This is a genomic window from Roseivirga echinicomitans, assembly GCF_001592935.1.
GTDB classification, from domain to species: domain Bacteria; phylum Bacteroidota; class Bacteroidia; order Cytophagales; family Cyclobacteriaceae; genus Roseivirga; species Roseivirga echinicomitans.
Map to the genome: position 1 here is coordinate 56,806 of NZ_LRDB01000003.1, position 115,343 is coordinate 172,148.

At 40.9% G+C, this 115,343-nt stretch carries 117 protein-coding genes and 2 tRNA genes (2 of these 119 only partly in view); 54 read left to right on the top strand and 65 right to left on the bottom strand.

Features of this window, described 5'->3' with window-relative positions; all coding sequences use genetic code 11:
- From rnr to fbaA, 3 genes are all read right to left on the bottom strand, one after another.
- Nucleotides 1-2,054 carry the 5' portion of a ribonuclease R gene (gene rnr / locus AWN68_RS05150; protein WP_068412341.1) on the bottom strand. 145 nt of this gene lie to the left of the window's left edge, so 2,054 of the gene's 2,199 nt are visible here — the first part of the coding sequence; the start codon lies at nt 2,052-2,054; its stop codon lies off the left edge, out of view.
- Between the two features lie 70 nt (nt 2,055-2,124).
- Entirely contained in the window at nt 2,125-2,835 is a 711-nt protein-coding gene (locus AWN68_RS05155) for a 3'-5' exonuclease (protein ID WP_068412343.1), read from the bottom strand.
- Between the two features lie 117 nt (nt 2,836-2,952).
- Complete coding sequence (gene fbaA / locus AWN68_RS05160) at nt 2,953-4,017, bottom strand: class II fructose-bisphosphate aldolase (RefSeq protein WP_068412345.1); 1,065 nt, start codon at nt 4,015-4,017, stop codon at nt 2,953-2,955.
- A gap of 196 nt (nt 4,018-4,213) precedes the next feature.
- On the opposite strand from fbaA, the gene AWN68_RS05165 reads away from it, so the two are divergent.
- Both AWN68_RS05165 and AWN68_RS05170 read left to right on the top strand, forming a co-directional pair.
- Entirely contained in the window at nt 4,214-5,677 is a 1,464-nt protein-coding gene (locus AWN68_RS05165; RefSeq protein WP_068412826.1) for a M20/M25/M40 family metallo-hydrolase, read from the top strand.
- A gap of 2 nt (nt 5,678-5,679) precedes the next feature.
- Nucleotides 5,680-6,426, top strand: a complete 747-nt coding sequence (locus AWN68_RS05170; RefSeq protein ID WP_068412346.1) for a sulfite exporter TauE/SafE family protein — start codon at nt 5,680-5,682, stop codon at nt 6,424-6,426.
- On the opposite strand, the gene AWN68_RS05175 is transcribed toward AWN68_RS05170, so the two are convergent.
- Nucleotides 6,412-6,603: a hypothetical protein gene (locus AWN68_RS05175; protein ID WP_068412347.1), complete on the bottom strand. Its 192-nt coding sequence runs from the start codon at nt 6,601-6,603 to the stop codon at nt 6,412-6,414. The genes AWN68_RS05170 and AWN68_RS05175 overlap by 15 nt on opposite strands.
- A 124-nt stretch (nt 6,604-6,727) precedes the next feature.
- On the opposite strand from AWN68_RS05175, the gene AWN68_RS05180 reads away from it, so the two are divergent.
- Nucleotides 6,728-7,177 carry a YybH family protein gene (locus AWN68_RS05180; protein WP_068412348.1) on the top strand — a complete coding sequence of 150 codons (450 nt, stop codon included), beginning with the start codon at nt 6,728-6,730 and terminating at the stop codon, nt 7,175-7,177.
- 70 nt (nt 7,178-7,247) lie between these two features.
- Here the strand turns inward: AWN68_RS05180 and AWN68_RS05185 are convergent, their stop codons facing one another.
- Nucleotides 7,248-9,647, bottom strand: coding sequence for an ABC transporter permease (locus tag AWN68_RS05185; protein WP_068412350.1), 2,400 nt, complete (start codon nt 9,645-9,647; stop codon nt 7,248-7,250).
- Nucleotides 9,648-10,222: 575 nt separating this feature from the next.
- Here AWN68_RS05185 and AWN68_RS05190 point away from each other — a divergent pair.
- Both AWN68_RS05190 and AWN68_RS05195 read left to right on the top strand, forming a co-directional pair.
- On the top strand, nt 10,223-11,368 hold the full coding sequence (locus tag AWN68_RS05190; RefSeq protein ID WP_068412352.1) for a DUF4221 family protein: 1,146 nt from the start codon (nt 10,223-10,225) through the stop codon (nt 11,366-11,368).
- The gene (locus tag AWN68_RS05195; protein WP_157716093.1) at nt 11,358-11,828 is read left to right on the top strand and encodes a hypothetical protein; all 471 of its coding nucleotides are present in this window, start codon (nt 11,358-11,360) and stop codon (nt 11,826-11,828) included. Before AWN68_RS05190 ends, AWN68_RS05195 begins: the two co-directional genes overlap by 11 nt.
- A 125-nt stretch (nt 11,829-11,953) precedes the next feature.
- On the opposite strand, the gene AWN68_RS18820 is transcribed toward AWN68_RS05195, so the two are convergent.
- From AWN68_RS18820 to AWN68_RS05205, 3 genes are all read right to left on the bottom strand, one after another.
- Nucleotides 11,954-12,202 (bottom strand): GIY-YIG nuclease family protein, encoded by a 249-nt coding sequence (locus tag AWN68_RS18820; protein ID WP_084362771.1) that lies wholly within the window; start codon nt 12,200-12,202, stop codon nt 11,954-11,956.
- A gap of 48 nt (nt 12,203-12,250) precedes the next feature.
- A tRNA-Ala gene (locus AWN68_RS05200) sits at nt 12,251-12,324 on the bottom strand.
- Between the two features lie 36 nt (nt 12,325-12,360).
- Complete coding sequence (locus tag AWN68_RS05205; RefSeq protein ID WP_245657954.1) at nt 12,361-12,840, bottom strand: C40 family peptidase; 480 nt, start codon at nt 12,838-12,840, stop codon at nt 12,361-12,363.
- A 107-nt stretch (nt 12,841-12,947) separates the two neighbouring features.
- Between AWN68_RS05205 and AWN68_RS05210 the strand changes: the two genes are divergently transcribed.
- Nucleotides 12,948-13,616, top strand: a complete 669-nt coding sequence (locus AWN68_RS05210) for a CAP domain-containing protein (RefSeq protein ID WP_068412355.1) — start codon at nt 12,948-12,950, stop codon at nt 13,614-13,616.
- A 127-nt stretch (nt 13,617-13,743) separates the two neighbouring features.
- Nucleotides 13,744-14,337 carry a hypothetical protein gene (locus AWN68_RS05215; protein WP_157716094.1) on the top strand — a complete coding sequence of 198 codons (594 nt, stop codon included), beginning with the start codon at nt 13,744-13,746 and terminating at the stop codon, nt 14,335-14,337.
- Between the two features lie 61 nt (nt 14,338-14,398).
- On the opposite strand, the gene AWN68_RS05220 is transcribed toward AWN68_RS05215, so the two are convergent.
- The 6 genes from AWN68_RS05220 to AWN68_RS05245 all read right to left on the bottom strand — a co-directional run bounded on the left by AWN68_RS05220 (nt 14,399) and on the right by AWN68_RS05245 (nt 18,475).
- A complete protein-coding gene (locus AWN68_RS05220; protein ID WP_068412360.1) occupies nt 14,399-15,160 on the bottom strand; it encodes a zinc metalloprotease in 762 nt (253 codons plus the stop codon).
- A 62-nt stretch (nt 15,161-15,222) separates the two neighbouring features.
- The gene (locus AWN68_RS05225; RefSeq protein WP_068412365.1) at nt 15,223-15,702 is read right to left on the bottom strand and encodes a DUF2306 domain-containing protein; all 480 of its coding nucleotides are present in this window, start codon (nt 15,700-15,702) and stop codon (nt 15,223-15,225) included.
- Nucleotides 15,703-15,704: 2 nt separating this feature from the next.
- Nucleotides 15,705-16,265, bottom strand: coding sequence for a hypothetical protein (locus AWN68_RS05230; protein WP_068412370.1), 561 nt, complete (start codon nt 16,263-16,265; stop codon nt 15,705-15,707).
- 59 nt (nt 16,266-16,324) lie between these two features.
- Complete coding sequence (locus tag AWN68_RS05235; protein ID WP_068412372.1) at nt 16,325-16,612, bottom strand: winged helix-turn-helix domain-containing protein; 288 nt, start codon at nt 16,610-16,612, stop codon at nt 16,325-16,327.
- A complete protein-coding gene (locus AWN68_RS05240; RefSeq protein WP_157716095.1) occupies nt 16,602-17,201 on the bottom strand; it encodes a hypothetical protein in 600 nt (199 codons plus the stop codon). The genes AWN68_RS05235 and AWN68_RS05240 overlap by 11 nt, the downstream gene beginning before the upstream one ends.
- Before the next feature lie 104 nt (nt 17,202-17,305).
- A complete protein-coding gene (locus AWN68_RS05245; protein WP_068412377.1) occupies nt 17,306-18,475 on the bottom strand; it encodes a 6-bladed beta-propeller in 1,170 nt (389 codons plus the stop codon).
- Nucleotides 18,476-18,656: 181 nt separating this feature from the next.
- Between AWN68_RS05245 and AWN68_RS05250 the strand changes: the two genes are divergently transcribed.
- Both AWN68_RS05250 and murQ read left to right on the top strand, forming a co-directional pair.
- On the top strand, nt 18,657-19,493 hold the full coding sequence (locus AWN68_RS05250) for an N-acetylglucosamine kinase (RefSeq protein ID WP_068412380.1): 837 nt from the start codon (nt 18,657-18,659) through the stop codon (nt 19,491-19,493).
- 62 nt (nt 19,494-19,555) lie between these two features.
- On the top strand, nt 19,556-20,365 hold the full coding sequence (gene murQ, locus AWN68_RS05255; RefSeq protein ID WP_068412382.1) for an N-acetylmuramic acid 6-phosphate etherase: 810 nt from the start codon (nt 19,556-19,558) through the stop codon (nt 20,363-20,365).
- A gap of 66 nt (nt 20,366-20,431) precedes the next feature.
- Here the strand turns inward: murQ and AWN68_RS05260 are convergent, their stop codons facing one another.
- The gene (locus AWN68_RS05260) at nt 20,432-21,031 is read right to left on the bottom strand and encodes a GyrI-like domain-containing protein (RefSeq protein ID WP_157716096.1); all 600 of its coding nucleotides are present in this window, start codon (nt 21,029-21,031) and stop codon (nt 20,432-20,434) included.
- Between the two features lie 112 nt (nt 21,032-21,143).
- Nucleotides 21,144-22,097 (bottom strand): helix-turn-helix transcriptional regulator, encoded by a 954-nt coding sequence (locus AWN68_RS05265; protein WP_068412388.1) that lies wholly within the window; start codon nt 22,095-22,097, stop codon nt 21,144-21,146.
- A gap of 143 nt (nt 22,098-22,240) precedes the next feature.
- On the opposite strand from AWN68_RS05265, the gene AWN68_RS05270 reads away from it, so the two are divergent.
- Genes AWN68_RS05270 through AWN68_RS05280 form a run of 3 tightly spaced genes read left to right on the top strand, consistent with a single transcriptional unit; the run spans nt 22,241 to nt 23,632 of the window.
- A complete protein-coding gene (locus tag AWN68_RS05270; protein ID WP_068412391.1) occupies nt 22,241-22,819 on the top strand; it encodes a methyltransferase family protein in 579 nt (192 codons plus the stop codon).
- Entirely contained in the window at nt 22,816-23,016 is a 201-nt protein-coding gene (locus AWN68_RS05275) for a hypothetical protein (RefSeq protein WP_068412394.1), read from the top strand. Before AWN68_RS05270 ends, AWN68_RS05275 begins: the two co-directional genes overlap by 4 nt.
- Before the next feature lie 43 nt (nt 23,017-23,059).
- Nucleotides 23,060-23,632 carry a hypothetical protein gene (locus AWN68_RS05280; RefSeq protein WP_068412831.1) on the top strand — a complete coding sequence of 191 codons (573 nt, stop codon included), beginning with the start codon at nt 23,060-23,062 and terminating at the stop codon, nt 23,630-23,632.
- On the opposite strand, the gene AWN68_RS05285 is transcribed toward AWN68_RS05280, so the two are convergent.
- The 3 genes from AWN68_RS05285 to era are packed head-to-tail and all read right to left on the bottom strand — an operon-like array spanning nt 23,582 to nt 26,510.
- A complete protein-coding gene (locus AWN68_RS05285) occupies nt 23,582-24,280 on the bottom strand; it encodes a SprT family zinc-dependent metalloprotease (protein WP_068412397.1) in 699 nt (232 codons plus the stop codon). The two genes, AWN68_RS05280 and AWN68_RS05285, sit on opposite strands and share 51 nt — an antisense overlap.
- On the bottom strand, nt 24,280-25,587 hold the full coding sequence (gene der / locus AWN68_RS05290; protein ID WP_068412399.1) for a ribosome biogenesis GTPase Der: 1,308 nt from the start codon (nt 25,585-25,587) through the stop codon (nt 24,280-24,282). Before der ends, AWN68_RS05285 begins: the two co-directional genes overlap by 1 nt.
- A 35-nt stretch (nt 25,588-25,622) precedes the next feature.
- A complete protein-coding gene (gene era, locus AWN68_RS05295; RefSeq protein ID WP_068412401.1) occupies nt 25,623-26,510 on the bottom strand; it encodes a GTPase Era in 888 nt (295 codons plus the stop codon).
- 90 nt (nt 26,511-26,600) lie between these two features.
- Here era and AWN68_RS05300 point away from each other — a divergent pair.
- Nucleotides 26,601-26,673, top strand: a tRNA-Met gene (locus tag AWN68_RS05300).
- Between the two features lie 137 nt (nt 26,674-26,810).
- On the opposite strand, the gene AWN68_RS05305 is transcribed toward AWN68_RS05300, so the two are convergent.
- The 3 genes from AWN68_RS05305 to AWN68_RS05315 form a co-directional block, all read right to left on the bottom strand.
- On the bottom strand, nt 26,811-28,082 hold the full coding sequence (locus tag AWN68_RS05305; RefSeq protein WP_068412403.1) for an acetyl-CoA hydrolase/transferase family protein: 1,272 nt from the start codon (nt 28,080-28,082) through the stop codon (nt 26,811-26,813).
- An 86-nt stretch (nt 28,083-28,168) separates the two neighbouring features.
- The gene (locus tag AWN68_RS05310) at nt 28,169-30,463 is read right to left on the bottom strand and encodes a glycosyltransferase (RefSeq protein ID WP_068412405.1); all 2,295 of its coding nucleotides are present in this window, start codon (nt 30,461-30,463) and stop codon (nt 28,169-28,171) included.
- 3 nt (nt 30,464-30,466) lie between these two features.
- Nucleotides 30,467-31,510, bottom strand: a complete 1,044-nt coding sequence (locus tag AWN68_RS05315; RefSeq protein ID WP_068412833.1) for a glycoside hydrolase family 130 protein — start codon at nt 31,508-31,510, stop codon at nt 30,467-30,469.
- Nucleotides 31,511-31,654: 144 nt separating this feature from the next.
- Here AWN68_RS05315 and AWN68_RS05320 point away from each other — a divergent pair, with 144 nt between their 5' ends.
- From AWN68_RS05320 to AWN68_RS05330, 3 genes are all read left to right on the top strand, one after another.
- Nucleotides 31,655-32,089 (top strand): DUF2267 domain-containing protein, encoded by a 435-nt coding sequence (locus tag AWN68_RS05320; RefSeq protein WP_068412407.1) that lies wholly within the window; start codon nt 31,655-31,657, stop codon nt 32,087-32,089.
- A gap of 198 nt (nt 32,090-32,287) precedes the next feature.
- Nucleotides 32,288-33,058 carry an SDR family NAD(P)-dependent oxidoreductase gene (locus AWN68_RS05325; protein WP_068412835.1) on the top strand — a complete coding sequence of 257 codons (771 nt, stop codon included), beginning with the start codon at nt 32,288-32,290 and terminating at the stop codon, nt 33,056-33,058.
- Between the two features lie 7 nt (nt 33,059-33,065).
- Nucleotides 33,066-33,467: a hypothetical protein gene (locus tag AWN68_RS05330; protein WP_068412410.1), complete on the top strand. Its 402-nt coding sequence runs from the start codon at nt 33,066-33,068 to the stop codon at nt 33,465-33,467.
- A 210-nt stretch (nt 33,468-33,677) separates the two neighbouring features.
- Here the strand turns inward: AWN68_RS05330 and AWN68_RS05335 are convergent, their stop codons facing one another.
- Nucleotides 33,678-34,040 carry a GerW family sporulation protein gene (locus tag AWN68_RS05335; protein WP_068412412.1) on the bottom strand — a complete coding sequence of 121 codons (363 nt, stop codon included), beginning with the start codon at nt 34,038-34,040 and terminating at the stop codon, nt 33,678-33,680.
- A gap of 4 nt (nt 34,041-34,044) precedes the next feature.
- Complete coding sequence (locus AWN68_RS05340; protein WP_068412414.1) at nt 34,045-34,563, bottom strand: hypothetical protein; 519 nt, start codon at nt 34,561-34,563, stop codon at nt 34,045-34,047.
- Nucleotides 34,564-34,742: 179 nt separating this feature from the next.
- Here AWN68_RS05340 and AWN68_RS05345 point away from each other — a divergent pair, with 179 nt between their 5' ends.
- From AWN68_RS05345 to AWN68_RS05370, 6 genes are all read left to right on the top strand, one after another.
- Entirely contained in the window at nt 34,743-34,943 is a 201-nt protein-coding gene (locus AWN68_RS05345; protein WP_068412837.1) for a dodecin family protein, read from the top strand.
- 69 nt (nt 34,944-35,012) lie between these two features.
- Nucleotides 35,013-35,363 carry a DUF7670 domain-containing protein gene (locus AWN68_RS05350; protein ID WP_068412417.1) on the top strand — a complete coding sequence of 117 codons (351 nt, stop codon included), beginning with the start codon at nt 35,013-35,015 and terminating at the stop codon, nt 35,361-35,363.
- Nucleotides 35,353-37,767, top strand: a complete 2,415-nt coding sequence (gene ppsA / locus AWN68_RS05355) for a phosphoenolpyruvate synthase (protein ID WP_068412420.1) — start codon at nt 35,353-35,355, stop codon at nt 37,765-37,767. Before AWN68_RS05350 ends, ppsA begins: the two co-directional genes overlap by 11 nt.
- Nucleotides 37,764-38,837: an AI-2E family transporter gene (locus tag AWN68_RS05360; protein WP_084362772.1), complete on the top strand. Its 1,074-nt coding sequence runs from the start codon at nt 37,764-37,766 to the stop codon at nt 38,835-38,837. The genes ppsA and AWN68_RS05360 overlap by 4 nt, the downstream gene beginning before the upstream one ends.
- A 114-nt stretch (nt 38,838-38,951) precedes the next feature.
- Nucleotides 38,952-39,599 (top strand): hypothetical protein, encoded by a 648-nt coding sequence (locus tag AWN68_RS05365; RefSeq protein WP_068412426.1) that lies wholly within the window; start codon nt 38,952-38,954, stop codon nt 39,597-39,599.
- Nucleotides 39,600-39,610: 11 nt separating this feature from the next.
- A complete protein-coding gene (locus tag AWN68_RS05370; protein ID WP_068412430.1) occupies nt 39,611-40,063 on the top strand; it encodes an Hsp20/alpha crystallin family protein in 453 nt (150 codons plus the stop codon).
- On the opposite strand, the gene AWN68_RS05375 is transcribed toward AWN68_RS05370, so the two are convergent.
- The 14 genes from AWN68_RS05375 to AWN68_RS05440 all read right to left on the bottom strand — a co-directional run bounded on the left by AWN68_RS05375 (nt 40,050) and on the right by AWN68_RS05440 (nt 50,334).
- Nucleotides 40,050-40,469 carry a hypothetical protein gene (locus AWN68_RS05375; protein WP_068412433.1) on the bottom strand — a complete coding sequence of 140 codons (420 nt, stop codon included), beginning with the start codon at nt 40,467-40,469 and terminating at the stop codon, nt 40,050-40,052. The two genes, AWN68_RS05370 and AWN68_RS05375, sit on opposite strands and share 14 nt — an antisense overlap.
- Nucleotides 40,470-40,555: 86 nt before the next feature.
- Nucleotides 40,556-41,251: an ABC transporter ATP-binding protein gene (locus AWN68_RS05380; RefSeq protein ID WP_068412436.1), complete on the bottom strand. Its 696-nt coding sequence runs from the start codon at nt 41,249-41,251 to the stop codon at nt 40,556-40,558.
- A complete protein-coding gene (locus AWN68_RS05385) occupies nt 41,248-42,507 on the bottom strand; it encodes an ABC transporter permease (RefSeq protein WP_068412439.1) in 1,260 nt (419 codons plus the stop codon). Before AWN68_RS05385 ends, AWN68_RS05380 begins: the two co-directional genes overlap by 4 nt.
- A complete protein-coding gene (locus AWN68_RS05390; RefSeq protein WP_245657955.1) occupies nt 42,504-43,601 on the bottom strand; it encodes an efflux RND transporter periplasmic adaptor subunit in 1,098 nt (365 codons plus the stop codon). Before AWN68_RS05390 ends, AWN68_RS05385 begins: the two co-directional genes overlap by 4 nt.
- Before the next feature lie 323 nt (nt 43,602-43,924).
- Nucleotides 43,925-44,305 carry a DinB family protein gene (locus AWN68_RS05395; protein WP_317038917.1) on the bottom strand — a complete coding sequence of 127 codons (381 nt, stop codon included), beginning with the start codon at nt 44,303-44,305 and terminating at the stop codon, nt 43,925-43,927.
- 36 nt (nt 44,306-44,341) lie between these two features.
- Entirely contained in the window at nt 44,342-44,731 is a 390-nt protein-coding gene (locus AWN68_RS05400) for a hypothetical protein (RefSeq protein ID WP_068412442.1), read from the bottom strand.
- A complete protein-coding gene (locus tag AWN68_RS05405) occupies nt 44,728-45,555 on the bottom strand; it encodes a universal stress protein (protein ID WP_068412445.1) in 828 nt (275 codons plus the stop codon). The genes AWN68_RS05400 and AWN68_RS05405 overlap by 4 nt, the downstream gene beginning before the upstream one ends.
- On the bottom strand, nt 45,552-46,391 hold the full coding sequence (locus tag AWN68_RS05410) for a universal stress protein (RefSeq protein WP_068412448.1): 840 nt from the start codon (nt 46,389-46,391) through the stop codon (nt 45,552-45,554). Before AWN68_RS05410 ends, AWN68_RS05405 begins: the two co-directional genes overlap by 4 nt.
- A 4-nt stretch (nt 46,392-46,395) precedes the next feature.
- On the bottom strand, nt 46,396-47,232 hold the full coding sequence (locus AWN68_RS05415) for a universal stress protein (RefSeq protein ID WP_068412451.1): 837 nt from the start codon (nt 47,230-47,232) through the stop codon (nt 46,396-46,398).
- A gap of 106 nt (nt 47,233-47,338) precedes the next feature.
- The gene (locus AWN68_RS05420; RefSeq protein ID WP_068412454.1) at nt 47,339-47,797 is read right to left on the bottom strand and encodes an Hsp20/alpha crystallin family protein; all 459 of its coding nucleotides are present in this window, start codon (nt 47,795-47,797) and stop codon (nt 47,339-47,341) included.
- A gap of 132 nt (nt 47,798-47,929) precedes the next feature.
- Nucleotides 47,930-48,886, bottom strand: coding sequence for an OmpA family protein (locus AWN68_RS05425; protein ID WP_068412457.1), 957 nt, complete (start codon nt 48,884-48,886; stop codon nt 47,930-47,932).
- A gap of 63 nt (nt 48,887-48,949) precedes the next feature.
- Nucleotides 48,950-49,486: a hypothetical protein gene (locus AWN68_RS05430; RefSeq protein WP_068412459.1), complete on the bottom strand. Its 537-nt coding sequence runs from the start codon at nt 49,484-49,486 to the stop codon at nt 48,950-48,952.
- A gap of 55 nt (nt 49,487-49,541) precedes the next feature.
- Nucleotides 49,542-49,961, bottom strand: a complete 420-nt coding sequence (locus tag AWN68_RS05435; RefSeq protein WP_068412462.1) for a hypothetical protein — start codon at nt 49,959-49,961, stop codon at nt 49,542-49,544.
- Nucleotides 49,962-49,965: 4 nt separating this feature from the next.
- Entirely contained in the window at nt 49,966-50,334 is a 369-nt protein-coding gene (locus tag AWN68_RS05440) for a hypothetical protein (protein WP_157716097.1), read from the bottom strand.
- 218 nt (nt 50,335-50,552) lie between these two features.
- On the opposite strand from AWN68_RS05440, the gene AWN68_RS05445 reads away from it, so the two are divergent.
- The gene (locus AWN68_RS05445) at nt 50,553-52,226 is read left to right on the top strand and encodes a Na/Pi cotransporter family protein (protein ID WP_068412470.1); all 1,674 of its coding nucleotides are present in this window, start codon (nt 50,553-50,555) and stop codon (nt 52,224-52,226) included.
- Here the strand turns inward: AWN68_RS05445 and AWN68_RS05450 are convergent.
- Nucleotides 52,219-53,322: a site-2 protease family protein gene (locus tag AWN68_RS05450; protein ID WP_068412473.1), complete on the bottom strand. Its 1,104-nt coding sequence runs from the start codon at nt 53,320-53,322 to the stop codon at nt 52,219-52,221. The two genes, AWN68_RS05445 and AWN68_RS05450, sit on opposite strands and share 8 nt — an antisense overlap.
- 214 nt (nt 53,323-53,536) lie before the next feature.
- Here AWN68_RS05450 and AWN68_RS05455 point away from each other — a divergent pair, with 214 nt between their 5' ends.
- The 7 genes from AWN68_RS05455 to AWN68_RS05490 all read left to right on the top strand — a co-directional run bounded on the left by AWN68_RS05455 (nt 53,537) and on the right by AWN68_RS05490 (nt 61,202).
- Nucleotides 53,537-54,070 (top strand): DUF4136 domain-containing protein, encoded by a 534-nt coding sequence (locus tag AWN68_RS05455; protein WP_068412476.1) that lies wholly within the window; start codon nt 53,537-53,539, stop codon nt 54,068-54,070.
- Nucleotides 54,067-54,486, top strand: coding sequence for a cyclic nucleotide-binding domain-containing protein (locus tag AWN68_RS05460; RefSeq protein WP_068412479.1), 420 nt, complete (start codon nt 54,067-54,069; stop codon nt 54,484-54,486). Before AWN68_RS05455 ends, AWN68_RS05460 begins: the two co-directional genes overlap by 4 nt.
- Nucleotides 54,487-54,602: 116 nt before the next feature.
- Nucleotides 54,603-56,006 (top strand): PAS domain-containing sensor histidine kinase, encoded by a 1,404-nt coding sequence (locus tag AWN68_RS05465; protein WP_068412482.1) that lies wholly within the window; start codon nt 54,603-54,605, stop codon nt 56,004-56,006.
- On the top strand, nt 56,003-56,653 hold the full coding sequence (locus AWN68_RS05470) for a response regulator (RefSeq protein ID WP_068412485.1): 651 nt from the start codon (nt 56,003-56,005) through the stop codon (nt 56,651-56,653). The genes AWN68_RS05465 and AWN68_RS05470 overlap by 4 nt, the downstream gene beginning before the upstream one ends.
- Nucleotides 56,654-56,803: 150 nt before the next feature.
- On the top strand, nt 56,804-57,484 hold the full coding sequence (locus AWN68_RS05475; protein ID WP_068412488.1) for a Crp/Fnr family transcriptional regulator: 681 nt from the start codon (nt 56,804-56,806) through the stop codon (nt 57,482-57,484).
- A 5-nt stretch (nt 57,485-57,489) separates the two neighbouring features.
- On the top strand, nt 57,490-57,939 hold the full coding sequence (locus AWN68_RS05480) for a pyridoxamine 5'-phosphate oxidase family protein (RefSeq protein WP_068412491.1): 450 nt from the start codon (nt 57,490-57,492) through the stop codon (nt 57,937-57,939).
- 680 nt (nt 57,940-58,619) lie between these two features.
- Nucleotides 58,620-61,202 carry a cation-translocating P-type ATPase gene (locus tag AWN68_RS05490; protein WP_068412497.1) on the top strand — a complete coding sequence of 861 codons (2,583 nt, stop codon included), beginning with the start codon at nt 58,620-58,622 and terminating at the stop codon, nt 61,200-61,202.
- Between the two features lie 335 nt (nt 61,203-61,537).
- Here the strand turns inward: AWN68_RS05490 and sdaAA are convergent, their stop codons facing one another.
- The 3 genes from sdaAA to AWN68_RS05505 form a co-directional block, all read right to left on the bottom strand.
- Nucleotides 61,538-62,443, bottom strand: a complete 906-nt coding sequence (gene sdaAA / locus AWN68_RS05495) for an L-serine ammonia-lyase, iron-sulfur-dependent, subunit alpha (protein ID WP_068412500.1) — start codon at nt 62,441-62,443, stop codon at nt 61,538-61,540.
- A gap of 77 nt (nt 62,444-62,520) precedes the next feature.
- Nucleotides 62,521-63,231, bottom strand: coding sequence for a LytR/AlgR family response regulator transcription factor (locus AWN68_RS05500; RefSeq protein ID WP_068412502.1), 711 nt, complete (start codon nt 63,229-63,231; stop codon nt 62,521-62,523).
- Nucleotides 63,228-64,274 carry a sensor histidine kinase gene (locus AWN68_RS05505; RefSeq protein ID WP_172796037.1) on the bottom strand — a complete coding sequence of 349 codons (1,047 nt, stop codon included), beginning with the start codon at nt 64,272-64,274 and terminating at the stop codon, nt 63,228-63,230. The genes AWN68_RS05500 and AWN68_RS05505 overlap by 4 nt, the downstream gene beginning before the upstream one ends.
- 172 nt (nt 64,275-64,446) lie before the next feature.
- Here AWN68_RS05505 and AWN68_RS05510 point away from each other — a divergent pair, with 172 nt between their 5' ends.
- Nucleotides 64,447-65,190: a hypothetical protein gene (locus AWN68_RS05510; protein ID WP_068412506.1), complete on the top strand. Its 744-nt coding sequence runs from the start codon at nt 64,447-64,449 to the stop codon at nt 65,188-65,190.
- A 25-nt stretch (nt 65,191-65,215) separates the two neighbouring features.
- On the top strand, nt 65,216-66,247 hold the full coding sequence (hemE, locus tag AWN68_RS05515; protein ID WP_068412508.1) for a uroporphyrinogen decarboxylase: 1,032 nt from the start codon (nt 65,216-65,218) through the stop codon (nt 66,245-66,247).
- A gap of 1 nt (nt 66,248) precedes the next feature.
- On the opposite strand, the gene AWN68_RS05520 is transcribed toward hemE, so the two are convergent.
- On the bottom strand, nt 66,249-66,728 hold the full coding sequence (locus tag AWN68_RS05520) for a thioredoxin domain-containing protein (protein ID WP_068412511.1): 480 nt from the start codon (nt 66,726-66,728) through the stop codon (nt 66,249-66,251).
- 101 nt (nt 66,729-66,829) lie between these two features.
- Between AWN68_RS05520 and AWN68_RS05525 the strand changes: the two genes are divergently transcribed.
- The 3 genes from AWN68_RS05525 to AWN68_RS05535 all read left to right on the top strand — a co-directional run bounded on the left by AWN68_RS05525 (nt 66,830) and on the right by AWN68_RS05535 (nt 70,410).
- Entirely contained in the window at nt 66,830-67,771 is a 942-nt protein-coding gene (locus tag AWN68_RS05525) for a transporter (RefSeq protein ID WP_068412514.1), read from the top strand.
- Nucleotides 67,772-67,894: 123 nt separating this feature from the next.
- On the top strand, nt 67,895-68,983 hold the full coding sequence (locus tag AWN68_RS05530) for a DUF3179 domain-containing (seleno)protein (RefSeq protein WP_157716098.1): 1,089 nt from the start codon (nt 67,895-67,897) through the stop codon (nt 68,981-68,983).
- Nucleotides 68,984-69,084: 101 nt separating this feature from the next.
- Nucleotides 69,085-70,410, top strand: coding sequence for an amidohydrolase (locus tag AWN68_RS05535; RefSeq protein WP_068412519.1), 1,326 nt, complete (start codon nt 69,085-69,087; stop codon nt 70,408-70,410).
- Nucleotides 70,411-70,460: 50 nt separating this feature from the next.
- Here AWN68_RS05535 and AWN68_RS05540 read toward each other — a convergent pair whose 3' ends face one another.
- Together AWN68_RS05540 and AWN68_RS05545 are read right to left on the bottom strand one after the other, a co-directional pair.
- Nucleotides 70,461-71,456 carry a bifunctional heptose 7-phosphate kinase/heptose 1-phosphate adenyltransferase gene (locus tag AWN68_RS05540; protein ID WP_068412523.1) on the bottom strand — a complete coding sequence of 332 codons (996 nt, stop codon included), beginning with the start codon at nt 71,454-71,456 and terminating at the stop codon, nt 70,461-70,463.
- Entirely contained in the window at nt 71,456-72,655 is a 1,200-nt protein-coding gene (locus AWN68_RS05545) for a pyridoxal phosphate-dependent aminotransferase (protein ID WP_068412525.1), read from the bottom strand. Before AWN68_RS05545 ends, AWN68_RS05540 begins: the two co-directional genes overlap by 1 nt.
- A 241-nt stretch (nt 72,656-72,896) precedes the next feature.
- On the opposite strand from AWN68_RS05545, the gene AWN68_RS05550 reads away from it, so the two are divergent.
- A complete protein-coding gene (locus AWN68_RS05550) occupies nt 72,897-73,358 on the top strand; it encodes a hypothetical protein (RefSeq protein WP_157716099.1) in 462 nt (153 codons plus the stop codon).
- A gap of 84 nt (nt 73,359-73,442) precedes the next feature.
- Here the strand turns inward: AWN68_RS05550 and recR are convergent, their stop codons facing one another.
- Both recR and AWN68_RS05560 read right to left on the bottom strand, forming a co-directional pair.
- Nucleotides 73,443-74,048 (bottom strand): recombination mediator RecR, encoded by a 606-nt coding sequence (gene recR / locus AWN68_RS05555; protein WP_068412531.1) that lies wholly within the window; start codon nt 74,046-74,048, stop codon nt 73,443-73,445.
- A gap of 27 nt (nt 74,049-74,075) precedes the next feature.
- A complete protein-coding gene (locus AWN68_RS05560) occupies nt 74,076-74,357 on the bottom strand; it encodes an ATP-dependent Clp protease adaptor ClpS (RefSeq protein WP_068412534.1) in 282 nt (93 codons plus the stop codon).
- 134 nt (nt 74,358-74,491) lie between these two features.
- On the opposite strand from AWN68_RS05560, the gene AWN68_RS05565 reads away from it, so the two are divergent.
- Complete coding sequence (locus AWN68_RS05565; RefSeq protein WP_068412537.1) at nt 74,492-75,961, top strand: sodium:solute symporter; 1,470 nt, start codon at nt 74,492-74,494, stop codon at nt 75,959-75,961.
- 70 nt (nt 75,962-76,031) lie between these two features.
- Here the strand turns inward: AWN68_RS05565 and AWN68_RS05570 are convergent, their stop codons facing one another.
- From AWN68_RS05570 to AWN68_RS05585, 4 genes are all read right to left on the bottom strand, one after another.
- Nucleotides 76,032-76,775, bottom strand: a complete 744-nt coding sequence (locus AWN68_RS05570; protein WP_068412540.1) for a TerC family protein — start codon at nt 76,773-76,775, stop codon at nt 76,032-76,034.
- 16 nt (nt 76,776-76,791) lie between these two features.
- Nucleotides 76,792-77,703 (bottom strand): mechanosensitive ion channel domain-containing protein, encoded by a 912-nt coding sequence (locus AWN68_RS05575; protein ID WP_068412543.1) that lies wholly within the window; start codon nt 77,701-77,703, stop codon nt 76,792-76,794.
- 47 nt (nt 77,704-77,750) lie between these two features.
- Entirely contained in the window at nt 77,751-78,089 is a 339-nt protein-coding gene (locus AWN68_RS05580) for an MGMT family protein (RefSeq protein WP_068412546.1), read from the bottom strand.
- An 86-nt stretch (nt 78,090-78,175) separates the two neighbouring features.
- Nucleotides 78,176-79,567 carry a sodium-dependent transporter gene (locus tag AWN68_RS05585; protein WP_068412549.1) on the bottom strand — a complete coding sequence of 464 codons (1,392 nt, stop codon included), beginning with the start codon at nt 79,565-79,567 and terminating at the stop codon, nt 78,176-78,178.
- A 233-nt stretch (nt 79,568-79,800) separates the two neighbouring features.
- Here AWN68_RS05585 and AWN68_RS05590 point away from each other — a divergent pair, with 233 nt between their 5' ends.
- Entirely contained in the window at nt 79,801-81,315 is a 1,515-nt protein-coding gene (locus AWN68_RS05590; RefSeq protein ID WP_245657957.1) for a sodium-dependent transporter, read from the top strand.
- Nucleotides 81,312-81,437: a MetS family NSS transporter small subunit gene (locus AWN68_RS18965; RefSeq protein ID WP_157716100.1), complete on the top strand. Its 126-nt coding sequence runs from the start codon at nt 81,312-81,314 to the stop codon at nt 81,435-81,437. Before AWN68_RS05590 ends, AWN68_RS18965 begins: the two co-directional genes overlap by 4 nt.
- 8 nt (nt 81,438-81,445) lie before the next feature.
- On the opposite strand, the gene AWN68_RS05595 is transcribed toward AWN68_RS18965, so the two are convergent.
- The 8 genes from AWN68_RS05595 to AWN68_RS05630 are packed head-to-tail and all read right to left on the bottom strand — an operon-like array spanning nt 81,446 to nt 88,725.
- Nucleotides 81,446-82,351, bottom strand: coding sequence for an SDR family oxidoreductase (locus AWN68_RS05595; RefSeq protein ID WP_068412552.1), 906 nt, complete (start codon nt 82,349-82,351; stop codon nt 81,446-81,448).
- Nucleotides 82,348-83,238: a peptidylprolyl isomerase gene (locus AWN68_RS05600; RefSeq protein ID WP_068412555.1), complete on the bottom strand. Its 891-nt coding sequence runs from the start codon at nt 83,236-83,238 to the stop codon at nt 82,348-82,350. The genes AWN68_RS05595 and AWN68_RS05600 overlap by 4 nt, the downstream gene beginning before the upstream one ends.
- Nucleotides 83,239-83,244: 6 nt before the next feature.
- Entirely contained in the window at nt 83,245-84,117 is an 873-nt protein-coding gene (locus tag AWN68_RS05605) for a peptidylprolyl isomerase (protein ID WP_068412558.1), read from the bottom strand.
- Nucleotides 84,114-85,043 (bottom strand): hydroxymethylbilane synthase, encoded by a 930-nt coding sequence (hemC, locus tag AWN68_RS05610; protein ID WP_172796038.1) that lies wholly within the window; start codon nt 85,041-85,043, stop codon nt 84,114-84,116. Before hemC ends, AWN68_RS05605 begins: the two co-directional genes overlap by 4 nt.
- Entirely contained in the window at nt 85,043-85,951 is a 909-nt protein-coding gene (rimK, locus tag AWN68_RS05615) for a 30S ribosomal protein S6--L-glutamate ligase (RefSeq protein WP_068412564.1), read from the bottom strand. Before rimK ends, hemC begins: the two co-directional genes overlap by 1 nt.
- 17 nt (nt 85,952-85,968) lie before the next feature.
- On the bottom strand, nt 85,969-86,436 hold the full coding sequence (locus tag AWN68_RS05620) for an ATP-dependent zinc protease family protein (protein ID WP_068412567.1): 468 nt from the start codon (nt 86,434-86,436) through the stop codon (nt 85,969-85,971).
- 1 nt (nt 86,437) lies between these two features.
- Entirely contained in the window at nt 86,438-87,568 is a 1,131-nt protein-coding gene (locus tag AWN68_RS05625) for a DNA polymerase III subunit (RefSeq protein ID WP_068412570.1), read from the bottom strand.
- 2 nt (nt 87,569-87,570) lie between these two features.
- On the bottom strand, nt 87,571-88,725 hold the full coding sequence (locus AWN68_RS05630; protein ID WP_068412573.1) for a GlmU family protein: 1,155 nt from the start codon (nt 88,723-88,725) through the stop codon (nt 87,571-87,573).
- 125 nt (nt 88,726-88,850) lie between these two features.
- Here AWN68_RS05630 and AWN68_RS05635 point away from each other — a divergent pair, with 125 nt between their 5' ends.
- Together AWN68_RS05635 and AWN68_RS05640 are read left to right on the top strand one after the other, a co-directional pair.
- Nucleotides 88,851-89,219, top strand: a complete 369-nt coding sequence (locus AWN68_RS05635) for a BlaI/MecI/CopY family transcriptional regulator (RefSeq protein ID WP_068412576.1) — start codon at nt 88,851-88,853, stop codon at nt 89,217-89,219.
- The gene (locus AWN68_RS05640; RefSeq protein WP_068412579.1) at nt 89,216-91,273 is read left to right on the top strand and encodes a M23/M56 family metallopeptidase; all 2,058 of its coding nucleotides are present in this window, start codon (nt 89,216-89,218) and stop codon (nt 91,271-91,273) included. The genes AWN68_RS05635 and AWN68_RS05640 overlap by 4 nt, the downstream gene beginning before the upstream one ends.
- 62 nt (nt 91,274-91,335) lie before the next feature.
- Here the strand turns inward: AWN68_RS05640 and AWN68_RS05645 are convergent, their stop codons facing one another.
- From AWN68_RS05645 to AWN68_RS05655, 3 genes are all read right to left on the bottom strand, one after another.
- Nucleotides 91,336-94,581, bottom strand: coding sequence for a YCF48-related protein (locus AWN68_RS05645; RefSeq protein ID WP_068412582.1), 3,246 nt, complete (start codon nt 94,579-94,581; stop codon nt 91,336-91,338).
- A gap of 112 nt (nt 94,582-94,693) precedes the next feature.
- On the bottom strand, nt 94,694-95,965 hold the full coding sequence (locus tag AWN68_RS05650) for a cytochrome-c peroxidase (RefSeq protein WP_157716101.1): 1,272 nt from the start codon (nt 95,963-95,965) through the stop codon (nt 94,694-94,696).
- A gap of 200 nt (nt 95,966-96,165) precedes the next feature.
- Entirely contained in the window at nt 96,166-96,408 is a 243-nt protein-coding gene (locus tag AWN68_RS05655) for a type B 50S ribosomal protein L31 (protein WP_062588506.1), read from the bottom strand.
- A 161-nt stretch (nt 96,409-96,569) separates the two neighbouring features.
- Between AWN68_RS05655 and AWN68_RS05660 the strand changes: the two genes are divergently transcribed.
- The 6 genes from AWN68_RS05660 to AWN68_RS05685 all read left to right on the top strand — a co-directional run bounded on the left by AWN68_RS05660 (nt 96,570) and on the right by AWN68_RS05685 (nt 104,687).
- Nucleotides 96,570-98,234 carry a hypothetical protein gene (locus AWN68_RS05660; protein WP_068412587.1) on the top strand — a complete coding sequence of 555 codons (1,665 nt, stop codon included), beginning with the start codon at nt 96,570-96,572 and terminating at the stop codon, nt 98,232-98,234.
- Nucleotides 98,235-98,283: 49 nt separating this feature from the next.
- Nucleotides 98,284-100,113: an ABC transporter ATP-binding protein gene (locus tag AWN68_RS05665; protein ID WP_068412590.1), complete on the top strand. Its 1,830-nt coding sequence runs from the start codon at nt 98,284-98,286 to the stop codon at nt 100,111-100,113.
- Nucleotides 100,114-100,178: 65 nt separating this feature from the next.
- Entirely contained in the window at nt 100,179-100,766 is a 588-nt protein-coding gene (gene lpcA, locus AWN68_RS05670; protein ID WP_068412592.1) for a D-sedoheptulose 7-phosphate isomerase, read from the top strand.
- The gene (locus AWN68_RS05675) at nt 100,756-102,291 is read left to right on the top strand and encodes a YifB family Mg chelatase-like AAA ATPase (protein WP_068412595.1); all 1,536 of its coding nucleotides are present in this window, start codon (nt 100,756-100,758) and stop codon (nt 102,289-102,291) included. Before lpcA ends, AWN68_RS05675 begins: the two co-directional genes overlap by 11 nt.
- Nucleotides 102,292-102,458: 167 nt before the next feature.
- Nucleotides 102,459-102,755, top strand: coding sequence for a GIY-YIG nuclease family protein (locus tag AWN68_RS05680; RefSeq protein ID WP_068412598.1), 297 nt, complete (start codon nt 102,459-102,461; stop codon nt 102,753-102,755).
- A 516-nt stretch (nt 102,756-103,271) separates the two neighbouring features.
- Nucleotides 103,272-104,687, top strand: a complete 1,416-nt coding sequence (locus AWN68_RS05685) for a sensor histidine kinase (protein WP_068412601.1) — start codon at nt 103,272-103,274, stop codon at nt 104,685-104,687.
- 170 nt (nt 104,688-104,857) lie between these two features.
- Here AWN68_RS05685 and AWN68_RS05690 read toward each other — a convergent pair whose 3' ends face one another.
- Nucleotides 104,858-107,536, bottom strand: coding sequence for an ABC transporter permease (locus AWN68_RS05690; protein WP_221405705.1), 2,679 nt, complete (start codon nt 107,534-107,536; stop codon nt 104,858-104,860).
- The gene (locus AWN68_RS05695; RefSeq protein WP_062588496.1) at nt 107,533-107,862 is read right to left on the bottom strand and encodes a PadR family transcriptional regulator; all 330 of its coding nucleotides are present in this window, start codon (nt 107,860-107,862) and stop codon (nt 107,533-107,535) included. The genes AWN68_RS05690 and AWN68_RS05695 overlap by 4 nt, the downstream gene beginning before the upstream one ends.
- A 281-nt stretch (nt 107,863-108,143) precedes the next feature.
- Here AWN68_RS05695 and AWN68_RS05700 point away from each other — a divergent pair, with 281 nt between their 5' ends.
- From AWN68_RS05700 to AWN68_RS05735, 7 genes are all read left to right on the top strand, one after another.
- Nucleotides 108,144-108,533, top strand: coding sequence for a hypothetical protein (locus AWN68_RS05700; RefSeq protein ID WP_157716103.1), 390 nt, complete (start codon nt 108,144-108,146; stop codon nt 108,531-108,533).
- Nucleotides 108,526-109,089: an RNA polymerase sigma factor gene (locus AWN68_RS05705; protein WP_068412607.1), complete on the top strand. Its 564-nt coding sequence runs from the start codon at nt 108,526-108,528 to the stop codon at nt 109,087-109,089. Before AWN68_RS05700 ends, AWN68_RS05705 begins: the two co-directional genes overlap by 8 nt.
- A gap of 37 nt (nt 109,090-109,126) precedes the next feature.
- Nucleotides 109,127-109,339, top strand: a complete 213-nt coding sequence (locus tag AWN68_RS05710) for a hypothetical protein (protein ID WP_068412610.1) — start codon at nt 109,127-109,129, stop codon at nt 109,337-109,339.
- 131 nt (nt 109,340-109,470) lie between these two features.
- Entirely contained in the window at nt 109,471-109,887 is a 417-nt protein-coding gene (locus tag AWN68_RS05715) for a hypothetical protein (protein WP_157716104.1), read from the top strand.
- Between the two features lie 331 nt (nt 109,888-110,218).
- Entirely contained in the window at nt 110,219-111,706 is a 1,488-nt protein-coding gene (locus AWN68_RS05720) for a bifunctional metallophosphatase/5'-nucleotidase (protein WP_068412615.1), read from the top strand.
- 394 nt (nt 111,707-112,100) lie between these two features.
- Nucleotides 112,101-112,427 (top strand): PadR family transcriptional regulator, encoded by a 327-nt coding sequence (locus tag AWN68_RS05730; protein WP_068412620.1) that lies wholly within the window; start codon nt 112,101-112,103, stop codon nt 112,425-112,427.
- 1 nt (nt 112,428) lies between these two features.
- Nucleotides 112,429-115,035 (top strand): ABC transporter permease, encoded by a 2,607-nt coding sequence (locus AWN68_RS05735; RefSeq protein WP_068412623.1) that lies wholly within the window; start codon nt 112,429-112,431, stop codon nt 115,033-115,035.
- A 131-nt stretch (nt 115,036-115,166) separates the two neighbouring features.
- Here the strand turns inward: AWN68_RS05735 and AWN68_RS05740 are convergent, their stop codons facing one another.
- Nucleotides 115,167-115,343: the final stretch of a DUF72 domain-containing protein gene (locus tag AWN68_RS05740; protein ID WP_068412626.1), read on the bottom strand. 708 nt of this gene lie beyond the right edge of the window; only the last 177 of its 885 coding nucleotides appear in the window; its start codon lies beyond the right edge, outside the window; the stop codon is at nt 115,167-115,169.

Genomic DNA, 115,343 nt, shown 5'->3' on the forward strand with positions numbered 1-115,343 from the left:
ATCACACGATAGTTTTGTTCATCAAACTCATAAAAATCATCTGTGAGATCCGACATTCTTACCATGCCCTCACATTTGGTTTCGGTGATTTCCACAAAAATACCCCATTCTGTAACACCACTAACAATCCCCGCAAAAACTTTGTCTTCGGCCATGGCCATGAACTCAACTTGCTTGAATTTGATCGAAGCACGTTCAGCATCGGCAGCACGTTTTTCTCGTTCCGAAGTGTGAATACATATTTCTTCAGTTTCTTCTTTGTCCGCTGATTTATCGCCATCCAAATAATGCTGAAGCAGACGATGCACCATCATATCGGGGTAACGCCTAATGGGCGAAGTAAAATGTGTATAATGATCGAAAGCTAAACCAAAGTGACCATTCTCGGCCGTGGTATATTTGGCTTTCGCCATGGTACGGATGGCCAGTTGTTGCAAAACATTCTGCTCAGGCTTTCCTTCAATTTCACTAATTAATGTATTCAGTGATTTAGAAATCCCTTTACGTTCTATATCCATTTTATGTCCAAATCGTACGGCAAAGTTTGAAAAGGTATTCAACTTTTCCGGATCAGGATCATCATGCGTTCTGTAAACAAAGGTTTTAGGTTTGTCTCTCGTGCCTTTTTTAAACACAAATTCAGCTACACGTTTATTGGCCATGAGCATAAACTCTTCAATCAGCTTATGTGCATCTTTCCTTTCTTTCGGAGTAATCCCTAATGGCTTACCATTTTCATCCAGTACAAACTTTACTTCCACGGTTTCAAAATTGACCGCGCCATTTTTAAAGCGTCTGTCTTTTAAATGAAGGGCCAGTTTATTGAGGTGGAGAATATCTTCTGCAAAGTCACCTTCACCGGACTCAATTCTTTCTTGAGCTTCTTCATAAGTAAACCTTCGGTCGGAATGAATAATGGTTCTGCCAAACCATTCGTTTTTGACATTGGCATTTTCATCCAATTCAAATACGGCTGAAAACGTAAGTTTGTCTTCATTAGGGCGAAGAGAGCACAGGCCATTCGAAAGTCTTTCTGGCAACATCGGAATGGTACGATCGACCAAATAAACGGAAGTGGCCCTATTCAATGCTTCTTTTTCGAGTTCAGAATTTGGCGTTACATAATGCGTTACATCGGCAATGTGAATTCCTACTTCTGTATTTCCATTCGGTAGTATTTGAACCGATAAAGCATCGTCAAAATCTTTTGCATCGAAAGGGTCTATCGTGACGGTAGTCACATCTCTGAAATCTCTACGCTTGGCTATTTCTGCTTTTGTAATTTTATCTGAAATGGTTTCGGCTGCCGCTTCTATTCCTTCTGGGAATTCTAAAGGCAAACCAAATTCGGCTATAATGGAGTGAATTTCAGCATTATGTTCACCAGCTTGCCCAAGCACTCGAGTGATTTTCCCTTCTGGTTTTTTATTCCTTTCAGGCCACTGTGTAATTTTTACAATGACTTTATCATTGTGTTTTGCACCGTTTAAGTCTTTTAAACTGATGAAGATGTCGTAAAACATTTTTCTGAAATCGGAAATCACGAAAGCGTATCGGCTCGACATTTCTAGTCGACCCACAAACTCATCGCGGTTTCTTTCCAGTACCTCAACAATTTTACCTTCAGCATGCTTTCCATGCTTTTTGTTCTTCAACACCACTTTGACCTTATCGTCATCCATGGCGCCATTGGTATCGTCTATCGACACCCAAATATCAGCGGTATCCGTGTCACCACCATCGGGGGTTACATAGGCAAACCTTGCATTCACAAAATCAACAGTTCCTGTAATGGTTTCTCTTTCGCCCTTGTCGAGCGCAAAAGAGCCATTACGCAACTTTTTAACCGCGCCTACATCTTCCAAACGGAAAATGGCATCGGTTACTACTTTCTTCGAGTTTTTATCTCTGACCCCAAGGGCCGTTAATATCTGCTTGATCTGATATCCTCTACCCGGATGTTCACCGAGGAAATCGAGGATGAGAGGCTGTACTTGTTTAGCTCCACGATCGGAGCCATTTGTATTTGTTTGTTTGTTTTTTCTATTACCCATAAAGGGGTTATTTAATGTTGTTTAAAAATATGCTAGAAATTAAGCAAAGGTGGGGAGAACACGAATCTTTCTAGATGATGAAAATGTCATCATTTTCTATTGCAGGGAATTGATTGAGTTTTAAAAATACCTGCGCGAGCACAATAACGTCCTTTTTACAGTATTTAGCAATTCTCTCCAAATCGTTTTCTTCGTAATACACTCTATTTACTTGACTTCCATCAATGTCGTCTTTACTGGTGGGGATGTTCAAAATAGCGGCCAACAAATCCAGTGAAGTAAAGTGTTTATAGTCACCAAACTTCCACATTTCCATGGTATCCAAATGTGGAATTTCCCACGGTTTCTTACCAGACATTTGAAGTGTTTTAGGCACCTCAATGCCATTTATGATCATTCTTCTTGCGATATAAGGAAAATCGAACTCTTTGCCATTGTGTGCACAAAGCCTTAGCTTTTTTGATTTGAATTTTTCTTCTACCAAGGTTTTAAACTCAGTTAGAATTTCAATTTCATCGTGGCTCGATATGTCCTTCACCCTAAGCGAAAAGCCTTTTTCTTCCTCTTTAAAATAGCCCACCGCAATGGAAATAATCTTTCCAAATTCAGAATAAATTCCTGCTTGGCCATACAACTCTGCTGGCGACAGCTCATTTGGATTTCGTAAGAACGCAGCTTTTTTAGTCCAAAGCTTCTGCATTCTTTCAGATAATTGATCAAAGCTTCTGTGGGCTGCGGCTGTTTCTATATCCAGAAACAAAAGGTCGGAATACTGTTTCATCCTTTTAAGATAATAAGTATTCTAACAATTATAATACCGCATACCAGATTAAAAGGGCACAAAAAAAGCAACTACCACCTGTAGTTGCTCTCTTAACCTTAGTTTTTGAAATAAAGTTTAGTTTCTGTTCATACAGTTTAAATCGCTGAACGCTTCTTCTAATCTTTTCACAATACTTTCTTCTCCTTTTCTTAACCAAACACGTGGGTCATAGAACTTCTTGTTTGGAGAATCATCGCCAGTTGGATTACCAATTTGGCCTTGAAGATAATCCTTTTTGTCGTTGTAATAGTTATGAACGCCATCCCAGAATGCCCACTGAATATCGGTATCAATGTTCATTTTGATTGAACCGTAAGAAGTAGCTTCCTTGATTTGAGCAGGCTCTGAACCTGATCCTCCGTGGAATACGAAAAACACTGGCTTGTCTTCAGTATTGAATTTGGCTTTGATATAATCCTGAGAATTTTTCAAGATCTCTGGTTTCAAAGAAACATTCCCTGGCTTATAAACACCGTGTACGTTTCCGAAAGAAGCCGCAATTGTGAAGATATCCCCTACTTGTCTTAAAGCATCCCATGCTTGGGCAACTTCTTCTGGCTGAGTATATAATCTTGAAGCGTCTACATCTGTATTATCTACACCGTCTTCTTCTCCACCCGTAATTCCCAACTCGATTTCGATACCCATTTCAAGGGCATGCATTTTCTTGTAATAATCAACACTGATAGAAATGTTATCCTCAAGTGTTTCCTCGGAAAGGTCGAGCATGTGCGTGCTGTACAACGGCTGACCATGTTGCTTGTAATACTTTTCTCCGGCTACTAAAAGTCCGTCAATCCAAGGCAACAATTTTTTAGCCGCATGGTCCGTGTGAAGAATTACCGGAACTCCATAATGCTCTGCCATTTGATGCACATGCATAGCGCCAGAAATAGCGCCTTGAATAGATGCGTTGTAGTCGTCATTTGCAAGTGATTTGCCAGCATAAAATGCTGCACCGCTCACTGAAAACTGGATCATTACTGGTGAATTCACTTTGGCCGCAATCTCTAAAACTGCATTGATTGTGTTTGTACCAGTAACGTTTACTGCTGGTAACGCAAACTCATTCGCTTTGGCATAAGCTAAACAATCCTTAAGCTCTTGGCCATAAAGTACACCACTTCTGAATCTTGACATTTCTTTAAATTTATGCTGGTTAATTTTGGGGCAAAGAAACGAAATTTATCTATCTAAAGGAACTCAAAGGGGAAGGAATAAAGGATTTGAGCACTAGCCAGTTATGGATTACATTATTTAATTATGAACGATCATGTAAAAGTGGCTACACTGCTCCGATTTCTTTTTTAACTTCCGCCTCCAAATTTTTATGACTATGAAAAAAACACTCTGCATACTCTTTAGCACCGCGCTGGTCTTTACGGCCTGCTCACCAAAAGCCGATGATCAAGCCACGGTTTTCAAAAAAATCAACGATGAAGTTTTGGCCAACTCTAAAGCCTACGAAACCTTAGGCGAAGCCACTTCTACCATTGGGCATAGACTTACTGGCTCTGAAAATGGCGCACAAGCCGAGCAATATGCTTATGACCTGATGAAAGGCTACGGCATGACGGACGTTCAGTTCCAACCTTTCGAAGTAGAATCATGGTCGAGAGGAGATATTGATGTACAGATTGGCGCGAAAGGCAAGTTAGAAACTGTGCCTGCGGTTACTTTAGCGCACTCTCCTGTTTCGGCAGATGTTACTGCTGAAATCGTTGACATGGGCAATGGCGTTGATGCTGATTACGAAGCCAGACCTGATGCTGTAATGGGAAAAATCGCCTTGGTATATATTGGCACTTTGCCTGATAGCCCAAAAGGAACACCTGGTTTACACCGCTCTGAAAAAACTGCTTTGGCCACTAAATATGGCGCCATAGGCATCATCATCATTAACCAAGTAGACGGAGGCGTTTTACTTACAGGAACTGCTTCGGTAACGGGTAGCCTTATTCCAATCCCTGCGGTTTGTATTGGGAAAGAAGACGGTATGGCCTTGAAAGAAACTTTGGCTGCAAAAAGCCAATTTGCTGCGATTAAAATGACCAACCAATCGGGTTTAATCAAATCCAGAAACGTAATTGCTACGATTAAAGGCTCTGAATTCCCTGATGAGAAAGTAATCGTAGGAGGCCACTTAGATTCTTGGGATTTATCTACTGGCGCGATTGACAATGGCATTGGTTCATTCGCAGTATTGGACATGGCCAGAACTTTCCAAGCCTTGAATTTAAAGCCAAAAAGAACAGTTCAGTTTGTCATGTTTATGGGCGAAGAAGAAGGTTTATTAGGCTCTAGATATATGGTAGACGAAGCCATTAAAAACGGAACCATCGATCAAATTAAATACGTAATGAACCAAGACATGTCGGGTAACCCTGCTGGTTTTGGCACAGGCGGAAGACCAGAAGCCGAAGCTTTCTTCAAAGCAATAGGTAAAGAAATCATGGCAATTGATTCTTCCACGTACACGAATGATGTAAGCACTGGCGCTGGTCTGCATAGCGATCATCAGTCTTTTATGTTGCAAGGAATTCCTTACACTGCACCAAGCTCAAGGTTAGACCGCGCCATTTATGGTTGTTATCATGCTGATTGTGATTCCTTCGACTTGGTAAACAAAGAGCATATGGTGAACAATGTGCGTTTTAGTTCAATGATGCTTTACGCTTTGGCCAATGCCGAAACGCTTCCTGCCAAAAAACTAAACGATGCCGAAACCAAAGCTTTCTTAGAAGGTCATGACCTTAAGCTAAAGCTACAAATTGGTGGCGACTGGCGTTGGGATAACTAAAATTGGACTATCAAATTATCTTGGTATTACTGGCAGTCGGCCTAATAGCCGGCTGCTTGAATACCCTAGCAGGCGGAGGTTCTTTGCTTGCCTTGCCAGTGATGATATTTTTAGGTTTACCTCCCAATGTGGCCAATGCCACTAATAGAGTAGCCATAGTTTTACAGAATATATTTGCCGTACTCGGCTTTAAGAGCAAAGGTATTTCGGCTTACCCATTCAATATTTGGCTGGGTATTTCTGCTTTTTTCGGGGCCATTCTTGGTGCTTTCCTAGCTGTTGACATCAACGAGGACGTATTCAATAAAATCCTCGCATTTGTCATTGTAGGGGTTGTCATTTACATGGCACTCAACCCTCTCAAGAATCTCAAAAAGGAAGAGAACACAAGTAAAAAAGCAACCCTCACTTCCATTATCATCTTTTTCTTTATAGGAATTTACGGAGGCTTTATTCAAGCTGGAGTAGGCTATCTTATGATTATGGCACTCACCCTAGTGAATGGTTTTAGCTTAGTAAAAACGAACAGCATAAAAGTCTTTGTAGCACTAACCTATACATCGGTTGCCTTGGCCATCTTCATTTATTATGGCATCATCAACTGGGAGTTTGGAATTCCGCTGGCCATCGGGCAAGCATGTGGCGGCTGGCTAGCGAGTCGTTGGAGTGTGAAATTGGGCGACAATTGGATTCGCTATTTCGTGATGATTACTGCTTCAGTCTTTGCAATTAAGCTATTCTTCTTTTAGTTTTTTCTTCAATTGAAAACCTCGGGGTTCCTTCTTATTAGACTGAAATTTATTCATGATCTTGATTTGGTTCAACAGCCAAAGAATACGCTCTTCTGGAGTGCGTTTCAAGGATTGCTCCAACATATAGCGTTCTGATTCCTCATGAGACTTAAAAATACGGATTGACTTACCCATGTTTAAAGCTATCAAAAATGACTCCCATTTTAAACCGCTAATTTAAAATTTGGCCAATCTGGGTTATAATAGACCTCGAAACACAGTTCCCTTTCAATTCCTTAACTTGCTTTAAATGACAAATATGAAATATACCTTCCTATTCGCCCTAATTTCCATTTTCAGTGCATGTTCCAGCCCTGTGGAAAACATAGAACAAGAAACAAAAGCCATTCTCGAAGCTTCAAAGGCCTTTTCTCAAGCTTATATGGATAAAGATTTAGAGAAGCAAATGACCTATTATACGGACGATATTGTAAACATCCCTGGGAACAGACCGATGTTGATAGGCAAAGAAGCCGTTGCAAATTACTGGCGTCAGTCTGGTAATGCCAAAGTTATAGCGCATAAATCTACCCCTTCAGAGCTCGAGATTATTGGCAATATGGCCAAAGACTATGGCTATTATGAAGGTAGATCGGTTAGAGACGGAGACACCACCTCATTCCGAGGACATTACTTGATCACTTGGAAAAAAGGAGATGATGGTCAATGGAGAATGTCTGCTGATATGTGGGCAGGGCTAAATGATTAGCGCTCCGGTAAAAGCAGAATGAGGCCTTTCGGTCAATTGAAAGGCCTCATTCTAACAATACTAATCAAAATCATTCGTCCCTCAATCGTTCCGAAGGGTTTGAAACAGCAGCCTTGAAGGTTTGAAAACTGATGGTAACAAAAGCAATTGCGCCCGCTATAAAGGCCGCCAGTAAAAATGGTGAAGCACCAAGCGTGGTTCGGTAAGCGTAACCTTCCAACCAGTCGTTCATGAAATACCAAGCCACTGGGAATGCCAAAAGCATGGCCACAATAATAAGAATGACAAACTCTTTAGAAAGAATTCCCACAATTTGCTGTACCGAAGCTCCCAGCACCTTTCTAATGGAAATCTCCTTGCTACGTTGCGACACCGTAAACGAAGCTAAGCCAAACAAGCCTAAGCAGGCTAGGAAAATGGCCAAGCCCGAGAACAAAGTAAACAATTGACTACGTTGAGTTTCTGTAGTATAAAGACTCTCAAAGCGATCATCCAAAAAGTTATAATTCAGTGGCGCGTTGGGCGAAAACTTTGCGTAAAGCTCTTCCACTTGCTGAACAGCACTTTTAATGTTTGTTCCCTCAATTTTTATAGAAAGGTTACGCATTTGGTTAGGGCGATTCAGCAGAATAATTGGTGAAATTTCACTTTGCAACGACTCGAAATGGAAGTCCTTTACCACACCTATTACTTTACCACGCACACCAGCGTAAATCATGTTTTGTCCAATGGCTTCTTCAGCACTTTTCCAGCCGATTACCTCAACAGATTTCTCGTTTAAAACAAACGAAGCTGAATCTGTCGCAAAATTCTTAGAGTAATTACGTCCGCTGGCCATTTCCATTTGGTAGGTTGGAATGAAATCAGGGTCAACAGACAAACTTTTAATTACGATAGAAGTCGGTAACATTTCACCATTCACTTCGGCTTGCGTCCCTTGCGAATCAAGTAATTGCCCTGAAGGAACTCGACTTGAACCGCCTGCCATTTTCACTCCTTGAATAGTCAGAAGTTCATTTTTAAAGGCTTCATATTGGTCGGCTACCTGCTGACTTACCCCCATAATCATCATCTGTTCACGGTCATAACCTAGTTTCTTATTCTGAATAAAATCCAGCTGTTTAAACACCACAATAGTCGATACAATCAGAATCACGGAAATGGTAAACTGAACCACCACCAAGAACCTTCGCAAGGCTCCACTTTTTGCTCCACTCGTGAGTTTTCCCTTTAACACTTTTAAAGGTTGAAAAGAAGACAGATAGAAAGCTGGGTAACTACCCGAAAGTACGCCCACCACAAGAGCACTGGTTAAAATAATGGCTACAAGAGGAAGGTTCGTGAGCAGGTCAAACTCAAGCTGTAAGCCGGTAAAGGATCTGAAATAAGGTAATATTAAAGAGGTAGCACCAATGGCCAAAAACAAAGCAAAAAATACTAATACAATGGACTCGACTAAAAACTGATTAATCAACTTGCCCTTTCCAGCACCGAATACTTTGCGCATCCCTACTTCTTTGGCGCGAGTGGCCGAACGTGCCGTAGCCAAGTTCATGTAATTGATGCAAGCAATGGCTAAAATCAAGAAAGCAATGGAAGCAAAAATATAGACATAGGTAATGTCGCTGTTTTGCCCTTGTTCGTCATCCAGACTTGAATGCAAATGAACATCAGTTAGTTTTTGAATGTGTAATGCTGTCCAGGTGGTGGCCTCTTCATCCACATGCGTATTGAGAAAATCACCCATCCTTCGTTCGATTTCTTCAATTCTACCTTCAGGTTTTAAGGTGAAGAAAGTAGCGAAATTATTACTCCCCCAGTTGCGCATCATGGCTTCTCTACCGCCATAAAAAGCATATAGAGGAGTTATTTCTGCTAAAAAATCGATCTGATAGGAAGAGTTCTTCGGTAATTTTTTAAATACCCCTTTCACAATTAAATCTGCTTGAGAAAGAAAATTGATCGACTTACCTATTGGGTCTTCATCCCCAAAATATTTGAAAGCCATTTCATCTGAAATCACTACTGAACCTGGTTGTGTCAATGCCTCCACCAAATTCCCTTCAATCACATCGAAGGTGAGGATTTCAGCTATTTCAGGGTCAGCGAAGTAGAAATTACCCTCCTCATAGAGTCTGTTATTGTACTTAACTGGCCCACCAACAGGCATCATTCGACCAATTTTTTCTATTTCACCAGAAAAATCTTCTCTGGCCAAAGGACCGAAAGGAGGCGCCACTCGCGACAAATGAAGAGAAGTGGAACCATCGGGACTTATGAACTCACGCGTAAAACGGTAAATATTATCTGAGTTTGCATGAAACTTATCGTAACTGGTTTCTTCCGAAATGTAAAGCCCAATCAGCATACAGCAGGCGAGCCCGACAGATAAACCTAGAATATTAATGATGGAAAAAGCTTTGTGTCGCTTTAAACTGCGCAAGGCAATTTTGAGATAACTTTTGAACATGGTGTTGTTGTTTGAGGTTTGAAATGGTTTTCTAATCCATCAAACTGCCATTTTTTGACCTAAGGCAGCTTAACTAGTTAAAGATAAGGATTTTGGAAGAAGGTTGCGTGGAAGTGAGTTCGAAATCAGAAAATGCAACATGAAGGTTCTCCGAGGTCAAGTCTGGGAATAGGCACTTCTATTTTTGCCAAAAGTGACGGTTTACCAAGTATAGAAGCATCTTCATTTTTATTACTCTGTGAGCTAAGAAACAGTAGAAACAAGCTTGATGAGAACTCACTAATAACAAAGTCAATGTTCATTATATACAGGCACGCATGAGAAGATATATTTAAATATTCTTAATAATGGATGGCAGCTATAACATAATTATTTAACCTATTATTTATATAAAAAACTGTATTTTATATATTTATAACTAAATTTCAACTGGGACAAATTCTAATAGCTATGAAACCGATTTTTAGAAAGTTTATGCCTGCCTCATTAGCCTTAATTTTCATGGTGCCCTATCATAACTCCAAAATAACCGACCCATTTTCTCAACAATCCATCAAGCGCAGACCTCATTTTGTATGATAAAGTTTTTGAAGTCGTTAACACTTGTTTGTGTATTGACAATAGCCATTTTCAGTTGTTCAAACGAATCAAACGAAAATGGCTACTATTCTTCTGGCATCTTTCCTACCAAAACCTCTCGTATAGCCATCGAAATTGATGACCAGACCAGAGACTTTAGTTTTAACGTAAGACATCTAGAGATAGGCCAGGGCATAGAGGCAATATTTCACCTCAATGACATTAATAATTCAATTGGAATCTATGATGTAGAAAAGGGTAAGAAGATTAGAACCCTCTATTATGAAATCAACGGGCCAAATGGGGTGGGCGAAATAAATGGCTTTGACGTAGTAAGCAAAGACACCTTACTTCTTTTGGCCAGGGATGAATACCGTGTTTCAATTGCCATAGCCACAGATAACTCCGACACACTAAAGTTGATACGCAGCTACAGATTGAGAGCACCAAATGACCCTCTTATAACCACCCCCTATAGCTCTGTGCAAGCACCCATTGTTATTCGAAATGATTCAATAATCATGGCAGGCGTTCCGTATATCAAGCCAGAGAGGGACAACATGTATGATGCTGGAAATAATGTTATAAAAATTAGCTTGAAGGATTCCTCTTATGTATATGAAAACATGTATAGCCTAGGATATAAAGAAAAGTGGACGCAATATTATTCCAGAATATCATACACTTACAACAAAGAGCAAGGCCTACTTGCATTCAGTAACCCAATCTCCGACTCGATCTACACTTTTGACCACAAAGGTGTTCGAAAAGACTACATGGTTAAGTCTGCACTTTCTGAAAAAATGACACCTTATCGTGGAAGTTTTCAAGATAATCGAAGAATGCGAGACCATTATAATAACCAGCCCAATTATGGCTACATCATGTATGACAAGTATAGAGAATACTATTACAGATTTACAGAAAATGTAGCCACAAAGGAGTTGATAAAATACGGGTCAACCGGAATAATAAGAAACATTGGAGTTATTATTATGAACAAGGATTTTGAAATTATAGGCGAAACTGAATCGCTTACCCTAGGTTCTTTTCCAACCATTTTCATTGGAAAGCGTGGTCTTTATTTTATGCTAGTCTCCAATGAAGAATCAAAAATGTTATACGACCTCTATGAGTTTTAGAAGTAAGCTCACCTTTTTATTTCTGACTGTTACACTTTTAGGTTGTAATCCATTAACCAAACAGGCGAATGTAACTAGCCTATTTTCACCTGAGAGTACTCCAAAAAATGGGTTAGTAATTACAATTCCAATTAGTGGATGCTCAGGCTGCGTTGAGGCAATGTTGTCTTTTTCCAAAAAAAACAAAAACAATGCTAACCTTTTTGTAATACTACTTGGAGATGACATTAAACAAAGCAATTATATCTTAAGCCGAGAATTCCAGAGTCATTCAAACTTCATATCTAGGCCTTTGGATAGTGTGGGCCAATTAACTTTGGATTCTCAATTTCCAATGTATTATGTGGTACGATCAGGGAAAATTGTTGAAGAATCTCAAATCAATGCCAGCAACCTATTAACTGAGAAACTCAAGCTTCAGGAAATGCTTGAAAATTCACTTTTACCCAATGAGCCATAGAGCCACGGGAATACCCAAAACAAAAAAAGCCTCACATTTCTGTGAAGCTTTTTAATCTGGTGGAGAATACCGCCCCGAAGCCTCGGGGCGAACCGGTGACCTTCCCGAAGCAGGTTCGGGACGCTCTAGCTAGCTGAGCTAATTAGGTACTCAATATATTTTCTGCTTTTCTTTTTCTTTATTTCCGCTTCTCTAACCCTAGCCATTGATCTTGATTCTATTGTTTCTGAGTATTTCAACACCCAAGGCTTTCCTGTCTTGGTGTATGTTGACCGACCAGAATTATGGTCATCCAATCTACGTTCTAGATGATCGCAGCTCCCGATATAATATTTATCACGACTTTGAAAATAGATGATATAGACATAATACATATCCTAAAATCAAAAAAGCCCTGCATTTCTGCAAGGCTTTCAGTTTTGTGGAGAATACCGGAGTCGAACCGGTGACCTCTACACTGCCAGTGTAGCGCTCTAGCCAGCTGAGCTAATCCCCCAAAAGGTCGGCAAATATACGAGGCCAAGGATATAAATCAAAGCACTCTTCTGGCTCGTTTGAATCTTTCTATATAATAAGGTGAAAACAGATTGCTCTCCGTTACCCCAAGCGAGGTAGAAGCATGGATAAAACGGATGTCGGACTTGCTTCTTACCACTGTTACAATGCCCGCATGGGTAATTTCATTTCTTCTTTTCCCAGTCGCAAAAAAGACCATGTCGCCTGGTTTTAACTCTTTCAATTTTACCTTCATGCCAATTCTAGCCTGATCTTCCGATACTCTTGGCAAGTTAATTCTAACACTATAATAGGCATGGTATAAAAGTGCTGAGCAATCTAAGCCCACTCTTGTTGTTCCTCCATATTTATAGGGAGTGCCTACATATGACCGTGCGGTTTGGATTACTGTGTTGACTTTTTGATCTCTTGCTTTTTTAGTTCCTGCACAATCGGTTAGAAAAAGTAGGGAGAAGACCAGAAGAGTTGTTAAGATTAAGGTTTTACTATACTTCACTTAAAAAAATTTCCGTTTGAGTAAAACTAACATAAATTCATTTTAAAAGCAGGGCTTCATTTCCGAAGAAATTAGTTTATCATGAATTAACATACATATCTTCGTCTATGAGATTTTCGAAATATTTCCTTCTAATTACCCTATTCTTAAGTGTTGGCACTTCATTAAACGCACAACGAAAATGGAATGATAAATACTATGAAGAACTAAACGACAATAACTTCAGGTCATTCAAGCTCTTCAAAGAGCGAATTGATTTAGATGATGTCGATTATAAGGTTTTAAATGCCGCCATATTTTTCATTACTAACGAAGCTAGAATAGAAAAAGGAATAGCTCCTGTAAGCTATCAATCCAACCTAGAAATTATGGCATGGAATCATTCTGTTGAAATGGGTAAAGAAGATTTTTTCGACCACATTAACAAAAAGGACAAAAAAAGAAGCACTCCAGAACAAAGAGCCGTTTTGGCAGGAATAACCAACCCTAGTATTTCAGAAAACATAGCTGCTGTAGGAGGAATCTACTTTGGTTCCTACCTAGAGTTAGCTGATCATATGGTGGACAAATGGATCCAATCTCCTCCACACGCCAAAACACTTTATAGTGAAGATGTAATCCAATTGGGTTGTGGTGCTTATTATTACAAAGGTGTTTGGCAAGGCAACAAAGCCATTTGGAAACAAGGCGATGGTTTCTGGCTGACCACTCAAAACTTCCAGTCCTTTGCCGAAATTGTAAGCGAAAAATCAAAAGATAGTGCTCCGTCTAAATAACTAATGGAAGATCAGTTCATAATTTCTGCAACTTATAGCGTTGTATTGGCGTCTTCCTTTTTTAACCTTGCCTCTGCTAAGAAACAAAGGCCTGAAAGTTGTTAGGAAGAAAGAAAAAGAATTAGACATGAGAAAATATATAATAGTGTTTGCCATTGGAATGCTCTCTTCAGGGCTAATAGCGCAGTCGTTAAGCAAAACGGATACAGAAGACATCAATACCCGATTCAGTAAGTTTTTAGAGCACACTTCTAAGCAAGAGTTCGATAAGCTTTTGAATTTCTTGCATCCTAAACAGTTTGAGGGCAACTCATCTGTCAGCATGAAAGAAATGGCTCAGATGCTACAGTTGATGAGGATTAAGTTAGAAATGGAGAATGTGGAAGTAGGTAAACTGAATGGACTGAGTCCTCAAGGAAATAACAAATATGCCTTAGCCGATTACTCTATGGACTTGAAGCTTACTTTAAACGAGCAAAACAAAGCCTTTGCTGACCAAATTGTCAGTGGATTAAAGGGTGAGTTTGGCGCTGACAAAGTAACTTACGATGCTTCTAAATACGTTATTACTGCAAAGGGTGCAAAAAACGTAATCTGGGTAAAGGAAAAAGCATTGGGCAACGATTGGTACCTAGTAGATTTTGATCCTCAAAGACCACAGGCTTGGAAAAGTATTATCCCTGAAAAAGTATTGACAGAAGCCGCGACTAAGACAAAATAGATTTTAAAGACTTTGTTAAATGTAGAAGGGCGACTCGATTGAGTCGCCCTTCTGTTTTATATTATTTCCCTCCGTTAGCCTTTAGGTCTGCCAAACACTGGGCATCTAAAGTTGGTGGGGCACTCATTCCCAATAAATCATCTAAACCAGCAGTAGACTCCACCGCGAAATACATTAAACAATTGTCTACATCGCAATGATGCCCATTAGCAACATCCTGATGGTTGCTTTGTAATGGAGAACCAGTATTGACCAAGCCCAAAATATGGCCGAACTCATGCGCCATTACACTTGAGGTTAAGAGCGATGTGGAAGACTGGCCGAAGCCGCCCGATAGTTCTTCGATTCTACTTTGGAAAAGCACCATGGAAGTATTTTTATAGGCCACCCCCAATACGTTTTCGTTGGGCGCATAGCTGCCATCGGCAAAGAACAAATAAGCACCAATTGTCGACTCATTATTGAATTTCATTCGATTGGCCGTTTCAATGTCCACCAATTCCTGAAGGCTATATTGAGATTTACCTGGTGTAGAAATTTGGCGTGTGGTCACTGAAATCCCTCCTGGCTTATTCAATCGCGCTGCCAAAAAATTTCTAATGTAATCCACACTGGCAGATGGTGGCTCAAAGCCTGCGGCATAAAGTAACTCCACTTCTAATCGGCTATAATTTGATGACGCTAAAAGGTCGTTGGCCGATTCACCCACAGGTCGGTTGTTCAAGTTTCCGCCCCCACTGCCATTTGGATCCGAATCGCCTCCGCAAGACGCTAAAAGCAAACAGAGGGCAACCCAATATATTCCAGACTTTATCTTCTTCATAGTTTCTAAACTAGTAATTACTTACGATGTTCAAACACTACTTGGTTTAACCGACCTGCTCACTAATTCACGAAAAGCGACTTCGCCTTTTTCTTAATGACAAGCATTCCTATTAAACCTGTCAGCATAGTAGCAAGCATAACTACCCACCAAAAATATTGCATGTCGAAAAAGCGAACCCCCACCTCGGACCAAAAAGCACAATAAAGGCCCACCACCGACCAACTCATAAAATAGAAATGCTTTTTGTACCAATCTTTACTTCTTCTTATGGCTGGAATAACACCTAAAAGAACCGTAATCAAACTGATAAGGGCAAAGGCATGAAATAGCGAAAAGCTCCCGAAATTATAAATACCAAAACCACTGAGGTTCATGAACACCATTGAGCCCACATAGGCGTAACCTATTTTTCTATGCAAACCTGTTCCTTTGGTGTTGAACACCACCATTGCTCCAAAAACCATGGCCAATACTGCACAACAGGTGTGAAGGAGGCCTAAGTAAGAACTAAAAACCTTCAAGCTTTCTAAGAATTCCATATCTATTTGAGTTTGGTTAGGTTCATTTCCAAAACCGTAAAGGCCTGACCATTCGCCATTATAAACTCTCCTTTCTCATGCCAAGTATCTCCTTTCAGCGTAGTAGTGTATTGAATACTTCCTCCAGGCACATCAAAACCCCAAATAAATTGACCTTTGTCGTTAAGTTGAGCGGTTGCTAAAACCATATTACCATCGGCCAAGAATGATTTCAATTCATACCGCTTATTTTCATTATTGTAATACAGTACTCCCAAAGACTGGAATCCTACCTTACCGTTCGATTTGTTGGTACCAACACCCTCAGCGAGTATGGCCATTCCGCCAATTTTATTTTGTATGTTTTCTACCACAGTAAACTCAGCCTTTTGACGTGATTCATCCATAGACCACCCCTCTCCTTCCCACTGGCCAACCCAGTTTGAAAGTTTAGCCATGGACTCTTTATTCAGAGTACCTATTTCTTGGGCATTGGCCACATGATTTACAAGTGCTCCATAAAGCACTACGATAAAGGTAAAAATTGCTTTTACTGTCTTCATTTTGATTGATTCCGTTTCCATGATTTTAAATTTAAATTATTACAAACTAGTTTATTTTATAAACCATAATTGCAAAAAAATTATGGCTTCAAATACTGTTGAATTTCCTTCACGTAAGTGTCAAAAGCATCAACTCCTTTCTGTGTCACCTTACAGGTTGTCTTGGGCTTTTTACCTTCAAACTGCTTGGTAATTTCTATGTAACCTGCGGTTGAAAGCTTGTCCAGCTGCACGCTCAAATTACCCGCAGTCGATTCCGTTTGTTCCTTTATGTACACAAAATCCGCTGCTTCCACACTGATCAGTAATGACATTACTGCCAACCTAAGCTGAGAATGTAAAAGTGGATCGAGTTGGTTAAACCCCATTGTTTCTGAAATTTGCTTTCATAATATACCCTGGCACCAAATAGCCCACTGCAATACCAAAAGCCAGTAAGAGCATTTGATAGTTTTCTGGTTGTCTAAAAGCAACAAATGCCAAAGCCCAGAAGACAAAACCTCCAAATTGCAATGGCCTAAAGCCCATCATGGCTCCGGATACCGCAGTCCCAACGCCAGCCAAAAGTAATATGAAAGGAACAGTATTCCAGTTAATCAGCTGACCATTAAAAACAATGGTGAACATGGCCATTCCCAAACTGAACCAAAGCCAACCATACATTTTATCTGTGTAGTTTTTTACCTGACTTGTCTTACCGCGCCTAGCCCCCACCACACCAGAAATAACACCTCCTACAATGGTCATTGACCAACCGATAAATGGGTATTCAAAATCAGTAAAAGTGGACAAGTAATAGTGCCCAACACTGGCAACAAGGACTATCCAGCCCCACAATAGAAAAAAGAAACTGTTGTCTGAGTAGCGTTTTCTGGACCGTCCAATCATCGACTGAATCAGCGCCATGCTTTCCTGAGGAGTTAATTCTTTTTCTTCCATCTCAAATAATTTTCTCAAATGTAAAGTAGTTTATTTTATAAACCAAATAGCGTAAAGAATTCCTCCCAAGCACCTTCAAGCTCATTACTTATACTCCGAAATTCAACCACCTGACAAGTGAACTACTTAATATGAATCTTAATGATTACTGCGGACGCATTGCTCAATTTTTCGGAAAGTGTTTCTATTTTAGATCTATGAACTTCTAAATCCGGTCTTGAAGCTACTCTCTCTTTCACTACTCCCAGTTCATAGTTAGCTTGCTCTATATCTTTTGCCGAAAATAAATTCTCTCCATCTAAAAGAAAGTAATCAATAGGGAGCTGTAGCACCGTTTTATCTTGAACCATGGAAGAATATATATGATACACAGAATCCTTTTTATTGGCCATGTAAATATATCTCTTCGTCTTATACGTAAAGCTAAAGGTTTCAACAGCATCACTGTTTAAGTAACTCCCAAGAAAATATGCCTTATCTGATCGCATGACATCGGTGCTTGTAATCCCCGGTTCATCGATTAAGCCCTTAATTTCCAGTCTAATATCTTGAAAATCAATAAAGCGATGACTTAAGAGTATACCGTTGTCTACTTTGTATATAGTGTCATTAAACGCCTCAATAAAATAGTCGTTTCCCATATTAGTATAAAACGGATTTTTCTGTGAAAATGTAAAACCCTGTAGATTTGGTTTAATAGGAGAGCCTTGATAGGTTATATCATCATTTGTATAGTCGTAAATGCTAACATTAAAAGGTGAGTCATCAAAAGGGCTATTCAACTGATAATTGAGGATATGCTCATCATGGGTAAGGTAAGTTCGAAAGCCCATGTGATTTTTTCTGTACGTTTTAATGGGCTGAAAATCATCTAAGTCATAATATTCAACCTTAAGCAGATCATTAATAACAATGCTATTTTTATAAAATGAAAAATTGAATATCTCATTGTACTCGTTAGGGCCCGCCCCTAATGAAAATAGGGTTTTTTTAAACTCCCAATCCTTGCTGAACTGATGTATTTTCTGAGTTATTAAATCTAGAACATAATAATTATTTCGGTACAATTGAATATCCGACACGGTACCCATCAGTTCGTTTTCAGGCAGGTATAAGGGTATAAAACTCACAGAGTCGAACACTTCCGATTCAGTGATCTTATCTAAAAAATACTCCTTTTCTATTTTTACAACATTGGACGTTATGTTTTCAATTTTCCCGATCTTTTTACCTGTGCAACTTGTTGATAGAGCTATTAAAATAATGAGTAGGCACCGTTGGAATATTGGCATGTTATTAAATCCGAGTAATTAAAGTTTATTGTTCATAGAGTAATACATATAAAGTTGATAAATACGTCCTAACAATCATATACCATATATAATGTATTCTATTTAAAAACAAAAGTCAATACAAAAATTGACTCTACAAGATTAAAATTGAATTGCTATTTTTGACTTTCTATAACAGAGTATGACTAAAATTTTAATAGCAGATAGCGGCTTTACCAAAACTGATTGGCGACTGATTGGTGCAGACGGGAAAATTGAACAAGCCCGAACCATGGGCATTAACCCCTATTACCAAACCGAAGACGAAATTCTATTGGTAATTCAAGACCTGCACAGCCAATTGCCAGACAGAGTAGACGAAATCTATTTTTATGGAACGGGCTGTTCTTCGGGTACTAACCGTGACAAAATAGCTAGGCTCCTGAACCGCTATTATCAAGATGCTAAAATTGACGTGAACCATGATTTGTTGGCCGCAGCCCGCTCCTTGTGTGGCGAAGAAAAAGGTATTGCTTGTATTATAGGTACTGGTACAAACTCATGCCTTTACGATGGCAGCAAAATTATCAGCAACGTGCCTTCCTTGGGCTGGGCCATTGCCGATGAAGGTGGAGGGACTTACCTAGGAAAAACCTTGGTCACCGATTATTACAGAAAAGACATGCCCGAACATTTGAGGGTTATTTTCAAAGAGCGCTTCGGATTAAATAAAGACGGGTTTCTAACCGCTATTTATCAGGAGCCCATGCCAGGTCGTTTTTTGGCTAGCTTCGCGAAGTTTATCAACGAGCATGTCAGCGATCCGTACATGTATAAATTAGTGTATGATGCCTTTACCACATTCATCACCAAAAACGTGGTGAAATATGAAGGCTACAAAGAAGTACCTGTTCATTTTACGGGTTCGGTGGCTTACTACTTCAACAATATTTTACGCAAAGTGGCAGTAGACCAAGGTATTTACATCAAGCACATTACTGAGCACCCTATTGCCGGGCTCACGCTTTTTCACCAATAAATAGAATTGGCCAATCGTAAATTGGTTTCTTTGCATAACCTGGAATTACAATAACAAACCCTATGAACATCACCGAATCAGAATCCAATTACAACTCGCTTGAAAACATGTCAGTAGCCGACTTGCTGACCAATATTAATAAGGAAGACCAAACGGTTTCCATTGCCGTACAAAAAGTGATTCCTCAAATTGAAGCTTTGGTCAATCAGATTGTTCCTCGCATGCAAATGGGCGGAAGGATTTTTTACATTGGCGCTGGCACCAGTGGGCGTTTAGGCGTGGTTGACGCTTCAGAATGCCCTCCCACTTACGGGGTTGAGCACGGTGTTGTGGTGGGCATTATTGCTGGTGGTGACACTGCCATTCGTATGGCAGTAGAGAATGCAGAAGATGATGCCAATCAAGCTTGGGAAGACCTTCAAGAACACATCATCAACCATAAAGACACGGTGATCGGCATTGCAGCTTCGGGCAGAACCCCCTATGTAATTGGTGGACTAAAAGAGGCGCGCAAAAACGATATCCTCACAGGCTGTATTGTTTGTAATCCAGACAGTCCTGTAGCTTGGGAAGCAGAGTTTCCGATAGAACCAATTGTAGGCCCCGAGTTTATAACAGGCAGCACCCGCATGAAATCTGGCACTGCGCAAAAGCTTGTCCTGAATATGATTTCTACCTCGGTAATGATTCAATTAGGCAAAGTGCAAGGCAACAGAATGGTCGATATGCAGCTTTCCAATAACAAGCTGGTAGATCGCGGCACAAGAATGATTATGGAGATGTTACAAATCGACAGCCCCACTGCAGAAAAGCTACTTAAAACACATGGTTCTGTGAGAAAGGTGATTGACTTTGTGATGAACCAGGGATAAAAAAAGCCCAAAGCCGTCTGCTTTGGGCCAATGAAGTATTGGAATTGTGTTGTTTTGAACTGATTGTTATTTCACTGCATATCTGAGAATGGTTTTAAGTTTTTCTTCTACCGTTTTTCTTGGGTCGGAAATATAGATTTCATGATGCTGACCATTCATTTCTAGGTCATTATCCTTCATGAAAGCAAAGATTTTCTCTAGCGTTCCGCGCTCGTCATAATACGAACCTATGTGTAATGCCTGCACCGATTTGCCCTCGTGAATCGACTCGAATTCTAGCTGGTGGTCGTTGGCCAACTTCCCTTCTTTCACCAATTGATCAACGACTAATTTGAACTCCCCTTCTCCAACAAAATCGGGCATACGGAACATGATTTTCCAATACCACTCCTCTTGTGGAGTTTCTTCGAAAGGCAACTCTCCATCTACCCACCAAAAGGCTTCCATCTTCGGAACGACAAAGTCCATTCCTTCATTTTTGTGGAAGAATTTGATGCCATAAACGAGCTTATATAAATCGTCAATGGCGGCTAAAAAAACAGGGGCGTTTGGTTCGGAATTGCCTTGAATGGTGATGTATTGATAAGGCTCCAGTTCTACCAACTGAGGATTCGATTTTGCCTTGTAGTATTCTGGGTAGGCTTCGGTGAGGTTTAGTTTCGACATGATCATAGGGTTCTATTTTTGGCTTAAAAAATTGATTATGCATCAAAGTAAATGGCCACTAGTGACAACCCTATGTCAGTAGATTTTAGAAAAGGTTTATTTTTTTATTTCATTAAACGGAATAACACTTCCTCAGCTCTTCAATCCGTTCCCTTACCATATCTGTAAGTTTTGCTGGGGAAATGATTTCGACAGCATCACTTAAAGTGAGCAACCATCGAGAAGTGTAGTTTAAGCTTGGCGTCAGAAATTTCATTTTGATGTGCGTTTCGCCCACTTCCTCGCTCACAAAACCCTGACTGTATTTTTTCTCCGAAATGTAGCGCGCCACGGTTTTGTCAATGTTAATTACTACTTCTTGCAAATCCGTACTGTGCGCAATTTCTTCTAAAAACTGACCAAAGCTCGGTTGGTGATCTGTACCGTAGGTTTCATCCAGCTTCTCTAATTTCACTAGCCGATCGACCCGAAAATCTCGAGGCGCCTTCCTCAATCTACAATAGGCCAATAAATGCCATCTGCCTGCATAAAACACCAATCCAATGGGCTCAATATCTCGGTTCGTAAAGTCACCAGAAAAATTAGAGAAATACCGAAAGCGTAAGACTGACTTATCAATCAGGGCCTGCTGGATTGTGGCCAAAAAATTATTGGGAAAACCCTCCTTTTCAATCTGTGGCAAATGCCGCACAACAATTTGGGATTCGAGCCTTTCTATTTCATCCTTCTCGCTGCTTTTCAACACCGATTTGATTTTCAACATCGCCTCGGTAAAATTCCTTTTGATAGACACATCGGTTTGTCCTTCAATTAACTTTGCGCCCAACACCAAAGCATTGGCCTCTTGCTGCGTAAACATTACCGGAGGCAGGTGATAGCCTTCCATAATGAAATAGCCTTTTCCAGCCTCGGCACCTATGGGCACTCCAGCATCTTCCAAAGCACGCACATCACGATAAACTGTTCGTAAGCTGATCTCAAAACGATTGGCAACCTCCTGAGCAGTAACCACTTTCTTAGACTGAAGTTGGATGAGAATTGCAGTAAGTCGGTCGATACGGTTCATAAGGTATATTGCGCAGGCAAAAAGTTAGTTAAACGAAGATAATAAATGTCGTTCATAAGACACTTTTTAGAAAATCTAATACAATTCACACAAGGTTTTAAAAGACTATTGAGAGCAGAAAATAATGACTATCATTGCCCTCTATGTTACTTAACCATTTGATCTTTTTTGGCTGTTGGGCATTGTTTTATACAATCCATAGCCTATTGGCATCAAACGATTTTAAGAAGAAGATTGCATTAAATCAAAGGGCTTACCGTCTGGTTTACAGCCTTTTTTCTACCATCAGTTTTGCCTTTATTTTATTGTTGGGCGCCAGTATCTACAGTGGTTTTGTTTTACCCCCTAGCCCAGTTACCACCTATGTCGGCTTAATGATAGCAACTTTTGGCCTCTTTGTCATTAAACGGTCATTTAGAAATTACAGTCTTCGTGTATTTTTAGGATTGAAAAAAGAAGTTGCATCCGACCAAACACTAAAAAAGGACAAGCTTCAATCTAAAATACGGCACCCTTTATATACTGGCACTATTCTGCTTTTTATGGGCTATTTTATTTATAACCCACTTTTGGTCAACCTTGTCAGCTTAGTTGCGCTGATTGCTTACCTTCCATTTGGTATTCGATTGGAAGAAAAAAAACTTATTCAACAATTTGGGGACGAATATCTTCAGTATAAGAAAGACACCCCCGCACTTTTCCCAAAGATTAAATTCTCATGAAACGACAAACCATTATAAAAATAGCTTCTGCAATCGCTATTTCGGGCGTTCTACTGGTCATAGTAACGCTACTGTCCCGTTTAATTTTCCGTATCGAAACCTCTGATAAAAACACCCTTCTGATTATTGGTTTCACTATGATGCTTTTGGGCACACTCTGGAAAGTGGTCATGGAAATGAATAACAAAGAGGACTAAGCCTGTTCTTGGAACAAAATTCAGCATGCTTTGTTCTGACCCTATGCACACCATTGAACCTCATTACGGCTGGTTGAAATACTACAATGTAGCGGAAGACGAGAATTCTCCATACGATGGGAAAAGCTACAATTTCGACTTGTATTCGGACACCATTTATGGTTACTACATTGATCCGCACTGGGATTTTATGGGGTCAGAAACGCTCTACATAAAAGTGCTTTATGCAGATTGCGACCGAGGTTATATGGTGATCGAATTTATTGGAGAATGGAATGATGCACTGAACAATGACATTATGCACCTCAAGCGAAATATCATTGATCACTTCATACCTCTGGGCATCAATAAGTACATCTTAATTGGTGAAAACGTCCTCAATTTCCACGGCTCAGACGATAGTTACTATGAAGAATGGTTTGAAGATGTAGAAGACGGTTGGATATGCGGCATCAACTTTAGGAACTTTGTAGTCGATGAAATGAAGGTATTTAATGTCGACAACTATATAAACTTTGGGGGAGACTTAGATATTGAAAGCTGGCGAACACTAAAGCCTCAATCTCTATTCGAAAAGATTAATTTGATCATTAGCCGTAGAATTGATCTTCTCTGACTTCTTAGGTAGCGCCACTTTTTTAGTCACGGGAGTTTCTTCTTTATGAATTGGATTGATCTCTGCAATTTGAGAAACGAGGTACCTTCTGTTATTCGCCAGGTCCAAACATAAAGCCCGTGTTCTTTTCACTTCTAGCTTTCTGAATTTCCTCTTTCTTAAGAAGAACTCTTCCCCAATAGCGACAGACTCCAAGATCGGCCTTGAGGTTAGGTTGGCATCGTACTGCGCAAGTACAATTACCAGTTTAGGGTCGGCTGCCGTACTGGCCTTGGGGTTCTTCATGTGTTTGGCCAAAACACGAAGTACATCATCAGGAAAAATACTTGGGTTCAGCATTGGTAACATCAATTCCTGAAACTTGTTTTTCCAATGAGCACCATGCGGTAATTGCCTTGACCGCGGTTTGTGCACCACCCTATGCGCCACTTCATGGATGTAAGTAATCAGAAATTGATAGGAGTTCAGGTCTACGTTTACCGTTACCGTATGAGATTGCTCTCGTGGATCGTAGCGGTAATCGCCAAGTTTTGAAAGCCTTTTTCTATTTATCTTAAATTGAAAAGGGTAAAGTTCCCAAAGCTTAATGCAATACTCGATTGCTGCTTCAGGAACTTTACCCTCCAACTTTGACCTTACATTTTTCACTATTTTTGCCTAAATACGAGTTTCATTGGTACCCCATCAAACTCGAAATGCTCTCTCAGTTTATTCTCTAAAAAGCGCTCATAAGGCTCCTTAATGTACTGCGGAAGATTACAGAAAAACGCAATGGTTGGCGTTCTTGTTGGCAACTGAGTGATGTACTTAATTTTGATAAACTTTCCCTTCAAAGCAGGTGGTGGATAATGATCGATTTCGCGAAGCATCACATCATTCAACTTAGAAGTGGTAATTTTACGTTCACGGTTTTCATTTACCTTAACGGCCAATTCTATCGCCTGGAAGATTCTTTGCTTTTCGGTCACCGAAGTAAAAATCTTAGGAATCCAAGTCAGTTGGCCTAGTTTATCATCCAAATCGGCCGTGAATTTCTTCATGGTATTTGAATCCTTTTCAATCAAATCCCACTTGTTGATCATTAGCATAATGCCCTTGCGGTACTTTATCGCCAAACTAACAAGGTTCATGTCTTGCGCTTCCAAACCACGCTCTGCATCAATCATGATGACACAAACATCTGAATCTTGTAGGGCCTGCAACGCACGCATTACAGAATAGAATTCGATGTCTTCGTGAACTTTTGATTTTTTTCTAATCCCAGCTGTATCGGTCAGAATGAAATCCTGACCGAATAAATTATAGCGGGTATTGATTGAGTCACGTGTAGTTCCAGCTACATCGGTTACGATCGTTCTTTCCTTTCCTAATAAGGCATTGATGAATGAAGATTTTCCAGCGTTTGGACGACCCAAAATTGCAATTTTAGGTATTCCATCATCAGGCCCTTCTATACCATCTTCTTCAAAATGTTTTACCACTTCGTCTAAGAGTTCTCCTGTTCCTGCGCCACTAGCGGCAGCAATAGGAAATATATCACCCAAACCCAGTGCGTAAAAATCATTGGCCATGTAGTGGTAATCGGTGTTATCAGCCTTATTGGCCACAACCAAGACCGGCTTACCCAAACCTCTTACAATTCTAGCAAATTCTTTATCCAATGGGTTTAAACCCGAATGGCAATCTGTCATAAACAGAATCACAGAAGCTTCACTCATGGCCTCAGCTACTTGCGTTCTGATGGCTCCCTCAAACACATCTTCGGAACCAGTAACATACCCACCAGTATCAATCACCGTAAAATACTTACCTACCCAATCTGCGTAACCGTAGTGTCTGTCGCGGGTAACGCCACTTTCGTTATCCATGATCGCCTGTCTTCTTTCTACCAAACGATTGAATAAAGTCGATTTACCTACGTTAGGCCTCCCTACAATTGCAACTATATTTGCCATTTCTATTAATTATCAATTTGTGATTGAGCTTCAAATTAGCTCGTGTAACCAAAGCGTTTTAGTTTCGCTTCCTTTTTTCGCCAGTCTTTCTCTACTTTCACATGGGTTTCGAGAAAGATCTTCTTCCCAAAGAAAATTTCCAAATCTTCTCGTGCTGCCGTACCCACTTTTTTAAGCGACTCCCCTTTATGCCCAATCACGATCCCTTTTTGGCTATCGCGCTCTACATAAATATCGGCCGAGATGCGAATAATTTTTTCGTCTTCTTTAAAAGAAGTAGTTACCACCTCGCAACTGTAAGGAATTTCCTTTTTGTATTGTTTGAATATTTTTTCACGGATCATTTCATCCACGAAAAAACGTTCTGGTTTATCGGTTAAAGTATCTTTTGGAAAATAAGCGGGGTGCTCTGGCAAGTGCTCAATAATTTTTTCGAACACGCCTTCAATTCCAATATTCTCTAAAGCCGAAACCATTACTACATCATGGAAGTCCATGAGCTCCCTCCAGTAGGCCACTTTATCCTCTGCTTGAGATCCTTTTGCCAAATCAATTTTGTTCATCACCAAAATAACCGGCACCTTCACATCCTTCAAGTAATCGATTACCTTTTCACCTTCATACTTCTCGTACAGGTCGGTAACAAATAAAATAAGGTCTGAATCTTCAAATGAACTCGTCACAAAACGCATCATGGTTTCGTGTAGTTCATATTCTGGTTTAATAATCCCTGGCGTGTCGGAATAAATGATTTGAAAATCATCTCCACTCAAGATTCCCATAATACGATGACGGGTAGTTTGCGCTTTTGAGGTGATAATCGAGAGTCTTTCACCCACCATTGCATTCATCAAGGTAGATTTCCCAACGTTGGGTTTACCTATAATGCTCACATAACCAGCCTTGTGCGGACGAATCTCCATGAATTTTCAAATTAGTTCGCAAAGGTACTTGTTTCGAATGGATTTATCACCTACTTTTGTATCCCACTTCAGAATAGCTGAAGGATATATCGCGGGATGGAGCAGTTGGTAGCTCGTTGGGCTCATAACCCAAAGGTCACAGGTTCGAGTCCTGTTCCCGCTACAAGAAAAAGGATACTAAGCAATTGGCATCCTTTTTTATTTGGCCTAAACCCTATTTTGTTCCATAAATAAGGTCACTGGTTCGCCCCGAAGCCATACCGTCCCAAGTAGTGTGTCTGAGTTTGTAAAAAGTTAGGATTACAACCTTTTGAACCGCTCAAACGCAGCCCTTTCCAGGGCTTCTCGGTGGTTAGGATGAGCGATAGAGATCAGTAATTTGGCCCGTTGGTGAAGGTTTTTTCCATACAGATTTACAATCCCATACTCAGTGACCACATACTGCACATGAGCCCTGGTAGTGACCACACCTGCCCCGGGTTTCAAAATGGCAGCAATCTTAGATTCTCCATGCCTAGTAATAGAAGTCAAAGCAATCATGGGCTTTCCTCCTTTGGATAAAGAAGCTCCTCTGATAAAATCCATTTGTCCCCCTACACCAGAATACATACGCGTTCCAATGGAATCAGAACAAACCTGTCCCGTAAGATCCAATTCAATGGCACTATTGATGGAAATCATTTTGGGCAGTTGCCTTATGATTCTTGAATCATTAACATAGGCTACATCCAGCATTCGAACCATTGGGTTGTCATCCACAAAATCATAAAGCCTTCTAGTACCCAGCAAAAAACTGGAAACGATTACATCCTTATGTTTTGTTTTGAATTTGTTATTGACGACACCTTTCTCCACTAACTGCAGCACACCATCTGAGAACATCTCAGTATGAATACCCAGGTCTTTGTGGTTTCCCAAACAGCTCAACACCGCATTGGGTATGGCTCCAATCCCAGTTTGAAGGGTAGATCCGTCCTCAATCAAAGTACTTATGAACTCACCTATTTTTTGTTCTTCTGGTGTAGGGTTGTGCAAGGAGAGTTCGGGCAATTCGTTTTCTATTTCAACAAACACACTGAATTTACTAATATGAATAAGTCCATCCCCATGGGTGCGTGGCATTCGTGGATTCACTTGGGCAATGGTAAATTGTGCAACATCCACGGCCGCCTTTGTAGCATCCACAGATATCCCCAGAGAGCAGTAACCATGCCTGTCGGGGCTGGAAACCTGAATAAGTGCCACATCTACAGGGATGACACCCTGCCTAATCATAACAGGTATTTCGCTCAAAAAGCTGGGGATAAAGCTAGTGCGGCCCTCATTTACTGAACTCCTGCAATTCGCCCCAATAAAGAGAGAGTTGACTTCAAAGGTGCCGACATATTCCGCTTCAGTATATGGGGCAGGCCCTTCTGTATGCATATGGTAAATCGAAATATTGGATAGCTCATCCGCCCTTGCCGTCAATGCTTCAATCAAAGGGATTGGCGCTGCTGCGGCTGTATGTATAAAAATATTATGACCTGATTTGATGACCGATACAGCTTCATGTGCAGATGAACATTTCATGTTTTCAAGGACTAAATAAATGGGTTATCAGAATAATAGTTTTGTATTCATCCTTTAAATTGGAATACATGCTCTTTTAATGTCCGTTATGATTTCAGCGTAACCATGGACATTTCCTTGAAATCTGGCAGCAAGCTGTCTGTCAATACAATTTCTCCTTCTTCACAGTATTTTCTCAACGTCATGCTGGCCATTAGAAAGCAGATTGTCGATTCTGCCCCTTGGTTCAAATTCGGGTTATTTTCCTCCAAGCCATCATACCCCCCCCCGCTAAGGGGACTGTACATGATCTGTTGTAGATGATTATTTCCCAAAAACCAACTATAAGCCACTTCCAGATAGTCTTTATACCTCTCCATACCTAGTACCTTGTGAAAACTATCCAAAGCTAAAATGGTATAGGCAACGTCAATAGGCTGCTCACCAAAGTCATTGGCCTTTTCTTGCCCTTTGTGTTGCCAGCCCCGATTGGACACTACCTTGATTTGATCTTTTGTAAATGTTTGTGACAGCAGGAAGTTGAGGCTATTGAGAGCTACATTTAAGTACTTAGCTTCTTTAGTCAGGTGATAGGCTAGGATCAAAGCTTCCGGCATTACACCATTAGCATAAGTCAAGTAATCTTCAAACCAATGCCACCCACCTTCTGATGAGCTATGATAAAGCTTGACGAGTTTATTGGCCAATTGGATAATCAATGATTTATAGGCTGAATTAGGCCGATACTGAAAAGCTGAATAGAGTCCTTTGATTACAAAACCCATGGAGCGAGGTGAAGAAATTGACCCCAACCAAGGCAAGGCATTAGCAAAGCTTTCCTTTGCTCTATCTAAAATGGTTTCTGGCAGAGCATCACTATTACCCATTAAATAGCCAAGTGCCCAAACCGCACGGGCATTGGAATCTTCAAGATTGACGTAATGATTTTGCCTGTGAAATCCTCCGTTTCTATCCACATAATTCATAAACCGTCCATCGGATTGCTGACAATAAATAATGAAATCCAAATAGGTATCGATGTATAAAAGCAGAGCTTTTGAGCTTGTATGTTGATAGTGCATCAACGTGGCGACAAGAGCCCTAGCGTTATCATCAATGGTGTATCCTGAGTCAAGATCGGGAATGTTGATTTTTGAAAACTGAATGATTCCTATATCAGTGGTCAACTTTTTCAAATGTGAAAAATTAACCTCAGGTTGTTTGTATCGTATGGTAGTCATCGTCATGGATGTTTTAAGGAATTCATTGGCAAATGATATCGCCACGTTAGGCCAAATGGTATGTTGAGACCAATGGTAAGCGTTCAATGATTTATGCTTTAACTCGTTGGGAACCCTTAGCAAGGTTAAAACCTGATCGGCCAGTGCCGCGTGATCAAAAAAGTTGAATAATGCCCCGATATCACCTTTGAGCACTTCCCTTGCGTGGGGAATAGGCGTAGAAATTACTGGGCAACCGCAGCTAAGAGCATAAGCAAAAGTGCCGCTGACCGCTTGGTTTGGGTCCTTCGAGGTAAACAAATAGAGATCGGAGAGTTTTAGGTATTCTAAAAGAACTGGTAGGCTTAAATATTCATTAACGAATATCACGTGTTTCGCCAAGTTCAACTTTGTCACAATGGCTTCAAGCGAATCCCGGTATTGTTCACCTTCATATTCCACGACTTTAGGATGCGTCCTGCCCAAAACCAAGTATGCGACTTCAGGGAATTCCTTTACAATATTAGGCAAAGCATAAAGGGCTGTTTCTATACTTTTATTGGCACTTATCAGTCCGAATGTGGAAAGAACTGTTTTACCTTCGAGTCCATATTTTCGCTTTAGCTCAAGTTGATTTCCCCATGAAGTAGGATGTGTTCCGTGAGGGATCACTTTAATTTTTGATCTCGCCACACCATAATAATTGAAAAGCGTGTTCGCGGAAGTTTCTGTCATTACAACGATGGAGAGAACCAAATCCGTAATGGCCTGAACTACGCTTTTCAAATCTGGATTGGGTTCAGGTAAAACAGTATGAAAAATTACTGAAGTAGGTTTTTCAATAGAATAGAGAAATGTAAGCAAACCCTGACCATAAGCCCCTTTGAACAAACCAAACTCATGTTGTATGTACACTGCCGCAATGCTTTCATCCCCATTTATCCTATCCGCCATTGTGCTATATGATCGGATATCCTCAGTATTTAAAACATGAGTTACGGGCTTGGAATACATATTCGGCTCATGCTTCCCCTCGTGAAGAGCACATACTTCAAAGTCAAATCCTTGATCGAACTGACTGTTCAAACCATTAAGTAAATCTTGGCAGAAAGTAGCAATGCCACATTCCCTAGGCGGGAAAGTGGAGATAAAAAGTATTTTTGGTCTATTCTCAAAACGCATGGGCTATGGTTGTTTGTAGTTAAGCAATTCGGTCACTAAATCTTGAAGAGGAACACTGGCCACCGCTACACGTTCATCTGCAGCCCCATAATAAATGTATACCAGGCCATCTTCTACAATAGCTCCTGAAGGGAAAATAATATTGTTGACAAAACCCTCCTTTTCCCATTCAAAAGTGGGAGAGATGAGTGGATATGGCAATCTGGCTATTTCAATTTTCGGATCATTTAAATCCAATAAAGCTGCGCAAGCGTGGTACATAAATCCTTTTGGCGTATCCTGAGCGGCATGATAAATAAGCAGCCAACCCTCTGGAGTCTCTATAGGTGGGCACCCTCCGCCTATGTGGCTGGATTCATGTTCCAATTCTGGATCCAACACAATATGTTGGTCAAGGCTCATAAAATAGTCTGTCCAAAATTTAAGGTTCAAATCACTTAACTGGTTGAAATACACCATTTGAATGCCAGGATGAATCCTATGAAGCAGGGCAAATTTCCCATTGATCTTTTTAGGGAAAAACATTAAGTTCTTATCCCACACAAGCAACTTCTCAGCCACCTCTGGGCCTAGCCCATGTTCCTTGAAAATTTTATAATGGAAAAAGTACTTATCATTCAATTTAGGGCAACATTCTACCAAATGGTTATATTCCCGATATGTGAATTGGGGTGTAATGGTTCCTTGTTTCTCAAAGTGTTTAAGGTCTTTTGAAGTGGCCAGTGCGCCCAAGGCATTTATTTTGTTATAGGCTGTATAGGTCATATAAAAAGTATCCCCAATCTTAGCAATTCTTGGGTCTTCCATTCCTTGCGATTCCCATGGGTGCTCAGGAATCAAAAGAGGCTTTTTGCTTCTATTTCGTACCCTGATGGGAGAATCTAATTCAGCATAGCCAATAGATGAATAGTTCCCCGTGCGCACTGCCCTGTAGAAAAGATGCGTTTTGTCGTTTGACTGAATTACGGCCGGATTGAAAACTCCAGCATTTTCGAAGCCCAATTTGGTTTTGTCCAATATGACCCCATGTTTTTTGGCTTTGAGCATGATTGTTTTGTTAGGAAAACAAATCACCAATAAACCACCCATGTTTCAAATGATGCGTGTCAAAGGCTACAATGATTGATGTCATTGGCCTTGAAGTTGAGTACATGTAGTTTTGCTTAAAAAAAACAACTCAAATATTGTGTTATGGATTTCTCTAAATATGCTCAAAAAGGAAATGAGTTTCTGGTAGAAGTAAGCAAGGAACTGGGTAGCGACTACACAACAAAAGGAGCAGGTAGAATTGTAAGATCCGTTTTGCATGTGCTCCGGGATTTACTCTCGGTGGAGGAATCCCTTCAACTCGTATCCCAGTTGCCTATGGCTCTCAAAAGTGTGTATGTGGATGGTTGGACTACACATAAGCCAACCAAAAGGATTAGACACATGGGTGATTTTGTAACTGCCGTGGTCTTGGAAGATGGTGATGCTGGTTATAATGACTTTGCAGCTAAAAAAAATGGGTTAAATACCATTGAGGTGGTTTTCAAAGTATTGAATCGACATGTTTCCAGAGGAGAAATGCTGGATATCAAATCGGTTTTGCCTCCAGAGCTCAAACCACTTTGCGATGTAAAATAATCTGCGTTTGGCATGCTTCTGACTCATTGGTTACCATCTTTCTGTCCGAAAATTGGTGTCAGAGAGCCAACAATGTGAAGACGGCTTAAGCCCGTCTTCTTTTTGGAATTATATGGTAAAAACATAGGTCATCCATTGAGCTGACGCTCGTCATTGAGTGCTAAAGGGATGGATTCTATCTTTAATAAAAAAACAATTATGGAACGGTTAAAAAATAAAGTAGCCATAATCACAGGGGCTGCATTGGGCATAGGCAAGGCTACAGCACTTATGTTTGCCAAAGAAGGCGCCAAGGTAGCAGTAACGGATATTTTGGAAGATGAAGGAAGAGCGCTTGTACAAGAAATACAAGCCAACGGAGGAGATGCCATGTTTTCTTACTTGAATGTTTCCAGTGAATTTGCTGTACAAGACGTATTAGAGGAAGTTTTTAATAAGTGGGGCCGATTAGACATTCTGGTAAATAATGCGGGCATTGCTGGTGTAAATTCACCGACCGATCAAGTGACTGAAAAAGAATGGGATAAGGTAATGGGCATCAATGTTAAAGGCGTTTTTTTCTGTACTAAATATGCAATAGGTCATATGCAACAGAGTGGAGGCGGTAGCATAATAAATATCTCATCCATTTATGGAATTATCAGTGCACCTGATTTACCACCATACCATGCTTCTAAAGGAGCAGTGCGTTCAATGAGTAAAACAGATGCTTTACTCTATGCCAAAGACAATATTAGGGTAAATTCCGTCCATCCAGGCTTTATTTGGACTCCTTTGGTGGAAAACCACCTGAAAAATTCTGGGAGTACACTCGAAGTGGGCAGGAAAAATCTTGACGCACTCCATCCTCTTGGACGTGTAGGCAAACCAGATGAGATCGCTTATGGGATACTATTCTTGGCCAGTGATGAATCTTCCTTTGTTACCGGTGCAGAATTGGTGATTGACGGAGGGTATACGGCACAATAACTTGAATATGATGAAAGTACCCAACCAAACCGAAATGCACCAAGATCACATCAGCTGGAACTCGGACATAGAAATGTGGCAGCATGACACTCGAATGTGGAACAAAGAGCTAGATGCCCTTAAAAATGCCTTCGAATTTATTGAAACAGCCATTGAAGATCATGAAAAAGGCATTAGTGCCCATGCCGCCACCCTACTCAAACATCGAGAGCTATTGCTCAAGCATGAATTGGATTTGGGCTTGATAAAAGCCGGGGGTAAGTTAGATACAGAACTGGCCAAGCATCACGAAGAAGAGTCTAAAAGGCATCTTAGCCAACAAATCGCTCACGAGCGACTGAAAAAATACCATCATCAAATGATGGTGCTTGTAAAGGGCTTTAAAAAAGCAATGGAAAGCCCCATGTGAACCCTAGTCCGTTGGAAGGGCAAAAGAGTAGAATAGCCTCCAGTCTTGGTTGTAAGTGATCCAAGACAATTAGGGAATTACCACTGCATTATACCACATAACATCCGACAATGGTCAAGTCATTATCACAGGAAAGTGAGCTGAAGAATAGATCTTCAGCCACTACACCTTGTTAAAGAAGTGGCAGTATTTCTACCTTCCTATTGAATATCACTTCTTATCTTTCGCTTTGCCTGCCATCATTTTCTCTATAAGCTCAGGCACTTTTTCAAAGACTGCAGCCAATCCTTTATTTTGGTGCGTACTCACAAAAGAGATTTGATCCCCTTTAGTTACCAAAAATCCGATTGGGTCAATACCCATGCCGGCTCCAGCACCACCTCCCTCACCTTTTCCTGTTTTGGTAGAAGTTCCGATACCACCGCCACTTCCAAACCCTACCCCTAAACGAATTACAGGTACACATACAAATTCTCCGAGTTTAAATTCATCCCCGACAACTGTTTCTGTTTTTGCTTCCTTTTGAATGAACTCAGTCAATTGTTGAAGCATAGTTTCAAAATTCATTTCCATGTCTTTATCGTTTTAATTTATTTTTTATGATTGCAATCAATATGATGTACAATTTGATTTTAACTTCTAAATGAGCCAGCAGGCGTCCTTCAAAATTGATATGGATGAACCTGTCTTGACTTGTATTAGTAAGAAAGAAAGCCACGGGAACAAGATTGGCGTTCGTTATTACATCACCAGTATCTATGTCCAAGGTCAATTTCTTCACGATTACCCCCTTCATACAACCCCTTGCCAATCTTAGCGGGTGGCTCGATGCCCATGATTTCTTTTTCTTCCTTTTCTTATTGGTTTTTTTATCCTGTGTTGGTTTGAATTTGATTCCAAATATTCTGAACTCCACTTCCATTTTCTCCCCACGTATTACCCTTGCTGAGAAAGTACCCAACTGGCTAAGCTCATAAGTATTAGTAGTTGTATTGCAAACCAGCATCACTGGAGTGAATAGCACCCAAGCAATTGCAGTGGTAATAATTAGAAATAGGGCAATAATTGGCCAAAACACTTCATTTCCTTTGTCCATTAAAATTACGCAGGCCCAGTTCCAAGTCTGATGAGGGATGTCATCGCATTCAGTGATTCACATCATCGTGAACGTATTTTTCCAGTAAGGCTCGGTGATAAATATCATCTGTTAGACGAACTAACGTCATTGTTTCAACCTTTATACCTGTCGTACTTGTATTGAAAAACAAAGAAGCTATGGGAGTTCATAAAGTAATTGAAGTAATGGCATTTTCTACTGAAAGTTGGGAAGATGCGGCTCAAGAAGCGATTAACGGAGTAGCCAAAAATGTCAGGAATATTGAATCCATTTACATTCAGGACAAGAGTGGCAAAGTAGTAGACAATCGGATTGTTCAATACAGGATTAATGCAAAAATCACATTCCGTGTGGAATAGTGATAAATAAAGACCATCGGTTAAATATAAGGTGGCCTTTTTCATTTCATAACAAACCAAGTTAAAGTCATGGAAAAAAAACCACATAAACCAGCACTGTTTTATACACCACGCATTTTGTCATTAGTGCTCATATTGATACTTGGCTCATTTGCAGTTCAGGCATATCAGGAGGCAGAAGTTGTTATCAAAGAGAGTTCTCCTTTCACTATTTATCTCTTGCCCGTTTTCATCCTCTTACTAGTAACAGGTATTTCTTGGAAGAAAGCACGTATTGGAGGCACCTTGTTCATTATCGCTGGACTTTTCTATGTGTTCCAAACCAATGAACTTTCAGCCTCATCATTGGCCATGGTCGCTACACCTCTTATTCTTTTGGGTCTTTTGTTCCACATCAGCCAATACTATTATGAAAAATGAATTCATACTTCCATTGGAAGCAGTTGATATTCATCAGGTGGGAATTGTGGGGGGCAAAAATGCCTCTTTGGGCGAAATGATTCAAAAACTATCGTCACAGGGCATCAATGTGCCTGGCGGTTTTGTGTTAACAGCAAAGGCCTATTGGCATTTCTTGGATCAGAATGACATTAGGGAAAAACTGGTTCGACTGATGAATCGTATGGCTCTAGAAACCAACCTGCATGAAAGCAGTAAAGAGGCGAGACAACTCATATTGGAGGCAGAAATCCCAAATGATTTGTCTACTACAATTATTGATCACTTCCGGATCTTTCTGACCCAACATGAAAATGGACAGGTGGCTGTAAGAAGCAGTGCCACAGCAGAAGATTTGCCCGAGGACAGCTTCGCGGGAATGCAGGAAACCTACCTCAATATTTCTACTGAAGATGAATTGCTTTTGGCTTGCAAACATTGTTATGCCTCATTGTTTACAGCCAGAGCAATAAAATACAGAGAAGATAAGGGTTATGACCATATGCTGGTAGCGCTTTCTATAGGAGTACAACAAATGATCAGATCTGACTTAGCCAGCTCAGGAGTGGCCTTTACTCTAGACCCAAACACAGGGTTCAACAAAGTGGTGGCCATTAGTGCAAGCTGGGGATTGGGTGAAAATATAGTGAAAGGCGAAGTAACTCCCGATGAATTTTGTGTGTACAAAAAAGGCCTGCTGACTGGGGAAAAATCGATTCTTTCTAAAAAGAAAGGCTCCAAAGAAAAAACTATGATCTATGCAACAGGGTCTGAAAACTCAGACTGGAGCATAGCTTCTAAAACAATCAATCAAGATACACCTGTCAGCAAAAGGCAGATGTTTGCACTTGAAGATGAAGAAATCGAAAAACTTGCTCATTGGTGCCTGCTTATTGAAAAACATTATGGTGGGCCAATGGACATTGAATGGGCCAAAGATGGTTTAGACGGCCAATTGTACATCGTTCAAGCAAGGCCCGAAACCGTTCATTCACAGCGTTCAGGAGGGTTCAGTCTCAAAGAATTTGAACTCCTTAGTATGGGGGAAATCCTCGTGAAAGGGGCTGGTGTCGGAACGAAAATTGTCTCTGGTAAAGCAAGACTCCTCGACTCTCCAGAACAAATTGACAAATTGCAGGAAGGGGAAATATTGGTCACCCATATTACAAGTCCCGATTGGGATCCCATTCTAAAAAAGGTATCGGCTATTATTACCGACAGAGGTGGGGTAACCAGTCATGCAGCAATCATCGCCAGAGAAACGGGGGCAGCCGCTATTGTAGGCACCACAAACGGCACTGAGGTGATTAAAGATGGCCAACTGGTGACAGTGGTTTGTGACGGGAGTAGTAATGGAGTTGTCTATGCGGGTGCTCTTCAATGGGAAGAACGTGATGTAGACACATCAAACCTTAAAATGCCCGAAATAGATGTTATGCTAATTTTGGCGGATCCTGAGCAGGCCTTTAAATGGTCTTTTCTGCCTGTTGATGGAGTGGGTTTGGTGCGAATAGAATTCGCCATTAGCAATTCCATTCAGATTCACCCCATGGCCCTTGCCCATTTCGATGCTGTGAATGACCCAGAAGTAAAGGCAAGAATTGAAGAATTGACCATTGGGTATAAAGACAAAAAGCAATATTTCGTTGACCAGCTTTCTCAGTCAATTGCCACCATCGCTGCCGCTTTCGACCCTCGGGAAGTGATTGTGCGAATGAGTGATTTCAAAACCAACGAATATGCGCACCTAATTGGTGGGAAACAATTTGAACCCGAAGAAACGAATGCCATGTTGGGCTGGCGAGGAGCCTCACGCTATTATAACAAAGGATATAAGGATGGTTTTGACTTGGAATGCCAAGCTATGAAAATTGTACGTGACAAAATGGGGCTGACCAATGTAAAGCTTATGATTCCCTTTTGCCGTACAGAAGAGGAGGGCAAGCGAGTACTCGCTATTATGGAACAGAATGGTTTAAAAAGAGGTGAAAATGGCTTGGAGATTTATGTGATGGTTGAAGTGCCCAGCAATGTTTTTTGTGCAGATGCTTTTGCCGAGATCTTCGATGGGTTCTCCATCGGCTCCAACGATTTGACACAGTTGATATTAGGAGTAGATCGCGACTCTGAGATGTTGCGTGAACTGTTTGACATTAACAATAAAGCGGTAAAAAGGGCTATTTCAGCGGCTATTCTGGCTGCTAAAAATGCAGAAATACCTATTGGCCTTTGTGGTCAAGCCCCAAGTGACCATCCGGAGTTTGCGAAGTTTTTAGTGAAAGAGGGAATCACTAGCATATCCTTCAACCCAGACGCTGCAGTAAAAGGCATAGAAGCTATTAGAGAAGCGGAAATGAATGTTCAAATGCCAACAACCCCAGAATGAAGGTTTTCAACCATAACCCAACAATCGCTTTTTCGTGGAGGGCAATCCCAATCACCTTTTTTGCTGTCATTTTAATGTACTTAGGCAGATCGTTATTCATACCACTTAGTTTTGGATTATTGGTTAGCTTTATTCTCTACCCTCTTTGCCAGTGGCTGAAAAAAAGGAATGTCTCAAGCATTATGGCCATAATCATGAGCCTCACGCTTTTCACACTGATTATTCTGAGCTTATTCGGGCTATTGTCACATCAATTTTCCCTTTTTATGGAAAAATGGCCTCTCTTGGAAGAAAAAGTATTGCAAGAGGTACAGGCCTTGGACGAAGATATTGCAGCCTCCTCTTTCCAATTTATGATAGGTGACCAAGGAGTGATCAAATCAATTCTGACCTATGCCTCCAATTATCTGGTTCCAGCGTTGCCCGAGATCATTTACCAATCATCAATATCGCTGGTGCTCATTTTTTTGATTCCTGTTTATGCTGCTTTAATACTGTTTTACAGGCGTGTGCTCGTACATTTTCTGTACTACATGCTTCCTAAATCGGCCCATCACTATATTGAGACCATTCTTCCCAATGTAATTGTCACCTATTATAATTTCATCAAAGGTGTGGGCATGGTGTATCTTGTAGTAGGCATTCTTAATAGCCTCGGGCTGTGGCTCATTGGCATCCCCAACCCCATATTTTTTGGCTTTGTGGCCTCTATACTAACCTTTATCCCTTATGTGGGCATCACCATCGGAGCCTTATTGCCTATGGCCGTTTCCTGGCTCCAGTTTGATTCATTCCTGTACCCTTTGGGGGTGATTGCCATATTTAGTTTTGTACAAATTCTGGAAGCCAACCTTATTTTCCCCTTGGCGGTGAGCAACCGGTTGAAAATGAATGCCCTTGTCACCTTAATTGTCATCATTGGCGGAGGCATTATTTGGGGAGCTTCTGGAATGATCCTCTTTTTGCCCTTTGCTGGCATCCTAAAGCTGATTGCCGATCAGGTAGAAGACATGAAGCCTATTTCCGTGCTGTTGGGTACGAACAAGGATTTGGAGGAAGAGGAGGATTGAGAGATATCCAACTCAATTTCAATGATGACTTCAATCATACCATGCATTGACCCTAGTCATAGGCCTCATCTTATTTGAGGCTTATTTTTATAAGAGTGAAATGAGGGTATTGTTATGAAAAATCTATTTAAAGAAATGGTATATCTCGGACTAGGCGTTGCGGTGATGACCAAAAGAAAAACAGAAAAAATGCTTGAAAACCTGATTGCCGATCATCAAATGACAAGGGATGAAGGACAGCAGGTAGTCCATGAGGTAATGGAAAAAGCCAAACGCGCAAAAGAAGGAACAGATGAACAAATAGCCGCTTTTGTGGATAAATTTTCTGAAAAGACCAGCTTGGCGAAAGAAGAGATCAGCCATCTGCTAAAGGCGATAATTGAAAAGCCCAAAAAAGCCAAAGATCAGTTGGTAGACAAAGTAGAAGAACTTGCTGAGAAGATATCCAAAAAAACCTCAATGACGGTAGAACAAGCCAAGAAAATGCTCCTTGATTTTATGGATGAAGTGCTCAAACTAAAAAAGGAGTTGAAGAAGCAAGGCACAAAACTCTCCAACAAAATCAGTAAGGCAGAAAAGAAAGGAAAATCATTCGTACATGGTATTGAAGGGAAATCAACAGAACTTTTAAACGACATGAACTCCCGTTTGCAAATTGCTATGGACAAGGTGCTTGACCGCTTACATATTGCGCAAAGTGAACAGATGCAGTTACTTGAAAAGCGCATTACCGCATTGGAACATCAAGATCAGTCAAAATAAAATAAAAGGTCATGAACAGAGATAAAGACCCAAAGTGGAACAGAATCAAAAGAGGTCCTTTTCATCGCATTGGAGATAGCTACAGCCATTTTTTCAACACTGAACATTTTATGGGACGCAGTGCCTTTGATAAGACATGGTTAGCCCCTGAAATCCCTTCAAACTTAAGGAAAGAAGAAGAGGCTTACACCATTGAAATGGCACTCCCTGGATTTAAAAAAGAGGAGATCAGCATTTATGTAGAAGACGATTTACTTCGTGTAAAAGCTGAGCGGGAAGACGATTACAAAGACAAATACCTAAGAAAAGAAATTCATCTGGATTCTCTGAAACGTAATTTCCAGCTAGAGGAGAATGTAGACCGAGACAAGATTGAAGCGGCCTATGAAAATGGATTGCTAAGGATTTTATTGCCCCCAAACGGCAAAGCGAGCCACAAGAAAAAACTTATCAAGGTTGCTTGATTTTATTTTTGTAGTAATCCCGAATAGTTGCCTTCACCTGATTTTCAGTCATACTGTCTTGGGTGACGGCTCTATGTAAAACGTAAGGCTTTGTAGTAAGTGCAGCCAAATAATCGCTTAGCTGAATTTTAACTTCGGCTGGCCCCATGACTACTACTTCAAGGCTCTTCTCCAAGTGTTTTGAAATTTGCTCGAAATACTGTTTTGTTAGATGCTTTCTTCGTGTTAACAATCTTTTCTCTGAAACGGGTTGCGCGGGGCCAGCTGGGGTATAATTACCGTGACCACCAACGGAATGAAAATTTTCTATTCCCGATTCAATAACAGTAAATTCATTTTTCCCTTTCTGCAGGTGGTAGACAAAAGCCTTGTCTAAATCTACCCATATTCCTGTAACTCTTTCCATGGCTCAATATATTTGATTAAAACAAGTTATCACTCAATAACCAACCATTCAATGATTGAGGTCACGGAAGAAGTTGATAAGTATCATCACTCAGAAATACCATGAATTCGGCCATCCGTCATTTCTATAATCCGATCGGTTTTTTCAGCAAAATCGAGGTCATGCGTAACAATGAGCAACGACATGCCTTTATCTACACTCAGCTGCTTCAGTATATCGAATACATTTTCGGCATTCTTACTGTCCAAATTCCCTGTGGGTTCATCACCCATAATAATGGCAGGTTCGTTGATCAAAGCCCTGGCAATGGCGACCCGCTGCTTTTCACCCCCAGAAATCCTTGAAGCTAGCTTGTCGGCTAAATTTTTAATGTCTAGCAATTCCAATTTATTCAGTGCATCTTCCCTTATTTCATGGAGCGACTTCCTACCTAGTTTTTTTGCTGGAAGCATTACATTTTCCAAAACCGTAAATTCGGCCAACAGATAATGAAACTGAAAAACAAAGCCAATTTGCTCGTTCCTAATGGCGGAAAGTTCCTTGTTAGATTTGCCGGAAATTTTCACCCCATTAAGCATCAATTCTCCCTCATAGTCGGTATCCATGGTGGAAAGAATATAGAGTAAGGTTGATTTGCCACAGCCTGACTTGCCCATGATGCTCACAAACTCCCCTTTCTTTATGCCGAAACTAATATCTTTCAGGACGTGATACAGGACGGGTTCTCGAAAGTATTTATTGATCTTTCGGGCTTCCAAAACATATGAATCGCTCTTGTTCATTGGCCTCTAATTATGTCTACCGGATCAATTCTCTGCGCTTTTGAAGCTGGCAGATAGCCTGCAAAAAAAGTGGCAATCAGTGCGAATATAATCCCTATGATGTAAAACGAAGGGTCATTATTTACGGGAAAAGTCTTTATGGTGGGCAGAGCCTCTGTTTCAAAAGGAATGTATGAAATGGCCGTAGACAGTCCATAGCCAACAAGCAAGCCCAAGGCTCCACCAATGCAGCCAATTAGCAGTGCTTGACTGATGAAAATCATTTTAACATCCTTCCCAGAAAAGCCCGTTGCCTTCAAAATGGCGATGTCATTCATCTTTTCATAAATCATCATGTTCAGGATATTATAAATGCCAAAGCCAGCCACAATGAGTAGCGTAACAGAAACCGCATAAGTAATCAGGTTGCGAATGTCTGTACCTGTTTCGAATTGGGCATTCGCAGTTTTAACGTCCACAGCAGTCAAGTCAAACTGATTACCGATTTGTGTGGCCATCAGGGGTGCTTTCTCCATATCGAAAAGCTTGACATTGATGTCGGAAATAAAGTTCTTTCCTTCACCCAGAATACGCTGGGCTGTGGTCAGATTAACGTAGCTTTGCACATTGTCGATATCGGCTAACCCGCTCTGGTAAAGGCCAACAATCTTTAGCGGAAAAAGGCCTCCTTTTACTGAAGAGAGCTGTACTCTGTCTCCAACTTTTAAAGACATTTTTTTTGCTACCCCAGCACCGAGAATAATGCCATTGTCGTTCTTTGCCAAATCTTCCGGATTGCCCTCAACAATGTATTCGTCCAGATTGAAAAGGCGAACTTCTTCCATCACGTCAACGCCATGCGCAATACCATTCAATTGAAGAGAACCTGCCAAAAAGAACACCTGTGCTTGAACTTGTGGAATAGCCCCTCTCACTTCGCGCTTTTGTTGCAAGTGGTTCAGCAAGGCCAAGGCATTATGAATGCGCACCTGACTCTTCTTCGGCTTCACTGATGTTACCACGTTAAAACTATTCGCAAAGCGATCTGCCAACGCTATTGGTTGTGTCTCGCTAGGTTCAATTTCATTATAAATATGAATATGAGGTGTTCTGTCAAGAATAAGCCCGTCTAGCAGGCCATTCAGTCCTGTCATAAAGCTGCCTAGCGTAATGAAAGTACCAATACCAAAAGTGACGCCTAAAGCAGCCACAGATGATTGTTTGATCCTGCTGAGCAAATGTGTTTTTGAAATGCCAAGAATAACTTTCCAATTCATTGTTTTGGAAGGTAAAGTTGAGTTGTTGAATCAATGCCTGACAAGACTTCTACCCCGTCCATGTCTTTTAAACCTGTACGCACAGTTATTAATCCATCCGCTGTTTTTACTTGATTGTCGGCTGTCAAGTAAGCCCTAGGAATGACCAAGGCTTTACCCTTTTCCATGATCACAATATTCGCCTCCCCAGAAAGGCCAGGGAAGAGTTTTTCAGGGGGAAGCTTAAAGACGGCTTCTACCGTAAAAGTTTGAGTAGCTTCGTTTTTTTGAGGGAAAATTTTGCTCACACGTGCTTCAAAGGCCTGCTGTGGGTAAGCATCCAAAGACACCATGACAGTTTGACCCAAATCTATCCTAGCGATATCTACCTCATCGATCTGCATTTCCACCACAAAACTAGTGGCATCACCTAATATGGCCACTGGCTCCTGCTGGCTTACACTTTCTCCTGGCTCCTTGTTCATCGCATATACGCGCCCATCCATATTACTTCGAAGGGTATAATCACCTTTGGTATTCTGGGCACTTTTATAATTGTTTTGAGCTTGCTCAAGCTGAATACTCAAATCCTCTTCGGTTCTCTGATAACGATTGAGTAACAAGGCCAGGTTAGATTTAGAAGTATTGAAGGCCAATTCTTTCGCCTCATAAGCATTTTGTGTACCAATATTTTTCTTCCATAAATTTTCTTGCCTCACAAAATTCACAGAATCATTAGCCAGCTTTAATCGGGCAATGGCTATTTCATCCTTTAGCTCATTCAGCATATTGGATCGCCCTTCATAGGCTTGTTGTGCCAAGTCCAATACTAATTTCGCATTTTGAAGGTTGAGCTGTGGATGGCTATTGGTGATTTGAAGTAATGGGCTACCTGCCTTTACTGTATCTCCTTCTTCCACAAAAATCTTTTCAACAATACCACTAACTGCCGAATGGACATTGTAAAGCCTTTCTGGTTGAACCGTAACCGAGGCATAAACTGATTCGGTTAATGATGACACAGTAGGGTTAATAGGTTTTTCACTCGAAGAGCAGGATGAAACTAAAATGAGTCCTATAAGCACCTGTCCCCAACTGAGGATTTTACTTTTCACTAAAATTCGTTTTGAAAGGTACGGTAGTAAAGTCATGGAATTGCTTTTCTTTTGAGTATGAAGTAAGCTGAAAAAGTTCAATTCTTTGCCAATTCAGGTCATTGGAAAATATGATTATGATCATGTAGTATTTACTATCATTCTTTTCCCCACTTCCTCCATTCTTTCAAATCAAATGGCTCCTAAAAATCATTTGGTCAGACAAATGAATAACGGAAATAAGTTTAGCGATTCGAAGAACTGGCTAAACTACTCCATACTCGTTCGCAATGGCCATTTGCCCTGCATGGTGTGTGGTATAAGATATAATCCTTCCAAACGCCTCAGCTTTTGTCTTTGTACCAAATTCTTTGGTGGCAATGATTGGTTTCCCAATCGGCATTGGTTTGCTCTTCGACCATGGCTTTCAGGCTGTTAAAAGAAAAGTCAAAATATTTCAACAATTCATGTAAGTTGGTCCATTCACCGGTATCCTTTTGAGCAATTACCGTTTTGGCGATCACCTTTACATCAGTGACTCCGAAAACATTCTGGATAAACAACAATTCCACATCGCCAATATGGCTTATCAAAAACCCAACACTATTAAGAGATGGCAGAAGTCTTTTCTTTAGCGCTTCTTCTGTCAGTAGTGGCAGCTGATTGGTGAATCTTGTGCGACCTTCTTGCCAGAGTTCGAGAAGAATTTGGGTTGTGCTTTTCATTATTGTTAATTTGACGTTAAGCCCTCAAAGCCTTTCCTATTTCCACATTAAAAAATACAGCCTACTAATTAAAACGCTTTCAGACTTATTTATACCTGCAAAAGCACCTACTATTTTATTGGCCCCCTGCATGATTTTCTTCTTCAACTCCTCGGTAAACAATTCACGATGCTCGGTGAAGAACTTCTTGAAATTGAGGAAAGCCTCTTCCTTATCATATTGCTCTGCAAAAAGTTTTTTCAAAATTGCGAAGATAGTTTCAGCGCTGTCTAAATCATCTGCTGCAAAAGTCCAATCCTTATCTACCAGTTCTTTTATAACTTCTTTTTCTTCTGTCCTCACATGATTATCTACAACTGCCACTCCATAAAAAAGGTGAGCAATACTTTCGTAGAAGCCTGCAATATGATGCTCTATCTTTTTCATTCAGGAATTACCAGAAGAGGAAGTTTGGAATGATATACGAGTTTCTTTGACAGGCTTTTATGAAACAGCCTGTTTATCAAATCGGTTTTACGGCTCAAAATAGCAAGCAACTGGATTTTATGCTCAACAGCATAGTGCATAATTCCTGCTTCCAAGTCATCGTGAGCTATAAAATGATATTGGTGGTCAATGTTTTTCATTTGTGCCCCCCAATTCATCACTAAATCAGGATTGATAGAAACTTCAACTGGAACTTTATCCTTTGCTACATGTACAATATCAATTTCGGCTCCAAAAATCTCAGCCATGTTTACCAAAGCTTGTATGCCAGTTCGATTGCCTTGTTCAAAATCTGTTGCCAACAGTACCTTGGAAATGGAGTCGATGTGTGCATCTTTTGGAACCGCTAGCACAGGCACCTTAGTTTTCTTGATCACCCAATAAGTGTTGCTACCAAAAAAGGCTTCAACCTTATTGCTGCAGCCCTTTGTGCCCATTATAATCAAATCTACTTTTTCCTTTTTAGCAATGTCTAGCATTAAGTCCATCGAAATTCCTGTTTCCACAATAAAACGATGGTTTATTTTTCTTAAGTGAGGAAAGGCAATGAATAACCTATTAAAATCCGTTTGGACCTCTTCTTCATTACTGTCTAAAGTTTCCTTGTTAATGAAGAATAGCGCATCACCCCCCGCGGGTATAGGGTTGATATGGGTGACCAAAAGTTCGGAGTTAGTTCTCTCTGCTATCTCTATAGCCATTTTAAGGGCATGGTTGGCACAGTCAGAAAAATCAGTTGGGACTAAAATTTTATTGAAAGTCATCTTGAATCAGGTATAGTTAACAGAGGTAAAGTAGTGCGCATAACCGTTTTCTTGGTCACTCTCTTTTTAAAAAGATTACCAGGAAAATGATGCTTTCTTGCAATAAGAATAAGCAGTTCATTGCGGTGGTGTTCGAGATGCTGATCAATAGCATCCTCCACATCCAGTTTCTCTTTGATGAAGTAGTAGGAGTGGTCGGTTTGCCCAAAATATTCCACCACTTTGGCGGCTTCTTTTGTTTTCATTCTATTGAGTTCTGCCCATCCCTCTCCAATATGGAGAATTTGAATTTCTGCCGTAAACATATTGGCTAAAGCTTTAATAATACCCAGTGCGTCAATGTCTTCAATATGCTCAAAATCCGCAGCGAACAGTAAGCTTCTCAGTTTATGAAACTGAGCTTCTTCGGGCACAGCCAGTACTGGTATTTTTGATTTTTTTATAGCGTTATAGGTATTACTGCCAAAAAAAGCATCAACACGATTATCCGCTCCCTTGGTCCCCATTACAATGAGTTCTGGTTTCAGCTCTCTGGAAACGTTGGAAATACCATCAGTGATAAAGTTCATTTTGGTCAATAGTTGATGGCTCACTTTATTCAAGTCTGGCAACTTGATTTTTAATCGCTCATAATTCTCTTTCGCATTCTTTTCAAACTCATAAGAGATCTGTGGATGCAAATCCATGGTCATTTCAGCTGCTGGTACATGAACTGTGTAGCAGTGCAAAAGGCTCAGTTTAGCCTTGGCCTCTTTAGCCAATCCAATTGAATAGGCCAAGGCATTATTAGAACAGTCTGAAAAATCGATGGGCACAAGGATATTTTGAATTTTCATAATCTTAAGTTTGATGAAGTACGAGCAAAGGGGTCTTTGAGTGGTAGGCCATTTTCTTGGTAACGCTACCTTTAAAAATCAATTCTATTAGATTGTGCGATTTTGCCACTATAGCCAAAAGATCAATGTCGTTTTGCCCTATATATTCTTGCAAGCCTGCATCAATATGCTTATCTATTATATAATGGAAACTATGCTTGAGCCCCTTGAAATATCCATCCAATTTTTCGGCCTCTACTACCTCACTATCTTTGATAAGAGTGGATTCACTCACATGAAGTATGTGAACTTCTGCCTTGAAAACCTTGGCTATCTGCACTAATGATTGATAGGTTTCCTTACTGTTGGTTTGCTGATAATCTCCTGCCAACACAATTTTCTTGAATTCTATATTTTCTGAAGCCTCAATGGGGATGGCCAATACGGGGCAAGTTACGTTCTTGATTACCGTATATGTATTGCTCCCCATTAGAATACCCTTAATACCACTCGCCCCTATGGTTCCCATCACAATGAGATCTATATTTTCTGTAAGGGTAGCAGAAATAATTGCATCTTGAGGAAAAGCATGCTTTACACGAAACTCATGAGTCACATCATCCAAACCTTGTACCGCGGCCTTTATAATTTCAAAGGCCTCAATGGCATTTAATTCGGCCTCTCTGATCAGTTTTTTAGAATAGGCAGCAATGTTGGCGTCCGTATAGGCAGCAGGTTTTTGACAAGCGTTCATTATAACGAGCTTAGCCTCTGTTTTTTCTGCTAACCCAATAGCAAACCTCAGTGCTTTCACTGAGCACCCTGAAAAGTCTATCGGTACAAGAATTGTTTTCAACCTCATGATTTTAAATTTTTATGGCCGACCCGCTTTTGTTCTTGCTGAAATATGAACTACATCAGCTTAACTATGCGGATCGGCCATAGCCTCCACCTATTTTCATAGGGGATTACACCACTTTAATTTCCTTTTTGTTATTTTTTTTCTTTGCTTCCTCTTTTTTCGGAAGTGATACAATCAAAACTCCATTCTCATATTTTGCCTTGATTTTGTCGTCACTAACTGATGTGGGCAATTTAAAAGAGCGGGAAAATGAATTGTAACTAAATTCCTTACGAGTATAGTTGTCCTTTTTCTCTTCGGATTCTTCCTCTTTTTCAGAACTTATACAAAGCGTTCCATTCTCAATATTGATATGGAAATCTTCCTTGGTCATACCAGGCACTGCAAGATCAATGGTGAATTCGTTTTCACTTTCTTTTACATTGGCAGCAGGTACTTCGACAAATAATCCATTTCCAATTCTCGGTGTAAGATCAAAATTGAAAAAGTTGTCATCATCAAATAATCCTGAAAACAAGGTTGGTGTTTCAGGAAATAAGCGGGATCTTCTAGCTAACTGTGTCATTGTTTTGTCCTCCTTTTTTTATTAATAATTTTTAAACTTTACATGAAGTTATGGGAGTTTAAACTCTCATAAAATGACTGACATCAAGCTTATGGGTGACTTTTATCAGTGCATTCCATTAGGCATGCTTCATCAATATCCTTGATCAGTTTTTTCCATCATTTGAGGCTCCAAAAGTTTGAAAAATTCATCCAATTTGGGAAGTATAATGATTTCTGTCCTTCGGTTAAGGCTCCTTCCCTCAGCAGTTTCGTTTGAGGTTTTCGGAAGGTATTTGGATCTGGCTCCTGCTGTCATTCTAGCGGGGTTTACTTGATAATTGTCCTGCAATACTCTGACCACAGCCACGGCACGCTGAGCACTCAAATCCCAGTTGTCTTTTACCCCAACGAGGTTTTTACCAATGGCTACATTGTCGGTATGCCCTTCAATAAGAAGGTCTAAATCTTTATGGTCATTAACTACTGAAGCTATTTTCCCCAATACCTCCTTCGCCCTTGCGGTAATTTCAGAGCTGCCCGATTGAAACAGCATTTTATCGGATAAGGAAACATACACAACACCCTTTTTCACCTCAATCGTCACATCTTCATCATCAAACCTGTCCAACGATCTTTTCAGATTCATTACCAATATTAGATTTACCGAATCTTTACGCTGCACCGAAGCCGTCAACTCACGAATATATTGGTTGCGTTCCTGTAGGGCTTCCAACGATTTCTTAATGCTTTCTACCCCAGTTTTACTCACCACGGAGAGGTCAGCAAGTCGATCCAGCAAGAGTGTGTTTGAATTCTTTAAATAAATCAATTCTTGCTCCGCTGTTCTTGCCTGGTGCTGTGCCCCCATCAATTCTACTTCTTTGATCGAAAGCTGATTTTCCGTCTGACCAAGTAGATTTTCTAACCGTTCATATTGCTGTTGTTGTTCAGCCAACCTCTGTTCGTGCTGGGTAACTTGAACATTTAGGCCGTTTCTTGCACTTTCAAGTTCCGTATACTTCTTATTGCTAACACAGCTACTCAATAGCATGGTCAACACTACTGTGAATGCTATGCCAATTTTTGTTTTAGGTATATTTTTTTTCATGGCTCTATCTTTTTTCTTATGAGGAAATTTAGCCTCTACTTCATCCTATAGAAAGAATGTAAATCACTGGTTAATATGACTTTGATCAATGGGACTGATGTCAAGCAAGGGCTTGATCACTTTTAAAATCTGATCAAGATAAGTATGTATTTGATCTGTATTCGAAGCCCCACTTAAGGCGTCTATTCTTTTTATGGTAGAGCTGCCACTTCCCGAAGTAGTAAAGAAAAGAACGTGATCAGCAGCTTCAGCCCTAGAGGCAAAGAGGTTTATTTCCTTTGGCGCTTTTGAATATTCCCAAGTGTGGATAACTAGGATGGCATTCCAATCTTCTATGTCTATTTCTGGCAATACGGAAATGTCCCTTACTTCTAAGTAAACAGACTCATTTCTAAGAGAGTCTACGAGGCCTCCGACCAATTTATTTTTAAAGACGCTTCCTTGTGTAGCGATAAGAAGCCTGGCTTGTAAATCAGGAGTATTCACTTCAAACGGACTGGCTTCTTCCATTGAATATTTCACTCTATATATAACAGCAAAAATCAAAAAGGCCGCTAGCAATATTATAAGTCCTCTAAAAGGTTTTCTATACTTGTTCATCTGTGATAATCTTTAAATCTTTCTTCTAAAGAACCTATTCACCAGTGCTTTCTATCTAAATAACAGGTTCAATAAATTTGAAAAAATCGGTTTTTTTAAAGTGAATTTGCCCACGAATACCTCCAATTTTCTCTTCTATTTTGTGGTGATTTGTTCGGTAAGTTGCTTCATTCACCCTGCCTGTTTTCGATTGCAGTTGACTGGCCAAAGATTTCTCGTGTCCTTCAACTTCATTTTTAACTTCAAGTAAGAGTTCCTTAGAATAAAAAAGTATGAAGTTCTGAAACTGTTCGATCTTCTTTTTATCATCAATACTCTTGAAGTCTTTAGCATGATTACCTAATAGCTTTTGAAAGAAGCTCAACTCAACTTGCCATAACTCGATTTCTGAAAGCCAGTTCTTGCTTTCATGATGGAGGTCTTCCAAACCGAGTTCCAATAGATACTTACCTGAAGATTGTTTTAGATTTGTCATTTTTTTAGTTTAAAGATTGATTAAGAACTGTATAGGTTTCTATTTGATATAAAGCCACTTGCTGGTTTTGCGGACTTCCGTTCATTCTCACCAGATGATAAGCAAGTGACGAGAGTTTATAGTCTCTATAAATTTGGCTAAACTCTCCTCTGAAAGTGATTCTAATATGATTCTCCATAGCAACATGAGCGGTAATCAGAATTGTCTGGACTCTATCCAATACTTTTTCAAATTCCCCCAAGTTATTGTAGCCGTTTTTTTCGAGTATGTCGGAGGCATAATAGCGGAGTTCTACTTCCTGCATTTGATCTCTGAACCTTTGTAAAGGCTCAGAAATCTCACTAAAACCGAAAATAAGAACTGAAGCCTCCATAACCACCGTTTTAAGCATTGAGAAACATTGAAAATTGTTACACAAAGCTAGTTTACCCAAAGCTTTACAACCATGACCTGTATCAGAGTACAGAATGATTCTGGTCATTTGAAAAGGAAGTTTCAATTGGTTGATTCGAATATTGAAATGGTGCCCTTATCAGAATTAATTCATTTGGATTAAAAGGGGGTACCTTAAGAACATTAAGTATCAATTGAATGCTTGAAAATATCGACATCTGGAAGTTTGCTGCGGGCTTAGGGCTTTTTCTATTTGGCATGACCCAGTTAGAGAACGGTGTAAAAGAATTGGCTGGCAGGAGTTTTAAAACATTCATAAAAAAACATACCAAAAACAAATTCAAAGCAATATTTGGAGGCGCCTTGATTACGGCTGTTTTGCAAAGCAGTTCAGTGGTTTCCTTGATGCTGCTAGCTTTTGTTGGAGCTGGGGTCATTAGTATGAAGAGTGCTCTGGGGGTAATAATAGGCTCTAACCTTGGCACTACTTTTACAGGTTGGTTGGTAACTGCTTTGGGGTTTAAAATGGATATTCAGAATTTCGTGATGCCATTTATTGCCTTTGGGGCTCTTTTGGTAGTGCTCTTCCCTAAGCAGAAAACAGTCTTTAATTCTGGCTTACTAGTACTAGGCATGGCCTTTCTCTTTTTAGGACTCGACTTTATGAAAGAGAGTGTAATGCTGCTGGCAGAAACTTTTGATATCAGCTCATTTGCCAACTTCAAGCCTATTGTGTTTTTGCTAGTAGGGTTCGTCTTTACTGCCATTATTCAATCAAGTTCAGCCTCTATGGTGATTACTTTAAGTGCTTTACACGCTGGCATTATTGGCTTTGAGGCGGCCGCTGCCATGGTAATAGGCTCTGATTTAGGCACTACCATTACCGTGCTTTTGGGTAGCATATCTGGCACTGCCGCAAAAAAACGGGTGGCCTTAGGACATTTCTTCTTCAACTTGGCAACTGACACAATGGCCTTTCTAGTTATGAAATGGCTGATACTACTCATCACTGTTGTATTTGGAGTCACAGATCAACTTTTTGGGCTAGTCATTTTCCATAGTACTTTCAATATATTGGGCATCATCCTATTTATCCCTTTCATTAATCAGTTTGCCCGATTTCTTGAAAAGAGGTATAGCCAAGATGATCAAAGGGTCAGTCTATTCATTTATAAATCTACTGTTGACGTGCCAGAAGCCGCCCTAGAGTCACTTAAAAATGAAACCAAGCACCTACTTTCTCTGGTCATCGGCCTGTACGGGACTGCATTCCTTTTTGGAAAAGACCAAGAAAGCCGAAGATTTGTTAATGGATTAATTAGAAAAGTAAAAGTATCCTTTAAAGATCACTACAATAGTATAAAACAGCTACAAGGCGAAATGATCAATTTTTACAGCGACCTGCAAAAACAACAACTCGAGGAAACAGAATCTGCAAAACTAGCGCAGCTTATGTCGGCCATAGGCAATAGCCTTTATGCGGCTAAAGGAATTAAAGATATAGAAGACGACTTAGATACCTTTAGGAAATCGAGTCGAAGTGCCATAAACAGACTTTATGATGGTTATGCTGAGGCTAGCAAATCAATGATTCAGCGGTTTTTAGAATTACTTGATTCTGAAAATGAGCAGACCTACTTTGAAGAGCTCGGGAACCTACTGTTGATCATCCAAAAGGATTATGATGCCCTTTTATCTACCGTGTATGACCGATCGCACCGCAAGCATTTAGAGGAAGTGGACATTGCCACTGTACTCAATGTGAATAGGGAACTTTATGCTTCAAATAAGGCCATTATCATGGCCATGAAAGACTATTTACTGAGCCCAGAACAGGCTAGTGAATTCGAAAACCTACCTGCCTTTAGGTAGTGCTTTTCCTCAGCCTCTTATTAGATTTGGATTCTCTAATGGCAACAAATTCCAAAATATTTTCCATATTCAAAACCCCAAGGATGTCACCATCTTCAATAACTGGTATCAAAGCACCTCCTTTCAACACTGGGTTTAGCAGCAGTTCCTTCAGAGCTGTATCCGATGAAATCGAATCGGTACTAGGCTCCATTATTTCAAATAAGGTGGTACCTTCTTCATGCGTAGTGATTGCTTTTATGATCTGATTTCTGTTAATATTTCCCACAATCCTACCCCTGTCTGTAACCACAAAATGGGTGGATTGACTATTCAAAATGTTTTTAGCGGCATCACCCAGCGTGGTATCACCGCTCATAGTGGCAAAATCATGCATTACTATATCCTTAGCCGTATACCCCTCCAGCCAAATTTGAGAATGTACCATGGAAGACTCTGCTGAGCCAGCCAGTATAATAAACGCCCCTATAACAATGAGAAACGGATTATAATAAAGACCCCAAACAATAAAACCAACGGCTAATACCTGCCCCACTGCCACTGCTATTTTTGTAGCTTTTTCTCTGGGCTGAAACATGGCCAAAATAGATCTGAAAATTCTACCCCCATCCATTGGAAATGCAGGAATCAGATTGAAAAATCCCAAGGATAGGTTGACGACCCAAAGCAAGATGACAAAATTGGCCGCATTGACTGAAGTCATATCCAAGCTCAAGACAGAATGTATACTGAGTTGCGCTGCAAAGTAGATGATGGTAGCAATCACAAAATTGACTGCTGGACCCGCAATGGATACTAAAAACTCCTGTTTTGGGTTTTCAGGCAGTTTTTCGAATCTAGCCACACCACCAATCGGCAATAGAACAATATCTTTGGTTCTAAAACCAAATCTCCGCCCCACCAAAGCATGCCCAAATTCATGAAGTACCACGCACAAAAATATAGTAAGGATAAAAAGGATATGCCATCCGATCTGTGCTGCATTTTGCCCAGAAGAAAGCCCAACCAACACGATATAAGCAATCAGGATTAAGAAAGTCCAGTGAACGAAAACTTTGATTTTGGAGAACTGACCAAGGTATAAAGATCTTTTCATAGCTATTTATTTCACTAGCAATAAAGCTCACAAAGTCCATCATTAAAATGATCCACATCATTCACTAGTATGATTTGACATAGGAATCCGGGTGTGAATCTTTGAGGTGAGAAATAGCTGACACAAGTCATTTCGAACATTGATAGTCATCATTGAAGGCAGTGCACAGTTGAGCTAAGTTTGTTGAAACAATTCGTCCACTAAACCCAAAGAGATGAAAAAGCTCATAACTACTTTAAGTATTGTACTGCTGTTTTCTGGTTGTGCAGAACAGTTGTATCTGTCATCAGATTTCGATAGAACCGCTGATTTTAGCACTTACAAAACATATGCCTTGGCAAAGGATCAAGAAAAACCTGGGAATACAAGCCCCATGTTTGATAATGAACTGAATAGAAAAAGAATCAAAGAGGCGATTGAAAAGGAAATGAAATCCATGGGACTTGCACAGTCTGATTGGGAACCAGACTTACTAATCGATTTTCATATCACGATCGATCAGCAAACTGACTACATCGTTCATAATAATTATCCTTTCCGCTACCGCTATTGGCCCAGCTACGATGTCGCTTCCTATACTTTTAAAAAAGGAGCTTTAGTAATACACATAGTAGATACCAAAAAAGAACAATTGGTATGGCAAGGGGTAGGAAGCAAGAGGTTGGATGATGTGCCCCCCAGAGATTTAGAAGCAAAAATACAAGAGGCTGTTAAAGCCATATTTTCTCAATATCCCAATAGACGATGAAACTTAGTTGGCCAAAAAATCAAAGGAGCAAGGGGTTTTCAATAGAAGAGAACCCCTACTTAAACATTCCAAGCAAAAGTTTCAAAGTCTTTCGAAAGAATGGTGGCAAGCTCTATTCAGAAGGTGAAAAGCTTGATCATTTCTATCGGCTTATTGAGGGTGAAGTGCTTCTCACAAAAAAAGATCAATTGGGTAGAAATATCTTACTACTTAAGGTCAACCAAGAAGATCTTTTAGGGTTTCAAGCCATTCAAAACTCCAATGTTTCAACCCACACAGCCCACATCCACAAACCATCAAGGTTTATGAAAATTCCCCTTTCATTAGTGACTGCGCTACCTAATTTTCATGATAAGCTGATTCAACAGTTAGTTGCTCATTTAGATCAAATTGAGAAAGTGACCCTTTCTATATAGTGCTCTATGAAGCTAAAATTCTGTTGTTCCTTAACAACAGATCAAAATCATCCTCCAAATTTCTTATTTTTTGACCTACATGGACTATCTTCATTGACCTAACCGATCAAATAGTAATGCTTGAGTACCTAAAGGACGATTTTATATCCCCACTGATATTCAAAAATTCCGTTGAGGGTATTCTCGTGACCAGTAGCGATGGATTGATTGTTCAAGCCAACCCCAGTTGCTTAAAAACCTTTGGTTACTCATTTGATGAACTTATCGGCCAGCCCGTTGAAAAACTCCTACCAGGCAACCTTAGCACTGTACACCTTCAGCATCGTAAGAATTATGTGAAAAACCCTCAATTCAGGAAAATGGCTTCAGGTTTAGAACTCATTGGCTTGAACAAGGTAGGGAATGAGGTGCCATTGGAAATCAGCCTTAGCTATGTACATTCCAAGGTGGGTTTATTAGTGATTTGTTTCATTGTGGACATTTCCAATAGCAAAAAGCTAGAGCGTGAATTGAAAAAGGAACGCAAAATGATCCAGCAGTATTTAGAGGTAACCAGTTCCATATTTTTAATACTGAATAAAGATGAAACCATTGCTGTAGCAAATAAAGCTGCAGGTGATTTGTTGGGAGTATCTGAAAATGAACTGAAAGGCATGAACTGGTTTGATGAATTTATTCCAGAATCGGAACGTGAAAATGTCCGAAGCCTGTTTCACGAAATGATTGATAGCAAAACTGGCATCAGCCTTACAAATGAAAATCTAATAATTAACGCTCAGGGTGAACAGCGACTTATTGAATGGCACAATACCGTTTTGAAAGACAGGTTGGGAATGCCAGACGCCACCTTGAGCAGTGGTGTGGACATTACTGAAAAGAGAGCTCTGGAAAAAACGAGGAAAGAAGCCCTAGTGATGGGCCAAGAAAATGAAAGGCGAAGAATAGCGCAAGAGCTCCATGATGGCCTCGGCCAATCTATCTCGGCTATTAACCTCAACCTTAATGCTTTAGAGCCTGAATTAGAGGGATTTACTGAAAGATTTAAGGGGATATACAGCAATTTAAAAAGTAAACTTAATGAAACCATAGAAGAAGTTCGGTCCATCTCACGCAACCTGACCCCAAGGATCTTGGAGGACTTTGGACTAGGAAGGGCCTTGGAGTATTTATGCGATACCATTGATAAATCAACGCAAGTAAAGTTGAACCTGAGCCTTCATGGAGATTTATTGAATATTGATCAAAAAATAGCTTTGGGATTATACAGGATAATCCAAGAGCTAGTAAATAATGCCTTGCACCATGCAAACCCAAAAAACATTAACGTACATGTTACCAGAGACAAGTCGGAAATAATTGTTTTAGTGGAAGATGACGGTGGAGGTTTTGATCCCAATATGAAATTTTTTGGCTTAGGGCTGAGCAATATGCAGTCAAGAGTAGAAGTACTTAATGGCCAAGTGGAAGTAGATTCGAACGACAAGAGCGGCACCACCATTTCAATCACAATACCCATATGAATAAGATCAGGGTTTTTTTGGTAGATGATCACACATTGATCAGAGAGGGTGTCAAGAATTCTTTGACAAACTACCCCCATATTGAAGTCGTAGGGGAGGCAAAGGATGGTGAAGAGGCACTTAGTCGTTTAGCCCTGTGCGAAGCAGAGTTGGTGATTATGGATGTAAGCATGCCTTGTATGGGAGGGGCTGAAACCACCAAACTGATCATAGAAAAATACCCCAATACAAATGTAATGGTACTCAGCATGCACAACGAGGAGACCATGATCAGAGAAATGTTGAATGCGGGAGCTTTGGGCTATATACTGAAAAGCACCAATATGACAGAACTACTTGAAGCTATTGAAACGGTTTCAAAAGGCGAAATCTATTTCACTAAAGAGGTATCTGCCAATATCATGAAACAGCTGGTGAAAGGTAAGGCCAACAGCCAGTCTCAAAGTTTGGATAAACTCACCAAAAGAGAAATTGAAATCCTGAAATTAATTGCCGAAGAATTCACCAACCATGAAATTGCCGAAAAGCTTTTTATTAGCCCTAGAACGGTAGATACCCATCGTAGAAATTTAATCCAAAAGCTCCAAGCAAAAAATACCGCAGGTTTAGTACGCTATGCCATCAAACACAAAATCACTAAAGTATAAAACTCTTTTTACTGTGCAGCGGAAGAAAAACTCATTATTTTCATGAGTGATCTACGCATTTTTCTTAGAAATAAAATACGCCTTTTGCGTCTAACATAAACTGGGTTTTGGCATTAGCTTCGGGTATTCACACATCATAAAAATAAGGCCATGTATACCGTTGAATTAAAATACTCAGAAGAGCCTGCCGCTCCGCCCCACTTCTTAAAACTCTCATCTAACAGCTTTGAAGAAGGTGATTTTGACGAGAATTTTTATCAAAAAAGTCAAATGGTATTCCGAAAAGGAAACACACCTCGTGGCTTGTTTTATATTAAATCAGGCAGGGTCAAAATATATAAGCATGGCAGTGATGGGAAGGAACAAATCTTAACAATTGCAGCCGCAGGACGTTTTTTAGGTTACACAGATTTATTAGCTCAGCGCAAATATACCTCAAGCGCTATGTCTATTGAAGAAGCTGTGATTGTGTTTATTCCCAAAGAGGATTTCTTTAAAATCTTCAAATCAAATGAGGGTTCCGATTATTTCACCAACCTACTGTGCAAAGACTTGATAGAGGCTGAAAAAAAAATGGTCTCAATGGCCTATACACCAGTAAGGGGAAGGCTGGCAGAAGGTTTATTGGAGTTAGTAGACACCTATGAAGATCACGAGCATAAAATTGAGCTGAGCAGGGAAGATCTTGCCAATTTTATAGGCACGGCCAAGGAAACCGTTATTCGGTTGCTGTCAGAATTTAAGTCTGAAAAACTGGTTCAAATCCAGGGAAAGTACATCCAAGTGATCAACCCACAAGGGTTGAGCAAAGTCAACAGTTTATACTCTTAATTATCATGCTCGGATCCCTAAATAATTTACAGATTGACACACTACTGAGGTCAGAACTCATTGGCCGAATTGGCTGTAGTATTGATGGCAACACATACATAGTTCCTGTTGCCTATGTTTATGATGGTGAATTTATATACAGTTATACCCAAGAAGGCAAGAAAACGACAATGCTAAGAGCTAACCCATCAGTATGTTTTCAGGTAGATCACATTACAGACATGGCCAACTGGCAATCTGTGGTTGTCCAGGGGAAATTTCAAGAATTGGAGGGTGAAGAAAAGGAATCGGCATTGCAGCTATTGACCACCCGGTTGATGCCTATAAAAACTGGCGAAAGCAACCAACCCAAGTACGGTATGGAAAAAATCCACAGTCATGTAAAGCCCTTTACCAAATTTATCACCTATCGAATTCAGATTCTTGAACAATCTGGAAGGTTTGAGAAGGAATGAAGCTAATAGAGTGGTTTTGGTAAGAAAAAACTCAAATGAGCATTTCGTGTAACAACAAAAATCATTGCTATCGATGACTAAAATCATCGGTACTTTACGTTCGGTAAAGTACCTTTATATCATCAAGTAAGAGATAAAAGGCAGACTTTAAAACGTTAGGGTCAATAAGCAAGTCACTCAGAAATTTTGATCAGTAAGATGGTTGAAAGGGACAGTAAAAGGTTTGTTGGTTCAGAATTTGAAACATTTTCTTGCAAAAGGAAAAAGAGTAAAATAAAGCCTCAATAACAGTAGCTTGGCATTTTATAGGTTTCACGGAATTTGTAAAATGAAGTGGGTATTTACTTCTATTGAAGTAGCTGCCCACTTTTTGTTTGTTAAAAGGTAGGTAAAATAGAACCACCTTAGCCTTCAATACCCTAAGCATTGTGAAGAATTTTTGAAGGGTTGTGGAATCATTCAAAAAGACCATCAGGAGGTATCTATCTGTGATGAAATAAGGACATCAACTTTTTGAGGGTTCTGCCAGCATTTAAAGTCGAGTTTCTAGGTTAATTAGAAGGCACTTATTCGAATATACCATTTTCTTCAAAAACCCAAAGTTATCATGAGCACTGATATAAGTCATAGGCCTGATCTTAAACAAGGTGGATATTTGCATCAAATGACTTAAAGTTGAAATGCATCCACAGGTACAAACAGTAGAAGCAGTACTCAAAGAATTTGATGTTCAGCTGAAAGAAGGCTTGACCGACCAACAGATTGCCCATAGAAAATTGAAGTACGGGCCGAACATCATTGTACAAGCCAAAGCTCGCAGTGAATGGTCAATTTTTTTGGCTCAATTCAAAAATTCAATAGTATTTCTATTGATGGTCGCCTCCATGGTTTCTTTCTTTTTTGGAGAAATGGTTGAGTCTATGGCAATTCTGGCTGTGATTTTAATCAATGCCATTATCGGCTATATTTTAGAATCACAAGCGAACCGTTCCATGGCTACCCTAAAGTCACTTGAGCAGCCTAACGCCAAGGTAATTCGTAATGGGCTCCTTATGGATATACCCATGCAAGAGTTGGTCCCGGGTGACTTGCTATCCTTTGAAGCAGGCGATTTGATAGGAGCAGACGCAAGATTAATAACCATGGCCAGATTAGAGATTAATGAATCTCCCTTAACAGGTGAATCGGTTCCCGTAAGCAAGCAGACAATAGCCTTTGAAAGTGAAGTTGGGTTGGGAGACCAATCCAATATGGTGTTTCGCGGTACTTCTGTGACCAAAGGCAATGGATTGGCTGTTGTAGCCTTCACTGGTCAACAAACTGAAATTGGGCAAATAGCTTCCATGGTCGATGAAGCTCAGGCTGAGGAAATACCCCTCAACCAAAAGTTGAATACGTTCAGCAAAATGTTGATTTGGCTGACCATCATCATTATCATACCATTTTTGTCAATTGGCATTTTTCAGTCTAAAGACTTAAATCTGCTGGTTGAAACGGCCATTGCCCTAGCGGTGGCAGCCATTCCCGAAGGTTTACCCATTGTTGCCACCATTGCGCTAGCAAGTGGCATGTTAAGGCTATCGAAAAAAAAGGTACTGGTAAGAAAACTCGCTGCTGTCGAAACGCTTGGCGGAACCAATGTGATTTTAACAGACAAAACTGGCACACTGACGGAGAACAAACTTGAAGTCGATCAAATCGTGCTATCCAATAACACTCCTTCGTTTAGTAGTAGACTAAACGAAGTTATGGTGCTATGCAACAATGCGGCCATTAACGATAGTCATAAAGAAGTTGGAGATCCCGTAGAGATTGCCCTTTTGAAATGGATACAGGAAAAAGAACCTGGCAGCATTAGCCTCATACGCAATCAATGGGTAAAACTTGCTGAGTTTCCTTTCGAAAGTGAAACCAGAATGATGAGCACATTACACAGAAATGGCAGCTTATTTCAGGTTTCTGTCAAGGGTGCAGTGGCAGATATTCTTCGCCATTGTAAGTACTATGAATTGGATGGAGAAAAAAGGGCATTAAATACCCAGCATATCAATTATTGGCTTGAGAGAACCGAATCACTCTCAAAACAAGGGCTTAAGGTACTGGCATTTGCCTACCAGACTTTGAATGAGCCCGTTCTACAAACTAATCACTCCTTGACAATACTTGGCTTAGTAGGGCTGTTAGATCCCGCTAGGCCCGAGGTCTCGCTGGCCATTGCAGAATGTAAAAATGCGGGAATTAAAGTGGTGATGGTCACTGGCGATCACCCAGAAACAGCCAGGACCATTGCTCTCAGCATTGGGCTAACGAAGGATCAGAATGATGTAGTTGTTCATGGGCAAGACTTGGACTTTTCCGAAAAAGGGCAAAACAGCTTAAAGTTGTTGGAAGCTTCTATTTTCTCAAGGGTAACACCAGAACAAAAGTTACGCTTGGTTGAACTTTATCAATCCAAAGGGTATGTAGTAGCCATGACGGGCGATGGGGTAAATGATGCCCCAGCATTAAAAAAGGCAGACATCGGTATAGCCATGGGGCTTAGGGGCACACAAGTGGCGAAGGAAGCCGCAGACATGGTGCTGCAAGACGACTCTTTTTCATCCATTGTAACGGCCATTAAGCAAGGTAGAATCATCTTCAATAACATTCGAAACTTTGTGTTCTATCTATTGTCCTGTAACCTGAGCGAGATAATGGTGGTGTCTTTAGCTGCATTTTTCAATTTGGGTTCACCTTTACTTCCTTTACAGATTCTCTTCCTAAACCTGGTTACAGATGTATTCCCAGCTTTGGCATTGGGTATGGGGCAAGGAAACAAAAAACTGATTTTACAACAGGCAAGAGCGCTCAGCGAGCCCATTCTGACCAAACGTCATTGGAAGTCAATTATCGTTTATGCCCTCATTATTACCATTAGCATATTGGGGGCATTTTTGTTTGCCCTAAAGGTGAAAAACTATAACAACCTCGATGCCAACAATGTAGCATTCTTCACATTAGCTTTTGCACAGTTGGTTCATCCTTTTAATTTAATAAAGAGAGGTGAATCCCTATTGGGCAATGGTATTGTAAAAAACCTACACCTCTGGGCATCCATCCTATTTTGCTCACTTCTGTTGCTAGGAGCAAGTATGGTAAGCCCCTTCGACCAATTGCTAAACCTGCAGTCGATCTCTTTCCAGTTATTACCGATTATTCTGGTTGGAAGTATTTTCCCTTTATTGCTTATTCACACACTAAAGCTATCTAAGCTACTTGATTAAAGCATGTTCTGAGCAAAAATTGTTCGTCAAAGAAATTAACAGAGTTTTTAATATTTTGCCTAGCTAGATTATAAACAATGAGAGTCCGTTTTCAATCTCCCCTTTCATATCTATTTGGCCTAAACCCTATGTTTGGCTAACAAATAAGATCACAGGTTCGCCCCGAAGCTTCGGGGCTGTTCCCGCTACAGAGAAAGAAAAACCTGATCAGAAATGATCGGGTTTTTTTATGCCCTTTCGGCTATAATTGAGGAAAACAGGTCGAAGCGAGACGCTTCAACCAGTAGTTTTTTTTACACCTTTTGATTGAATATGCTGCGCCTTGAAATAGCTATTTACTCCCCATCCTCATCAGGCAACATTTCAATGTCCTGAATCAATACTTTTTTAGAGATGGCTTGGCCTGTGAGTGTAGCGGCTAATCCACCCATAGCGGTTTCTTTGTAGCGAGTTTCCATACTTTGGCCTACTTCGCCCATGGCTTCAACACATTCGTCTACTGGAATAACAGCATTTACATTGGCCAGCGCTATTTGTGCCGAACTGTTGGCAATAGCGGCTGCACTTGCATTTCGAACCACACACGGCACTTCAACCAAACCAGCAACAGGGTCACAAATTAAACCCAACATGCACTGAATGGTAATGGCCACCGCATTAAATACTTGGTCGATTGTTCCGCCTAAGCAATACACAATCGCACCAGAAGCCATGGCTGCCGCACTTCCAGTTTCCGCTTGGCAACCACCTACCGCACCAGCAATAGATGCTCGTTTTTCCATGATCAACGCAATACCTGCGCTTACTAAAAGCCCTTCATGAATTTTACGGTCAGGCACATCGTGTAACTCTTGGAAGGTAACTAGAACACCTGGGATAATGCCCGAAGCACCTGCGGTGGGAGCTGCTACAACGCGCCCCATGCATGAGTTCACTTCCTTGGCCGCCAGTGCTCTAGAAATCAGCACCTGAAACTCCCTACTCAAAACGGTTACAGGATGATTGTACACTTTCTTCGCTCCGTTATTGATCATACCTGAGCGCGAAGTCATATCTTCGGTGAGTCCCGTTTGTACGGCTTCTTTCATCACCGTATAAGCGTTATCTAAACTCGCCCAAATAAACTCTTCAGTACGTTGCTTTTGTTGCACCTCGTATTCAATTACGGGCTCAAAAAGCTTCATGTCGTTGGCCTCACAATAGGACTTCCAACCTTTAAAATCATCGAAAAGAAAGCTCATAACTGTATACCTTTTTTACAAAGCTAAGGGAATTTAAGCAAAGGATGGAATAAGTCTTGACTAAGCTAAAATGACATTCATTTGTGCTTTTCGAGAAACTCTCTAAAGGTCAATCGATAGGTTTGACTTACAGGGAGATACTCATTATTGAGTCTCACTTTGTCGCTTGCCACCAATTCAATATGCTGCGTATTGATAATATAGGATTGGTGAATTCTTACAAAGGCCTTTTGAATAAGGTCTTGCTCCAAATCTCTCATGTTCATCAGACTCATAATCTTTCGATTTTTCGTGATAAACATTACGTAATCCTTTTGACCTTTGATATAGAGTATGTCGTTCAGTTTTACTTTCACCAAATCTCGCCCATCCTTCACAAAAAGGAAGTCCTCTTGGGGTGAATTGTTTAAAGAAATGGCAGGTTTTTCAATTGGAAAAGAAGTGAATGCCTTATTGACGGCTTTTAAAAAACGGGGGAAATCGAAAGGCTTAAGCAGATAGTCGATGGCATCCAATTCGAAACCATCAATAGCATACTCGGCAAAAGCGGTGGTGAAAATGACTTTAGGCCGATTACCAAGCGTTTTCAGTAAATCAATTCCGCTAATGCCCGGCATTTTGATGTCCAAGAAAATTAAGTCCGCTTGATTGTGGTTGAGGAAGGAAAGTGCATCCAACCCATTGGAGAAATCGCCCAAAACAGAAAGCTGTGGAACTCGACTACAATAGTCTAGCAGCAGTTTACGAGCAAAAGGCTCATCATCTATGATTACGCAACGAATCTTCACGCTAAGTCTAAGCTAAGTGAAATACTGAACTTTTCCTTTTCTGGTCGAATTTCCAAGCGATGCTGATTCGGATAGCTCAACACCAATCGCCTTTCCACATTCTTCAAACCAAAACCCGAAGGCGCATCCTTTTCTTTCTGGGCAGAACTCACACTATTCTCAACCTCAAAAATCAGTTGTTTAGGAGTAGAAGAAAGCTTCACCTTGATCCAATTTTCGGTTTGTTGGTCGCTGATGCCGTGTTTGAAAGCATTTTCTACAAAAGGGATGAAAATCAAGGGTGTGATTTCTATTTGTTCATCTACCTCACTTGTGTCAAAACTCAATTCAAAGCGATTATTCAGCCTAATCCCTTCCAGTGCCAAATAGTCTTTGATATAGTTGATTTCCTTTGAAAGCGCCACTTTAGGTTTGTTAGAATCATAAATCATGTACCGCATTATGTTGGACAGTTTTACAATCACTTCAGTGGCCTGGTCACTTTTAATCTGCGTCAAATAACTTAGGTTGTGAAGCGTATTGAATAGGAAATGAGGGTTAATTTGTGCTTTCAAATAATTGAGCTCAGCGGTTAATTTCTGGTTTTCCAGTTCGCGCTTTTTGTTCTCCAATTCAAACCAGTCTACCGCAAACTTGATCATTCCCGTGAAAATCATAAAGCTCATTTCGTCCCAAAGTGTACTTACAAACCTTGTCCAACCAAAAGTTTCATAGTAATCGGAAGGCGAATACTTGATCAGCACGACATTTTCAGCCAATACTTGGAAGAACATTACCACAGCAATGGCCAAGACCAATTTGAGCAAGTATTTCTTAATGTTCTTATTTCTGAGCAGATCGGGTAAAATGAAAAAATAGTGGGTATAACTCAGAATAATATGAAAGAACATCGGTAAAGCGATCCGCACAAAGGCCGGTTCGGCAGGCATGAAAACTGTGAAGTCGTAGAATTTATAGCTGAAGAAAAGCAACCAAAAGCTGAAGTTCAGCCAAAAAATACGATTCCTTAAAAAGTTGGGTTTCATTAGCCCTAAAGTATCCATTTTCGATGGCTTTGAGAAGGACAGCATCAACTCTCGATCAAATAATCGATGATTGGTAAGTTTTAATCTACATCTCGGTTTCGACAACCTTAAAAGCATCTATTGTCGAATTTTTCATGGAGAGGATATATTCATTCCCCCTTTTAAAAAGAAAAATCGGTCTTTAGCATCCATGAAAAAGACAAAACACATTATAGTCATTATCTCCATGATTTGCTCATGGCAGTTAAATGCTCAAGTCGTTGATACCATTCGTGTTGGTGATCAGTTTAAAAAGATAGATCAATTGGAAATGGGCACAACCAAGGATATTATTTTCACGGAAATGGCCGGAGTTGTACGCTCCGTAAGCTTGAAAACTAAGTCCACTGAAAAAGTAAACATTAACGGCATCGACTACTTGGCCTTTAGGCATAGCTGGACCACAGGGAACCCTGAAACATCAGGTGATTTTTACTACCTCTGCGAACCGGAAACACTAAAGCCAGTTCAGCACATTAGAAATACCAAGCAAAATGGCAAAGAGGCCTTTAGCTTTCAGGGAATGAAGATTGTTGGATTAGATTCAGCAACAGACAATGCAATAAAAGGCTTAAATCTAGATTTGACTGAGCCAACTTATAACTGGGAAATCGACTTAGAGACCTATTCATTGCTCCCTATGAAAATGGGTTATGAGGCGGTCATGAATTTCTATCACCCGGGAGGATCCGCTCCCGGTTTTTATAACCTCAAAGTAATTGGTTCTGAAAAGCTATTATTACCCGATGGCAGAGAATTGGATTGTTGGGTTTTATTTACCGATTATGGCGGCACACAGCCCACAAAGTTTTGGTACACTAAAACGAAACAAAATTTTATAAAAATGGAAGGGAAATATAAGCAACTCACAATTCGGAAAGAGCGGATATTTTAGAACGAACAATTCCTATCTTTGCGGCATGGAATTGAAGAACGATCTGATTTTACGTGCTGCCAGAGGCGAAAAGACTGAAAGAACTCCAGTATGGTTAATGCGCCAGGCAGGTAGAATTTTACCTGAATATCGTGCAGTAAGAAATAGCCTTAGCGGATTCATTGAGTTGGTAAAAAACCCTGACTTAGCAGCTGAGGTGACCATTCAACCAGTCGATATTTTAGGAGTAGATGCCGCCATTATTTTCTCAGATATTCTCGTAATTCCAGAAGCCATGGGCTTGCCTTACGAAATGATCGAAAAGAAAGGGCCTTGGTTTCCTAATACGATAAAGTCTGAGGCAGACTTAAAAAACATCAGAATTGCAGATTCTTCTTCTGATTTGGGTTATGTGATCGATGCCATTAAAGTAACCAAAAGAGAACTGGCTGGCAGAGTCCCTTTGATTGGTTTTGCAGGTGCACCTTGGACGATTTTCTGTTACATGGTAGAAGGACACGGAAGCAAAACCTTCTCGAATGCCCGAAAAATGCTGTACACTCAACCTGCTTTGGCCGAAAAGCTAATGCAGATGATTACCGATAGCACCATCACTTACTTGAAAGCGCAAATTGAAGCAGGTGCCGATATTGTTCAGGTATTCGATTCTTGGGCAGGTATTTTACCCGCAGATCAATACGAACAATTCTCGATGAAATACATCCGTCAGATTTGTTCGGCCATTACCGAAGTTCCGGTAACCGCTTTTGCCAAAGGAGCTTATTTTGCCAGAAAATCTATGGCCACACTAGATTGTGAAACCATCGGGCTGGATTGGAACATGGACATCACAGAAACTCGCGAGTTAATTGGGCCAAATAAAACTTTGCAAGGGAATCTTGACCCTTGTGCACTTTACGGCTCTAATGCCGAAGTGGAGGCAGCCACTAAAAAGATGCTTGATGCTTTTGGACCAGACCGTCATATTGCCAATTTAGGGCATGGTGTTTACCCAGATATCGATCCTGAGAAGGTTAAGGTGTTTGTAAACACAGTGAAGGAATATTCTGCTAGATAGGTTATGGATTCTTTATCAAATCAATGAAACCCGCTAATTTCTTTCTGCTCACCAGTCGATTGAAGAATTGTCTTCGCTCCGTTTTGGGATGAATTAATAGTAGGGCCGGTAAAGTTCCTGTCCATTGCTTTTCTATTTCAGAATAGAAGGTTGAGTTTGGATGCTCCACAAAATAGAGTTGTTCGAGAATTTCAGATTTATCAGCCCTTTTTAAAGCCTTTTCTCGCCTGTCAGCTTCTTCTACATTGACAAAATAGAGGTTCAATTGGCAATTACATTCTTGCTCAAATTTCTGTAGAAGCTTCATTTCCTTAATACATGGGGCACACCAACTGGCCCAAAAGCTAAAGGCGTACACCTCATCTGGCTTTTCAGCTAAAATAGTATCAATACTGGAAGGGCTGAAATACTGTACTTCCTCCGTTTGGCCTTGTGCTCCAAGGGCCAAAAACAATGTACAGACGATGAAAATCAGGCGCATAAAGCAATTGGTTATCCAAATGACCAATCAGGTCAATTGACCTTCAAGTTATTCATTATGGTCAGATTGTTTTCTTTAGATTTATATGAAATCATATATAGATGACGTTTGACAAGTTAATTCTGATTGGCCTATGCTGGATTGGGGCATTGACCTCCTTGAAAGCACAGACCTGTTGCACGGGCGGAATCCCGTTAACGGGAGCCATCAACCTAAACCCCAGCACCCAAGGAATTAGGGCGGGTTTGACCTATGATGTCAATCGACTTTCTGATTTTGTACAAGGAGATCGGGTTTTGAACAACAGCTTTTTAAAAAGGGAAACCCGTTCTGTCATTACACAGGTAGATTTCTTTATGAGAGATAGTATCGGTTTTTCTGTGCTTATCCCATACTCCTATTTATCTGAAGAAAACACGCAAACGAAGACCACCTACAAAGCCAGCGGACTTGGAGACATCTCCGTTTGGGCAAACAAATTATTGCTGAACAGCCAGCGTTCAACGCTGGCCGTGGCGGTAGGCGTAAAACTACCGACTGGCGAAACCAACATCAAAGACGAAAGCGGCAATTTTGATTTACCCCTTTCTTTACAACCAGGTACGGGATCCATCGATTTTATGATGGCCAGTTTCCTTCAGTCGACCTTTAAATTTCGACCTTCATTAAGTTATTCGGCCACAGGTGTTTTTAAAGTAAATACTGTTGGAAAACGGTATGACGCACATCCTGAATACCGCTACTCCAATGAACTCGACTTTTACTTAGGGCTTTCTGAACAGATTTTATTGCTGAATCAGTTGGTTACTCCGCAAGTGCAATTGCGCTTGAATCGCTTTGGAGAACACATCCAAAACGGATTCGAAAACCCCAATACGGGTGGCTCTTGGCTCTATTTAGGCACTGGGTTTTCTTGGGCTTCTACTCAAAAACTGAGTTTGAGCTTTCGTGGCCAATGGCCCCTCTTAAGAACTGTGAACGGCTTTCAACTGACTACCACAGATAGGTTTTCATTGTCAGCATTTTATAGTTTTATTAAATGAGCTAGCAATGATTCAAAAGATGTAACCCAAACGTCAAATTGTTATTTCCCATTTTTCTAAATTTATAGGTATAGTGACATTAGTATGTTAATAAAGCAGTGCACATACATTTCAATAATTTTCTTGAGCACTTTTCTCTGGGCTTGTGGAGGAAATGATGCTCCTGAACCCTCATCGCCAATAGGTGGACCAACCACAAACAATAGTTATATCATTTCTGATACTTTTGAAGGAGAGAGTTACGTGGTTGTAGCATCGGGAGAGCAAGGCTTTATGGGTGCTTTTAAAGCAGAGCTTTCTGATGGAACTCCAGTTCAGTTAAGCGAATTATCTCAGGCTTGGCCCACTGTGCTCTTGGACGAAACAGGTACAGCATTCGACTTCCTCGGTAAAGCAATTTCGGGAGAAAGGGAAGGTAAAAAGCTCGTTTCAATGAATACCCAACTGGGCTATTATTTCAGTTTGAACGCCTATTACCCTTCTGTTATTTACCCAAGCCAAGTAATTGAAAGGCCTATAGTAAACAAAAGCACCTCGGAGTGGAGTATTGATCCAAGTTTTGTGTTCAGAGCGACTTTCCCCGATGCCATTCAGGCATTGAACAGCCCTACATTTGTTTCTGTGGACTTCAAGGATGCAATTGATGAGAATTTTTTTCTTGACCCAGAAGAAAGGGTTTTAGTGATACGAAATGGAAATGAAATCAAGGTGTACCCGCATAGAGTTTTGGACTGGCACGAAATCGTAAATGATCAAATCCTTGACGACAAAATTGTGGTATCCTACTGTCCTCTCACAGGAACGGGGTCTGTTTGGAATGCTCAATTAGGTGCTACAAGTGCCTCTTTTGGCGTTTCTGGTTTACTCTATAACAACAACCTCATTCTATTTGACAGGGCTACCAACTCCCTATGGTCGCAAATAGGAAAAGAAGCCATTAACGGCACACTTAAAGATCAGCCCGCCCAAGAATACGCTTATGAAGATTTAAAGTGGAAGGCGGTAGTTCCTCTCGTCACCGACTATAATGTGAAGGTAATGTCGCTTGAAATCGGACTTGGCTACGATTATGACATCTACCCTTATGGCAATTATAAGAATGATCAAGATCGGTTAAACCTGCCTGTAGCCTATAAAGACCAAAAAATCCCAGGTAAAGAAATTGTGCTTGGTGTGATCGTCAACAAAAAGGCAAAGATCTATCGGTTTTAATTTCCAATTAGCTCTAAAGTATTTTTCAGCCCAACCGCGCTTTTGGTAACCACTTTCAAATATCACTTGCATTGTGTTAATTGGTTAGTAAATCTCGACCTATGAAAAGACCTTACCAACTCTCTCTGCTGGCATTTATGCTTTTAGCCCTGTCGGCTTTTACTTTTAAAACCGATCAAGCACCTTCTTTGAAAGAAAGAATCATTGAACTCTCCAAGAAAGTGGAGCCTAAGGTGATTGAATGGAGACATCACATTCATGAAAATCCTGAACTTTCCAATCGTGAGTTTAAAACGGCTGCCTATATCACAGCTCATTTGAAGAGCTTGGGTATTGAAGTACAGGAAGGTGTAGCCAAAACGGGTGTAGTGGGGATTCTTAAAGGAGGAAAACCCGGACCAATAATGGGCTTAAGGGCCGATATGGATGGCCTCCCCGTTAAAGAAAGAGTTGATTTACCATGGGCATCTAAAATCATAGGCGAGTTTCAAGGTACGGTAGTCCCTGTGATGCACGCCTGCGGTCATGATACGCATGTGGCCATTTTGATGGGCGTGGCTGAAGTGCTTTCTCAAGTGAAAGCTGATTTAAAAGGCACCATAAAATTCATTTTTCAACCTGCGGAAGAAGGCGCTCCTGCTGGTGAAGAAGGTGGTGCTTACTTGATGGCAAAAGAAGGAGTTTTGGAAGGAATGGATGCCATTTTTGGTTTACACATTAATGCCCAAACCGAAGTAGGACAAGTGAAATATCGCCCAGAAGGAATTATGGCAGCCGTAAATAGCTTCGAAATCAAAATCAAAGGAAAGCAGACGCATGGTTCTACACCATGGACGGGCATTGACCCCATTGTAACGGCAGCGCAGATCATTAATAATGTTCAAACCATAGTGAGCAGAAGTATGCCACTGACGACCCAAGCAGCAGTGGTTTCATTTGGTAAAATTGAAGCGGGGGTAAGAAGCAATATCATCCCAGAAGAAGCCACTTTGGTGGGCACCATTCGTACTTTGGATGCGGACATGAGAGAAAGACTTTTCGAACGTCTTCGCACCATCGTAAAGAGTACCGCTGAAAGTAATGAGGCGGAAGCCACTTTGTACATTGATAAAGGTTATCCTATCACCTACAACGATCCACAACTCACCGCAAAAATGGCGGGTACATTTGTAGATGTAATGGGTGCCGAAAACGTGACACCCAACATGAATGCCATTACAGGTGCAGAAGATTTTTCATTCTTTCAGGAAAAAATTCCGGGGCTGTATTTCTTTATTGGTGGTGCGCCAAAAGGAGTGGATGCTGAAAAACAAGCACCTCACCATACGCCAGATTTTTATGTGGACGATGCCGGAATGCTAACAGGCATCAACTTATTGAGCAGAATGGTGGTGGATTATCCTGAGGTGACGATTTCGAAAAAGTAATCACAAATGAAGAAGCTATCCAAAAGTTTGAACTTTTGGATAGCTTTGAATCAATTCAGAATCTTATTGTCTTCGGCTTCTTCCATCAAGTCTGCTTTATTGATGGGCACTACGCCTACATGTTCACAGACGAGACCACCTGCTAAATTGGCCAAGGCCGCAGCTTTTTGAGCCGTCATACCCACTGCCAAAGCACAAGCCATCACACTGATTACCGTATCGCCAGCACCAGAAACATCAGAAATATGACGGATATGGGCAGGAATCAGGTGTGTTTCGCCATTGTCTTTAATGAAAACCCCGTATTCAGAAAGGGTCACCATCACCATTTTAGCATTCAATTTAGATTGAAGTAAAGTAACTCCACCGCGCACTGAATCCATGTTTTTAGGGTCCACTTGAATGTTGAGGCCTTCCCTCAATTCTTTCAAATTGGGTTTAAAAAGGGTCACCCCTTTATAGTCCATAAAGTTGCGCTTCTTTGGGTCAACTACGGTAGGAATATTCAATCGAGAAGCTTCCTTAACGGTTTCCTCAATAATGGTGGCGTTAATTACTCCCTTGTCGTAATCTTCAAAAACCACTACATCGCAGCTGGGCAATAAGCGCTTGATATTGGCCAATAACTGCGCTTGTTCTGTAGTACTGAGTTCCTTATCAGTTTCGGTGTCTACCCTAAGCATTTGATGAGCTCCTGCCAAAATACGCTCTTTCACAGTGGTATCTCTTTCAGAACTAGTGATAATTCCACTGTTCGGAATCCCCTTTTCTTCTAACCTTTTTAAGAAAAACTCACCGTCCAGATCATTCCCCACAATAGCGCATGGAACTGGAGTAGCTCCCAATGCTTGAATATTCAAAGCTACATTTGCAGCACCTCCCAAACGTTTTTCCTTCTTTTCTGTAAGCACAATAGGCACAGGCGCCTCTGGTGAAATTCTAGATACTTTGCCAAACACATAAGCGTCTACCATTACATCGCCAATCACCAAAACTCTAAGTTTGGAGAAGGCATCGAAAAGAGCTTGAACTTTTGAGAAATCCATTAAGAAAGTTTAGATACTGCTGTTTTAATTCTGGTGATGGCTTCGCGCAAATCTTCTTCAGATGCTGCATAAGACAAACGAATACAATTTGGATCGCCAAAAGCATCGCCCGTAACTACCGACACCTGCGCCTTATCCAAAAGATATAGACTTAGATCATCTGCATTATTAATCGTTACACTTCCATCTGTTGTACCGAAAAGTGCGGTTACATCTGGAAAGAAGTAGAAAGCACCCGTTGGTAAATTGGTTTTAAAACCAGGCACTTGGTCCAATAGGCCTTTAACAAGGTCTCTTCTTCTTAAATATTCCTTCGACATTTCTACTGTTGGAGCAAGGTCCGTAGTAAGCGCGGTTAAGGCTGCGCGTTGTGCAATGCTGCAGTTGGCAGAAGTAATTTGTCCTTGAATTTTATTGCATGCCTTGGCCAACCAAAGTGGTGCACCGATGTACCCAACTCTCCAGCCCGTCATGGCAAAACCTTTGGCCATACCATTAATGGTTGCGGTTCTGTCGATCATTCCCTCAATCGCTCCAATACTAGCATGCGCACCTGTGTAGTTGATGTGCTCGTAGATTTCGTCAGCGATTACAATAATGTCTTTGCGTTTTTTAACCACCTCGGCAATCGCGGTTAATTCTTCAAGTGTAAATACAGAACCCGTTGGGTTACATGGCGAAGAATAGATGATGGCTTTGGTTTTTGGCGTAATCGCTTGCGCCAATTGCTCTGGTGTTACTTTAAAGTCTGATTCGATGTCACCTTTTACATACACAGGCACACCTCCCGCTAATTCTATCAGCGAAGAATAGCTCACCCAGAATGGAGAAAAAACCACCACTTCGTCACCTTCATTCAGCAAGGCTAAAAATACATTGGCGATAGATTGCTTAGCTCCGTTAGAAACCACAATCTGATCTGGTGAATAATCTAAGTTATTTTCGTTTTTGAACTTAGCTGAAATGGCTTGTCTTAGGTCCAAATAACCGTTTACCGGAGGGTAAGCGAAGTATTTACCTTCATCAATCGCTGCCTTGGCACCTTCTTGAATATGTTTTGGAGTTTTAAAGTCGGGCTCGCCCAAACTTAAACTGATCACGTTAATGCCTTTTTCTTTTAACTCTCTGGCTTTAGCGGCCATGGCTAATGTGGCCGATTCGGCCATGTTCTTTACTCTATCAGATACCATTGTAGACATGCGATTAATTCAATGTGGGGCAAAAGTAGCTATTTATAGATTGTTGTGCCAAAATCCAGATGGTTTGTTCTTCAATTCTACAAATTGTTGAGTCAAAACGACTGAGAATTTCTCAATTGTAGAGAATGTTACCACTGTTAGCTTCTATATGCCAATACAAAAAATGCCTCTGAGGCTAAAATTTAAATGATTCTTCGGTTTGGCACGATTATCACATATAGACTAGCCAAACGACATGGTTATGAAAACTTTAGAAACTAGCCCGGAAAAATTGAAAAGAGTAATTCAGAAAATTGCTGACGCAGCTAAGATTGCCCACTTCATGAACAAGCTTGCTGTATCAGAAGATTCTAAGGACTACTTCGCCATTCACGAAAATAATTTATCAAACACAAGGGCCTTGCTTTTCAAAAGCATTGGTGCTTCTACCAAAGACCTACATATTTTGTATGGTACCAATTGGGCTCCAGCTTTAGTATATGCCCAAATTCGTTTTTGGAAATACAACGATCTAGAAATGATTGATGTATTAAAAAACAAAGTACACAAAGCCTTGGCTGAATTAGATGAAGTAGCTTCTGTACCAGATGAAGGCATAAAAATGAGTGACTTGAACGAAGCTTCAAACAACTTAAGCATACTATTATCAGCCTTGAACACCCAGCGTTTTTACGCATCGGGTATGTTAAGCGAAATCAATTAGGCTTTTAAGCCATAGCTATAGATGACGAAGGGCGATCAAATTGATCGCCCTTCGTGTTTTTATGTATGTGCTGTTGAAGTAAATCTACTTGTACTCCGAACGGGTCATAATACTTCGACCTAAAGTAATTTCGTCAGTATACTCCAGCTCTCCACCCATCGGAATTCCACGGGCAATCGAAGTAATCCGCACCCCAAATTCTTTTAGCCTTTTAGTGATGTAAAAAGCGGTAGTATCACCTTCCATCGTTGGGCTTAGTGCTAAAATCACCTCTTCTATTTTCGGTTCGCTGGTTTGAATGCGTTCCACCAAAGAGTCAATGTGAATATCGCTTGGGCCAATACCTTCAATCGGAGAAATGACTCCTCCCAATACATGATAAAGGCCTCTGTACTGCGCTGTGTTTTCAATGGCCATTACATCTGGCGTATCGGTCACTACGCAAACGGTAGATAAATCACGCTTGATCGTGCGGCAGGTACAATCTGTGGTATCGGAAATAATATGGCAGGTGCCGCAGTACTTTATTCCATCACGCAATTCGTTGAGCGCAGTGGTCAAATGGGCCGTACTGATGGGGTCTTGTTTTAGTAAATGAAGTACCAGCCTTAAGGCGGTTTTCTTTCCTATGCCCGGAAGTTTAGAGATTTCCTCAATGGCATTGTCGACAATTTTGGGAGGGAAGTTCAAGTTGAGTAATGATGTAAATCTTTCTAATTATAACACAGTGGCCGTAATTCCGGCAGAAAGAATACTTTCACACATCGGCTTTAACTCTGTAAAAGAGCCATTCTTAACAGTGCATTTTCCCTTATAATGAATCAACATTGTACACTGTTCTGCTTGTTCAGCAGTGTGTTTACAAACCTTGACCAAAATATTAATGACATGTTCAAAGGTGTTGAAGTCATCATTGAAAACTACTAAATCACATAATTCCTCATCTGTAGTTTTCTCGAGCAACTCGACTAACTCTTCTTCTTGATAGCTGAAATTCATGTTGTTAAATTTTTACAAATGTACAAAAAAACACTTGACCCATAAACTCTAGCTTTGTCAAAATGGTTCGAAGACCTTTTTGGTGTCCACAGTTTTTTCACGGATATTCAAACTTTAATTCATTAGCTCTTTGCATGAACCCTACTTTAGTCATTTCAATCATAGGCGGTTATTTTTTACTGCTCATCCTTATTTCTCGATTTACCTCGAAAGGAGCCGATTCTGCTACTTTTTTTACGGCCAATAAGCAGTCGCCTTGGTATTTGGTGGCCTTCGGAATGATTGGAGCGTCCTTATCTGGCGTTACCTTTATTTCTGTTCCGGGCGAAGTAGGAACCAGTTTCTTCTCTTATTTTCAGGTAGTACTCGGTTATGTAGTGGGTTATATTATCATCGCTACAGTACTCATTCCGCTCTACTATCGCCTAAATCTGGTTTCCATTTATGGCTATCTGGAGCAGCGTTTTGGGTTTTGGTCATACAAAACTGGTTCATTTTTCTTTATGCTTTCGCGAACCATTGGGGCTTCCTTCCGCCTGTTTTTAGTAGCCAGTGTACTTCAAATCGCACTTTTCGATAGCTATGGTGTTCCTTTTTGGGTTTCTGTACTGGTCACCATCGCCCTAATTTGGGTCTATACTTTTAGAGGGGGGATAAAAACCATTGTGTGGACAGATACACTGCAAACCTTCTTTATGCTGTCTGCAGTGGTGGTCACTATTTATATTCTTACCAAAGAAATGGGCATCGGGATTGGCGATGCCATTACGCAAATCCAGGAAAGTGATTACTCCAAAACCTTCTTCTTCGATTGGAACAACAAAAATGATTTCTTCAAGCAGTTTATTTCTGGGGTATTTATTGCCATTGTTATGACGGGCTTAGATCAAGACATGATGCAGAAAAATCTGACCTGTCGAAGCTTGAAAGACGCCCAAAAGAATGTATTCTGGTTCACTATTGCATTGGTTGCCGCCAACATACTTTTCTTGGGTATGGGCGCCTTACTCTATTTGTACGCTGGCCAAAATGGAATTGAAATCCCGACAAGAACAGATGATTTTTATCCTTTAATCGCACTGAATCACCTCGGTACTTTTGGAGGAATTGTCTTCCTATTGGGCATTGTGGCTGCAGCTTACTCCAGTGCAGACTCTGCCCTCACTTCGCTTACCACAGCATTCTGTGTCGATTTCTTAAATTTTGAAAAGAAAGAAGAGTCAGTAAAGAAACCGATTAGACTTAAAGTACACTTGGGTTTTTCTGTGTTGCTTTTCATCGTCATCATTATCTTCAATGCCATTAACGATAGCAGCGTAATTAGCGCTATTTTCAAAGTAGCTGGCTATACCTATGGTCCATTATTAGGCCTTTTCAGTTTTGGCATGATGACCAAGCTGAAAGTGAGAGACAATTTGGTGCTGCCCGTTTGTTTGCTTTCGCCTGCCATATCTTACCTGGTAGATATGAACTCGGCAGCCTGGTTCAACGGCTTCGAATTTGGGTTCTTTATCCTGATTTTTAACGCAGGCCTTACCTTTTTAGGAATGTTAATGATATCGACAAAGAAATCAGCGACTGACTTTTCTCCTCTTAAAAATTAAGAAGGGATATAAAACAGAAATGAGATGACGTCTGATTCATCTCATTTCTACTTAATTCTTCAAAGAAAGATTACTCTTCCCCAACAATTCTTTTTCTCAATTTAACCACACGGTCTTTGCTACGCTTTCTCATGTTGAGGGCTTCAACCGATAACGAGAAGAATACCGCAAAGTAGATGTAGCCTTTTTCGATGTGTTCGCCAAGACCTTCGAGTACCAGCATAAAACCAATCAAAATTAAGAACGACATGGCCAACATTTGCAGCGATGGGTGCTTGTTGATAAAAGCACTGATTTTTCCTGCGGAAGACATCATTACAATCATTGCCAAAGTAACTGCAATGATCATGATTAAGACATGCTCGGTAAGGCCTACTGCGGTTAAAATAGAGTCAAAAGAGAAAACGATATCCAAAGCAACTATTTGAAGGATCACTTTACTGACAGTAACGCTTTTGCTCTTTTTTACATGATGTTCATCTCCTTCTAAAGTATGGTGTATTTCGGTGGTACTTTTTCCGATTAGGAATAAACCTCCCAAAATTAAAATCAAGTCTTTTATGCTCACCGCATGTTCAAGCACGGTGAACAAAGGTTCTGTGAAACCGATGATCCAGCTTATCCCCAAAAGCAAACCAATACGCATGATCAAGGCCAAGGCCAATCCAATATTTCGGGTTTTCTTACGGTCAGCTTCTGGCAGACGATTCGACACGATCGAAATGAAAATGATGTTATCGACCCCAAGAATAATCTCTAAAAAGGTAAGGGTTAAAAGTGCGATAAGGCCTTCTGACGTTAGTAATATTTCCATTCCTAGAGTTCTGTGTTTATTGTTGAGCGAGAGGTACGTAGTTTTCTTTGGCGTAATTAAGGATGGTTTTATTGGTAAACCTCCAAACAGCCCTTTCCATTTCCTTGCTCTTTTTGTCCAATGTAATATAAAGCTTGAGGTTAACGGTATCTTTTAGAATATGGAAAATCCTTAAGCTGAATTTTTCAAGATTGATACTCGGAAACTCTGATTTAAGCGCTTTGACTATGTACTCCTCAAGATCGTCTGGATTACCCAAAGTTTGCCTGTCCATTTCAAAATCAAAGCTTAGTTTTTTGAAATTCTTTTTACTCGTGTTCACCACATTGTGGGTAACGAGCAAAGTGTTGGGCACATAAACAATTTCATCTTCATCATTCAATAAAACCACATTGAGCAAAGTAATGTCCGTTATTCGGCCACTGAGCTCTTCTATGACAATATAGTCGTTCAGCGAAAGCTGATTGGAAAACATCAGGATGAATCCGTTGATGGTATTGGCAATATAATCTTTAGAAATAATAGCAATGGCTGCCGCCACAATACTTATGGAAGTGAAAAACTCCTTAGCATCCAGTTTGAAAAAAGCCAACAATGCAATCAGTAAAATAATAACATGGAGAATGGCTGAGATTCCATTGATTCCTAAGATAAAGTTATCCTTAAAATCAGTCCCTTTCTTTTTTCGCTTGAGGTAGAAATACACCATCAAAATACGACCAAGTGATACGAGCAGAATCCCCGATATATAATAAATACCAGCCAATACGAACGGTTTAGCAAAGAAACTATCTTCTTCAAACTCACTAGTATACCATGTAGATATCACCACCAGTAAAATCAATTTCAGGAAGAAAAACAGCCGTCTCCTTCCTTCCTTTTTTGCCTGATCAATTGGCTTATTTGCTTTTACTCTCGTCTTAATCATTAATATAAATCTGTTGCAAAATTAAAGGAATTTCGAACCAAAAAAGTTTAAAGTTCTAACTCTTTAATTGGCTCCCAATACACCTCCTTAAACCCCTCAATTTTATCATCGTTGACTTTTACTCCTTCGGCTTCCAAACGTTCTTGCATCAGGGTAGGTGTCTGAAAATGATGGCGACCGGTTAAAACGCCAGATCGATTTACCACCCTATGGGCAGGAACATCGCTAAGTCCGTGCGCTGCATTCATCGCCCAGCCCACCATTCGGGCACCACTCTTAGTGCCTAAGTATTGGGCAATGGCTCCATATGAAGTAACTCGCCCGGCAGGAATGAGTTTAACTACTTCGTAAACATTATTGAAAAAATTAGTGTGGTCTTTCGCCATGAGACAAATTTGGACATTAAGATTTATGGAAACAAAAAATGGCACCCGTTACGGTGCCATTTTCATTAAAGTGTTTTGGGTTTCAATTACCCACCTCCACCAAAAATACCAAATACGCCCATCATGTTGAGGAGCACAATTAGTATAACCAGCGGACATACATATCGGATGAAAAACACAAAGGCATTTGAAGCAAATGTATTGGGTTTCCAGCCCGGTGCCCCCATGTCAATTTCTGAAACAATGTTCTTGATTGGCATTTTCCACGCCACATAAATACAAGTCACCAAGGCCACCACAACAATAAAGAAGGTGCCGAAGAAGAAGTCGAGAATATCCTGAAAGCCAGTATAGGTCGATCCAAAAACACTGACACTCATTTCTGAGAAGAAAGCTGAGCCCCCTTGCGAAAGCGCAGAAGGAATACCCACCACAAAAAGTAAAATGCCCACTACCCAAGCCGATTTGCTTCGGCTCCACTTTTTCTCATCCATAAAATAAGAAGCGGGCACTTCCAACATAGAAATGGAAGAAGTAAGCGCAGCAACCATCAGTAGCAAGAAGAAAAAAGCACCAATAATGGCACCACCCGGCATATGGTTGAAAATATCGGGCAATACTTGGAACACCAAAGTTGGGCCAGCAGCAGGGTCTTTTCCGAAAGCAAAAACCGCAGGGAAGATCATAAAGCCAGCAAGTAATGCTACACCAGCGTCCATCATACCCACCCAAACACCACTGCTCACAATATTGGCAGTCTTTGGCAAATACGAGCCATAAGTAATCATAATCCCCCAACCAATACTCATAGAGAAAAAGGCTTGGCCTAAGGCTACTAGGAAAGTCTGTCCCGAAATTTTACTGAAGTCTGGGTTTAAATAGAAGTCCACACCTTTCATTGCACCTTCTAGCGACATACTTCTAATCGCTACAATGAGAATGAGCAAAAAGAGAACGGGCATAAGAATTTTAGAAGCTTTCTCAATTCCACCAGAAATCCCTTTCCGAACAATCAGGATCGTGATCAATGTAAACAAGCCCATTAAAGGAATGGTGTTCATTGGATTGGCGGCAAATTCTTCGAAAGGAACTTGGCTGCCGCTTAGCGATTTGAAAATATAGCCGATTGTCCAACCCGCAATATTACCATAATAGGAAAGCACAAAAAAGCTTACTAACAAAGCCATAATTGCCCCCAAACCCATAAAAATAGGGTTGGCACCTGTGTCTTTAAATGCACCAATGGTGCCTTTCTTTGTGTACCGACCAAAGCCCATTTCTGTAAAGAGCAAAGGCACTCCAATAAGTATTACACAAAGCAAATAAACCAAAACAAAGGCTCCGCCTCCATTCTGACCTGTGATGTAAGGGAATCTCCAGATGTTCCCTAACCCGACAGCTGAACCGGCAGCGGCCATGATAAACCCAAATTTGGATCCCCATTGGCCTCTGGCCTCATTACTAACGTTAACCGCCATAATCTTAAAAATTGTTTGAGTATTGAAAAAATTAACGTAGAATATTGAGAATTTTCCACTTAAAAACCTAGCGGTTAGACACCTGCGGCAGACGAATTAATGAAGTCAGATTTACCGCAAGTCAAGTTTTAGAATAGAAAATCAGTCTAAGGCTTGGGTTTTAAGCTCAAAAAACTACCTTGTTGGGCTGGAAAAACGATTTTTCTTAAACTTTAAACAAAACTTACAGGTAATTGAGCACGCAAGAAAAACCAGAAGAATTTAGTAATCGGTGGGGAATTATTTTAGCCGCTCTAGGGATGGCCATAGGTGCTGGTAACCTTTGGCGTTTTCCGAGAATAGCTGGCGAATACGGTGGCACATTCATTATCCTATGGATGTTCTTCCTAGTCGTATGGTCCATCCCGCTACTTATGGCCGAACTGGCGATAGGTAAGTATTATAAAAAAGGAACCATAGGTGCTCTAGGCAGATTAGGGGGCAAACGATTTAATTGGATGGGTGTATTTGTTACGCTCGTTACCATGGGAATTGCCTTTTATTACTCAGTGGTAACAGGTTGGTCCTTTAGGTATTTCCTACTCAATACTCAGAACTTAATAGACTACGTTTTTGGCTCAGGGACGATGAATGCAAATTTCGCAGACCCTAATGTCAACTACATGGATAATTTCTGGGCTCAGCTGTCTAACTCCAGTTGGCAAGCAGTCCTTTGCTACATGTTTACTATCGCCATAGCCATATGGGTTTTGGGAAAAGGAATTAAACAGGGGCTTGAGAAAGTAAACAAAATACTTATCCCAACGCTGTTTATTCTACTCATGATAGTTGCAGCTTTTGCTATTCAATTGCCAGGTGGAATTGAAGGGCTTGAATACTTATTTACGATTAATGTCGAGCTCTTCAAAGACCCGAATGTTTGGATTCAAGCCATTACTGACTCCGCTTGGAGTACTGGGGCGGGCTGGGGTTTAATGATTACCATCGGTTCATTTTCTAGAAAAAAAGAAGATGTTACGCTCAATACATTCTTAGGAGCCTTTGGTAATAATTCGGCAGCGCTATTGGCAGCCATGGCAATTTTACCTGCAGTATTTGCAATGTCAGCCACATCGGGTGATGCCATTGATTTTTTACATGGCGGAAATACAGCTTTAGTATTTACAGTGCTCCCTCAGCTCTTTTCTCAAATGACTGGAGGACCTTTCTTATCTTGGATTTTCTTTGGAGCATTTGCAATGGCAGCCTTTAGTTCTATTCTGCCAATGATGCAATTAATCATTAAGAACTTAACTGACTACAGTATATCTAAAAAGAGAGCTGCATTGATTACTGGTGCTGCTTGTTTTGTTATTGGCTTCCCTTCCGCGTGGAGCTTGGCAATATTCGAAAATCAAGATTGGGTTTGGGGTGTAGGCCTATTGGTGAGTGGTATCTTTATCTCATTTCTCATTATGCGTTACGGGCCAGCTAAATTTAAGCGAGACTTTATTGATGATAATTCAGATTTCAAAGTTTCTGCTAAATACTTCTCTGCAATGATTTACTTCATCTTTTTCGCTGGACTTTTCTTGGTCTACTGGTGGATGGATCAAGGATATAGTGAGTATCCATGGTTCGATGCAGACGGTAATTGGAATGTATTCGATACGTTTAGTAACGCCTCAATCGTAACACAGTGGGCCATTGCCCTCATTGTTGCCATTGTATTTAATGGATGGTTTTATAAAAAATTCGTAAAAAAATGAGTCAAGCAGCTATAATAGGAATGGTCATTTGTTTAACGATTACATTCGGAGGTTTTTTAACCTTTCTGGTAATTGCGCTTAAATCTGATAAGAAAAAATCTGATGCAGGTCTAGAAGAATAAGTATTAGGTTAACGGCTGGCTATTTGTTTTGAAACAATGGCTATGCCTTCATCAAAAGTATGAGGCTCGTACCCCAAAACGGTGCGGGCCTTTTCTATTAATAAGCCAGTTTTAGGTGGCCTTTTGGCGGTTTGGGTAAAAGTTGAAGCATCGGCTTTTTGCATAGTGGCCGTACTTAGGTTGAAGAACTCGGCGGTCTTAACTGCCATTTCATAAGGCGTAAGTAAATCCCTTCCGCTAATGTTAAAAATGCCTTTCGCCTTTTGTTCCGAAATCAATAGACAGCCTTTGGCCAAATCTTCTGCCAAAGTTGGGCTGCGCAATTGATCATCCACCACTTTGATTTCTTTACCTTCTTCCAAACTATTCTTTACCCAAAGAATAATGTTAGAACGGCTCATGTCGTGTGCAATGCCATACACCAAAACGGTGCGAACAATGGCCCAATCAATTTTACTTTCTCCTAAAATACGTTCAGCAGCAAGTTTACTTTCCCCATAATAACTGATAGGGTTGGCTTTGGCTTCTTCATTGTAAGGCCCGTTTTCGCCATCAAAAATAAAGTCGGTAGAAAGATGAACTAGAAAAGCATTGTTCAGTTCACAAGCCTCTGTAATGTGTTGTACAGCAGTTACATTCAAATCCCAGCAGGCCTCTTTTTCCAATTCGCATTGGTCCACGTTGGTCATGGCTGCGGTGTGAATGACCACATCGGGTTTGTGCTGTGCGATTACCTCAAGTACCTGATCACGATTAGTGATATCAAGGGATTGAAATATGTATTTATCTTCTGGAATAGGCAGTCGGTTGGTCCCTCTGGCAGTCGCCACCAATCGATGATTTCCTTCATCCAAAATTAGCTTGACTAATTTTTGACCAAGCAATCCATTAGAACCAGTGACTAAGGTTTTCATTGCTCCTTGTTCGGGTATTCTATTCCGTACTTTTTCGTGATTTCCTTTTTTGACATCTCAATAACCGAGATAGTCATTCGAACATCTTCTGTTGGCTTGTCTCTTCTGTTAGTTTCAACCGCAGCAATTTTATCAATCACGTCCAGCCCTTCAACCACTTGACCAAACACTGTGTATTCACCATCTAAATGTGGTGCACCCCCAATGGTGGTATAAGCCTCCACTTGCTGTGCCGTAAAACCAGGATCTACCTGTGGTCCAAATTCCTTTTCAATCAACTCCTTCGAACCAAAAACTAAGCTTCTTTGGGCTTCCTCAAAATTGTAGGTGGTGTCTTCCTGATACTTAGCTACATGGAAATTATACTTCTCATTCAACTCAATGTATTTATCCATTTTACGCATGCGCTCAAAAAAACCGTTGAGTTTCAAAAACTCTCTTCTTACTGCTCTGACCTGTAAACCGTCTTGGTCATACACCTCGCCATCCACAATATAGAACTGAGACCCGCTCGATTGCTTCTGGGGATTGACATTATCTCCCATTCTGGCCGCAGCCAAAGCTCCTTTTACGTGGATGTATTTCTCTGGAAGAAACTCTGCATCAATTCTGTAATCAGCATCTTTCTCCTGAGTTCCAGTAGATAGATTCCCTGTTTGAATCATGAAATTCTCAATGACTCTATGAAAAATAACGGAATCGTATTTACCTTCTTTTGCCAAGCTTAAAAAATTGGCTTTGTGTAACGGAGTCTCGTCATAAAACACGGCTGTCATGTCACCGAAAGGTGTGGAGATCACCACTACCTCATCCATTTCTGTATCACAGGCTGTAAAAAACAGGCTGAATGTAAGTAGGAGGACTAAGTTTAAAAAGGTCTTCTTCATGGCTAATTATTGATAAACTGTTCCGTACTTCTTTACTATTTCAGTTCTCGGCATTTCTTCTACTGAAATATACATGCGTACATCTTCATAAGGCCTATTGTTTGGATCCACTCCAACCGTAGTAATCGAGTCAATGACTTCCAAGCCCTGAATTACCTGACCAAAAACCGTATACTGATCATCCAAAGGAGGGTAGCCGCCAAGCGTAGTATAAGCCTCTACTCTGTCTGCTGGCATTTTTATCGTGATTCCAGTAGCCTCACTTAATTTATCTGCCAATTCCATGGCTTTAATCCTAAAAGTCTCGTCTCCTCCTTCGTTGAAAGAATCTTCCAATTCCTTATTTAAAGGATTATCTGGGTCGTTCCTTCTCAGGGTGGATATTGATTGCGACAAAGCCTGCATGTCCATACCTGTTTCTTGTTCAGAAAACACTCGGCCTTGAACAATAAAAAACTGACTTCCGCTCGATGCCTTTTCTGGATTTACTTGGTCTGGCTGTCTAGCCGCTGATAAAGCACCTTTCTTATGGAAAAAACTTTTCACGAACTCCGCGGGAATGGTATACCCTGGGCTGCCACTCCCTAGCCTTACCCCTGGCTCAGCATCTTTTGAGTTAGGGTCACCACCTTGAATCATAAAACCTGTCATTACCCTATGAAACAAAAGGCTGTCGAAAAAGCCTTCGTTGGCTAGTTTGATAAAATTTTCTTTGTGTTTCGGGGTTTCATCATAAAGAATGGCCTTCATTTCGCCCATGTCGGTTTTGATGGTTACCAAAAAATCATTGCCCGATAGTTTCTCGGTTTTCGTTCCTCCACAAGAAGTAATCACAGTGATTAACAAGGCTACTGCAGCCAGTTGTAAATACTTTTTCATTCGATAGATAGTTCGGTTTTTATAGATTTCAATATGCGATCTCCGCCCGAAGATAATACTTCTTCCGCAAGTTTTTGTCCTATTGATTTGGCATCCTTTAGCTTACCAATGAACACTTTACGGATCATTTCCTTTCCATCTAGGCTCACTATCCCCCCTGTCATTTGAAGGCTATCGTCTTTGATTTGCGCCAAACCAAATACAGGAATTGAACAGCCACCATCCATGGTTTTCAAAAAGGCACGTTCTGCCAAAAGACAAATTTCCGTAGGCTTGTGGTTAAGGGCTTTTCTCACCAAGTCCTTTTTAGTTTTACTCAGTCCTTTGTGTACCTCAATAGCGACAGAACCCTGACCAACGGCAGGTGTAAACTCAGTTAAACTCAGTTTTTGAGCAATTTTATCTTCATAACCCATTCGATGTACCCCAGCATAAGCAAGCAACAGTGCATCGCATACGCCTTCTTCCATTTTAGCTATTCGGGTTTGGAGATTCCCTCTTACAGGAACCGTTTTAATGTGGGGATAAAAGTGCTTTAACGTAGCAATTCTTCTAGTGGAAGAGGTACCTATTACAAGGTTTCTATTCTTAAGAGACGCTTCTTTATTGTTACTAATCAATACGTCATTGGCCAATTCTCTTTCCGAAAAAGAAATCAGTTCAAAGCCATCAGGAAGAGAGGACTGCATATCCTTTGCGCTGTGCACGGCAATATCAATCGTTCCATTTGCCAACTGCTCTTCAATTTCCTCCGTAAAAACCCCTTTACTCCCAATTTTGGAGATAGAAACATCTAAGATTTTATCCCCTTTGGTTTCTATGGTAACGATTTCGGTTTCTACTCCGGCTGCAACCAACTTATCCTCCACAAAGTAAGCTTGCCAAAGTGCCAGCTTACTTCCTCGTGTTCCTATTCTTATTTTCATTAAGCGTTCAATTTTGCTTTCGGCCCTCTTTTTTTAGGCTGATTATTCTCAATAAATTCAACGATGGTTCCTGCAATATCTATTCCTGTAGCTTTTTCTATTCCTTCTAAACCTGGGGAAGAATTAACCTCCAAGACTAACGGCCCTCTTGAAGACGGCAACATATCTACTCCTGCTACAGAAAGCCCCAAGGCATTGGCTGCTTTAATGGCGACAGACTTTTCTAATCTAGAAAGTTTAATGACCTCTGCCGAACCTCCACGGTGAAGGTTAGAACGGAACTCGCCTTCCATTCCTGTTCTGCGCATAGCGCCTACTGCTTTTCCGTTTACAACGAAAACACGTATGTCCGTGGCTTTCGCCTCCTTAATAAATTCTTGTACTAAAATTCTCGCTTTAAGACCATGAAAGGCCTCGATTACCGATTGGGCTGCTTTTCGGGTTTCGGCCAAAACCACGCCCAAACCTTGAGTGCCTTCCAATAACTTGATAATCACTGGTGCTCCGCCTACATGCTCGATCAAAGATTTTTCTTCCTTGGAATAATTAGTAAAGGCAGTTCTAGGCATAGGCAAACCTGCTCCGGCCAAAATTTGCATAGACCTCAGTTTGTCCCTTGAACGAACAATGGCCTGAGAATCGGTAGTGCTAAAAACGCCCATCATTTCAAACTGACGAACAGTAGCGGTTCCATAAAAAGTAACGGAAGCCCCAATTCTAGGAATTACCGCATCAATCCCCTCCACTTTCTCACCCATGTAATACACAGCCGGGCCAACATCTTCGATAACAAGGTCACACTTTAAGTGATCAAGTGTGACGGCTTCATGCCCCCTGGTTTCAATCGCTTCTACCAGCCGTCTTGTACTATAAAGGGCTGAGTTTCGAGAGAGCACTGCAATCTTCATTTTTTCTAAGTTTTAAATTATTCGGCACTATTGGCCTTGATACTTTTGGGTGTAAGAAGAAGCGAAAGGTCCTTTTTACTTACGTCCACAATAAAACGATTCGTGAGCATCTTTCGCCCTAATAGTATAGGGAATTTCATCTTGCTGCGGTCCGATAAAGAGAACTCCGCATTAATGCGTCTTCTCATTAATACCACCGATGTTTTAATGATAAATCGCTCTTCGGTTACCCCGTTCGAGCTACGTATTTTCTTCTTCTTAAAGTTTGTGGTCGAAAACTTTCTGGCCTTCTTTTCATGAATTTTATTGGCCGACAGTTGAAAGGTAAGTGTAGGCACACCATCTACCTTAGCTAACTTTACTTTAGAGCAGTTAATAGACGATGTATAAGCACCAGTATCTATCTTGGCCTCCACATCTTTAAGTCCAAATTCTGGCAGATTGATAAAATCTTGCCTTCCAATAAGCTGTAACGGTTTCGACATCCTACTTTTTAGAACGTGCAATTTGGGCAATCGCTAGAGATAAATCAAGGAAGAGGATTTTCGGATTGGCATTTCGTTCGATATGATAACTTGCTTCTTCAATTTTTGGGACAGCTCCAGCTATTTTTTCAGCATTAAATACTTTGCCAAAGTTGGCCACAAAGCCTTTTTCAGCATCTGGAATCCGCTCAAGTTCGGTCACTTCATACTGATGAATCAGCGTATCGCGCATCACCTTGCTTCCTGTATTGAGCAGTCCTTTCTGAAACTCTTTCCCACCACTCTGAAATTCATCGGCCATTTTCACCAAAGCCTGAAAATCAAAAGTAAAGCACAGACGCATCCACTGCTTAAACTGTACTCCCATGGCATCTTGGCCACCTTGTACTAAGTGTAATGCTTCGCGCATATTCCCTTCAGCCAAATAGTTGATTTCTTGCGCACGTTCGGCACTAAGTCCATCTACCTTACTTACGGTTGAAAGTATATTTTCATCTGTAAAGGAAGGGATTTTCATTAACTGAACCCTAGAACGAATGGTCGTGAGTAACTTATTCTCATCGTTCGACACCATTAAGAAAATGGTTTTTTCTGGGGGCTCTTCTAATACTTTTAGAATTCCGTTGGCCGCATTGCTGTTCATCAACTCAGGCAACCAAATGAGCATTACCTTGTATTTGCCCTCAAAAGCCTTAAGCGAAAGATTCGTAATAATATTTCGGCTTTCTTGACGCGGAATAATTAACTGCTTGTTTTCCCAACCGAAGTGAAAGCTCCAGTCGCTTACGTTTCCGTAAGGTGATTTTAAAAGATAATCCCTCCACTCTTTCAAGAATTTTTCACTGGTAGCATCTTCCCTTTTGATCTTAGGGGTTGCCGCAGTTGGAAACACAAAATGAACATCGGGGTGAATGTGTTTCGCCTGTTTTGTGCAGGATGAACACTCTCCGCAAGCGTCATTCTCCTGTTTATTAAGGCAATTTAAATAGGTAGCAAAAGCCAGCGCCATAGGCAAATTAGCCGAGCCCTCAGCTCCTAAAAAGAGCTGTGCATGCGCCACATGATCTACCTTAACGGCCTCAATGAGCTTGTTTTTAACTTCTTCTAAACCAGGTATGTCTTGAAAACCCATGTTTATTTTTTATCCCAAGTTCTGTATTGGGCGGTAATTTCAAAAATTCGGTCGATAATCTCTTTTTCGGTATCATCAAAAGTCAAGCCCCTGCGTTGCATTACTGCTTCGGCTACTTCGTAAAACTTTCTTGACTGGAAGGTAATTAAACCCGTAGCGCCACCCCAAGAGAAAGAAGGAATAAAGTTCTTTGGAAAACCAGCGCCAAAAACATTGGCACCAACACCCACTACCGTACCCGTATTGAACATGGTGTTGATACCACATTTGGCGTGATCGCCCATCATTAACCCACAAAACTGTAAGCCCGTTTGCACAAAACGTTCGCTGGTGTAGTTCCAAAGTTTAACAGGTGCATAATTATTTTTCAGGTTGGAAGTATTGGTGTCAGCACCTAAGTTACACCATTCGCCAATCACCGAATTGCCTAAAAATCCATCGTGTCCTTTGTTGGTAAAGCCGAAAATAACCGAGTTACTCACTTCGCCACCCACTTTAGAATGAGGGCCAACAGTACTATCGCCTTTAATTTTCGCACCCATATTTACATGCGACCCTTCGCACAAAGCAAAGGCTCCACTAATTATTGCTCCTTCGTGGACTTGCGCATTCTTACCTATATACACTGGGCCGTTTTCAGCATTAATAATGGCTGCACGAATTGAGGCGCCTTCTTCCAAAAACACATTCTCTTTACCGTAAACTACCGTATGGGGGTCGGTGATGGGTTGAGAAGTTCGGCCTTTGGTAATCAGAGCAAAATCAGCTTCAATTTGTTCTTTATTGAATTGAAATATCTCCCAAGGCTGGTTGATCATTCTGAATGCACCTTCGAAATTCACTGCTGTAGATCCATTTCCCGAAACTGCTAAAACGGTATCTCCCGACACCAGTTTAGCATCTGCGGTTAAAGCTAAAATTGCCTCAGCTAATTCTTTTGAAGGACACAATGCGCCATTCACCTTTACGTTTGTTGGCAAGGCTTGGAACTTCTTTCCCAAATACTCTTGGGTTTCGAAGCCAATATGAAAGCCATATTTCTCCCATTTTTCTGCAATGGTAAGAATCCCTATGCGAATGCAGGCCACGGGTCGGGTAAAAGTAAAGGGAAGAAGATTCTCCCTGATTTGGGGCGGATCGAAAAGATTGATGTGCATGTAGCAAAAATATAAAAGGCTTTCGATTAAGTATCAATTCTGTGATTATATCTCGCGATTACCAAGAATTTGGAAATTAAAATTATTACTCTACATTTGTAGAGTACACTCTAAATACGTAGAGCATGAATTTATCAAAAAGCGAAGAACAACTCATGAATTATTTATGGAAGCTGAAAAAGGCCTTCATGAAAGATTTACTCACAGAGTTCCCAGCACCAAAGCCTGCCACCACTACCGTGGCCACGCTATTAAAAAGAATGAAAGACAAGGGCTTTGTGGATTACAAACTCTTCGGAAACTCACGAGAATACTACCCGCTGGTGCGCAAAAGCGAATATTTTTCGCAGCACCTGAAAGGGTTTATCAAGGACTTCTTTAATGATTCGAGCACTCAGTTTGCTTCGTTTTTTACCAACGAAACGGATTTGACCACAGAGGAATTAGAAGACCTTAAAAAGGTGATTGACGAACAAATAAAGAAGAAACAATGATCACAGGCCTATTCGAAATCTTCTTGTGCTTATTAGTGCTCTTTGGCATTTATAAGCTGGTTTTAGAGCAAACTGCACTGCACCGAGTAAAAAGGTTTTACCTCCTCTTTGCTTTGATTTTCTCATTGACCACCCCTTGGCTCAACCTAGAGATCAGCTCGGACAAAATCATGATTCCAACTGGGGAAATGATTTCAGAAACGCTTTACGAAGTAGTAGCCAATGAGCATGTAGTAACTCCAGAAGCAGTTAGCCCATCGGAATTCACAGAAGTAAAACCTAAAACGAGTATCAACTATTCGGCTTGGGCAATTGGGGGGCTTTATTTGGCAGTTGCCTTAATTCTGGTGATCCGCTTCGGACGGAATATTTACCAGCTGTTTTCTAAGGCCAGAAAGAATACTCGAATACCTTATAAATCAGCTGAAGTGGTGCTTCTTAGGCAGCCTACCATCCCTCATAACTTCTTGAAATTCATTTTCATGCATAATGAAGATTATAAAAGCGAGGCTTTGAGGGAGCAACTTTTAGCCCATGAACTCGGCCATGCACAGCAACGACATTCTTTAGATATTCTATTGGTAGAGTTGCTTCAAGTGCTCTTCTGGTTCAACCCAATGTATTATTTCTATGCCAAGGCCATTCGGCTAAACCATGAGTACTTAGCAGATGCGATGGTGCTTGGCAAGTTTAATGACATCGCTACTTATCAGCGTCTGTTGCTCAAGTTTGCCAACCGCAACCAAAGCACAGCAATGAGTTTGGCATGCCTTTCAAATTATTCATTAACCAAAAAAAGATTCAAAATGATGACACAACAAACCTCTAAAATAGCTGCTCTGGTACGTGTAGTTGTTTTGCTACCGCTTTTGGCAGTGACCACGCTTTGCTTCAGTTTAAAAATTAAGGCCGAAGCAATCATTGGCAATAATGCGAACGAGTTTATTTCCACCATTGAAAACTCCTTATTTCAGGAGAACAAACCAGAATTACTTCCGCTTGCAGAAAGTGATATTTCAAGAATGACTTCTGGTTTTGGTATGCGCAAGAACCCTCTGACCAAAGAAGACAAAATGCACAAAGGGGTTGATTTTTCAGCTAAAACAGGAACGCCAGTGATCGCCACTGCCTCTGGCACGGTCGAAAAGGTGGAATCTCTAAAAGGTGGATATGGCAATTACATTCAAATTAAGCATGACGATCAATACCAAACTCTTTATGCACAGCTCAGTGAAATGGACGTTAAGGCGGGTGATAAGGTAGATAAAGGGCAACTGATAGGAAAAGTAGGCAACACAGGCCAGAGCACTGGCCCACACCTTCACTATGAAGTCATTAAAAATGGTGAAAAGGTTGACCCGAAAGGTTACTTCACAATGACTCGCTCAACTCCGCCTACTAAAGAAGCCCAAGCCAATGCGAGCACACCTGCCCCACCTACAAAAGCGCAGAACAATACCAGCAAGCCTGCACCGCCCACGAAAGCTCAAAACAACACGAACAGGCTCGCGCCTCCTAGAATAATAGAAAACGGAAAGATAACAGACCCAAAGAACGCTGCACTATACGACCTAGAAGAACGAAACTTTGCTGTAAATTTTGGAAATGGGTTCAAATATGAAGGAGTTATTTATGATGTTAACAAAGTCGTTTTCTCAAGGAAGAATGAGCAACCAATCATTAAGAAGATGGACGACTTATCGGCTGAGCAAGTTGAAGCCTTAAAATCCCTGACTTTACCATCCCCCCCTTTCCGCGGAAGACTTGAACTCACACAAGAAATTGTAGACAATTGGAGTGACCCTACCATTTACGGAATTTGGATTGATGGTAAAAAAGTAGACAGTTCTGTAATGAGTAATTACAAGGCTTCTGATTTCGCCACCTACTTTAAAAGTTTTCTACACCCAAATGCCAAAAAAGGCAAGATTTACGACTATCAGTTAGACTTGACTACGAACGAGAAATACGAAAAAGATAAAATAAGAGCAGCACAACAAAAAGCAGAATGGGAGAAAACAACCAAAGCCTCGCTCGCCATGCTAGATTTTTAGAAAACCCTTATAAACTCAAATACACAACAAAAAAGCCCCGACATGTCAGGGCTTTTTTGTTGTTAAAAATCACCAATCAATACTTTTATGGAATAAGCGCCTCTTTTGGGAGATGATATATGTAACACATATACACCACTCACCAAGTTGGGGATGTTAACCTCCACTTCATTTCCATTAAAGTTCTTAACAGACCAGTGCGACTTTCCATCTCCATCAATTAAGCTCAATTGATGTTTATCATTAAACGGATTAGGGAATTTGACTTTAAATATTCCTTTTGATGGGTTCGGGTAAATGAGCACCAGTTCATTTCTCAATGGCCCATCATCCAAAATAGAGGTAGCCGCCACTGGCTCCGAAACTACAGCGCAGCCAGCGCCTGAAGTAACACGAACAGTATAATTACCGTCATCCGACACCTGCAATGTACGGTTCGTTTCTCCTGTCAATTCAGCGCCATCTTTAAACCATTGATAAGACGCTCCATCGGGTGCGGTAAGCGTACTTCCTTCCACAGTTATTTGTGTACCTGGTAATTCGTTCACAACAAATTCAAAAGGCTTTGATGTACTCGAGCAAACACTATTACTAATCACTTTCACAGTATACTGACCCGAATCACTGGCCTCGTAAGTCTGAGAATCAGCACCAGCGATGGCCTCGTCATTTCGAAACCATTGATATTGATCAAAGCCAGCGCCAGCATCCAATAAAGTTAGGCCTTCGCCACACACTGAACTATTACCAGAAATCACTAAATCATTATTACACGATTTATACTCTCCTTTTCCAGATAATTCAAGAACAAAATCTCCCAAACTGGTTTGAATGGTTAAGCCACCAGCATAGTCGTTTTCATCTGAGGGATTAAAATTCACTGAAATTTCATTACTCTGCCCTGCTGCGATTTGACTCGGAGGGTTGGGAATTGAAAACACATTATTATCGGTACTAAATCCAGTTATGATCAAGGGTGCATTTCCGTAATTCGTCATACTAAATTTGGCGATTCCCAACTCAGCAACTTTCACGGTGTCAAAATCTAACTTTTCTATAAGTGGGCGCATCAGCGCTTCATTAGTGAACTGCATGCTGAAAACCCCTCTACCTTCAGAAGCTGAATAAACGAATTTACCATCACTGGAAAATTCAATATCTCTCAATATTCTTGTTTCAAGTCCTGTATTGGTCAGGTTCCAGGAGGCACCTCCATCTAGGGAAAGATAAACTCCAGACCACCAGTCTGAGGCCATTATAATGTTGGCGTATAAAGGATGAACCGCCAATGCTCCAAACAAACTATTTACCTCATCTATAGCGACTGTCATTGGTGGGCTAAATACTTGAGACCACGTGCCCCCTCCATCAACGGTTTTCCAAAGCCCGTAAAACCTTGTACCAACATAGATTATGTTTGAGTCTTGTTTCGATATATCCAAGCTATATAAATTTCTCTCGGGCAGATTATTTGTAATCTCGAGCCAATTACTGCCACCATCTGAAGACTTGAATATTCCCCCCGAACGTAAGGTTATAAACACCTTGTTTTCATCATTCGGATCAACTCGAATTTCCGTCACATTGAGTTTTCCTCCCAAACCATTGTTAATTACCTCCCAAGTGCCTGCCTTACCTCCTTCAGTAGATTTAATCATTCCATAACTACTCTGAAAATCACCTTGAAATCCATCGTAGCCAGCACCTCCAGATACAATTGTGGAGTTACTTTCAGAAACTGCGGGGCCAGAATCTATCCCCTGATAAGCGAATCCGGCATAAACCACACTGGGTTTTGAAGGAGCAAAAACTATTTTCCTTGCACCATTTCGATCTTCCACATCGAGTGGGTCAACTGAAGATGGGTGACGATAGACCACTTCCCAACTTTGTCCTCTATCCTTAGACTCAATTATAGTGGCTTGGTGTTCATCTGAAACAAACAAATGCTTATCATCAGAAGGGTCAATCGCAATGTCATACCATTCGGGAAAATTAGCCGCTCCGAATTGAACTCCCTTCCACAAGGCACCACCATTGGAAGAAACGAATGGCCCACTTCTTCCTATTGAAGCTACCACGCTATGATCTTGATGGCTAACACTGATGCTGTGCATCTGGGCTCCTGTGTAACCATTGCTAAGAGATATCCATGTTACGCCTGCATCTGTACTTTTAAAAACACCACCACCATAATTATTAATATAGAGGGTATTGGGGTCATCTGAATCCACTGTCATTTCAATTGGAACACCAGCGATTATACCAGGAGGACCCCAAGAGCGACCAACCTCAGTTTGCTGTTTCCATGTTTCTCCTGAATCTTCACTCTTCATAATGACTGATTCATTAGCAGCATAAACAATGGTTGGGTTTGAGACGCTAAATTGAATGGCAGTAAACTTGTGGAATGGTTGATTGGCACCAGTATTAATTAGTTTGGCCGCCCAAGTACTTCCTCCGTCATTACTTTTATAAACACCTCCTTCTTGCCCCTTAAGGAGTTCCGCATTATTACCCGTCCCTATTATTATCTTGTTCAGGTCTGAGGGGTCTGCGTGCATTCCACCAACAAATAAGCTTGACATCCCTTGATTGGAATTTGTCCAAGACGCACCATTATCATTACTTATCACAATGCCATCACCAGTAGTGTTAAAGGCTTCGCGATCAAAAATTCCGGTCGCCAGAACCAGTCTAGTTGGGTTTACATTTGACGGAACCGCTTCCAGCCACCTGGCCAAACTATTCCCTTCCCATACTTTTGTCCAGTTCGCACCTCCATCTGTACTCTTATAAAGAATACCTTTCACCTTAGAAAATTCATCCCCTCGAACAGCCACATCGTACTCGCAACTCATGAAAACGGTTTTAATGTCATCAATTTTTACGATCGTAAAATTTCTTATTGTTAAGCCTTCATCTTCAGTAATACCATTCACCTTAGATTCATAGGTGGCTCCTGTATCTGTCGATTTATAGACACCACGACCACCTTGTGTACCCACCCATATTTCATTAGGATCGAACGGGTCAATTGTTAGCGAAAAAACAGGGATTGCATCACCGGTCTGTCCTGTTCGCATATCAATCCCATTGTTTGATGATACCCAAGAAGCACCTCCGTCTACAGATTTATTTACGCCACTGAAAACGTCTGTCACGAACATTACATTTTTATTCACTGGGTGGATTCGAACATTATAGCCAAGACCACCAATTGGACCACCTGTTTTTTGCCAAGGATTTTGGGCGTTTAGTAAAGTGGAAAACAATAAGCTGATCAATAGATAGCTAACAAGTCGCATGTCGAAAAAATTGTGATTAAAGAATCCATAAACATAACAAGAAACAATTGCACTGACAACCCGGAACATACTTGAGGGTGCTTTGGGACACTAAACGGGACTCTAGAAAATGCTATTTTGAAGAAACGGACGGAGGCGAATATCCAGTAATGCTGGCATCGTAAAGTGATTTTTTAAGGAATAATGTAATCAACCCAACCTCACTTGAAGTAAGATTCAGAGGTTTGAACATTGGAGACAACTGGTCTAAATAGATTTCCTTACTCTGAGGCTCGGCCGTATTAATATAATGGATTACTTCATCAATAGATGTAAATGTAGCCCCATGTCCAAAAAAAGCTGCATCTGCCAAGTTATAGAGTTGAGGCGTTTTAAACTTGTACATATCTTCGGGTCTTCGGGTAAAACCGCCCCTTCCAAGTCTTTCATTTTTGAAGCCATTGGTTCTGTATGTTCCAATGCCTTTGAGTTCTCCCATTCCTAGAGCATGGAAGTCTACATTACCTAACGCAGGGTTCGAGTGACAACTAACACAGCCTCCCTTACCAAAAAAAAGCATTGCTCCCTTTTTTTCATTTCTGCTCATCGCCTTGCGTTCTCCATCGAGCCATTTTTGAAAAGGAGCCTGATCGGTAAGAAGCGTTCTTTCATACGCGGCTATAGCAAGTGCAGCAGCAAAATCGCTGTGGCGTTCTTCCTCCTCTAAATCAGGGAAGGCAGCAGCAAATAACTCTATGTATTCAGGATATTCTGAAAAAAAATCTTCTCCCAAACCCAATCTATGAACCTCAAAAGCAGCAATTGCCTGTGATTCCAGCCCATCAAAACCCAGATGATTTACAGCTGCTGGGACACTATTTTTCCACTCATTTTCTGTTCCAATATTAGACCCCTTTGCTCCAAACTGGCCATCCCAAAACACGGTTTCACTAAAAGCTGAGTTAAGAACAGTAGGGGATTTACGCATTTGTACGTCTATCTCTCTTTCTCTATAGTTAGGGTTTTTCACTCGATCCTCCCCTCGTTTCCCAAAACCTATACCGCCATCGCCAATGGATTGGCGCGTTGCCACTTGAAAAGCAGCTCCGGCATTGTGGCAGGTTGCACAGGTATATGATCTATACGAAAGCCCTTCTATCAAAGGTTTACTTCCCAAAGCAGTATCATGAAATAACAGCCTACCCAAATCAACCTTCGCATTTGTTAAAGGGTTTTTCGGATCTTGTGGAATGGCAACTAAGTTAGAAGGTGAAGGAAGCTTAAAGTATAACGCCCCGTTTTTGCCCCCAAGTTCATCCAGCCTACTCATCAATCTTTGATCAATCCCCTGACTATAACCCGGAGCCATAAAGAGCTGCCTCAACAGCGATACTACGAAGATCAATATTGATAAAAAAAGCAGCTTGGGTTTCACATCATCAAAATGACCAAAAAGCCTTAAGGATCAAAAAAATAAGGCCCTAAATAATTGATCTACTACTATTTCAATTTTAACAGTTAACCTATTTCAGGACGATACACTAAACGGCACAACAAAAAAAGCCCCGATAAATCGGGGCTTTTTCGTATAAGCTAATTTGGTGATTACTTCTTGTAACGTCTGTTGAACTTCTCAACACGACCAGCAGTATCAACAAATAATTTCTTACCAGTGTAGAAAGGATGTGAAGCAGAAGAAACTTCCACTTTAATCAATGGATAAGTGTTTCCATCTTCCCACTCAATGGTCTCTCCTGAAGTCATTGTAGACTTCGTCATAAATTTGAACTCGCTCGAAGTATCATAAAATACTACTGGCTTATATTCAGGGTGGATTTCTTTTTTCATAACGCTGTTCTTAGTACTTCCCTCAAAAAGGACTGCAAATGTAGTGAGCTACAGTCTATTTCACAAATATAATTACTTTATTATTGATGTTTTTAAGCTTTCTCTAAAATTAAACCGTCAATACCCGAGCAGTCCTTATCTTGCGCCAGCTATACACGCCTATGAAAAAGCTATTTTTACTGCTCTGCATTTCATTCTGTTCAATTTCAGCCTTTGCTCAAAGCAGCCTAATTCCCTACAATAGAGATTATTACCATATCATCGATCGCTTTGTGGCCCAGTTCCCAGAACAGGCAAAAGAGTTTCAAACTACTTATAAACCTGTCAGCCGAGAAAACTTGGCTGAATTTTTAAATTCCATCAAGGAAGAGTACCCAAATTTTTCGGAGCAAGATAAATTCAATTTTGAGTTCTTGATGAACGACAGCTGGGAGTTCACCAATTCAGAATACATTGAAAATGACAAAAGCTGGTGGAATGTATTCTACGAGAAAAAATCTGACTTACTCCATTACCAAACGGAAAACTCCACTATACACATCAATCCGGTTTTTGAGTTTTCTGGCGGAAAGGATTCCGAAACCGATGGCACACTCTACACAAATACCCGTGGCGCTGAAATCCATGGCTCCATCGATAAAAAAATTGGCTTCTATACTTTTGTAAGTACCACAGAAGCGCGTTTCCCTGAATATGTAAGCAGGTATGTAAATGGCCCTCAAATGGCTTTTCCTAACGAGGGCTTCTGGAAAAAATACGGAGACAGCGGTTGGGATGTACTCAATGCAAGAGGTTACTTAAATTTTGGGCTCACCAAGAGTGTTAAAGTACAGGCCGGCTACGACAAAAACTTTATTGGCAACGGACACCGCTCCATGATTCTTTCTGATTTCTCTAGCCCCTACCTCTTTCTGAAAATAGATGCTCAAGTAGGCCCTTTTCAGTATACCACCATGTTTTCTGAACTTACTGAAGACATTGCATTTACAGGAAGTGGTGTACCTGGGGATGGTGACTACCCAAAGAAATTCTGGGCTTTCCATCGTTTAGGGTTGAACATTACCCCCAATTTCAATATCGGCTTGTTTGAGTCGGTAATGAGCGAAAAAGCAACCTTGGCTTACTTCAACCCTATTATTTTCTATAGGGCCGTTGAATTGCAGGAAGGCAGCCCAGATAACGTTTTACTCGGGCTAGATTTTAATTGGAAAGTGAAAAATGGAATCTCCGTTTATGGCCAAGCACTTTTAGATGAGTTTGTAATTGGAGATTTACGTGCTGGAGATGGCAGCTGGAGAAATCGATTCGGCATTCAGTTGGGCGCAAAAAGTATTGATGCACTCGGTATTTCCAACCTCGACCTACAAGCCGAAGTGAACCTAGCGCGTCCGTATTTATACCAAAGCGAATTCAAAAACAGCTATTCGAATTACAGAAATCCATTGGCACATCCACTAGGGGCCAATTTTCAAGAATTGGTTTTAGTAGGTCGATATCAGCCATTAGAAAGACTTTCAGTAGTGGGAAAAATCATTTATTCCGATTTGGGTGAAGATCTTGGTGATGGCGTAAACTATGGCGGCAATGTATTGGCCGATACAGATGACCGCGTTTCTACTACTGGAAACGAAATTGGACAAGGCGCAAATGCTAAAAACCTGTACATGGAGTTAAGAGGATCATACATGCTTATGCACAATGTGTTTTTCGATGTAGGACTTATCAAAAGGAACTTTAACAGTGAATTGGCAGCGCGCGACCTAAACAGCACAACCATTAGCGCTTCGCTTCGTTGGAACTTGGCCAAGCGCCAACACGAGTTTTGAAATCAGGCTTTCCCCATTATTTATATTTAACTTTGGCCGAAATTGAATTATGAAGACTTTTCGGAGAATTCTGGCTTTTGCCAAACCTTACCATAACCACTTTCCGCAGTACTTTCTGTTTGCCACGCTGGCCATCATATTCAGCTTAATGAATTTGGCTTTGCTAGAACCCCTGTTCAGCATCATATTTGAAAATACGAAAGAAGGGCTTGATCCCGTGGCCGCTGTTGGTGAAAAGATTGGTTTTCTGGAGCAAGTGAAAGGGCTTCTCTATGAAAAACTGACTTACCTGCGAGATACCCAAGGAAAATCAAGCAGCTTGATTTATGTCAGTGTCATCATTGCCATTTCGGCTTTACTCTCCAACCTCTTCACTTACCTTTCCAATGTCACCATGGGAATTGTAAGGGCCAATGTGGTGCAAAAAATTCGAACGAAAGTATTTAAGAACACGACTAACCTCCACTTGAACTTTTTCTCTGGAGAAAGAAAAGGCGACATCATGTCGCGCATGACTAATGACATTCAAGAGATTGAAGTCACCTTGGTCAGTTCTATTAAAGTGCTTTTTCGAGAACCTGCCACCATCATTATTTACGTGGCTTTCCTTTTGGCTACTTCGCTTCAGCTCACATTATTCGTTTTAGTTTTCTTCCCTATAATGGGCATTCTGATTTCTTGGATCGTTAAGAAATTGAAGAAAAAGGCAGTTTTGAGTCAAGAGTCGCTCGGGCGAATTGTGAACCTCATGGACGAGGTTTTTTCGGGAATGCGCATTATCAAAGGTTTTAATGCCAAGGATTATGTAGACAACCTTTTCGAAAAGGAAACGATGACTTATCGAAAAATCAACATTTCCATGGCGCGTAAGAATGAGCTGGCCTCACCCGTTTCACAGTTTTTGGGTATTGTGGTCGTGGCTTCGCTTTTGGTCTATGGGGGAACACTCGTTTTGGAAGACAAAGGTGGCTTACAAGCAGGCGAGCTGTTGGCTTACATTGCCGTGTTCAGTCAAATCATTAACCCCGCAAAAAGCATCTCTCAATCACTGAGCAATATTCAGCGTGGAATTGTTTCGGCCGATCGTATTTTCAAACTGATTGACGAACAACCAAAAATTGAAAACGAACCCAATGCCACAGCAATCCAGGGTTTCAATAGTGAAATTGAGTTCCGAAATGTGAGTTTCGCTTACGACAAAGAAACGGTGTTAAAGAACATCAACTTTACGGTGGAAAAGGGAAAAACAGTGGCTTTGGTAGGTTCTTCTGGTGGCGGAAAGTCTACTATGGCAGATTTGATTCCCCGCTATTATGACCCCACTGCGGGCGAAATCCTGATTGACGGTTATGCCCTTACCAGTGTTACTGCTGAGTCCTTACGAGCGCTTATGGGTATCGTCACGCAAGAGTCCATTCTCTTTAACGATACCGTATTTAAGAACATCGCTTTTGCCATGCCAAATGCCAAACTGGAAGACGTAATGCAGGCGGCTAAAATTGCCAATGCCTACGACTTTATCATGGAACTGGAAAATGGTTTTGAAACCAACATTGGTGAACGAGGCGGAAAGCTTTCTGGTGGTCAGCGCCAACGATTGAGCATTGCCCGTGCGGTAATGAAAAACCCGCCTGTATTGATTCTGGATGAAGCCACTTCGGCACTTGATTCTGAATCTGAAAAACTGGTGCAAGAAGCTTTGGCCAACCTGATGAAAAACCGAACTTCCATTGTGATTGCCCACAGGCTCAGCACCATTCAGCATGCAGATGAAATTTTGGTAATGCAAAAAGGTGAAATAGTAGAGCGTGGCAATCACCAAACTTTATTGCAACAAAACGGAGTGTATAACAAGCTCATCAGCATGCAATCCATTTAGATTTATTTCAGATTCAATTGATTTATTTCTTATAATTTACTTTATTCGATTAAAACCTCTTCAACATGGACAATCATAGTCTGATTAAGCAAGAACTACAGGAAGCCTCCAAAGTATTAGAAAGCTTTCTGGAGAACGAACAAAATATTGAAGCCATAGAAAAGGCTGCGCAAGCCTTTGTAGATACCATAAATAATGACGGTAAAATCTTCAGCTGCGGCAACGGTGGTTCGCATTGTGATGCCATGCATTTCGCTGAAGAGTTGACAGGCCGTTACCGCGAAAACCGCAGGGCATTGCCTGCCATTGCCATTTCAGATCCCAGCCACATGAGCTGTGTTTCAAACGATTTCGGTTACGAATCTATTTTCTCTCGCTATATCGAAGGTTTGGGCCGCGAAGGCGATGCCGTTTTGGCCATCAGCACCAGTGGAAACTCGAAGAACATTCTTCGCGCAGCCACAGTAGCCAAGCAGCGCAAAATGAAAGTAATTGCCCTTACGGGGAAAAATGGGGGTGAATTGGCAGAACTGGCCGATATAGAAATCCGTGTGCCACATATGGGCTATGCCGACCGCGTTCAGGAAATTCACATTAAAGTCATTCACATTATTATTCAACTGATAGAAAAGGGAACCATAGATGCTGAGTAAAGGCTACGGGGCGGCTGTATATGGTGTTGACGCAAGAGTCATCACCATTGAGGTAAACATTGTGCAGGGCATTAAGTTCTGGCTCAGTGGTTTGCCCGATAGCGCTGTGAAAGAAAGTGAGCACCGCATAGAGTCTGCCTTCAAGCATTTTGATTACCGAATGCCACGCCAAAAAGTGGTGGTAAACATGGCGCCAGCCGATATTAAAAAGGAAGGTTCAGCCTATGATTTGCCCATCGCCTTGGGCGTGCTGAACGCTTCCAACCAAATCAATGCTCCAGAGCTTGAGAAGTACATCATTATGGGCGAAATGGCCTTGGACGGAAATCTTCGTCCGATCAAGGGCGTGCTGCCTATTGCCATTGAGGCCAGAAATAATGGGTTCAAAGGTTTTATCCTTCCTACCGAAAATGCGAATGAAGCTGCCATCGTCAACGACCTCGATGTAATTGGCGTGGGCAACCTGATTGAAGCCATCGAATTTTTAGAAGGAAAGCGACACATTGAGCCTTTAGAATACGATACCCGCGACAAGTTCTTCACCCATTTGAATGATTATGAAGCGGACTTTTCAAATGTTCAAGGGCAAGAAAACATCAAACGTGCTTTAGAAATTGCAGCAGCTGGCGGCCATAATGTAATTATGATTGGGCCTCCTGGTGCAGGAAAAACCATGTTGGCGAAAAGGCTTCCGTCTATTCTTCCTCCATTGAGTTTGTATGAAGCGCTGGAAACCACCAAAATTCATTCTGTGGCGGGAAAGCTGAGCGTCAATGGCGACTTGGTCACCAAAAGACCCTTCCGTTCTCCGCACCATACCGTAAGCGATGTAGCCTTGGTCGGTGGTGGTGGAAATCCGCAACCCGGAGAAATTTCTTTGGCGCACAATGGGGTACTTTTTTTAGATGAATTGCCAGAGTTCAAACGCACCGTTTTAGAAGTGATGCGTCAGCCTTTGGAAGAACGCAAAGTGACCATTTCTCGCGCCAAGGTTTCGGTAGATTTTCCTTCCAACTTTATGCTGATTGCCAGCATGAACCCATGTCCTTGTGGTTATTACAATCACCCAGAAAAAGACTGCGTTTGCGGTTCAGGACAAGTGCAACGCTACCTCAATAAAATTAGCGGTCCATTGCTCGACAGGATTGATTTGCATGTAGAAGTAACGCCCGTTTCCTTCGACCAAATGACAGAAAACCGAAAGGCCGAAGACAGTGCGGCCATTCGTGAAAGGGTAATCAAAGCCCGCGCGATTCAAACTGCCCGGCTCAAAGACCACGGCCTGCACTCCAATGCCATGATGCCTTCGCAAATGGTAAAAGACATCTGCCAGATTAACGAAGCAGGAAGAAAGCTGTTAAAAACTGCCATGGAACGTTTAGGGCTTTCTGCCCGTGCCTATGACAGAATCTTAAAAGTAAGCCGCACCATTGCCGATTTAGCTGATAGCGATGAAATCAGAATTGAGCATTTGGCCGAAGCCATTCAATACCGCAGCTTGGATAGAGACGGTTGGGCGGGTTAAATTTAGAAGTTAGTCATATCCGACAGCATGACCGTATGAACGGACTTTGCCCACTCTAGCAGTCACCCTGAACTTGTTTCAGGGCCCGTCTGCTTAAGGCTAATTTCCTTCGTCAACTTAAAAAGTCAATTGTCAATTAGTTAAATTGACTAACCAATCTAATTTTGATGAACTCAGGCTGTGTCTATATCATGTCAAATAAGAATAGGACAACTCTTTACATAGGCGTGACTTCAAATCTTACGGCAAGAGTACTAGAACACAGAAACGGAACAGGATCGAAATTCACTTCGAAATACAATTGCTTTGACTTGATTTACTTTGAATACTACCCAAGTATTGTTGTAGCAATCGCTAGAGAAAAACAACTCAAAAACTGGCATCGAGATTGGAAAATTAATCTCATCAAATCCGAGAATACTGAGCTACTGGATTTATCAAACTCTGTAGGTGTTGATGGTTGAAAAACTTCCTACGTCAAGTATAGGGATACCGAAACAAGTTCGGCATGACGGTTAGAACAGGCTTTGCTCAAAATAGCAGTCATGCTGTTCCGATTCAACCTTTGCGAAACTCAGCGCCCTTTGCGGTTAAAAAAGCCAGTCTAATATGAAAATCATCTCGTAGATTCCGAACCTTCGGAATTGCACGTTCCACAAGGAAAAACACCCTCTACCTGTGTTCCTGAAATTTCAAAGTACCGGAACTTACAGCATGACCATTCGAACAGGCAACGCAAAAAAAGAAGCAAATAAAACCTTGGTAATTGAAGGCTATAATAACACGAGTAAGTGAGACTATTTTGAGCAAAAAAGTATTGAAAGGCTAAATAATGACAAGCAACACGCTAAAACAAAGCCCATCAACTACTGCCTTAAAGTGAGCCAGTTTAGGCTACTCTAACAAATATCAAAAAAACAGATTATTGAACGGGGTTTTTTTTGATCTTTATCACCCTCAACTGGATAAAGAAAAATAATTTGGACTTCGACTACCCTTCGATATTGTTTTTTTTAGCGCTGAACAATCTATTCATTATTGTATTGTTCATCTATCAATATTTCTACCATCATAAACAGTGGTATCTATTATTAGTCGTACTAGGAATTGCATTTCAAACGATTACCATCATTCTGTTCGGCAATAGAGATGTTTTACCCGAACTGCTTACATCGAGAATAAACAATTTCCTTTTGATTTCGAGTTTCGCGCTCACATCCTATGGTCTTCTTTCTTTTGATGGTAAAGTCCGGAAAACCATCTTGAGGGTTTTCATTGTGTCTGTTTTACTATTCTATTCCTCCGTTTTAGTGGTTGAAGAAAACAACACCAGCCTTAGTGTTATTCGAATAGTTTCCTCTGCATTTTTTTATGGGATTGGCGCATTTTACCTTTTTAACAATAAGCATAAATACAAGTTTTCTATACTGATCAGTGGTGTACTTTCAATCTATTCCGTATTTCAGCTTTTTCGTGCTTTTAAGATATACCAAATGGGTGAGGCCTATGATTTCACCAAGGTTTCTACCATTGACAATTGGTTTTTTGCGGTTTCTGTCTTTGTCATTAGTGCTTCTAGCATAGGCTTTATAATGCTTTTAAAAGAAGTAGATCAAAAAACCATCCTTAGAAAAAATAAAATAATTCAAGAGGATAAGCTCAAATTGGAAGAGCTAAACCTCACTCAGAACAAGTTATTTTCAATTATTGCACACGATTTAAGAGGTCCATTTAGTAACATATTAATCCTCTCTAAACTACTGTCAGAAAGTGCAAATAATACCGACAGTTCAGAATCTAAAAAGTATATCGGTTTAATAAATTCGACAGCCGAAAACACCCTCAATCTGCTTGAAAACTTATTGAACTGGTCAAAATCACAAACCAGAGAGCTCAATGTCAACCCAGAAAAAGTTGTGTTATCAAAAGTTATCCGTGAGATAATAGAGCTTAAAAAGTCATTGGCAACGACCAAGAACATTTCTTTGCATTACTCCCCAGCAAATGAAATCGAATTGTATACTGATGAGAACATCTTACGAACCGTTTTACGCAATCTCATTTCGAATGCAATCAAATTTACAAACCTTGGAGGATGTATAAATGTATTTGTTACTACAAATCAACACCAAGTTGAAATTTCTGTTGCCGATAATGGAGTGGGTATGAGCGAAGAAAAGATCCATGAGATTTTCGATTTGTCTACTAACGCTTCATCGCGAGGCACAGCGAACGAAACTGGTTCCGGTTTAGGTTTAGTGCTTTGCAAAGAGTTTATTGATAAACTTGATGGGCATCTTTGGGTTGAAAGTGAGGAAGGAAAAGGAAGTAATTTCAAATTTGAATTGCCTATAAATTTTTCAACACCCCACATTGCAGGTGTTCCTTCTATGTAACGTCACTGCGAGGCACGCAGCAGTCTCAAAACAGTCGCTTGGCTTTGCCGAGTGACTTGTAGTAAATTGACTTCAAGTCAAAACACCAACCATCACTCGGTGCAACCGAGCGATGGTACTCTGATTTATACTTTGCTAAACTCAGCGCCCTTTGCGGTTAAGAACAGAAATCACTCCTGCTTCAAAGCCTTAATCGGACTGCTCATAGCGGCTTTTGTGCTCTGAAAACTCACGGTGAGGATAGAAATAACCACAGCCATAAAAGCCGTAAATACATACACCCACCAAGGAATTTCAATCCTATAGGAGAAATCTTGCAACCAACGGTTCATGAAATAGCCTGCTAAAGGCAATGACACTATGGTGGCCAAGCCCACCAGCTTTAGAAAATCAATGGACAGTTTGTAAGTAATTTGACCTATGCTGGCACCAAGTACTTTTCGGATACTGATTTCCTTTGCTCTTTTTTCGGCATTGAAAGCCGCCAAACCAAACAGACCAAGACAGGCAATGAAAATGGAAAGCGAGGTGAAAATCACAAAGATTTTGCCCAAACGCTGTTCAGCATCATAAGTATTATTGAAGGAATCGTCCATAAAATAATAACTGAAGGGCTGACCTGGCGCGAACTTTTCCCATACGGTTTCTAATTCCGAAATGCCTTTCGAAAAATCTCCTGCATTCAGTTTAACGAGCATTTTCTTAGGCTTTCCTCCCAGCGTCAGGCTAAGGGCATCAATGCTATTTCTTAGGGTTTCAAAGTGGAAGTTTTTAACCACTCCGATCACGGTGAAGTAGCGCATATTTTCCTTGTCCTCTCTATGGAAATCATTCGTGAAGCGCATTCCTACGGCTTCTTCGGGAGACAAGCCAAGCAGTACAGTTGTGGATTCGTTCAAAATCATGGCGCTAGAATCCGTGGCCAATTCCCTGTTGAAATCACGACCGGCAACCAATTCCAGTCCCAAGGTGGAGAGGTAGTCATAATCAATATCCCAACTGCCAATGATCAAGGCATTTTCGCTTTCGAGCGATTTATCAGGAAAAAGGGTGGTGGCACTTCTTGGCGAGGGGGTTGGTAAATAGCTACTCAGCGAAGCGTTTTCTACCTGAGCAATTGTCTTCACTTGGTTTTTAAAAGCTTCGATCTGTTTGCCTGTAGCATCTACATCATCAATGATCAACACCTGATCTTTTTGATAACCAAGGTCTTTATTCTGAATGAAATTGAGTTGTTGAAAAACCACAAAAGTACCCAACATCAGAAACAGAGAAATGGCAAACTGAACAACCACAAGGCTATTGATCACCGTTCTGCCTCCATTTCCGTTGACATCTCCGCCTTTCATTCCCTTGATAGGTGCAAATTTCGACATAAGAAAGGCAGGGTAACTTCCTGAACCAAAACCCAGAACAAGCGAAACAACCAAGAGTGTCAACCAAAACAACGGATTCCCAAAAGGAATTGAAATGGCTTTTCCCGCCAATTGATTAAAGTAAGGTAAACTGATGGCTGCAATAGCAATGGCCAATACCAGCGCCACAAATGCTACTAAAGTAGATTCTGTTAGAAACTGTTTGATCAACCCTGACCTACTACTGCCTAACGTTTTACGCACACCCACTTCTTTTGCTCTTTTCAGGGACCGTGCGGTAGACAGGTTCATAAAATTGACACAAGCCAGAAGGATCAAGAAAATACCTACCGCAGCGAGTATATATACATTTTGGATATCACTATTGGTGCTTAATTCAGCTTCTATATTGGGTGAATGTAAGTGAATATCAGTTAAGGCTATGGGCGTAAACCGCATGAAATCACCAGAGGATTTTTCCATTTCTTTGGCGCTTTCTACGGTGAGTCCAGGCATAAAAGTCATGGCCCAAGGAATTAAATATCGATCTTTCACCGTGCTCAAATAAGCCTGTAAACTTTCTTCATTTGCCGTGGGGCGAAGTTTCACAAACGTAGGATAGCTCCAGGTATTCCAAGCCAAGCTTTTGGCATCATCAAAACTAGAAAGTGAAATAAAGACCTGATGATTTCTTAAAAACGAGTTTTTAGGTAAATCATTCATCACGCCAGTGACCACATATACCTCATCATTATTGAGCACCATGCTTTGGCCAAGTGCTTCATCTAAATCAAAATGCTTGAGGGCTGCTGTTTTGGTGAGTACAATAGCGTTTGGCTTTTGCAATGCGTTTTTTGCATTTCCATAGAGCAGTTTCAAACCAAACATTTCGAAAAAAGTAGAGTCTGCACCAGCAACGTAATCTTCTTTTACATTTTGTTCGGCATCTACACCTTTCAATAAAATGCTGTTGCTCATCTTTAATCGAGTGATCATTTCTGCCTGCGGAAAATCACTTTGCATTACATTGGCCAAAGGACTAGAAACGGCTGCAAAGTGATTGGTTTCGCCAGCCGTTCGGTTGTCGATATTGACGCGGTAAATACGATCGGCATCGGCAAACATTTTGTCGAAGCTGAGCTCATCGTGGAGAAACAAAGTAATAATCAAGGCGCCTGCCATACCTATGGCGAGACCCGATGTGTTGAGGAAAGTGAAGAAAGGTTGTCGAAGCGCATTGCGCCACGCCACCTTCAAGTTGTTTTTAAACATAGCTGTTGTAATTGAATAGTTGACCTTATAAAATGCTTTCATAAACCCCGGCCTGAAGGAGCGCATTACGCCCCAAATGAACTTTCGTCTGGCCTTTTTGGGTGATATTTCAAAACGCTTCTCAAAGAGCTCAATCAGATCACCTTCGAATTCTTCGAGGTAATCTTCCCTGCAAAACCAGCGCAGAAACTTGATTGCTCTTTTTGGAGGTTGGGCTTTCATTGACCAAATGAAATTTTAGGAATCTGCTGATAAATCGAAGTTCTGACTTCGTATTGCTGATCCAGTACCTTTTTCCCTATTGAAGTAATACTATAATATTTTTTTCTGCGGCCTCCACGTTCGTTGGTGATGCCGCCATAACTAGATTCTACAAAACCCTTGTTTTCCATGCGTTTGAGGGCCACATGCACGGCACTGACATTTACCTTCTTCCCTAATTTTTCTTCAAGGTTTTCAAGGATCAGTACGCCATAAGCCTCTTTATTATTGGCGGCTACCAGCAGTAATACCAGTTCCTCAAACTCACCCAACGAATGTTCCGACATAGTTATTTGTTTACTTAACAAAAGTAAAAGTAATAATTAGTTTCATATTTGCTAAGTAAATAGGAAAGAATAATTGAAACACGTAGAGTTATTACCTCTCAGGTAATTTTGAGGGATGCTGAAACTAGTTTAGCATGACGGTTCGAACAGGATTGCCCCACTCTAGCAGTCACTCGGTTGCACCGAGTGATGGTATTCCGATTCAAAAAAATCCTGCCCCCTTAAAATATTTATCTCTCTCATTTGTCTACCTATACAAGAGAACATAATTAATGATCGAAATGAGAAAGAAAGAATTCATATATAAGTACAAATACATTTTCTTCCCTGTGTTTGGCGCAGCAGCGTTGTTTTTGTTTGGTTCCGTAATCATGCTTTTATGGAACTGGTTAATGCCCGATCTTTTTGGTCTCACCACCATCACTTTCTGGCAAGCACTAGGACTGTTCATCCTTTCAAGAATCCTCTTTTCAGGAATGGGAGGTAAGGGAAAGCGTTCTCATCGTAAAAAGTGCAGAACTCATTCAGGTCGAGAAGAATGGATGAACATGAACCCAGAGGAACGCAAAGAATGGTTCAAGAAAAGGAAGTTCGCACAATGGATGGAGCATAAAAATGATTGTTTTTCCGATTCGGACGTAAAAGAAAAAGATGGTCCTGACCGTGAGTAAAAACGAATATAGGGAAGACTTAGAAAGACAGATTAAGGAGCATCAGCCCCGCATCCGCTCTTTCATTAAGAACAGAGTTCCTACCACAGAAGATGCTGAAGACATTGCTCAGGATGTGTTTTATCAGTTCGTGAAAACCATGGACAATACGCACAATCCGATTGAAAACCTCTCTGGTTGGCTATTTCGTGTTGCCCGAAATCTCATCATCAATAAAAAGAAGAAAAAGAAGGAGACTAGCTTCATTATGGAGCCTGATAGTGATGAAGAGGGAGGTATTTATGCCACTATATTTCCCCAGATGGATGAATCCGAAAGCCCCATTAATGTCTATATCCGTTCCCTTATGTGGGAAGAATTGGAGCTAGCCCTTACCGAGTTACCAATTGAACAACGTGAAATTTTCGAGTTGACTGAAATGGAAGGTTTGCCTGTAAAGGAAATTTCAGAAGCGACTGGTATTCCCGTCAACACCCTGCTCTCCAGAAAACATTACGCTGTAAAGTTTCTTCGCAAGCGACTCAAATCGACTTATGAAGAATTGATTAACCAATGAATTGCCAAATCACTCCAAAATTAGAATAACAATTACCATGGTTCATGTCTTTAAAACTTCCGTAGTCAGTAAAAAGCAAGTCCAGGCTGTGGGCTCATTTTTGAATATCTTATTGCCCAGCGAAGAGTGGAACTTTGACCTGGAAGACTGCGATAAAATCTTACGTGTTGAAACCGAAGAAGTGGCCCCCGAAACCGTCATTACCATATTGACCAGCCAAGGTTTTTATTGTGATGAATTGGCGGGATAAAGCCTCCGCAAACTTTATTCTGAAAGAGGACTTCTGGCGATTCGGTGATTGGAAAACTACATTATTTCGTAACTTCTAATTTATATGCTTATGTAAATCAGTTGTGGCCATTCAATCAAACACATAGAGTTATGAAAACAAAATCAATTATAGCTTCCTTCATCGTCTTAATTCTCTTCGCTTCTTGTGACCGACCAGGTTGTGAAAACACAAATTCTATTTTTGACTTAAATGGTCTTGAAACTACTGTTTATAAGCAGGAGTTGGTAAAGGAAATGGATAGAGCTGGAAGGGAAAACTTGACCTATTGGCTATCCGATTATACCGAACAAAATGGGCAAGAATTTATCACTGTAAATATTCAAGGTGATGGGCTTTGTGCCAAAGGCTTACTTCAAGTCAATGATTGGACGAATATCGAAGGAATTAAAAAAACCAAAGGCGTATCATACATTGGAGCTGAACTCAAAGGGCTGACATTTGATATAATTACCACTGGAGAATCCATTGATTTTATCTATAAAAACATAGAAAGCATAGTAGATTAAAACACCTACTGTCGTAGTGACTGATTATGAATGCCATGACTGGCTCCCTTGTCTTCTCAAGTTGACCTTTAGGGCGGTAATAGAGTAAGTCTTAAGGTTGATATCTATGGTTTGACCTTCGGTGCCGACCATAGAATAGCCCCCTCTGTGTAGTCGGTCGGTACCGAAGGTCAGACCGTACCCCAAAAGAAGATTGTGATTGCTTCACGTAGTCATTTGCTCATAGATAAGTTCAGTCACTCAGCGTAGTTTGCGGTTAAATGCCCTTTAAAGTCTACCGGTTTGAACTTCATTTTTACTAACTTTATTCCAAGTTCAAAACCTCTTTTTCATGAAACGATTCCCGCTTTTTCTCCTGTCTGTTTTCTTCCTTTTTTCAAGCGCATGTTCTCCTGAAAAATCTTCGGACACGGTAGATTTCATTGTGCTTCAAATGAACGATGTCTATGAAATTGCTCCATTAGAAGGCGGTAAAGTAGGTGGAATGGCTCGTGTAGCCACAGTGAGAAAAAATCTATTGAAGGAAAACCCGAATGTTTTTACCATCCTTTCAGGAGACTTTGTAAGTCCTTCGCTCATTGGCACCCTCACTTATGAAGGTGAAAAAATCGCAGGCAGACACATGGTGGAAGTGATGAATGCCGTGGGTGTAGACATTGTAGTGCCCGGTAATCACGAGTTCGACCTAAAGGAAAATGAAATACAGGCCAGAATTGATGAATCTGACTTTGAATGGACGACTACAAATGTACTTCACGCGGTAGATGGCAAAAACACTGCATGGACACAAAAAGGAAAGCCTTTTCCCGATCATATTATGAAGTCTGTAGATGGTGTTGACATTGCTTTTTTCGGCTCAACATTGCCCTTCAACAACGCTCCCTACTTAGCTTATACGGACAAATACGAGTCGGTGAAAGCGGTGTATAACAAGGTGAAGGAAGAAGCTGAAGTATTCATTGGTGTTACGCACCTCAAGAAAGTAGAAGACGATTCTTTGGCCACTTATTTTGTGCCTGAATTCGACCTTGTTTTGGGTGGCCACGACCACGCCCATATGAAATATATGTATGGAAATACGTTGATGACCAAGGCCGATGCCAACGCAAAAACCGTGTATGTGCACAGGGTGAGTTATAATAAAACCACAGGAAAAACGAGCATTAGTTCCGAGCTCTTGCCCATTGATGATGGCGTAGCAGAAGACACCGAGGTAAAAGCGCTGGTAGACAAATGGGTAAATATTTCGAATGAAAGTATGGCGGCCATGGGGTATACGCCCAATGAAATCGTGATGACCACCACGGATACCCTTGATGGACGCGAAAGCAGTATTCGTTACCGCCCGACCAATTACCCAATTATGACAGCCGAGGCATTTTTATTTGCTGTACCCAATGCCGATTTAGCGATTTTCAATTCTGGCTCCATTCGACTAGATGACGAACTTACTGGTACCATCACTGAGTACGATATTCTTCGCTCTTTTCCATTTGGGGGGGGCATCTCCATTGTTGATATAAAAGGTGATGTAGTACAGCGCATTTTAGAAACTGGCACAGTAACCAACGTAGGCATTGGGGGTTATTTACAGTTGGCCAATGCCGAAAAGAAAGCCGATGGTTGGTACATCAAAGGCGCTAAACTCTCTACTTCCAAATCCTATAAAATGGCTCTCCCTGATTTCGTTCTCAGTGGTGGAGAAGCCAACCTTGAGTTTATCAAAGACTATCAAAATCAGGCCATCGCCCCTCCAGATTTCAATGGTATCAAAAACGATGTCCGAGATATTGTGATGGCTTATTTTAGGAAGAAGTAAGCGGTAAACGTCACTGCGAGGCACGAAGCAGCCTAACTCCAGCTTGAGCATGCTATTAAAGTCATCTCGTAGATTCCGAAGTCTCGGAATTTCACATTTCACAAGATATTGACTACCCTACGTCTATTTCTCAAAAGGATGCTTACAGTATGACTTAGCTTGTTAGCAACTACCTGAAAGCTAGCTTTAGTAACATAGCCAACATATGTCCCAATACCACCTTCGCGAAACTTCGTGTGCTTTGCGGTTAAAGAATACTCCACGGTACTTAACACCCATATTATAGCCACCAACCCACTACTCATTTCTCAATACCCATTACTATTTCTCATAAAAACTGCAATTACGAATAAAATAATTTTATATATTTACTGCAATTACGAATGATATAGCCATGAAGAAAACCAAATTGGGAGAGTTTGAAGAGCTGGTGCTTATGACGGTAGTCGTGCTTCAAGCCGAAGCCTACGGGGTAGAAATTAAACGAGAACTGGAAGACCGACTCAATGAAAAACTGAGCGTGGGTTCCATCCAGTCCGCTTTAAAGCGCATGGAAGAGAAAGGATTTCTGACTTCTGAGTTTGGTGAAGCCACCCAAAAACGAGGAGGAAAGCGCAAGCGCATTTATAGCGCCACACCATATGCGCACAGAATTTTGGAGGAAATGAAAGACATCCGCACTCAACTTTGGTCAGCAATGCCCAAAATGGCCACCAGCTAATTTGAACAATACACAAAACGATATTCAACCACCTCGCTGGTCATTAAGGCTTCTACGCTTCTTTCTGAAAAAAGACTTTTTAGAAGAAATAGAAGGCGATATGGAGGAAGTATTCGCTGAAAATCTAGTGCAGTACTCGGTCAAAAAATCTAGAAGGCTTTACAATCGTGAAGTCTTAAAACTGCTGCGCCCCGCTTTGGTCAGAGGGCTTGGAGGAAATCATCAACTCAATTATCTCGGTATGTTACAACACAACTTATTAATTACGCTCAGAGGTTTCAAGCGACACAAAGCTACTTTCTTAATTAATCTCATTGGCCTTTCCACGGGTTTAGCTGCGGCCTTGCTCATTTTCCTTTGGGTAAATGATGAACGCTCGGTAGACACCTTTAATGATAAAAACGATCGGCTATATTGGGTCTTTACCAATTTCACTTTGCCCGAAAGTGTGCTCACTTGGGATTATACTTCGGGCAAATTGGCACAAGCCATAAAAGAAGAATTCCCAGAAGTGGAAGATGCCGTTAGGGTGGGTAATCACTTTTTCAGGCCTCAAGGCACCATTAGCCACAGCGAAAAAAACTTTGAAGTAAATGGGCTTTTTGCGAGCTCTAACTTCTTCCAAGTTATGACTTACCCGCTGATTTCGGGAAAAACAGAAAGGATCATTCAAGACAAAAACGCAGTTGCAATTTCAGAGTCGCTTGCTATCACCGTTTTTGGTGCTGCTGAAAAGGCGGTGGGTAATACGATTGAATGGGAGAGTTCACTATTCAAGCAATCTTTTGTGGTATCTGGTGTGTTTAAGGATCCGCCCAAGAATGCCACCGAGCAATTCAACATTGTTGTCAATTACCAGGTATTGATCGATGCCGAAGAATGGGCCGAAGATTGGAAAGGTGGCTATGCACGCACCTATTTGCTCTTAAAAGATGGAGCAGATGCCGAGCAATTGAATAAGAAAATTGCGCGTTTAATGTATGGAAAGACGGGTAATAATAAGCAAAACCTCTTCATTCAGCCCTATGCAAAAAACTACCTCTATGGTGCTTATGAGAATGGGATCCAAGTAGGTGGAAGAATTGAGAATGTTCGGCTTTTCACGGTCATTGCCATTTTTATTCTGCTGATTGCCTGCATCAATTTCATGAACCTCTCTACTGCGCAAGCTTCGAAAAAAATGAAAGAAGTAGGGGTGAAAAAGGCAATTGGGGCAAATCGTGGAGACTTGGTCTTTCAGTTTTTGGGAGAGTCCATTTTACTCTCGCTACTGGCGCTTTTGGTGGCCATTGGATTGGTTGTTTTACTCCTTCCTCAGTTCAATGAGATTACTTCTAAGCAGCTTGAATTTAATCTAAACGATTTCATTTTACCACTTTTGGCCATCGTGCTGGGCACTGGAATACTAGCGGGTAGTTATCCCGCTTTCTACCTTTCAGGTTTTAAGCCCGTGGCGGTACTTAAAGGAAAAGTAGCCAACCTAAGGGGTGAGGAATGGATCAGAAAAGGTTTGGTGGTAGTGCAGTTCACGCTGTCTATTATTTTCATTATTGGTGTAATCACCATTAACAGACAGATGGAGTATACCTATAGCAAACCGCTGGGTTATGATCGTGAAAACATCATTACGTTTACTAGAAAAGGTCCAGAAAGCTTCGACCCTACTCCGTTTTTAACAGCGCTTAGGGCACTACCTGGCGTAACCAGTGTTGGCAATATGTCTGGAGACTTTCTTTGGGGAAATGACAACAGCAGCGGCTACTCATGGGAAGAAGGTGACGCGGATGACAATCACCTGTTCAAGTCGCCAAGAATCGGTTATAACATTGTTGAAACGCTGGAGCTAAAACTTGTAGCAGGCCGGTCATTTTCAAAAGAAATGAATGACGATGAAAGCAAAATCATGCTCAACGAAACCGCAGTTAAATTCATGGGGCTAAAAGACCCAATTGGATTTCAGCTGGAAGCTTCGCCAAATGACTTTAAGGAAGTTATTGGTGTAGTAAGCGATTTTCAATATGGCTCATTACACCAAGAAATTGAGCCCATGCTCTTCCGTTTCAGGAGCAGCGGAGATGATTTTATCGTCAGGTTGCAACCAGGAACTGAAGTGAACACGCTTGAAAAAATCAAAACGATTTACGCCAAGCTCAACCCAAAATACGACTTCGAGCCTTCCTTTTTAGAAGATGATTATCGTGCCTTATATAGTACAGAAGACAAGGTAGCCCAACTGTCCAACTACTTGGCTGGCATTGCCATTCTCATTTCGTGTCTTGGCCTTTTTGGCTTGGCCACTTTTACGGCAGAACGAAGAAGCAAGGAAATTGGAATCAGGAAAATATTGGGTGCAAGTCAGGTAGTAGTAGTGAAATTACTTACGGCTACATTTACCAAAACGGTGCTGATTTCCATAATTCTAGCCATTCCTATTGGCTATTACTTCTCCAACCAATGGCTTCACAATTTTGCTTATTCCATCGAATTGAAATGGTGGTTCTTTGCCCTGGCTGGTGTTTCCACCTTATTCATTGCCTGGCTTACCGTAGGTTTTCAAACACTTAAATCAGCCAGAATCAACCCTGTGGACTGTTTGAGGAATGAGTGATTTGAAAGGAATGACTAGTCGACTGGCTTAGCCGAGTGACTGGCAGCTATTTAACCTAAAACCAATATGCAATCCATCACTCAGTGAAACCGAGCCATTGTTTTTTGATTTAAGATTTACGGACGCCTCAATCAAAACATAGTTGCCTGTCCACCTTGCTGTTCAGGGACATGCAAACTGTAGCCCAGTTCGTTATTCAGTCGCTTAATGAAATAAGCAGAAAGCAAAGGCGAGGCCTTCTCAAGGTTTTGGTGAACGAAGAAGTAAATATCTTCCAAACCACCCATTTCAATCCAAGTCTTAATTCG

Bases quoted from the DNA above. Each gene is read 5' to 3' on its own strand.
- AWN68_RS05155 (WP_068412343.1), bottom strand. From the start codon at position 2,835: ATGAAACAGTATTCCGACCTTTTGTTTCTGGATATAGAAACAGCCGCA.
- fbaA (WP_068412345.1), bottom strand. From the start codon at position 4,017: ATGTCAAGATTCAGAAGTGGTGTACTTTATGGCCAAGAGCTTAAGGAT.
- AWN68_RS05165 (WP_068412826.1), top strand. From the start codon at position 4,214: ATGAAAAAAACACTCTGCATACTCTTTAGCACCGCGCTGGTCTTTACG.
- AWN68_RS05175 (WP_068412347.1), bottom strand. From the start codon at position 6,603: ATGGGTAAGTCAATCCGTATTTTTAAGTCTCATGAGGAATCAGAACGC.
- AWN68_RS05180 (WP_068412348.1), top strand. From the start codon at position 6,728: ATGAAATATACCTTCCTATTCGCCCTAATTTCCATTTTCAGTGCATGT.
- AWN68_RS05185 (WP_068412350.1), bottom strand. From the start codon at position 9,647: ATGTTCAAAAGTTATCTCAAAATTGCCTTGCGCAGTTTAAAGCGACAC.
- AWN68_RS05190 (WP_068412352.1), top strand. From the start codon at position 10,223: ATGATAAAGTTTTTGAAGTCGTTAACACTTGTTTGTGTATTGACAATA.
- AWN68_RS05195 (WP_157716093.1), top strand. From the start codon at position 11,358: ATGAGTTTTAGAAGTAAGCTCACCTTTTTATTTCTGACTGTTACACTT.
- AWN68_RS18820 (WP_084362771.1), bottom strand. From the start codon at position 12,202: ATGTATTATGTCTATATCATCTATTTTCAAAGTCGTGATAAATATTAT.
- AWN68_RS05210 (WP_068412355.1), top strand. From the start codon at position 12,948: ATGAGATTTTCGAAATATTTCCTTCTAATTACCCTATTCTTAAGTGTT.
- AWN68_RS05215 (WP_157716094.1), top strand. From the start codon at position 13,744: ATGAGAAAATATATAATAGTGTTTGCCATTGGAATGCTCTCTTCAGGG.
- AWN68_RS05220 (WP_068412360.1), bottom strand. From the start codon at position 15,160: ATGAAGAAGATAAAGTCTGGAATATATTGGGTTGCCCTCTGTTTGCTT.
- AWN68_RS05225 (WP_068412365.1), bottom strand. From the start codon at position 15,702: ATGGAATTCTTAGAAAGCTTGAAGGTTTTTAGTTCTTACTTAGGCCTC.
- AWN68_RS05230 (WP_068412370.1), bottom strand. From the start codon at position 16,265: ATGGAAACGGAATCAATCAAAATGAAGACAGTAAAAGCAATTTTTACC.
- AWN68_RS05235 (WP_068412372.1), bottom strand. From the start codon at position 16,612: ATGGGGTTTAACCAACTCGATCCACTTTTACATTCTCAGCTTAGGTTG.
- AWN68_RS05245 (WP_068412377.1), bottom strand. From the start codon at position 18,475: ATGCCAATATTCCAACGGTGCCTACTCATTATTTTAATAGCTCTATCA.
- AWN68_RS05250 (WP_068412380.1), top strand. From the start codon at position 18,657: ATGACTAAAATTTTAATAGCAGATAGCGGCTTTACCAAAACTGATTGG.
- murQ (WP_068412382.1), top strand. From the start codon at position 19,556: ATGAACATCACCGAATCAGAATCCAATTACAACTCGCTTGAAAACATG.
- AWN68_RS05260 (WP_157716096.1), bottom strand. From the start codon at position 21,031: ATGTCGAAACTAAACCTCACCGAAGCCTACCCAGAATACTACAAGGCA.
- AWN68_RS05265 (WP_068412388.1), bottom strand. From the start codon at position 22,097: ATGAACCGTATCGACCGACTTACTGCAATTCTCATCCAACTTCAGTCT.
- AWN68_RS05270 (WP_068412391.1), top strand. From the start codon at position 22,241: ATGTTACTTAACCATTTGATCTTTTTTGGCTGTTGGGCATTGTTTTAT.
- AWN68_RS05275 (WP_068412394.1), top strand. From the start codon at position 22,816: ATGAAACGACAAACCATTATAAAAATAGCTTCTGCAATCGCTATTTCG.
- AWN68_RS05280 (WP_068412831.1), top strand. From the start codon at position 23,060: ATGCACACCATTGAACCTCATTACGGCTGGTTGAAATACTACAATGTA.
- der (WP_068412399.1), bottom strand. From the start codon at position 25,587: ATGGCAAATATAGTTGCAATTGTAGGGAGGCCTAACGTAGGTAAATCG.
- era (WP_068412401.1), bottom strand. From the start codon at position 26,510: ATGGAGATTCGTCCGCACAAGGCTGGTTATGTGAGCATTATAGGTAAA.
- AWN68_RS05305 (WP_068412403.1), bottom strand. From the start codon at position 28,082: ATGAAATGTTCATCTGCACATGAAGCTGTATCGGTCATCAAATCAGGT.
- AWN68_RS05310 (WP_068412405.1), bottom strand. From the start codon at position 30,463: ATGCGTTTTGAGAATAGACCAAAAATACTTTTTATCTCCACTTTCCCG.
- AWN68_RS05315 (WP_068412833.1), bottom strand. From the start codon at position 31,510: ATGCTCAAAGCCAAAAAACATGGGGTCATATTGGACAAAACCAAATTG.
- AWN68_RS05320 (WP_068412407.1), top strand. From the start codon at position 31,655: ATGGATTTCTCTAAATATGCTCAAAAAGGAAATGAGTTTCTGGTAGAA.
- AWN68_RS05325 (WP_068412835.1), top strand. From the start codon at position 32,288: ATGGAACGGTTAAAAAATAAAGTAGCCATAATCACAGGGGCTGCATTG.
- AWN68_RS05330 (WP_068412410.1), top strand. From the start codon at position 33,066: ATGATGAAAGTACCCAACCAAACCGAAATGCACCAAGATCACATCAGC.
- AWN68_RS05335 (WP_068412412.1), bottom strand. From the start codon at position 34,040: ATGGAAATGAATTTTGAAACTATGCTTCAACAATTGACTGAGTTCATT.
- AWN68_RS05340 (WP_068412414.1), bottom strand. From the start codon at position 34,563: ATGGACAAAGGAAATGAAGTGTTTTGGCCAATTATTGCCCTATTTCTA.
- AWN68_RS05345 (WP_068412837.1), top strand. From the start codon at position 34,743: ATGGGAGTTCATAAAGTAATTGAAGTAATGGCATTTTCTACTGAAAGT.
- AWN68_RS05350 (WP_068412417.1), top strand. From the start codon at position 35,013: ATGGAAAAAAAACCACATAAACCAGCACTGTTTTATACACCACGCATT.
- ppsA (WP_068412420.1), top strand. From the start codon at position 35,353: ATGAAAAATGAATTCATACTTCCATTGGAAGCAGTTGATATTCATCAG.
- AWN68_RS05360 (WP_084362772.1), top strand. From the start codon at position 37,764: ATGAAGGTTTTCAACCATAACCCAACAATCGCTTTTTCGTGGAGGGCA.
- AWN68_RS05365 (WP_068412426.1), top strand. From the start codon at position 38,952: ATGAAAAATCTATTTAAAGAAATGGTATATCTCGGACTAGGCGTTGCG.
- AWN68_RS05370 (WP_068412430.1), top strand. From the start codon at position 39,611: ATGAACAGAGATAAAGACCCAAAGTGGAACAGAATCAAAAGAGGTCCT.
- AWN68_RS05375 (WP_068412433.1), bottom strand. From the start codon at position 40,469: ATGGAAAGAGTTACAGGAATATGGGTAGATTTAGACAAGGCTTTTGTC.
- AWN68_RS05380 (WP_068412436.1), bottom strand. From the start codon at position 41,251: ATGAACAAGAGCGATTCATATGTTTTGGAAGCCCGAAAGATCAATAAA.
- AWN68_RS05385 (WP_068412439.1), bottom strand. From the start codon at position 42,507: ATGAATTGGAAAGTTATTCTTGGCATTTCAAAAACACATTTGCTCAGC.
- AWN68_RS05395 (WP_317038917.1), bottom strand. From the start codon at position 44,305: ATGAAAAGCACAACCCAAATTCTTCTCGAACTCTGGCAAGAAGGTCGC.
- AWN68_RS05400 (WP_068412442.1), bottom strand. From the start codon at position 44,731: ATGAAAAAGATAGAGCATCATATTGCAGGCTTCTACGAAAGTATTGCT.
- AWN68_RS05405 (WP_068412445.1), bottom strand. From the start codon at position 45,555: ATGACTTTCAATAAAATTTTAGTCCCAACTGATTTTTCTGACTGTGCC.
- AWN68_RS05410 (WP_068412448.1), bottom strand. From the start codon at position 46,391: ATGAAAATTCAAAATATCCTTGTGCCCATCGATTTTTCAGACTGTTCT.
- AWN68_RS05415 (WP_068412451.1), bottom strand. From the start codon at position 47,232: ATGAGGTTGAAAACAATTCTTGTACCGATAGACTTTTCAGGGTGCTCA.
- AWN68_RS05420 (WP_068412454.1), bottom strand. From the start codon at position 47,797: ATGACACAGTTAGCTAGAAGATCCCGCTTATTTCCTGAAACACCAACC.
- AWN68_RS05425 (WP_068412457.1), bottom strand. From the start codon at position 48,886: ATGAAAAAAAATATACCTAAAACAAAAATTGGCATAGCATTCACAGTA.
- AWN68_RS05430 (WP_068412459.1), bottom strand. From the start codon at position 49,486: ATGAACAAGTATAGAAAACCTTTTAGAGGACTTATAATATTGCTAGCG.
- AWN68_RS05435 (WP_068412462.1), bottom strand. From the start codon at position 49,961: ATGACAAATCTAAAACAATCTTCAGGTAAGTATCTATTGGAACTCGGT.
- AWN68_RS05440 (WP_157716097.1), bottom strand. From the start codon at position 50,334: ATGGAGGCTTCAGTTCTTATTTTCGGTTTTAGTGAGATTTCTGAGCCT.
- AWN68_RS05445 (WP_068412470.1), top strand. From the start codon at position 50,553: ATGCTTGAAAATATCGACATCTGGAAGTTTGCTGCGGGCTTAGGGCTT.
- AWN68_RS05450 (WP_068412473.1), bottom strand. From the start codon at position 53,322: ATGAAAAGATCTTTATACCTTGGTCAGTTCTCCAAAATCAAAGTTTTC.
- AWN68_RS05455 (WP_068412476.1), top strand. From the start codon at position 53,537: ATGAAAAAGCTCATAACTACTTTAAGTATTGTACTGCTGTTTTCTGGT.
- AWN68_RS05460 (WP_068412479.1), top strand. From the start codon at position 54,067: ATGAAACTTAGTTGGCCAAAAAATCAAAGGAGCAAGGGGTTTTCAATA.
- AWN68_RS05465 (WP_068412482.1), top strand. From the start codon at position 54,603: ATGCTTGAGTACCTAAAGGACGATTTTATATCCCCACTGATATTCAAA.
- AWN68_RS05470 (WP_068412485.1), top strand. From the start codon at position 56,003: ATGAATAAGATCAGGGTTTTTTTGGTAGATGATCACACATTGATCAGA.
- AWN68_RS05475 (WP_068412488.1), top strand. From the start codon at position 56,804: ATGTATACCGTTGAATTAAAATACTCAGAAGAGCCTGCCGCTCCGCCC.
- AWN68_RS05480 (WP_068412491.1), top strand. From the start codon at position 57,490: ATGCTCGGATCCCTAAATAATTTACAGATTGACACACTACTGAGGTCA.
- AWN68_RS05490 (WP_068412497.1), top strand. From the start codon at position 58,620: ATGCATCCACAGGTACAAACAGTAGAAGCAGTACTCAAAGAATTTGAT.
- sdaAA (WP_068412500.1), bottom strand. From the start codon at position 62,443: ATGAGCTTTCTTTTCGATGATTTTAAAGGTTGGAAGTCCTATTGTGAG.
- AWN68_RS05505 (WP_172796037.1), bottom strand. From the start codon at position 64,274: ATGGATACTTTAGGGCTAATGAAACCCAACTTTTTAAGGAATCGTATT.
- AWN68_RS05510 (WP_068412506.1), top strand. From the start codon at position 64,447: ATGAAAAAGACAAAACACATTATAGTCATTATCTCCATGATTTGCTCA.
- hemE (WP_068412508.1), top strand. From the start codon at position 65,216: ATGGAATTGAAGAACGATCTGATTTTACGTGCTGCCAGAGGCGAAAAG.
- AWN68_RS05520 (WP_068412511.1), bottom strand. From the start codon at position 66,728: ATGCGCCTGATTTTCATCGTCTGTACATTGTTTTTGGCCCTTGGAGCA.
- AWN68_RS05525 (WP_068412514.1), top strand. From the start codon at position 66,830: ATGACGTTTGACAAGTTAATTCTGATTGGCCTATGCTGGATTGGGGCA.
- AWN68_RS05535 (WP_068412519.1), top strand. From the start codon at position 69,085: ATGAAAAGACCTTACCAACTCTCTCTGCTGGCATTTATGCTTTTAGCC.
- AWN68_RS05540 (WP_068412523.1), bottom strand. From the start codon at position 71,456: ATGGATTTCTCAAAAGTTCAAGCTCTTTTCGATGCCTTCTCCAAACTT.
- AWN68_RS05545 (WP_068412525.1), bottom strand. From the start codon at position 72,655: ATGTCTACAATGGTATCTGATAGAGTAAAGAACATGGCCGAATCGGCC.
- AWN68_RS05550 (WP_157716099.1), top strand. From the start codon at position 72,897: ATGAAAACTTTAGAAACTAGCCCGGAAAAATTGAAAAGAGTAATTCAG.
- AWN68_RS05560 (WP_068412534.1), bottom strand. From the start codon at position 74,357: ATGAATTTCAGCTATCAAGAAGAAGAGTTAGTCGAGTTGCTCGAGAAA.
- AWN68_RS05565 (WP_068412537.1), top strand. From the start codon at position 74,492: ATGAACCCTACTTTAGTCATTTCAATCATAGGCGGTTATTTTTTACTG.
- AWN68_RS05570 (WP_068412540.1), bottom strand. From the start codon at position 76,775: ATGGAAATATTACTAACGTCAGAAGGCCTTATCGCACTTTTAACCCTT.
- AWN68_RS05575 (WP_068412543.1), bottom strand. From the start codon at position 77,703: ATGATTAAGACGAGAGTAAAAGCAAATAAGCCAATTGATCAGGCAAAA.
- AWN68_RS05580 (WP_068412546.1), bottom strand. From the start codon at position 78,089: ATGGCGAAAGACCACACTAATTTTTTCAATAATGTTTACGAAGTAGTT.
- AWN68_RS05585 (WP_068412549.1), bottom strand. From the start codon at position 79,567: ATGGCGGTTAACGTTAGTAATGAGGCCAGAGGCCAATGGGGATCCAAA.
- AWN68_RS18965 (WP_157716100.1), top strand. From the start codon at position 81,312: ATGAGTCAAGCAGCTATAATAGGAATGGTCATTTGTTTAACGATTACA.
- AWN68_RS05595 (WP_068412552.1), bottom strand. From the start codon at position 82,351: ATGAAAACCTTAGTCACTGGTTCTAATGGATTGCTTGGTCAAAAATTA.
- AWN68_RS05600 (WP_068412555.1), bottom strand. From the start codon at position 83,238: ATGAAGAAGACCTTTTTAAACTTAGTCCTCCTACTTACATTCAGCCTG.
- AWN68_RS05605 (WP_068412558.1), bottom strand. From the start codon at position 84,117: ATGAAAAAGTATTTACAACTGGCTGCAGTAGCCTTGTTAATCACTGTG.
- hemC (WP_172796038.1), bottom strand. From the start codon at position 85,043: ATGAAAATAAGAATAGGAACACGAGGAAGTAAGCTGGCACTTTGGCAA.
- rimK (WP_068412564.1), bottom strand. From the start codon at position 85,951: ATGAAGATTGCAGTGCTCTCTCGAAACTCAGCCCTTTATAGTACAAGA.
- AWN68_RS05620 (WP_068412567.1), bottom strand. From the start codon at position 86,436: ATGTCGAAACCGTTACAGCTTATTGGAAGGCAAGATTTTATCAATCTG.
- AWN68_RS05625 (WP_068412570.1), bottom strand. From the start codon at position 87,568: ATGGGTTTTCAAGACATACCTGGTTTAGAAGAAGTTAAAAACAAGCTC.
- AWN68_RS05630 (WP_068412573.1), bottom strand. From the start codon at position 88,725: ATGCACATCAATCTTTTCGATCCGCCCCAAATCAGGGAGAATCTTCTT.
- AWN68_RS05635 (WP_068412576.1), top strand. From the start codon at position 88,851: ATGAATTTATCAAAAAGCGAAGAACAACTCATGAATTATTTATGGAAG.
- AWN68_RS05640 (WP_068412579.1), top strand. From the start codon at position 89,216: ATGATCACAGGCCTATTCGAAATCTTCTTGTGCTTATTAGTGCTCTTT.
- AWN68_RS05645 (WP_068412582.1), bottom strand. From the start codon at position 94,581: ATGCGACTTGTTAGCTATCTATTGATCAGCTTATTGTTTTCCACTTTA.
- AWN68_RS05655 (WP_062588506.1), bottom strand. From the start codon at position 96,408: ATGAAAAAAGAAATCCACCCTGAATATAAGCCAGTAGTATTTTATGAT.
- AWN68_RS05660 (WP_068412587.1), top strand. From the start codon at position 96,570: ATGAAAAAGCTATTTTTACTGCTCTGCATTTCATTCTGTTCAATTTCA.
- AWN68_RS05665 (WP_068412590.1), top strand. From the start codon at position 98,284: ATGAAGACTTTTCGGAGAATTCTGGCTTTTGCCAAACCTTACCATAAC.
- lpcA (WP_068412592.1), top strand. From the start codon at position 100,179: ATGGACAATCATAGTCTGATTAAGCAAGAACTACAGGAAGCCTCCAAA.
- AWN68_RS05675 (WP_068412595.1), top strand. From the start codon at position 100,756: ATGCTGAGTAAAGGCTACGGGGCGGCTGTATATGGTGTTGACGCAAGA.
- AWN68_RS05680 (WP_068412598.1), top strand. From the start codon at position 102,459: ATGAACTCAGGCTGTGTCTATATCATGTCAAATAAGAATAGGACAACT.
- AWN68_RS05690 (WP_221405705.1), bottom strand. From the start codon at position 107,536: ATGAAAGCCCAACCTCCAAAAAGAGCAATCAAGTTTCTGCGCTGGTTT.
- AWN68_RS05695 (WP_062588496.1), bottom strand. From the start codon at position 107,862: ATGTCGGAACATTCGTTGGGTGAGTTTGAGGAACTGGTATTACTGCTG.
- AWN68_RS05700 (WP_157716103.1), top strand. From the start codon at position 108,144: ATGAGAAAGAAAGAATTCATATATAAGTACAAATACATTTTCTTCCCT.
- AWN68_RS05710 (WP_068412610.1), top strand. From the start codon at position 109,127: ATGGTTCATGTCTTTAAAACTTCCGTAGTCAGTAAAAAGCAAGTCCAG.
- AWN68_RS05715 (WP_157716104.1), top strand. From the start codon at position 109,471: ATGAAAACAAAATCAATTATAGCTTCCTTCATCGTCTTAATTCTCTTC.
- AWN68_RS05720 (WP_068412615.1), top strand. From the start codon at position 110,219: ATGAAACGATTCCCGCTTTTTCTCCTGTCTGTTTTCTTCCTTTTTTCA.
- AWN68_RS05730 (WP_068412620.1), top strand. From the start codon at position 112,101: ATGAAGAAAACCAAATTGGGAGAGTTTGAAGAGCTGGTGCTTATGACG.